76 protein-coding genes, 2 tRNA genes and 1 pseudogene are annotated in these 83,913 nt (G+C 63.4%); 47 read left to right on the forward strand and 32 right to left on the reverse strand.

All coding sequences use genetic code 11. From position 1 onward, the window contains the following. The coding region (locus FJ953_RS29125) for an NAD(P)(+) transhydrogenase (Re/Si-specific) subunit beta (RefSeq protein ID WP_140625595.1) at positions 1-1,135 on the forward strand (1,135 nt) is incomplete at its 5' end. A 482-nt stretch (positions 1,136-1,617) separates the two neighbouring features. Next, positions 1,618-3,303, forward strand: a complete 1,686-nt coding sequence (locus FJ953_RS29130; RefSeq protein WP_181171666.1) for a GspE/PulE family protein — start codon at positions 1,618-1,620, stop codon at positions 3,301-3,303. A 67-nt stretch (positions 3,304-3,370) separates the two neighbouring features. Here the strand turns inward: FJ953_RS29130 and FJ953_RS29135 are convergent, their stop codons facing one another. The 6 genes from FJ953_RS29135 to FJ953_RS29155 form a co-directional block, all read right to left on the reverse strand. Further along, positions 3,371-4,096: a DUF3299 domain-containing protein gene (locus tag FJ953_RS29135; protein ID WP_140625597.1), complete on the reverse strand. Its 726-nt coding sequence runs from the start codon at positions 4,094-4,096 to the stop codon at positions 3,371-3,373. Then, entirely contained in the window at positions 4,093-5,298 is a 1,206-nt protein-coding gene (locus FJ953_RS29140) for an FtsX-like permease family protein (RefSeq protein ID WP_246674932.1), read from the reverse strand. The genes FJ953_RS29135 and FJ953_RS29140 overlap by 4 nt, the downstream gene beginning before the upstream one ends. A gap of 47 nt (positions 5,299-5,345) precedes the next feature. Next, entirely contained in the window at positions 5,346-6,068 is a 723-nt protein-coding gene (locus tag FJ953_RS29145) for an ATP-binding cassette domain-containing protein (protein ID WP_140625598.1), read from the reverse strand. A gap of 1 nt (position 6,069) precedes the next feature. Continuing rightward, on the reverse strand, positions 6,070-6,651 hold the full coding sequence (locus FJ953_RS29150; protein ID WP_140625599.1) for a DUF2796 domain-containing protein: 582 nt from the start codon (positions 6,649-6,651) through the stop codon (positions 6,070-6,072). A 480-nt stretch (positions 6,652-7,131) separates the two neighbouring features. Continuing rightward, positions 7,132-7,533, reverse strand: coding sequence for a DUF5681 domain-containing protein (locus tag FJ953_RS31045; RefSeq protein WP_224655968.1), 402 nt, complete (start codon positions 7,531-7,533; stop codon positions 7,132-7,134). 79 nt (positions 7,534-7,612) lie between these two features. Then, positions 7,613-8,422, reverse strand: a complete 810-nt coding sequence (locus tag FJ953_RS29155) for an IclR family transcriptional regulator (protein ID WP_140500977.1) — start codon at positions 8,420-8,422, stop codon at positions 7,613-7,615. 211 nt (positions 8,423-8,633) lie between these two features. Between FJ953_RS29155 and FJ953_RS29160 the strand changes: the two genes are divergently transcribed. The 6 genes from FJ953_RS29160 (at position 8,634) to FJ953_RS29185 (ending at position 15,022) form a co-directional block, all read left to right on the forward strand. Continuing rightward, positions 8,634-8,924 carry a DUF1330 domain-containing protein gene (locus tag FJ953_RS29160; protein WP_140558623.1) on the forward strand — a complete coding sequence of 97 codons (291 nt, stop codon included), beginning with the start codon at positions 8,634-8,636 and terminating at the stop codon, positions 8,922-8,924. 213 nt (positions 8,925-9,137) lie between these two features. Next, a complete protein-coding gene (locus FJ953_RS29165) occupies positions 9,138-9,683 on the forward strand; it encodes a TRAP transporter small permease (RefSeq protein WP_181165438.1) in 546 nt (181 codons plus the stop codon). Then, on the forward strand, positions 9,680-10,957 hold the full coding sequence (locus FJ953_RS29170; RefSeq protein WP_140560829.1) for a TRAP transporter large permease subunit: 1,278 nt from the start codon (positions 9,680-9,682) through the stop codon (positions 10,955-10,957). Before FJ953_RS29165 ends, FJ953_RS29170 begins: the two co-directional genes overlap by 4 nt. Before the next feature lie 381 nt (positions 10,958-11,338). Beyond that, positions 11,339-13,483 (forward strand): type II secretion system secretin GspD, encoded by a 2,145-nt coding sequence (gene gspD / locus FJ953_RS29175; RefSeq protein ID WP_246674936.1) that lies wholly within the window; start codon positions 11,339-11,341, stop codon positions 13,481-13,483. Further along, a complete protein-coding gene (locus tag FJ953_RS29180) occupies positions 13,480-14,040 on the forward strand; it encodes a prepilin peptidase (protein WP_140625601.1) in 561 nt (186 codons plus the stop codon). Before gspD ends, FJ953_RS29180 begins: the two co-directional genes overlap by 4 nt. Before the next feature lie 103 nt (positions 14,041-14,143). Next, positions 14,144-15,022, forward strand: a complete 879-nt coding sequence (locus tag FJ953_RS29185) for a type II secretion system protein GspK (protein ID WP_181171668.1) — start codon at positions 14,144-14,146, stop codon at positions 15,020-15,022. Positions 15,023-15,107: 85 nt separating this feature from the next. Here FJ953_RS29185 and FJ953_RS29190 read toward each other — a convergent pair whose 3' ends face one another. Then, positions 15,108-15,854 (reverse strand): SDR family oxidoreductase, encoded by a 747-nt coding sequence (locus FJ953_RS29190; protein ID WP_140625602.1) that lies wholly within the window; start codon positions 15,852-15,854, stop codon positions 15,108-15,110. Positions 15,855-15,894: 40 nt separating this feature from the next. Next, the gene (locus FJ953_RS29195) at positions 15,895-17,022 is read right to left on the reverse strand and encodes an iron-containing alcohol dehydrogenase (RefSeq protein WP_181167624.1); all 1,128 of its coding nucleotides are present in this window, start codon (positions 17,020-17,022) and stop codon (positions 15,895-15,897) included. A 301-nt stretch (positions 17,023-17,323) separates the two neighbouring features. On the opposite strand from FJ953_RS29195, the gene FJ953_RS29200 reads away from it, so the two are divergent. The 12 genes from FJ953_RS29200 to FJ953_RS29255 all read left to right on the forward strand — a co-directional run bounded on the left by FJ953_RS29200 (position 17,324) and on the right by FJ953_RS29255 (position 30,294). Beyond that, the gene (locus FJ953_RS29200; RefSeq protein ID WP_140625603.1) at positions 17,324-17,521 is read left to right on the forward strand and encodes a hypothetical protein; all 198 of its coding nucleotides are present in this window, start codon (positions 17,324-17,326) and stop codon (positions 17,519-17,521) included. Next, the gene (locus FJ953_RS29205) at positions 17,494-18,438 is read left to right on the forward strand and encodes a 2-hydroxyacid dehydrogenase (protein WP_246674933.1); all 945 of its coding nucleotides are present in this window, start codon (positions 17,494-17,496) and stop codon (positions 18,436-18,438) included. The genes FJ953_RS29200 and FJ953_RS29205 overlap by 28 nt, the downstream gene beginning before the upstream one ends. 262 nt (positions 18,439-18,700) lie before the next feature. Beyond that, positions 18,701-19,672 (forward strand): cupin domain-containing protein, encoded by a 972-nt coding sequence (locus tag FJ953_RS29210; protein WP_140500993.1) that lies wholly within the window; start codon positions 18,701-18,703, stop codon positions 19,670-19,672. Between the two features lie 306 nt (positions 19,673-19,978). Continuing rightward, a complete protein-coding gene (locus FJ953_RS29215; protein WP_140525785.1) occupies positions 19,979-20,977 on the forward strand; it encodes a TRAP transporter substrate-binding protein in 999 nt (332 codons plus the stop codon). Between the two features lie 222 nt (positions 20,978-21,199). Beyond that, the gene (locus FJ953_RS29220; protein ID WP_140625604.1) at positions 21,200-23,365 is read left to right on the forward strand and encodes a hypothetical protein; all 2,166 of its coding nucleotides are present in this window, start codon (positions 21,200-21,202) and stop codon (positions 23,363-23,365) included. A gap of 75 nt (positions 23,366-23,440) precedes the next feature. Beyond that, positions 23,441-25,621 carry a hypothetical protein gene (locus FJ953_RS29225; protein ID WP_140625605.1) on the forward strand — a complete coding sequence of 727 codons (2,181 nt, stop codon included), beginning with the start codon at positions 23,441-23,443 and terminating at the stop codon, positions 25,619-25,621. 182 nt (positions 25,622-25,803) lie between these two features. Next, the gene (locus tag FJ953_RS29230; protein ID WP_210239494.1) at positions 25,804-26,385 is read left to right on the forward strand and encodes a curli assembly protein CsgF; all 582 of its coding nucleotides are present in this window, start codon (positions 25,804-25,806) and stop codon (positions 26,383-26,385) included. Between the two features lie 56 nt (positions 26,386-26,441). Then, the gene (locus FJ953_RS29235) at positions 26,442-27,638 is read left to right on the forward strand and encodes a CsgG/HfaB family protein (protein WP_181165454.1); all 1,197 of its coding nucleotides are present in this window, start codon (positions 26,442-26,444) and stop codon (positions 27,636-27,638) included. 267 nt (positions 27,639-27,905) lie between these two features. Next, entirely contained in the window at positions 27,906-28,400 is a 495-nt protein-coding gene (locus FJ953_RS29240) for a hypothetical protein (RefSeq protein ID WP_181165453.1), read from the forward strand. Positions 28,401-28,426: 26 nt separating this feature from the next. Further along, positions 28,427-29,122, forward strand: a complete 696-nt coding sequence (locus FJ953_RS29245) for a hypothetical protein (RefSeq protein WP_140525781.1) — start codon at positions 28,427-28,429, stop codon at positions 29,120-29,122. Positions 29,123-29,124: 2 nt separating this feature from the next. Then, positions 29,125-29,502 carry a curli-like amyloid fiber formation chaperone CsgH gene (gene csgH, locus FJ953_RS29250; RefSeq protein WP_140501008.1) on the forward strand — a complete coding sequence of 126 codons (378 nt, stop codon included), beginning with the start codon at positions 29,125-29,127 and terminating at the stop codon, positions 29,500-29,502. Between the two features lie 51 nt (positions 29,503-29,553). After that, positions 29,554-30,294, forward strand: a complete 741-nt coding sequence (locus FJ953_RS29255) for an AprI/Inh family metalloprotease inhibitor (protein WP_140525780.1) — start codon at positions 29,554-29,556, stop codon at positions 30,292-30,294. A gap of 180 nt (positions 30,295-30,474) precedes the next feature. Here FJ953_RS29255 and FJ953_RS29260 read toward each other — a convergent pair. Both FJ953_RS29260 and FJ953_RS29265 read right to left on the reverse strand, forming a co-directional pair. Then, positions 30,475-30,550: transfer RNA gene (locus FJ953_RS29260), tRNA-Phe, on the reverse strand. Positions 30,551-30,721: 171 nt separating this feature from the next. Further along, the gene (locus FJ953_RS29265) at positions 30,722-31,594 is read right to left on the reverse strand and encodes a helix-turn-helix domain-containing protein (RefSeq protein ID WP_140525550.1); all 873 of its coding nucleotides are present in this window, start codon (positions 31,592-31,594) and stop codon (positions 30,722-30,724) included. A 104-nt stretch (positions 31,595-31,698) separates the two neighbouring features. Here FJ953_RS29265 and FJ953_RS29270 point away from each other — a divergent pair, with 104 nt between their 5' ends. From FJ953_RS29270 to FJ953_RS29290, 5 genes are all read left to right on the forward strand, one after another. Beyond that, positions 31,699-32,970 carry an extracellular solute-binding protein gene (locus tag FJ953_RS29270; RefSeq protein WP_140625606.1) on the forward strand — a complete coding sequence of 424 codons (1,272 nt, stop codon included), beginning with the start codon at positions 31,699-31,701 and terminating at the stop codon, positions 32,968-32,970. A 160-nt stretch (positions 32,971-33,130) separates the two neighbouring features. Then, a complete protein-coding gene (locus FJ953_RS29275) occupies positions 33,131-33,991 on the forward strand; it encodes a sugar ABC transporter permease (protein WP_140501017.1) in 861 nt (286 codons plus the stop codon). Continuing rightward, positions 33,988-34,824: a carbohydrate ABC transporter permease gene (locus FJ953_RS29280; RefSeq protein WP_140625607.1), complete on the forward strand. Its 837-nt coding sequence runs from the start codon at positions 33,988-33,990 to the stop codon at positions 34,822-34,824. The genes FJ953_RS29275 and FJ953_RS29280 overlap by 4 nt, the downstream gene beginning before the upstream one ends. A gap of 8 nt (positions 34,825-34,832) precedes the next feature. Then, positions 34,833-35,912 (forward strand): sn-glycerol-3-phosphate ABC transporter ATP-binding protein UgpC, encoded by a 1,080-nt coding sequence (gene ugpC, locus FJ953_RS29285; protein WP_140625608.1) that lies wholly within the window; start codon positions 34,833-34,835, stop codon positions 35,910-35,912. Between the two features lie 36 nt (positions 35,913-35,948). Next, on the forward strand, positions 35,949-37,976 hold the full coding sequence (locus FJ953_RS29290; protein WP_140625609.1) for an aldo/keto reductase: 2,028 nt from the start codon (positions 35,949-35,951) through the stop codon (positions 37,974-37,976). Positions 37,977-38,013: 37 nt separating this feature from the next. On the opposite strand, the gene FJ953_RS29295 is transcribed toward FJ953_RS29290, so the two are convergent. Then, positions 38,014-38,922 carry an AraC family transcriptional regulator gene (locus FJ953_RS29295; protein ID WP_181167335.1) on the reverse strand — a complete coding sequence of 303 codons (909 nt, stop codon included), beginning with the start codon at positions 38,920-38,922 and terminating at the stop codon, positions 38,014-38,016. 211 nt (positions 38,923-39,133) lie between these two features. On the opposite strand from FJ953_RS29295, the gene FJ953_RS29300 reads away from it, so the two are divergent. The 6 genes from FJ953_RS29300 to FJ953_RS29325 all read left to right on the forward strand — a co-directional run bounded on the left by FJ953_RS29300 (position 39,134) and on the right by FJ953_RS29325 (position 48,116). Continuing rightward, a complete protein-coding gene (locus FJ953_RS29300; RefSeq protein ID WP_140625610.1) occupies positions 39,134-40,600 on the forward strand; it encodes an alpha-glucosidase/alpha-galactosidase in 1,467 nt (488 codons plus the stop codon). A 109-nt stretch (positions 40,601-40,709) separates the two neighbouring features. After that, positions 40,710-42,791 (forward strand): ABC transporter substrate-binding protein, encoded by a 2,082-nt coding sequence (locus FJ953_RS29305; RefSeq protein WP_140625611.1) that lies wholly within the window; start codon positions 40,710-40,712, stop codon positions 42,789-42,791. A gap of 112 nt (positions 42,792-42,903) precedes the next feature. After that, on the forward strand, positions 42,904-43,911 hold the full coding sequence (locus FJ953_RS29310) for an ABC transporter permease (RefSeq protein ID WP_140625612.1): 1,008 nt from the start codon (positions 42,904-42,906) through the stop codon (positions 43,909-43,911). Then, on the forward strand, positions 43,912-45,048 hold the full coding sequence (locus tag FJ953_RS29315; protein ID WP_140501031.1) for an ABC transporter permease: 1,137 nt from the start codon (positions 43,912-43,914) through the stop codon (positions 45,046-45,048). Positions 45,049-45,058: 10 nt separating this feature from the next. Continuing rightward, positions 45,059-46,726 carry an ABC transporter ATP-binding protein gene (locus FJ953_RS29320; RefSeq protein WP_140625613.1) on the forward strand — a complete coding sequence of 556 codons (1,668 nt, stop codon included), beginning with the start codon at positions 45,059-45,061 and terminating at the stop codon, positions 46,724-46,726. Between the two features lie 19 nt (positions 46,727-46,745). Next, positions 46,746-48,116, forward strand: coding sequence for an alpha-glucosidase/alpha-galactosidase (locus FJ953_RS29325; protein ID WP_140625614.1), 1,371 nt, complete (start codon positions 46,746-46,748; stop codon positions 48,114-48,116). Between the two features lie 18 nt (positions 48,117-48,134). Here the strand turns inward: FJ953_RS29325 and yacG are convergent, their stop codons facing one another. From yacG to FJ953_RS29370, 9 genes are all read right to left on the reverse strand, one after another. Further along, a complete protein-coding gene (gene yacG, locus FJ953_RS29330) occupies positions 48,135-48,332 on the reverse strand; it encodes a DNA gyrase inhibitor YacG (protein WP_140501037.1) in 198 nt (65 codons plus the stop codon). Then, positions 48,329-48,955, reverse strand: a complete 627-nt coding sequence (locus tag FJ953_RS29335) for a Maf-like protein (protein WP_140625615.1) — start codon at positions 48,953-48,955, stop codon at positions 48,329-48,331. Before FJ953_RS29335 ends, yacG begins: the two co-directional genes overlap by 4 nt. A 22-nt stretch (positions 48,956-48,977) precedes the next feature. After that, positions 48,978-49,196, reverse strand: coding sequence for a translation initiation factor IF-1 (gene infA, locus FJ953_RS29340; RefSeq protein WP_006200926.1), 219 nt, complete (start codon positions 49,194-49,196; stop codon positions 48,978-48,980). A gap of 196 nt (positions 49,197-49,392) precedes the next feature. Beyond that, positions 49,393-49,803: a low molecular weight phosphatase family protein gene (locus tag FJ953_RS29345; protein ID WP_140501041.1), complete on the reverse strand. Its 411-nt coding sequence runs from the start codon at positions 49,801-49,803 to the stop codon at positions 49,393-49,395. A 48-nt stretch (positions 49,804-49,851) separates the two neighbouring features. Next, positions 49,852-50,337, reverse strand: coding sequence for a UPF0262 family protein (locus FJ953_RS29350; RefSeq protein ID WP_140501043.1), 486 nt, complete (start codon positions 50,335-50,337; stop codon positions 49,852-49,854). Positions 50,338-50,342: 5 nt separating this feature from the next. Then, positions 50,343-51,635: a histidinol dehydrogenase gene (gene hisD, locus FJ953_RS29355; RefSeq protein ID WP_140625616.1), complete on the reverse strand. Its 1,293-nt coding sequence runs from the start codon at positions 51,633-51,635 to the stop codon at positions 50,343-50,345. A 3-nt stretch (positions 51,636-51,638) separates the two neighbouring features. Next, positions 51,639-52,073 carry a DUF2948 family protein gene (locus tag FJ953_RS29360; RefSeq protein ID WP_140525561.1) on the reverse strand — a complete coding sequence of 145 codons (435 nt, stop codon included), beginning with the start codon at positions 52,071-52,073 and terminating at the stop codon, positions 51,639-51,641. Between the two features lie 149 nt (positions 52,074-52,222). Next, positions 52,223-53,515 (reverse strand): UDP-N-acetylglucosamine 1-carboxyvinyltransferase, encoded by a 1,293-nt coding sequence (gene murA, locus FJ953_RS29365; protein ID WP_140525562.1) that lies wholly within the window; start codon positions 53,513-53,515, stop codon positions 52,223-52,225. 127 nt (positions 53,516-53,642) lie between these two features. Continuing rightward, positions 53,643-53,843: a hypothetical protein gene (locus tag FJ953_RS29370; protein ID WP_140513355.1), complete on the reverse strand. Its 201-nt coding sequence runs from the start codon at positions 53,841-53,843 to the stop codon at positions 53,643-53,645. Between the two features lie 161 nt (positions 53,844-54,004). Between FJ953_RS29370 and FJ953_RS29375 the strand changes: the two genes are divergently transcribed. Further along, a tRNA-Thr gene (locus FJ953_RS29375) sits at positions 54,005-54,079 on the forward strand. Between the two features lie 461 nt (positions 54,080-54,540). Continuing rightward, entirely contained in the window at positions 54,541-55,929 is a 1,389-nt protein-coding gene (locus FJ953_RS29380; RefSeq protein ID WP_140625617.1) for a multicopper oxidase family protein, read from the forward strand. A gap of 20 nt (positions 55,930-55,949) precedes the next feature. Here FJ953_RS29380 and FJ953_RS29385 read toward each other — a convergent pair whose 3' ends face one another. The 3 genes from FJ953_RS29385 to FJ953_RS29395 form a co-directional block, all read right to left on the reverse strand. Beyond that, positions 55,950-56,237: a PTS sugar transporter subunit IIB gene (locus FJ953_RS29385; RefSeq protein WP_140513359.1), complete on the reverse strand. Its 288-nt coding sequence runs from the start codon at positions 56,235-56,237 to the stop codon at positions 55,950-55,952. A gap of 17 nt (positions 56,238-56,254) precedes the next feature. Further along, entirely contained in the window at positions 56,255-56,716 is a 462-nt protein-coding gene (locus FJ953_RS29390) for a PTS sugar transporter subunit IIA (protein WP_140562200.1), read from the reverse strand. Positions 56,717-56,790: 74 nt separating this feature from the next. Further along, positions 56,791-58,197, reverse strand: a complete 1,407-nt coding sequence (locus FJ953_RS29395; protein WP_140562198.1) for a PTS transporter subunit IIC — start codon at positions 58,195-58,197, stop codon at positions 56,791-56,793. Positions 58,198-58,783: 586 nt separating this feature from the next. Between FJ953_RS29395 and FJ953_RS29400 the strand changes: the two genes are divergently transcribed. The 3 genes from FJ953_RS29400 (at position 58,784) to FJ953_RS29410 (ending at position 60,799) form a co-directional block, all read left to right on the forward strand. Next, positions 58,784-60,097 carry an NAD(P)H-dependent oxidoreductase gene (locus FJ953_RS29400; protein WP_140625618.1) on the forward strand — a complete coding sequence of 438 codons (1,314 nt, stop codon included), beginning with the start codon at positions 58,784-58,786 and terminating at the stop codon, positions 60,095-60,097. A 67-nt stretch (positions 60,098-60,164) separates the two neighbouring features. After that, a complete protein-coding gene (locus tag FJ953_RS29405) occupies positions 60,165-60,407 on the forward strand; it encodes a type II toxin-antitoxin system VapB family antitoxin (RefSeq protein ID WP_140501063.1) in 243 nt (80 codons plus the stop codon). Next, positions 60,407-60,799: a type II toxin-antitoxin system VapC family toxin gene (locus tag FJ953_RS29410; RefSeq protein WP_140501065.1), complete on the forward strand. Its 393-nt coding sequence runs from the start codon at positions 60,407-60,409 to the stop codon at positions 60,797-60,799. The genes FJ953_RS29405 and FJ953_RS29410 overlap by 1 nt, the downstream gene beginning before the upstream one ends. Positions 60,800-60,809: 10 nt before the next feature. On the opposite strand, the gene proC is transcribed toward FJ953_RS29410, so the two are convergent. From proC to FJ953_RS29425, 3 genes are read right to left on the reverse strand one after another with little or no spacing between them, the layout of a single operon-like run. Continuing rightward, positions 60,810-61,625: a pyrroline-5-carboxylate reductase gene (proC, locus tag FJ953_RS29415; protein ID WP_140625619.1), complete on the reverse strand. Its 816-nt coding sequence runs from the start codon at positions 61,623-61,625 to the stop codon at positions 60,810-60,812. Positions 61,626-61,684: 59 nt separating this feature from the next. Next, positions 61,685-63,031 carry an O-antigen ligase gene (locus FJ953_RS29420; RefSeq protein WP_140625620.1) on the reverse strand — a complete coding sequence of 449 codons (1,347 nt, stop codon included), beginning with the start codon at positions 63,029-63,031 and terminating at the stop codon, positions 61,685-61,687. Then, a complete protein-coding gene (locus FJ953_RS29425) occupies positions 63,000-63,998 on the reverse strand; it encodes a glycosyltransferase (protein ID WP_140625621.1) in 999 nt (332 codons plus the stop codon). The genes FJ953_RS29420 and FJ953_RS29425 overlap by 32 nt, the downstream gene beginning before the upstream one ends. A 171-nt stretch (positions 63,999-64,169) precedes the next feature. Here FJ953_RS29425 and FJ953_RS29430 point away from each other — a divergent pair, with 171 nt between their 5' ends. Genes FJ953_RS29430 through FJ953_RS29440 form a run of 3 tightly spaced genes read left to right on the forward strand, consistent with a single transcriptional unit; the run spans position 64,170 to position 67,059 of the window. Then, positions 64,170-65,342, forward strand: coding sequence for a glycosyltransferase family 4 protein (locus FJ953_RS29430; protein ID WP_140625622.1), 1,173 nt, complete (start codon positions 64,170-64,172; stop codon positions 65,340-65,342). Then, entirely contained in the window at positions 65,339-66,133 is a 795-nt protein-coding gene (locus FJ953_RS29435; protein ID WP_140625623.1) for a WecB/TagA/CpsF family glycosyltransferase, read from the forward strand. The genes FJ953_RS29430 and FJ953_RS29435 overlap by 4 nt, the downstream gene beginning before the upstream one ends. Beyond that, the gene (locus FJ953_RS29440) at positions 66,130-67,059 is read left to right on the forward strand and encodes a DUF6492 family protein (protein ID WP_140558574.1); all 930 of its coding nucleotides are present in this window, start codon (positions 66,130-66,132) and stop codon (positions 67,057-67,059) included. The genes FJ953_RS29435 and FJ953_RS29440 overlap by 4 nt, the downstream gene beginning before the upstream one ends. A 46-nt stretch (positions 67,060-67,105) precedes the next feature. On the opposite strand, the gene FJ953_RS29445 is transcribed toward FJ953_RS29440, so the two are convergent. Beyond that, positions 67,106-68,401: a lipopolysaccharide biosynthesis protein gene (locus FJ953_RS29445; protein ID WP_140580330.1), complete on the reverse strand. Its 1,296-nt coding sequence runs from the start codon at positions 68,399-68,401 to the stop codon at positions 67,106-67,108. A gap of 199 nt (positions 68,402-68,600) precedes the next feature. On the opposite strand from FJ953_RS29445, the gene FJ953_RS29450 reads away from it, so the two are divergent. The 7 genes and pseudogenes from FJ953_RS29450 (at position 68,601) to FJ953_RS29480 (ending at position 75,972) form a co-directional block, all read left to right on the forward strand. After that, a complete protein-coding gene (locus FJ953_RS29450) occupies positions 68,601-71,195 on the forward strand; it encodes a GumC family protein (protein WP_140625624.1) in 2,595 nt (864 codons plus the stop codon). 240 nt (positions 71,196-71,435) lie between these two features. After that, positions 71,436-72,335: a bifunctional methylenetetrahydrofolate dehydrogenase/methenyltetrahydrofolate cyclohydrolase FolD gene (folD, locus tag FJ953_RS29455; protein ID WP_140501082.1), complete on the forward strand. Its 900-nt coding sequence runs from the start codon at positions 71,436-71,438 to the stop codon at positions 72,333-72,335. 55 nt (positions 72,336-72,390) lie between these two features. Beyond that, positions 72,391-73,353, forward strand: coding sequence for a GlxA family transcriptional regulator (locus FJ953_RS29460; RefSeq protein WP_140501084.1), 963 nt, complete (start codon positions 72,391-72,393; stop codon positions 73,351-73,353). An 89-nt stretch (positions 73,354-73,442) separates the two neighbouring features. Further along, entirely contained in the window at positions 73,443-75,122 is a 1,680-nt protein-coding gene (locus tag FJ953_RS29465; RefSeq protein ID WP_140625625.1) for a VWA domain-containing protein, read from the forward strand. A gap of 40 nt (positions 75,123-75,162) precedes the next feature. Continuing rightward, positions 75,163-75,538, forward strand: a pseudogene (locus FJ953_RS31050) (hypothetical protein); the annotation flags it as partial. After that, the gene (locus tag FJ953_RS29475; protein ID WP_140501088.1) at positions 75,450-75,725 is read left to right on the forward strand and encodes a BrnT family toxin; all 276 of its coding nucleotides are present in this window, start codon (positions 75,450-75,452) and stop codon (positions 75,723-75,725) included. The pseudogene FJ953_RS31050 and the gene FJ953_RS29475, both read left to right, overlap by 89 nt. Further along, a complete protein-coding gene (locus FJ953_RS29480; RefSeq protein WP_140501090.1) occupies positions 75,694-75,972 on the forward strand; it encodes a helix-turn-helix domain-containing protein in 279 nt (92 codons plus the stop codon). The genes FJ953_RS29475 and FJ953_RS29480 overlap by 32 nt, the downstream gene beginning before the upstream one ends. A 326-nt stretch (positions 75,973-76,298) precedes the next feature. On the opposite strand, the gene edd is transcribed toward FJ953_RS29480, so the two are convergent. From edd to zwf, 3 genes are all read right to left on the reverse strand, one after another. Continuing rightward, positions 76,299-78,143, reverse strand: coding sequence for a phosphogluconate dehydratase (gene edd / locus FJ953_RS29485; RefSeq protein WP_140525577.1), 1,845 nt, complete (start codon positions 78,141-78,143; stop codon positions 76,299-76,301). 72 nt (positions 78,144-78,215) lie between these two features. Next, positions 78,216-78,932, reverse strand: a complete 717-nt coding sequence (gene pgl / locus FJ953_RS29490) for a 6-phosphogluconolactonase (RefSeq protein WP_140625626.1) — start codon at positions 78,930-78,932, stop codon at positions 78,216-78,218. Further along, the gene (gene zwf / locus FJ953_RS29495; RefSeq protein WP_140501096.1) at positions 78,914-80,386 is read right to left on the reverse strand and encodes a glucose-6-phosphate dehydrogenase; all 1,473 of its coding nucleotides are present in this window, start codon (positions 80,384-80,386) and stop codon (positions 78,914-78,916) included. The genes pgl and zwf overlap by 19 nt, the downstream gene beginning before the upstream one ends. 313 nt (positions 80,387-80,699) lie before the next feature. Between zwf and FJ953_RS29500 the strand changes: the two genes are divergently transcribed. Beyond that, positions 80,700-81,446: an SDR family oxidoreductase gene (locus FJ953_RS29500; RefSeq protein ID WP_140625627.1), complete on the forward strand. Its 747-nt coding sequence runs from the start codon at positions 80,700-80,702 to the stop codon at positions 81,444-81,446. 69 nt (positions 81,447-81,515) lie between these two features. On the opposite strand, the gene FJ953_RS29505 is transcribed toward FJ953_RS29500, so the two are convergent. Together FJ953_RS29505 and FJ953_RS29510 are read right to left on the reverse strand one after the other, a co-directional pair. Beyond that, positions 81,516-82,364, reverse strand: a complete 849-nt coding sequence (locus FJ953_RS29505) for an SH3 domain-containing protein (protein WP_140562177.1) — start codon at positions 82,362-82,364, stop codon at positions 81,516-81,518. A gap of 224 nt (positions 82,365-82,588) precedes the next feature. Next, entirely contained in the window at positions 82,589-83,875 is a 1,287-nt protein-coding gene (locus FJ953_RS29510) for an FAD-binding oxidoreductase (protein WP_140625628.1), read from the reverse strand. Positions 83,876-83,913: the final 38 nt, after the last annotated feature.

The raw sequence follows: 83,913 nt of genomic DNA on the forward strand, positions 1-83,913 counted from the left end.
CGCCGCCTTCCATTCGCTCGTCGGCCTTGCCGCCGTGATGGTCGCTGCCGCCGCCATCTATGCGCCGGAAAGCTTCGACATCGGCACGGCGGGCGACATCCACGCCCAGGCGCTGGTCGAAATGAGCCTGGGTGTGGCCATCGGCGCCATCACCTTCACCGGCTCGGTCATCGCCTTCCTGAAGCTTGACGGGCGCATGTCCGGCAAGCCGATCATGATCGGCGGCCGCCATTTCATCAACATCGCGCTTGGCATCGCCTTGGTCGTGCTGATCGTGCTTTTGGTCACCACCGAATCGAAGCTCGTCTTCTGGCTCATCGTTGCCGCATCGCTGGTGCTGGGCGTGCTGCTCATCATCCCCATCGGCGGCGCCGACATGCCGGTCGTGGTGTCGATGCTCAACTCCTATTCGGGTTGGGCGGCCGCGGCTCTGGGCTTCACGCTCGGCAATCTGGCGCTGATCATCACCGGCGCCCTGGTCGGCTCGTCGGGCGCCATCCTGTCCTACATCATGTGCAAGGGCATGAACCGCTCCTTCATCTCCGTCATCCTCGGCGGCTTCGGTGGTGAGACCGCAGCCGCGGGCGGTGATGATGGGATCGAGCGCACGGTCAAGCAGGGCTCGGCCGATGACGCCGCCTACCTGATGATGAACGCGCAGAAGGTCATCATCGTGCCGGGCTACGGCATGGCCGTCGCCCAGGCGCAGCACGCACTGCGCGAGATGGCCGACAAGCTCAAGGCCAATGGCGTCGACGTCAAATACGCCATCCACCCCGTGGCCGGCCGCATGCCGGGCCACATGAACGTGCTCTTGGCCGAAGCCAACGTGCCTTACGACGAAGTGTTCGAGCTCGAGGACATCAATTCCGAATTCGCGCAGGCCGACGTCGCCTATGTCATCGGCGCCAACGACGTCACCAACCCGTCGGCGCGGGACGACAAGTCCTCACCTATTTACGGTATGCCGATCCTCGATGTCGACAAGGCGCGCACCTGCCTGTTCGTCAAGCGCTCGCTCGGCTCCGGCTATGCCGGCATCGACAACACGCTGTTCTACAAGGACGGCACCATGATGCTGCTCGGCGACGCCAAGAAGATGACCGAGGAAATCGTCAAGGCCATGGATCACTGAGATTGATACGCCCGGCAAGGCGATGAAGCGGGAAGGGCTCCAGCCACTCCAAGCCTGCTCATTTCAACGCGGCGCAGCCTGCCTTTGCGGCCAAGATATCCTTCCTCGGCCGAAGCGGCCCTCGGCTACGATCATCACGGTCGCATGGGTCATGACGATTTCCCACCAGCTGCTGGCGGGCGTGACGCTTGCCTTGGTCGAGTGGGGTTCCGCAATATTGGCGGCGATATGTGGGGGTAGCGAAAGATTCTCAATCGCTACCTCGTGTGGCACCCGGTTCACCGTCTGGTGGGAGTAGAAGGGCACGGGCTCTTGACACCTATACCGCACAGCCTTCTGGTCTGGCGCAGCTTTCCGGGGAACCGCCGGATCCGGAATCGTACGTCAGGCAGACCGATCTGCGGACTAAACCGACAGACGGATTCGGCATGCGCAAGCCGGCGTCCATTGTGCTCAAGGGTCAAGTGCGACAGGTACGTTCAATGAACCCACAGCTTACAGACTTACACTCGCTCTTGTCGTCCATGGCCGATGCCGGACTGGCGAGCCGCGAGGCTACGCGGGGCCTTTTCGGTGAGAGCACGGCCTCGCGAGCCTCCGACCTGCACCGCCTGATCGAAGCGCAGATCGTCGACGCCGATGCCCTCGCAGGCTTCCTGTCGTCCTATTATGGCGTGCGGCTTCTCGACCGGCACCAACTCGCCGACTACAGGCCCGTCGCGCAGAATCTCTCAAACCGATTTCTTGTGGAGAACTGGATCGCGCCGCTCACGGCGCCTGACGGGAGCGCCGTCATAGGGGTTCTCCACCCTGGAGACGCAGACCCGATAGAGGCGCTGCGATCCGTTCTCGACGGTGACGTCGAGGTCTGCGTGGTTCCCGCACCCGACCTGGAATCCTGCCTGGAACGCCTTTCCGGCACCCAGGATGTTGCCCAGGCCACCGGCGAAGGAGCAACCTCCGAAGCGGCTATCGCAAGCCTGCGGGATCTCGCGAGCGGCGCGCCGGTTGTGGTTGTCGTCGACGACATCTTCCGGCGCGCGCTCGACCTGAGGGCAACCGACATCCACCTCGAACCGATGCGCGGACGGCTCGTGATGCGTTTCCGTATCGACGGCGTCTTGCGGATCATGCCTCCGCCGCCGCACGAAATGGGCGATGCGATCGTGTCGCGAATCAAGGTTCTCGCCGGCCTCGACATCACCGAGCGCCGCAAGCCTCAGGATGGTGCGATGCGCCTTCCCATCGGCGACCGCGAAGTCGAACTGCGCGTTGCCACCCTCTCCTCCATCCATGGCGAGACCGTCGTCATGCGCATCCTGCACCGCGACAGCGTCCTGCTCGATTTCGCGGGCGTGGGCCTGGATGACCAAGAACGGCAGACGCTGGACCGGCTCCTTGAGCACACCCATGGAATGATCGCCGTCGCCGGCCCGACCGGCAGCGGCAAGACGACGACGCTCGCCGCCGCGCTCTCGAAGCTAAACGATCCGGGCCGCAAGATCGTGACCATCGAGGATCCCGTCGAGTACCAGATCCCCGGCATCGTGCAGTCGCAGATCAACTCGGCGATCGGCATCACCTTCTCATCCGCGATCCGGACGTTCGTGCGACAGGACCCCGACGTGATCCTGGTCGGCGAGATACGCGACGGCGAGACGGCACGGGCCGCCGTCCAGGCAGCGCTCACCGGACACCTCGTTCTCACCACCGTCCACGCGAACACCGCGGCGGCGGCCTTCACGCGTATGCGCGACCTGGGTGTCGAGACCTATCTGCTGGTCGGCGCCGTCCGCGGCATCATCTCCCAGCGCCTGTTGCGGCGGCTCTGCGATCACTGCAAGCAGGAAGGAATTCTTTCGGCCGAGACTTTCTCCTCCGACTCGCGCTACCAGGCCGTCGGGTTCTCCCAAGGCCAGAAAGTGTTCAACGCAGTGGGCTGCGGCCGTTGCAACGGCACGGGGTATCGAGGCCGCATCGCCGTGTTCGAGATCCTGGTCCTAGAGGAAGCTATCATCGAGCTCGCTTCACAAGGAGCAGACCACTCCAGGATCGAAGCGCTCGCGCTGGAGCGGGGCATGAGCACGATGGCGCATGACGGTGCCAGGAAGGCAGGGCAAGGTCTCACCTCGCCGGCGGAGGTGCTCAGGGTCACCGGGTTTCGCTGAGCGCATCCATCCACGGACGCGCCTGCCTCCGACCAGCGGACTGGCGGTTGGCATTGCCTCCGCGGGACTATTGCCCGCCACCCTCGCCTTGATAGGGCTCGATGCTGTCGCCCTCCAGGACGTAGCCCGAAGCAACTTCGCTTGAACCGTCCACAAAGGAGAGGTCTTTCCTTTCGGACTGCACGCGCATCGTACCGGTTATCATCACGCCCTCGAACAGGGCCGCAGGTGCGTACGGAGCGGTGGATTTCAAGTAGATCACCTGGTTCGGCGGCGGTGGCGGCTCATGGATGCACGCACCAAAATAGGGGACAAGCAGGAACTCGGTCGTACCGTTCGGATCAAAATCCAGGGGCAGCAGATAGCCGGCGATGGCTACCCGCTCGCCGTCCAACTTCTTCTCGGTGAGGGTTCCACGCCTCTCGATCTCTGTAGCCCAGGCGACGTATCGTTCGTAAAGCGCATCAAGATCGACGCCTTGCTTTGCAAGTTTCTCCCTGTCGGCGTCGACCCTTTTTTTGGCTTCGTCGCGCTGAAGGGCAAACTCTTCGCTCAACTCGCCCGACGGGTGACCTTTCCAGTATAGGACATTTCTCAGGGCCTCCTGCTGCTCAAAAGGAAGTGCGTCCGGGAAATTTGCCAGCGGTTCTGTCGGCGGGATCAGCATCTCCCATTTCAGCTGGGTCGCGGCCTCGCTGAATGCCGCGCCGCAGCCCGCGCCCAAAACGGCCAGGATGAGAGCGATGCAGCGCAACATCGATCTCGCGTTGCCGAGGAATCCGGAAGTCTTCATGTTCTCACCATCATGCCATCTGCGAGTGACATCCTGTAGGCGCGACAGGCCGGCAGGAACCCGGCGGCTATCCCGCCGATCAATATTGCCAACAACAACAGGGCATCGGTCGTGGACGGAGGCTGAATGCCGATGTCGACGCCGAACTGTCTGTCAACAAGCGGGCGGGCCACCATCAGGACCGCATAAAGTGCCGCCGTACCGATTGCGATTCCCGCCACCGTCAGCAAGGTAGCCTCTCCGACAAGAAGGCCTGCAACCGTGCCGGGTCTTGCCCCCAGCGAGCGCAATATCGCGATCTCACGCCGTCGTTCGTTGAGCGTCGACAGGATCATTGCCGACAAGCCGAGCATCGAGGTCACCACGACCATCGCGGAGACGCCAAGCAATGCGGTCTCGGCGGTGGCGACCAGTCCCCACATCTCCTGCAAGGCGACCCCCGGCAGCACAGCCGAAAGAGGCTCGGCCCTGTACTCGTTCACGCCGCGCTGGAACCCGATGACTTGCAGGCGCGACTTCAAGCCGATGATCGCGGCGGTTATCGCCCTCGTAGGAAGCGACATCTGCCGCAGACGGTCGGCCGGTGTAACTTGTCCCGGGATCCGTGAACCGGACCGCCAGTCGACATGAATGGCCTCGATAGCCTTGAGACTGACATGGAGGGATTTGTCCACCGGCGTGCCGGTACGTGACAGTATGCCGGACACGCGAAACGGGAGGTCGTCATGCTGCGGCCCAAGGGAGCCCGCACCGTGCGCGACAGTGATCTTGTCGCCGATGGAATAGCCAAGCCGGCTCGCAACATCCGAGCCGAGGACGACATCGAACAGGTCGTCAAAGCGTGCGCCTGCAGCAAACGTCAAGGCCTGGCCGCCGCGATATTGGAAGTGCTCGAAGTAATCCGGAGTCGTCCCGATGACGCGAAAGCCGCGATGGCTGTCGCCAAGTGAAAGCGGAATTGCCCAGGCTACCTGCGGGCGCGAAACGATGTCTTCGTAGCTGCGCCACGTGACATTGTTGGTCGCGTTGCCAATGCGGAACACCGAGTAGAGAAGGAGCTGCATGGCACCCGATCGGGCGCCAATGACCAGATCCGCACCAGACACGGTCCCGGCAAAGCTGTCTCGCGCGCCACTGCGCACCTTCTCGACACCGAGCAGAAGCATGACGCTGACGGAGATCGAAAGGATCGTCAGCAACACCGTGATCCAGCGGTTGCGCAGCGATTGCAGAGCGAGACGTGCGACAATCATGCCCGGGCTCGGCTTTTCGACGTTGTAAGGATGTCGTTGAGCTGGATCGCCCGCGTGAAATGCTGCGCCAAGCGGCGGTCGTGACTGACCATGATCAGAGTTGCCTTTGTGGCCTCGATCTGGCCGAACAGCAGGTCGAGAAAATCCTGCTGCCGATCGTCGTCGAGAGCCGATGTAGGCTCGTCGGCGACAACAATATCGGGGGAGCCGATGAGCGCCCGCGCCGTCGCGACGCGTTGCTGCTGACCGACGCTCAGGGTGGCCGCCGTCTGCTGCCCGATATCCGCCGGAAGTCCCAGGGCCGACAAGAGGCGCCGGGCTTCGCTCTCCGCGCCTCCCGCGGCATTTGCGCGGGCGCGACGTTCCGGTGCGAAGCTGAGCGGTAACAGCACATTGTCGATGACGGCGCCGTAGGGAAGAAGATTGAACATCTGAAAGATGATGCCAAAATGTTCCGCCCGAAACCGATCGCGCCCGCTGCCGCTCAATTCGTCAAGCCGTTGCCCGAGGACTTCCAAGCGCCCAGCTTGCGCCAACGCGATGCCTGTCAGCAAGCTGAGGAGCGTCGATTTTCCGCTACCGGATGCGCCAAGCAGCAGAAGACGCTCACCGCGGGAAACTTCGAACTCGCCGATTGAGAGGCAAAACGGGTCTCGCGCGTTCCACCTGTATTCGACGCCGTGCAAGCGCACGGCGTCCGTCGCGGCGTCCGCGTTCATCTCATCTCTCCAGATAGCGCGCCTCGCGGGACACCTCGAAAGCGGTCTGTCCATTGGCATCGACGACCGTCACGCCGAGTTTCCCGGATCCGGCGAAGCGATCGAAGAAGGGGAAGTCGAGCCACGCGGCCTGGGCAGTATCCGCGCAGGCGAGAGCATAAGTTGCTCGGAACTCGGTGTGATGGGCCCCGTGCTCTTCAGAACCCGCGGCCTCACCAGCCTCCGCGGTAGCAGGGTGGTCCTCATGTTCTTCCGCGACGACTTTGACGTCGGCGGAGGTGACGGTGCACCCTGCGGAGTCGGGCATCGCGAAGAGCTTCAAGGGTTCCTTAAGGTCGGCGAGCGCGGTCTCGACGGTGCTCTTCTGCTCCGCGGTTTCAGCTTCGTGCTCAAACCCGACAATATCCATGCCAGGGGCAGCGAGCTCCATCTGAACATTGTTGGCCTCGAAAGCGATCGCCAATGTCCCGTGTCCATGAACATGTGGTCCAAGCTCTCGACGATCTTCTTCTGCGTGCGCCGTCGAAATAACAATAAACATGCCAGCGGCAAACAACGTCCCGGTGTGGTGATGCAATCCCATCTCTGTCTCTCCAGATCGATATGGTCATTAGCCGCCATCACAAGTTTCGGCGCGTGGCGCGACCGCGAGAAGCGGCAGTTCAGCCATCCATTCAAGCTCGCGGAGGGCCGCGGATATCGTAGTGTGAAGAGAGTTCTATGGTGTCCGGGCGCGCCGCAGTCGCGACCCAGTCGATCGTGTAGAAGGTGAGCTCGGAAGGGACATGAACTGCCGCAGGCGCCGGCAGTGCGGCTCCCATGGAGCCGATGATGCATATGTCACAACGGCCCTGGGACTTGTCGTCGTGGTGCCCCGACGCGGGCCCTTCTCCGGATCCTGCGAGCGACCGCTCGAAGCTGGATAAGAGCAAGCCGTTTCTATGCGTCGGGCCATCGATGTGTCCGAAAGCAAATGCGATATGGAAGAGCATGCCAAGCAATGTCACCCAGGCTATCGCCTGAGATCGTCGCAGCCATTCCGGCACAGTGAGTTCGCTTGGTGTCATCCTGGAGGATGTCCTGGTTCAAGACATGTGAGGAGGCCTGCGGGGCGCGCCGCTGAAGGTCTTGAGATACTCGGCTCAGTTGATTCGTCGAGAGCGTCGTGTGGCCTGTGACGGTTGTAGCGGTGGGCGAAGGCATCGACGAAGGGCTGCCGCTTGTCGATCTGGTACGGCAAGTCTCGCGGCAGGATCGAAGCGACGACTTCGAGGTGTGCGTCTGGCTTTTCCTCTCGCTTCTTGCCAATGGCTGCTGGCACGTTGGCCTCCCACTCCGCGAGCATGTCCTCGAGGCATGCTTCAACGAGCTTGTTGTGGGCCCGTTCGGGCCTGCCTGCCGGGTTTCCGGACTGACCTGGCTTGAACGGACCCCAAGGCTGTTTCGGTGCTGTTGGATCAGCCATCTTCCTCAGCGTCGAATGATAGCGATGCCGTTAAAGCGGCACGTCGATGGTGGCGATGGACGCGGTGGCGCGCCCGGCGCTACACCATCCTGGACAATTCGCCACTGATCTGTTTCGCCGTTTGACGCACCAGCCTTGCGCAGAGCTCGTGGCGCCGAGCGTCGTGCCGGTACACCGGCATGCTGATGCTGACCGCTCCGATCGGTTCCCCCGAACGATTGAAGATCGGGCTGCCGAGACAGCGGATATCCGGTTCGTTCTCCTCGTCATCGAACGCGAACCCTTGCTCGCGCGTCCGCTTCAACTCATCGAACAGCGCTTCGGGTGTCGTGAACGTCTTGGCGGTATGGCGTCTCAGATCCAGGCTCTTGATGACTTCCAACAGCCGCTGGTCTGGCAGACCAGACAGCCACGCCTTACCCACGGATGTCGAGTGAAGTTCAACCTGGCCGCCAATGCTGGTTTTCATCTGAACCCTGCTGGAGCCCACCAACTTGTCTATGTAGACCATCCGGTTATTGCTAGGCACCGCAAGGTGAACCGCCTCATCGGTTGCGTCGCGGAGCGAAACCAGAAAATCCCTAGCGATCGTCCGCAAGTCGGAGTCCTCCCAGGTCTTGGCAGCAAGCTGGAGGAGGCGCGGCCCCAAGCGGAACGTTCCACCCTCTCCCGATTGTGTGATGAGTCCCTCCGCCGTGAGCGCCGAAACGAGACGGTAGACCGTCCCCCGGGGAAATGGCGCGCACTTTGTCAGTTGGGCAATGTCCAAGGTTCCAGGGGCATCCGCGATGATCTGCAGCACCGTGATGAACTTCGAGAACGAGGCCGCTCCCTGCACGTGAGTAGAAGCTCTCTCATCGGCTTCGTCCTGGAGCTCACTTAGGCCCATGGCGCATCTCCTTGCAAGCTTGACAACGAAACATGGTGGTACTACACGCTTTTGGACAAGCTGTCCATATTGTAGTCAGCGTCGTAGTTTCGGTTCTAGCCGTGTGATCGAGGAGGATCAACGGCAAACGCACTTGTGGCGAATTTGAATGCATCGGGACGTCCGTATCTTCCGCGAGAGGGTATGGGAATTTCTGTGGGAGAGGAAGCAGATGACCAAAAAAGGATACTGGGTTGCAATGGTCGATATCGCGGACCATGAGGGCTATAAAGAATACATTGCCTTGAACAAGGCAGCGTTCGACAAATACGGGGCGTCCTTCGTCGTTCGCGCGGGAACGAGCCAGGTCATGGAGGGCCCTCACGCGAACCGCCTGGCGGTCATCGAGTTCAAGGACTACGAGACCGCTCTCGCCTGCTACAACTCTCCAGAGTATCAGACGGCGATCAAGGCCCGCGAGAAGCATGCCAAGGCACATCTGGCCGTGGTGGAAGGTGTCTGACACCGGAAGCTCGCCCGGGACCTCCTACTGGTTGGAGGGATCGTTGGCTTTACCCCTGCGCTGTTCGACCGGATGAGCAGGACAGGCCTTCATCACGCGATTGGGTGTTTCTACCCCATCAGCATGCTGGAGGCTCCCTGCTCACGGTCTGCGGATTCTCGTCAGAGTGCCGCAAGGATCGATGCATGCGCGCACAACCTTTTGGGAGCAGTTATGACCACGCCGTTACAGTGGCTTTTCAAGGCTTTTGACGTCTTCGTCGTCGTCGGCATGGCCGTCATCAGCATCCTAATCTTTACAAATGTCGTGCTACGCTACGGCTTCAGCTCAGGCATTCCGTTTGCCGTTGAAGTCTCCCGTGTGGTCCTCGTCTGGATCATCTTTATGGGATCCGTGGTGGCCCTAGCCAAGGGCGCGCATCTCGGCGTCGACTCATTGGTGGTCCGGTTGCCTCGCAGGGCGCGCTTCGTCTGCTTTCTTGTTTCGTATGGCTTGATGCTTTGGTGCTGCTGGCTCCTGGCACAAGGCAGCTGGTCACTCACCGTGATCGAATGGGGCAACGTCCAAGCACTGTCGGGAATTCCCGTCGGGGCCATCTACGCCGCGGGTATCACCGCTGCCATCATGATGGCTCTGATCCTCCTTCTTGATCTGTGGCGCTCGCTGCGCGGCATCCTGCCCGCCCCGTGGTCGGGAGCAGAGATCGATGTGCCGCCACCGGCCGTGTCCCCCGCGCTAGTTTCGGAGAAAACACCGTGAGCGGCTTGGTCTTCATAGGTTCACTCCTCGGTGCAATGGGCATCGGGATTCCCATTGCCTTCGCTCTGATGCTGTCGGGGGTTGCGATGATGCTGCTGATGGGAAATCTGGATGCTCAGATCCTCGCGCAACGGCTGGTCAATGGCGCGGACAGTTATCCGCTGATGGCGATCCCGTTCTTTCTCATTGCTGGCGAGCTCATGAACGCCGGCGGCCTCTCCCGCCGCATCGTGAACGTGGCCCTGGCGCTCTTCGGTCACATACGTGGCGGCCTCGGTTACGTGGTCATCGGCACGGGCTTGCTGATGGCCAGCCTCTCCGGATCGGCAATCGCGGATACGGCGACGCTTGCCGTCATGCTGATCCCTCTTATGCGCGATGCGGGCTACAGCATGAGTCGCGCCTCGGGCTTGATGGCGGCGACGGGCATCATTGCCCCCGTGATCCCGCCCTCTGTCGGATTCATCATCCTGGGCGTCACCGCAAACATTTCCATCGTCGGCTTATTCCTCGCCGGAATCGTGCCAGGGATCCTGATGGGGCTGAGCCTAGTGGTGACTTGGTGGATCGTCTCCAGAAAGGAAACGTCGGCGGTCCAGCCCAAACTCCCGCGCAGGGACATCCCGAAAGCCATTCTGACCGCCGGTTGGGCGTTGATGCTGCCGGTGATTATCCTGGTCGGACTGCGGTTCGGCATCTTCACCCCCACGGAGGCCGGCGTCGTTGCAGCCTTCTATGCACTGTTCGTGGGGCTGGTTGTTTATCGGGAGCTGACGCCGCGGCTGCTCTTTGACGCGCTGCTCGACGCCGGTCGAATGACGGCAGTAATCATGCTGCTGGTGGCAGCCTCCGTGGTCACCGGCTTCATGATGACGATCGCCAGTCTGCCCGCCCAGCTCGTTACTCTCCTCAGTCCTTTCATCGATATGCCGATCCTGCTGATGGCCATGATCGTTCTGGCGATCTTTGTCATCGGCATGGTGCTCGATTTCGCACCTTCGATCACCATACTGGTACCCATCCTCATGCCGCTCGTAACGGCGGCCGGGATCGACCCGATCTATTTTGGGGTCATGTTCATCATGACCGCCGCGGTCGGCATGATTACGCCCCCTGTCGGAACTGTCCTCAACACGGTGTGCGGAATCAGCAAAGTTTCAATGGGGTCGGCCCTGAGAGGTGTGTGGCCTTTCCTTCTGGCCGAGATGGTCCTCATCGTGCTGCTGGTTCTGTTCCCGGCATTGGTGACCGTGCCAGCGGGCTGGTTCCATTGAGAATCCCAACCGTGGAGGAGTTAGGCTGAACATTCGACGATGGCTTTGCCGCCCATGCGAGCAGGGCCTCAACGACGACGTCGGCGGGGCCCTGACGCGGGAGGAGTTGCAGCCGCTGGCGCAGGTCCATGTCGAATCGCGGCATAAGTTCGAGTTCTTCACCTACCTCGGGCTGACCGAGGTCGACGAGGTGTACGGTGTCCAAGCGGGAAGCAGAAAGCGTGCCTTGTGGTTTTCAAGCGTCATAGAACGGTACTTTCCCGAGGCGCCGGGCGTAGGCTTGGGTTGGGTGTGTAGGTGAGCGTAGGTCGGCAAGGCAGTGCCCCAAATGCCTGTTCCGTGTGGGTTCGCAGAGGCGCGGCGGCCTGCCTCTTGGCGGTAGTGGCCGCGTGTACCTCCACTGGTGATTATCTTGGAGACGTTGCCGCGCGGCCGGATGCCCTGGACAAGGTCGCGAACGCAGATTTGAGTGCGCGCAAACCTTCCGGCGGCGGTTTTCTGTCGAGGCTCGGCTTCGGCCGCACGCAGAACAACCGGCAGGGTGAAGTATACTACGGATACCAACAGCAGCTGACTGCCGGCGAGCGCAAGTCGCTCGAGCGGCTGAGCGGCGAAAAGTTCGAGGTCAACCTCGAGGAGGCCGAGATCAAAGTCGCGGCCCGCACGGTGCTGGGCGAGGTGCTGGGGATCAGCTACTCGCTCGACCCCAGAATCGCGGGCAAGGTATCGATCACGACGTCGAAGCCTACGCCGGCCGCGGAAATCCTCACCATGTTCGAGTCCGCGCTGCACAGCAGCGGCGTGGCCATGATGCGCGAAAGCGACCGTCTGCGGCTGATACCTGCGAACGAAGCGTTCGGAGCCGCCCAACTCGATCCGGGCACCACCATCCAGCCTGGCTACGCCGTCACGGTGTTTCCCCTGAAAAACGTTTCCGCCAGCACGATCCTGCCGCTGCTCGAAAACTTCGTCGCCCGTCCCGGCATGGTGCGCGAGGATCCCAGCCGCAACGCGCTGATCTTCCAGGGGACGGCGGCGGAGCGGACTGCGGCGATCGAAGCAGCGCGCTCTTTCGACCAGGACTGGCTGGCCGACCAGTCAGTCGGCATTTTCCCTGTCAACAATTCCAGCGCGGCCACCATGATGCCCGAGCTGACCCGCGTGCTCGACATCGGGGAGGGCGGTCGCGGACGCAACACGATCAGGGTCGAGCCGATCGAGCGCAGCAATGCGATTCTGGTGGTGGCGAAGACGCGCAACCAGTTGCAGCGCGCGGCGAGCTGGATCGAGCGGCTCGACCGGATCGACGCGTCTGCCTCCAATTTGCGGGTGTACAAGGTCCAGCACCTGGAGCCACGGCGCCTTGCATCGATGGTCAACGAAATATTCAACGGCGCCCCGGCATCGTCGGCTTCAGAAGACCCGGCCTCGCAGTTTCCGCCCGGCTCGCAGGCTGACGGCCAGAATCAGGGCGCAAACGGTTCGCAGGCGGCCACTGCGACGCCGGATCAGCGCATGGCGGATAGCCTGCCGGCCCCCGCTGGCGAAACCGACCAGCCTATCCCGGGCGGTGGTGGGTCGAAAAGCGGCGTGCGCATCGCCGCGAACCCGGAAAACAACACCATTCTCATCTACGGGCGGCCCGACCAGCAACGGCTGATCGAACAAGCGATCACCGCACTCGACCGGCCGCAAGAGCAGGTCGCTATCGAAGCGACGATAGCCGAGGTCACCCTGACCAACGAGCTGCGCTATGGCGTGCAGTTCTTCCTGAAATCCAATGATATCGGCGTGGGCGGCAACCACGGATCGGTCGGTCTGTTCCAGGAAGCCAGCAAGGCCGTGCTGTCGCGAACGCTTCCGGGCTTCAACCTGCTGCTTGGCCCCGACACCGAGCCGCGCGTTGTCATCGATGCGCTGCGCGGCGTTACCGAGGTCAAGGTGCTTTCCTCGCCCTCGGTGGTGGTGCTCGACAACAAACCCGCCTTGCTGCAGGTCGGTGATGAAATACCGATCGTCACCCGCACCGCGCAGTCCGTCACCGATCCCGAAGCGCCGGTCGTCAACAACGTCGAGTTCCGCGATACCGGCGTGATCCTGAAGGTTCTGCCCCGGATCACCGGGAACGGCACGATCAGCCTCGTCATCGAACAGGAGATCAGCTCGGTCCAGCGCAGCCAGGCCCAGTCCCTGACGCCGACCATATCGCAACGAAAGGTCAGCTCGACCGTATCGGTCACCAGCGGCCAGACCGTGATGCTCGGCGGACTGATCAGCGAACGCCAGCAGCGCGGCCGCGACGGTGTGCCGGTGCTTGGCGATCTGCCCGTCATCGGCGACGCCTTCCGGAGCAACCAGAACTCCGCGACGCGGACGGAGCTGATCATCCTGATCCGGCCTCAGGTCATGAAGGACGGCATGGATGCGCAACATGTGGCGGAGGAGATGCGGTCGCAATTGCGGCTGATGAACGAGCCATCCAGAAACGTGCCGCTGCGGCGGCCGGCCAAGACGATGATCGAATGAAGATTCTGAGGGCGCGGCGTCGGTCTACCGCCGCCGTCGCAGTCGCGCTCGCCGCCGCTACCGTGCCCGCTGTCATCGGAAGCCCCGCATTCGTCATCGCGTCGACGCTTGCGCTATGCCTTCTGGCCGCGGCAATCGCGGTCCATGATCTTGCGTCTTTGCTCATTCCTGACCGCTACACGGCCGGCATCTTGGTCGTCGCGCTCGCCGACTGGTGGTTTGAGGCGAGCGATTTCGCCGCGCTGGCCTGGCGCATCGGGCCGGGGGGCGTCCTGATGCTCCTGCTGTGTCTGTTCGACGTCACGTATGGGAGGCTGCGCGGTCGCGACGGCATAGGCTTCGGCGACATCAAGCTGATCGGTGTATCCACCGTCTTGGCCGGGCTGGCCGGCGTCGGCGCCCAGATCCTACTTGCTTCGGTCGCGGCTTTCATCTTCAGCATCATCCGCGCGGTTCGCTTGCGCCGCCCGCTCCGTGCCGCGGCGCGCGTTCCGTTCGGAACGTTCCTCGCGCCGGCACTGGTCATCATCTGGGCGTGGCTGCCCGCCGCATGGTGATCACATTGCTTGAGCCGGGGAGCGAAGTCTTGATTTCGACGCGATCGTGGCGTCACCTTTCGTGGCGAAGCATGGGGCCGAAATGGGTCTTGCGGCAGTGGGCATGAGCTCGGCAACGAGCCGGCGGGGTGCAATCCTCGTCAGCGTCCTGTGGATCATGATTTTTCTGGGATTCCTTGCCGTCATACTTCGCGCGCAGATGACCGGGGTCGTGGCCAGTGTGCGCGTCACGGAGGACAAGGCGTCGGCGCGCATTCTGGCTGAAGCCGGGCTGTCGCAGGCCGCGGCCGAGATCCGCGCCGGCCCGCCCGACGGTGTAGTCGCGCTGAGCGATCAGATATCGTCCACGATCACCCTGCCGGCCGGGGTCGCTTCCATCTCTGCGAGAAATGAAGCGTTGCGGATCGATCTCAACACCGCCGAGCGGCCGCTGATCGTTGGCGCGTTGCGAGCCGCCGGCGCCGCTCCCGGAACCGCGGAGGATCTGGCGACAAAGATCATCGGCCACCGCGCCCGGCCGACTCCGGCGAACGGACAGCCGGCCGGTTCCGCTCCGCAGCAGGCTGGAAACGACACAAAGCTGTTTCAGACGGTCTCCGAATTGGCCGCCTTCCCGGGAATAACGCCCGATATGGCCATCGCCATCGAACCCTATGTCACCGTCTCCTCCGGCTTGGCCGGCGTTCGCCTGGAAGCGCTCGATGATGGACTGCTGGGCGATATTCCTGGCCTGCCGCCGTCGGTGCGAAAGGCGATCAAGGATTTCCACGCCGGCCGTCTGTCGCGCGAGCAACTCGATCAGTCGCTGGCGGGGGTGACCTTCAACACGCTGAAACCGGCACCGAGCTGGCGCGTCGATCTCAGGACGACCCTGCGGTCCGGCTACAGCGAATCTTTCGAGGCATTGATACTTGTATCGAACGCGGACGAGGCACCTTACAGAGTGCTTGACTGGCGTCGCGCGGCAATTGAGTTGGAATGAATGCCCGTGGATGGGGCGCGACCGGTCTCAGCAGGAGTGCCAGGCCAGCCTGGCACTCCCAGCGGAATATCCCGACCGCGGAGCATCAGAGCCCCCCGGACACCGTGATCAGGGTGCCTGTCATGAACCCCGCGCCAGGAGACGCAAGCATCAGGGCCGCGCGCGCGATGTCTTCAGGCTCCGCGATGCGCCCCATGGGGGTTGCCGCCGCAATCCTGGCTGGTCGCTCGGGGTTTCCGCCTTGTGTGTGTATCCGCGTGTTGGTGGTCCCGACACGTATGGCATTCACACGGATGCCCTCCGGCGCCAGTTCTTTCCCCGCGCCGATGGAGATGGATTCCACTGCACCCTTGCTTGCGGCATAATGCACATATTCGTTCGGGCTGCCGAGGAAGGCGGCGAGCGAAGACATGTTGATAATCGTCCCGCCTCTGCCGCCCTTGCGGTTGGACATGCGTTTCGCGGCTTCCTGTATACAGTACATGACGGCGAAGACGTTGGTCCTGAAGGTGCTTTCCAGCACCGCGGGCTGCAACTCATCGATTCTGCAGGCTTTCCCAATGATCCCGGCATTATTGACCAGGCAGGTCACTCGCCCCAGTGCATCGTCGCAGGCACTGAACAGGGCCTCGATGTCCTCCCTCTTGCCCACGTCTCCCTGTACCGCGATGGCGCGGGCGCCTGCGGCCTTGCAGTGCTCAACGACTTCGGATGCAGCGGCAGCGTCCGAAAGATAGTTTATGCAAACATCGTAGCCTTCAACGGCGAACAGCCGCGCCGTTGCGGCACCGATGCCGTGGCTTGCGCCCGTTACGATCACAATCGGTCTCACGGAATTACCTCCTCGCTCCTCCTTTGAGGACATTCGCAGCCTAGAAAACGGTCTCAAGGATCGCGGCGTAGTCTTCCTTGGTCAGCGAACGTGGATTTGTGGGATGACTGTGGTCTGCAATGGCTCGCTCACACACCCAATCGATGACGTGCCGGGGAACCCCCAGTTCGGACAATCTGGGCGTAATGCCAAGACTACGGTTCAACCCGTCCAGTGCATCTGCGAGCGTTGTATGTTCAAGTCCCGCCAGGCGCTCGAGGTAGTCGACCTTCTGAGCCACGGCTTCAACTTCCACGTTCCACCGAAGGACGGTCGGCATCAGGATGGCGTTGAGCGTCCCATGATGGAGCTTAGCCTCCTTGAGACCGCCCAATGCATGGCTAAGCGCATGGACGGCTCCAAGCCCCTTCTGAAACGTCATGCCCCCTTCGAGGGCACCCATCATGAGTTCGGTCCGCGCCTCCGCGTTCGCGCCGTCTGCGTAGGCGACAGGCAAAGCTTTCCAGATGCGTTGGAAGCCGTCGGTGGCAATTGCCTCGGCAGGCGGATTATAGCGGGGGGAAAGGTACGTCTCGATACAATGCGACAGTGCGTCGAGCCCTGTCGAGGCCGTCAGAGCCGGGGGGAGCCCCATCGTCAACCCCGGGTCACAGATCGCCCTGCGCGGGATGAGGTGCGGGCTGATAAATCCGAGCTTCCGGCCGTCATCCAGTGTGATCAGTGCCGCGCGTCCAACTTCGGACCCCGTACCCGCCGTTGTCGGGATGGCCACAAGCGGCGCTACCGCGCCGGTGATGCGTGCCAGCCCGCCCAGGATCGCTGCATAACGCTCAAGTTCACCATCGTGCGTGGCAAGCAGCGCCACGCCCTTTGCCAGGTCGATCGGAGAGCCTCCGCCAATCGCCACTACCCCATCGCAGCCGCCTTGCCTGTATAGCGCGAGACCGGCAGCAACTGCGCTCTCAGTCGGGTTGGAGGGAACGTCCAGGAAGATCGGCGCTGTTCTCAGGAACTCGAATACCGGACGCTCAAGCAAACCAGCGGATTTGATGCCGTGATCGCTGATCACCAAAGGGCGGGACACGCCGAGTTCGCCCAAAATTTCTGCCAGTGACTCGGCCGCTCCAAGCCCGAAATTTATATTTGTAAGGTAGTTTATATTGTTCACGCTGCCACACTCCTTGACATTCCGCACATGCATCGCTGCAGCCACCGTCTGGCATTCGGCACATTTCGTGCAGCCGGTGAATACGAACGCGCGACCTTTTGGAATCGCTCAGTCCATAATATGGACAATCTGCCCAAGCATTAGGTGGAACTGCACACTTGTCAAGCTCCCCCTTTTTGTTGCGGCGTTCCCGCCGCCTTGACAAAAAGGTTGCGGGCTCCTATCAAAATCTTGGACAGATTGACCATATTATGGTCAGATCTATGGCGACCTTGGAAGACATGGTACCGGAACCGCTGACATGCCGATTGCGCTGGAGAAACTGGCCAGCCGCCGCGAACTCGAAGCCAACATCAATCCGCGGCTCACTGTCGGCGCATTGCGCAATCCAAAGGCCTCCCGGGCGAAAACCCTGATTCACCTGCGGCCATTCGTGCCGGCAGTGACACCCCCGAACCGGAAGGAAAGCCTTTGTCGAAACCCGCCGCCACCGTGTTGATACCAGGCTGGATGCACGAGCATGCCCGCTGCATGCTCAGAACGCATTTCAGCCTGGTCGAAACCCCTGATTGTGACATTCACGCCCATCTGTCCCCGGAGGTGCGGGCGTCAATTCGTGGCGTGGCCTGTCGCGCCAGAATCGATCGGCAGTTCATAGACGCCCTTCCCAACCTTGAGATCATCGCCAGCTATGGCGTCGGCTACGACGCGGTGGATGCTGCCTACGCACGCGGCAAGAATATCGTCGTCACGAACACCCCTGATGTCCTGAACGAGGAGGTCGCCGATCTCACGTTGGGGCTCCTTATCAGCGTCGTGCGCGAGATACCCCAGGCGGCAGCCTTCGTTCGCGGGGGCCGGTGGAAAGCATCGGACTACCCGCTTAGCCGTCTGACACTGCGGAACCGCAGGGTCGGCATCTACGGAATGGGGCGGATCGGTCGCTGCATTGCCCGACGAATTGAAGCGTTTGGGCTTCCTGTTGGCTATCACAGCCGGCGCCCGGCGGAGGGGGTTGCGTACGACTACTTTCCTTCACTGCTGGAACTTGCCAGTGCCGTCGATGTACTCATCTCCATCGTGCCGGGCGACCTGTCGACCGCAAACAGCGTGAATGCCGAGGTGCTGTCCGCCCTCGGGCCCGAGGGCGTGTTCATCAATGTAGGCCGCGGAACCGTCGTGGACGAGGATGCACTGATCGGCGCCCTGCGCACAGGAGCCATTGCGGCGGCCGGCCTCGACGTGCTCGCGGATGAACCCAATGTCTCCGAAGACCTGCTGGCGCTCGATAACCTGACGATCCTGCCGCATATCGGGTCCGCGTCGGTCAGTACGCGCACCGCAATGGCGGACCTCGTGGCCCAGAACGTGATCGCCTGGTTCCAGAGTGGAGCGGCGATCACACCCGTACCCTAGACAGCCTCCGATCAGCCGCCGAGGCCTCCTGCACTGTCAGCGGACGTTATGATCCATGCACGTTAACCCAACAGGCAAGCATCCGATCGACAGGCCCTGAAGCGCCGCGGTGAGGCGTTGACAACCCATTAATAGTCTGCCCAATATGCATTGTTGGACATCGCGTCCACATTGTGGATTTTTCTGATCGGTCGATGCTTGGGGTTTCGGTCAGATTCGCGGTGTCACCATCGGTCAAGCAGAAAACGGAGGAGTGACTCTCATGAACCTATGGAAAGGCGGATTGGCCGTGGTGGCCGCGCTGGCGATCGGGGCGGTATCGTCCACCGCGGCGCTCGCACAGACGGTGTTCACCTGGACGCCAAAGCCGGTGGCGCTGGCACCATACAAGGCCCCGAACAAGCCACACACGACGATAGCCGACGTGCGCGCCAAGATTTCTCCCGCCAATCAGTCCAAGACTTGGCACCAGGAGATCGTCAGCGACGCGCACCTGCGGGCTTCATGGGTTCAGTTGGCGGTCGGTGATCAGTCGCCGGCCATGTTCATATCGGATACCCGCGCGGCCTTCATTGTCTGGGAAGGTTCGGTCGAGTTCACGATCGGGAGCGAGGCGCCGTTTACGGCCACCAAAGGCTTTATGGTCCAGGTTCCCGCGCGTACGCAGTTCCAGATGAAGAACGTCGGCGCGGTGCCGTCCTTGCACTTCGAGGTCTTCACCGCGGACGCCAAGATCACTTACCCGCAGGCGGCGGCAACCTTGCCTAAGCCGCAGCCGGGGATGACCTGGGCGTTGACGCGACAGGATCCGGGTGCAGAAGCCCTTGGGACGGGCAATTCTACTTTCAGGGATTTCCTTGCTTCGCCCTCGGGCGGCGCGTTCGTAACCGCCCCTGGCTTGTTCGTTAACGCCATCCGCGGCCAGGCGTTCAACTGCAATATGCAGTCCCCCACGGCGCTCGGACACAGGCACATCAACTATGGTGAATTCTGGTTCATCATGGAAGGTCAGATCCAATACAACCTCGAAGGCCTGCCGGGCTTCGTCTCGGAGGCCGGCGACATTGTCTATGTCCCGGCCGGCCGGTGGCACTCGGCGGCGAACTATTGTCCGGGGAGTGACACGCGGATTGCCATCAATCCCTTCCCGACCGGTACGCATAACTGGCCGCCGACTGCCAGCCAGCCCAACCCACCGATGCCCCCGATCTCGGGCAAGGGATGGCTTGATTGATGTTGCCGGTGGCCCGTCCTCATCGTGAGGGCGGGCCGTTGGTCTGACCTGACTTTGGCGCGGGGGAGCATCGGCCGGGGTGTATTCGCGGGGGCGCGTTCATCGTGGCCGTAGAATTGATCACACCGCCCGTCGGAGGCTCGTCGGCGCCGTAGCAGAAGCGGCGTACCGTCCGCTTCAGCAGCCAGGGACGCCATATCGTTAGTCTTGGCCGAATAGGCCATTCTCGTACCGCCGGTCCTGTTCCTTAGTGGTTGCAGTTCCTGCATTCTGGTTCCTTTGAACCAATTCTTGGGAGGTTGAACTATGAAGAAAGTATTGTTTCTGACTGCGGCGCTGCTGGGAGGGCTCTTGGCCGCCGCTCCGGCCATGGCTCAGAACCCGCGCCTGGGCTACGTGCCTACGGAAGACCATCCGGTCGGACAGGCTTCGCGCTATTTTGCGAAGCTGGTGGAAGAGAAGACGGGCGGGCGCATCAAGATCGACACGTTCGGAAATGGCGTGCTCGGCAGCGAGCCCGAGATGCAGGCGTCGGTTCAGGCCGGCTTCATCGATATCATGGTTGGCCCCACGCCCAACCTGGTCGGCGTCGTTCCGCAATTCATGATCTACGATCTTCCGTTTTTCTACAAGGACTTCGCCGCGGTCGATGCCGTCATGGACGGCGCGGTCGGCGAGCAGCTGTTTGCACAGCTGAAGGAAAAGACCGGCATCGTCGGTCTGGCGTGGTGGGACAACGGCTTCCGCCACATGACCAACAAGGTTCGTCCCGTCAAAACGGTGGACGATATGGCAGGGATCAACATCCGCGTCATACCCAACCCGTTGTTCATTGCGACCTGGACGGCTTTGGGAACCAATCCGACGCCGCTTCCTTGGCCTGAGCTGTACAGCGCGCTCGAAAATGGCGCCGTCGATGCCCAGGAGACGCCGTACGCTCTTATCTACACCGCAAGGTTCTATGAGGTGCAGAAGTATCTGACCAAGACGGGCCATGTCTATACGCCGTTTGTTCTTCTCGCGAGCCAGAAATGGTTTGGAAGCCTCTCCGAGGAGGACAAGGCAGCCGTCATGGAAGCTGCGAAGGAATCGGCAGCCTTCCAACGGGATCTTTCTCGCAAGGAGGCAGGGAAATTGGAGGCGGAGCTCGCGGCGAAGGGCTTCGAGATTTCCCAACCCACGCCTGAAGCGCTCGCAGCCATGACCGAACGCGTTGCGCCTGTCGTGAAAGAGTACAGCGAAAAGATCGGCGTCGATCTGGTCGAGCAGGCGCGCGCCGCTATGGCGGCAGTTGCCAAGCCATAGAGGTCTTATGGCGCCGGAGCCAGGTTCGCCTGCTCCGGCGTCCATTTGCAGAAGCATCGTGCGTCCGAGTCAGTTTGAAGCCGCAAGCAGTGTGCGCGGCTTACGACACGTCGCAGACGCCAAGGTTCAACAAATTGACGATGCCCCCGCGCTCCAATCCGGCTTCCGGCATCCGGCGCGACCGGCATCGATATCTCTCACCTCTAGTTGGGGACAATCAAAATGAAGAAGACGGCACTACTCTCATCCAAACGTTTCGCTTCGACACTTCTGGCCGCGACGGCGATGGCGCTGGTGTCTGCGCCGGCCTGGGCCGACGACAACTTCGCTAACGTCTCGCAGACGGGCAGCGGCAACACTGGCATGGTGGTCCAGGGTCCCGGCGACGAGAACGAAGTCGGCACCGCGACGGACGCGGCCAGCCAGAACGGCTCGGGTAACAACCTCGATGTCGGGCAGGCCGGCAACCGCAACCAGGTGGGTACCCGCGGCACCGGCCTCGACCAGACAGGCGACGGCAATGTGCTGGTCATCGACCAGCTTTCCGACGGCAACCGCGTCAACCAGATCAACCAGAGCAGCGCAAGCGGCTCGGGGAGGCTCAACAGCGCGACCGTCACCCAGCAGACCGCTTCGGGCGAGCCTGTGGATGGGCTCTCCACCGTCACCGGCATCGCACAGACGCATGTCTCGGGTGCTGCCAACACTGTGGCGATCACCCAGACCAGCGAAGGCGCCGGCGGCAACATCATCGGCACCGGCAACGCTGACTCCGTCAGCGGCGGAGTCACGCAGACCGGCGGCGGCAACGACGCCAACCTGAGCCAGACCGGGGCAGGCAACCGCATCGGCGCCTCGGTCCAAGACGGTCAGGGCAATGCGACGGCCATGAGCCAGGATGGCGACGGCAACGCGATCGACGGATCGCAGGTCGGCGATGGCAACACCGCGGACGCGTCGCAGGTCGGCAACTCGAACGGCACGACCGGCTTCGGCACCTTCGTCACCACCTCGTCCTCGGTGACGCAGGGCCTGATCAAGCAGGAAGGCAACGGCAACAGCCTGCTGCTCGACATTCTTGGTGACGGCAACCAGTTCGGCATCGACCAGTCCGGCTCGGGGAACGACGCGGTGGCTCGGGCGACCGGCAACGCCAACGAGTTCGCGGTGGGCCAGACGGGCGACGCGAATATCGGTCGGATCGCGATCGGAGACCGGGACGGCGCCAGCGACGAGAACCTGGTGGTCCTGAACCAGGACACCGGCTCCTCGTTCGGCAATGAAGCCGAGATCCTGGTCGACGGAAACGGCAACACGGTGTCGGTCGATCAGCTCGGCGCGACCGGCTACAATGATGCGGGCGTCGACATCCAGGGCGACGACAACGACGTGGCTGTCGACCAGAACGGCAGCAATCAGGGCGACGTGTACGTCGTAGGAAACGCCAACGACGCAACGCTGGACCAGGACGGAGCCGTCAACAGCGCGCTGCTCGAGATCATCGGGCACGACAACGAGTTCGACGGTGACCAGTCCGGCGATTACAACGAGGCGACGGCGCGGGCGACCGGCAACGCCAACGACGTCACGATGAGCCAGACAGGAGGCACCAATATCGGCCAGATCCTGATCGGCGACCGGAACGGGGGCAGCGACGACAATGTCATGGCTCTGAACCAGGACAGCGGCGCCTCGCTCGGCAATCAAGCCGAGATTCTCGTCGATGGAAACACCAACACGATTTCCGTCGACCAGCTCGGCGTGACCAGTCTCGATTACGGCAACAACGTGCTCGTCGATGTCTTCGGCGACACGAACCAGGTGACGGTCGACCAGGTCGGCAGGAACGAGGGCTTGGTGTCGGTGGTCGGAAACCTCAACACCGCATCGCTCGACCAGACCGCCGACTTCAACAACGGGCAGATCGAGATCCTCGGAGACAGCAACGAGCTGGCCGTGGTCCAGTCCGGCACGTTGAACGATGCACTGGCTCTGGCGACCGGCAATGGCAACGAAGCGCTGATCAGCCAGGTTGGCAGCTTCAACACGGCCCTCATCACCTTCCAGGGTGACACGAACGGCGCCAACGGCTTGACTGGCGTTGCGGGAGCTCTGGCCGGCAGTTCGGGCGGCCTCCTCGTGGCGGGCAGGGCTCTTCAGGACTCGTCCTCGGCCCTGACGGGGAACAGCCTGACCTATGAGGCCATCGGCAATCTGAACCAGTTCGCCTTTGCTCAGATCGGTGGCGGCAACTCCATCACCGGCCTCGTCGGCAACGCCGGCGCATCCAATGGAAACCAGGTCGCCGTGTTGCAGAACGGGTCGAACAACGTGACGTCGTTCACCCAGAACGGTGGCGGCTCGAACAGCCTCTCAGTCTCGCAGTAAGCACTATCGGCCGGGCGGGAAGCCGCCCGGCCGACGTCTTCGAGCAACATTCAACCGCGTGACAGGGGTTACACGATGACATTCAAGCTGACACTTGCGACCACCACGGCGGTCGGACTTCTCATGGGGGCGGCACTCGCAGGCGAGAACGAGGCCTATATCGACCAGATCGGCGACGGTAACTCGGCCTCCATCGTCCAGGGCCAGTCGAACGGTTCAGCCGTCGGCAACAGAGCCGGACATACGACGCAGCGAATCCGGCAGGACGGCACCGACAACGAGCTGATCATCAACCAGACGCATGACTCGAACGTGAACAGCCCGCCGCGCAACCAGATCAACCGGGCAGGAGCGCCGGGCGACCAGGCGGGTCTTGGCATCGACCAGATCGGAAACTCCAACTATCTGCGAATCGATCAGACGGGTGCCAACCAGGCCGTCTTCGAGGTGCAGCAGAATGGCGGCACGTCTGCGACGACCTCTTCCAACAACGCAACGATCACCCAGAACGGCGGCTGGTCGGCACGCGTCTCCAACTTGCGGCAGACCTTCACCGGCGGCGCCGCGGACGGTTCCAACGACGTCACCATCACCCAGACCGGCCAGTCTTCGCGCGTGGGCAACACCAGCAGCGGCCCGCGCAATGACGGCAGTGGCGCGCACCAGACCGGCTTCGGCAACCAGCTGACCGTCAACCAGACTGGCAATTCCCAGCTCGTCTACACGGCGACGCAGATCAACAGCGCCTCGAGCGGCGGCACGAACGTCGCGTCGGTGACCCAGGGCGGCGGCAATGGCAACCAGATTCGCGAGCTGAGCCAGACCAACACCGGCACCCTGGACAACACCGCGAGGCTGACCTTCTCGGGTGCCGGCAACGGGGTGACGTCCGGCGTCTTCACCGGGGTGGCGCTGGGCGTGGGGATCTCCCAGTCGCGCATTCGCCAGACCGGGGAAGGCAACGACCTGAGCTATGTCGCGACCGGCGACGGCAACCTGTTCGGCTTCGTCCAGGACGGGCTGGGTAACCGGATCGTCGGCACTGTGGACGGAAATGCCAATCAGGTCGCGGTATCGCAGGAAGGCGACGTCAACAGCGCCGAACTCGAGATCCGCGGAGACAGCAACCAGTTCGGCATTGCCCAGATTGGCGAGGCAAACGAGGCGCTGGCGTTTGCGAACGGCAACTCCAACGAACTTACACTGAGCCAGATCGGAATCGCCAATCTCGGCGAGGTCCTGATCGGATCCCGGACCGCCGGCAGCAGCGACGACAATGCGGTGGTCCTGAACCAGGACAGCCTCGCTTCGTTCGGCAATGTCGGCGAGATCGACGTCGACGGGAACGCCAACACGATTTCGCTCGACCAGCTGGGCGTGATCGGCAGCAACTACGGGACCGTCGACATTCTCGGCGACGAGAACGCCGTGGCGGTGGACCAGGACGGCAGCAATACGGGCGAGGTGTTCGTCACCGGAAACCTCAACGTCGTTTCGCTCGACCAGGAAGCCATCTCCTCCTTCGGTAATGAAGCCGGGATCCGCGTCGATGGAAACAGCAACAACCTTGTCGTCGATCAACTCGGCGCGGCCGGCTCCAACGAAGCGACAGTCGACATCCAGGGCGACCAGAACGACGTGGCGGTCGACCAGGAGGGCAGCAATACGGGCGGGATGGTCGTCACCGGAAACCTCAACGGCGCAACGCTCGCCCAGGACGGCGCCATCAACAGCGCGCTCATCGAGATCTACGGGGACGGCAACCAGTTCGACGTCGATCAGGACGGCACCTTCAACGACGCGGTGGCGCTGGCGAACGGCAATGCCAACGAGGTCACGCTGAGTCAGACAGGAGACGTGAATACCGGCTCTGTCGACATCTTCGGCGACCAGAACGATGTAGCGATCGACCAGAACGGCAGCTTCAATACGGTCAGCATGACCTTCCAGGGGGACTCGAACGGCAGTGGCAGCCTGACCGGCGCCGCGGGATTGCTGGTCAGCACGTCTGGCGGTCAACTCGTGGCGGGCAGGGCGCTTCAGGACTCGTCCTCGGCGCTGTCGGGCAACAGCCTGACCTATGACGTCGTCGGCAATCTGAACGAGTTCGCCTTCGCCCAGATCGGCGGCGGCAACACGATCGACGGGTCGGTCATGGGAACCGGCAACGAGGTCGCGATCGTCCAGGCGGGGAACAGCAACTATGCATCGTTCAGCCAGATCGGCAGCTCAAACAGCATCGGCGTCTCGCAGTAGGGTTGCCAGGCCGCCCCGCCAGCACGTCCCGTAAAAGCGCAGTGAGGCCGGGCGCAGGCGCAATAGCGATCCTGTCATGTACGTTGGGGAAAAGCGGCAGGGTGGCGGAAACGGTGCCTGGAAGTGTTTGCAAGAAACGCCGTTATGGCGGTTTTCATTCGCAAGGTGTTGGGGGAGATGAGATGATGAAGACTGCTTGTGCGGCGCTTCTGACCGCTGGCGTTGTTCTGGCTGCCGCGGGCGGTTCGGTCGCTCAGGATATGGTTTACACTCCGGTCAACCCCTCCTTCGGCGGCAGCCCGCTGAATTCGTCTCACCTGCTCGGCCTCGCCAACGCCCAGCGTACGGCCACGGCCCGTACGCCAGGCCCGGGCACGGATTCGACGGATCCGAGCGATCCGGGCTCCACCGACGCGGACCTCTTCATCCGCCAGCTCCAGAGCCGCCTGCTTTCGGGGCTCGCGAGTCAGGTTACCGAGGCGATCTTCGGTGACAATCCCCAGGACTCGGGTACGGTCCGTTTCGGTGAGACGACCGTCACCTTCGAGCGGACCGTCGATTCGATCCGGCTGATCATCACTGACCCGACCGGCGTCACCGAGATCGTGGTGCCCCTGCTGGTCGCGACAAACAACACCGTGAATTCCCTCATGCAGGGCGCTGGTGGCCTGGAGTCGGGCAACGCTCTGTCCGGCGGATTGAACACCGGCGCCCTGAGCGGCGACCTGACGTCGAGCACGTCGCTCAGCCCGGGGCTCAATTGATTTCGATGCGGGATGGATCAGTGCGAGTGCGGGCAGCGGCCTCACGGGAGGGCGACATGCCGAAAAGCCGGCGCTTTGGGACAAAGATCGCAAGGGTCGCCGTCGTAGGCGCACTCGTGTCAGTGCTTGGCGGATGCCAGGCGGTGCCGACCGAAGGCGTTCTGCAGCCTGTTTATACGCCTGTGACGAAGCAGAGCCACAGCCTGCGCACCATCCCGGCCCCCTCGAAGCGAATTACCGTCGCCGTCTACGATTTCCCCGATCTCACCGGCCAGTACAAGGAACGCGAGAACGTCCAGACCCTGTCGCGGGCTGTCACCCAGGGCGGTGCGCCCATGCTGATCAAGGCCTTGCAGGATGCTGGCGAGAAGCGCTGGTTCACCGTGCTCGACCGTGCCCGCCTTGACGACCTGCTCAAGGAACGGCAGATCGTCACCGAGATGCGGCGGCTCTACCGCAACGAGCAGCGTATCGACGCGCGGGTCCTGCCGCCGCTCGATCACGCGGGCATCATCCTCCAGGGCGGAATCACCGGTTACGACACCAACACCATGACGGGCGGCATCGGCGCGCGCTACCTGGGCATCGGCGGCGATGTGAAGTGGCAGCAGGACACTGTGACCGTCACATTGCGGGCCGTTTCGACGAACACGGGAGAGGTGCTGTCCAGCGTGGCGGTTCACAAGATGATCGCCTCCTACGCGCTGCAGGGCGGTGCATTCCGCTATGTCGCCCTGGACAAGATCCTCGAGGCTGAGGCGGGCGTCACCCAGAACGAGCCCAAGCAGATCGCCGTGCAGCAGGCCATCGAGAAGGCGGTGATGGGTATGATCATCGAGGGCGCCGAACTCGGTGTCTGGTCGTTCGAGGACCGGGATGCAGGACGCGAGCTGATAGCCGACTACCGCAACGAGAAGTATGGCACCAAGCTGACCGCGGCCGCTGAAATCGTGCCGCCGCCCAAGACACGCAACGCCGCGGACGTCGTCGAGACGACAGCCGCATGGCCGCGCGCGGCGGCTGCGCCGCGACGCACGACTCCGGCCCTGGCGGCTCCGCCGCCGGGCGCGCCCGTCCCCGTGGCTCCGCCTCCCGCAGCGCCGGACGAAACCGTCGGCTCGCTTGAGCCGGGCGTGGCCGTTCCCGAGGCTTCGCCTGCGGTCGCCGGCGCGGCGACGGCGCCAAACCCTGCCGCGACTCCGAAGGCGGCCCGGCAACGTGACTATGTGGCCTCGATAGCGCCGGTGCGTTGACGATGCTCATGGACCCTCTCAATCCGTTCTCCAACGCAAAGGGCGGCGCGGCGCTTACCCTCCTGGCGTCGGTGCACGGCGACAGCAACCAGTTCGGTGGCGTGGCGCCTCAGGCTGGTTCTGGCAGAGCGCCGTCGTGCTCCAGCAATGACCTTGTCTTCGGTCGGACCGGAGAAAGCGACGTTGCTTCAACTTTGATCGATCCCGAGGCCCGAATATTAGGCAGCACTTGCGATGATCTCCCCACATTACGAGGGGACTGTAACAATGAATCTGCATTCTGTCTTTGTTGCGGGCGTCGTCTTGGCGTCGGCGCCTGCCCAGGCCGGCAACGAACTGGTTATCCTGGCCCAGCACGGGTTGTCCAATTCGCTCATGCTCGGCGTGAGCGGCAGCCTCAATGCGGTGTCCGTTCTTCAGGCCCACCACGGTCTCGGCGCGGCGAACGTGATCGACGTCAACATCGAGAGCGATTTCAACGGCGGCCCGCTTGGCCCGTCCTTCATCGGAGCGATCCTCTCGGCTGGCCTCACGCCCGGTTCGATCACACAGAGCGGATTCGACGACCACATCATCGCCAGCGTAACCGGCAGCTACAATCTCTTCGCTTTCGCGCAGGAGGGCAGCGGCGACCGGCTTACAGCCTCGATCTCGGGCATGGCAAATCAGGCAGCCGTCACCCAATCCGGAAGAAATAACGTCGTGGGATTTTCACAGTCCGGAAACGGCAATACGGTCAGCGTCTCGCAGACATCCTGGTGACGCAACACAGGGAGCTTGTTCGCATCATGCGCAAATCTACGGCTGTTCTGGCGAGCGCTCTCGTCTTATGTTCCTCTCCGGCCTTTGCTGGCGACAATAACGTCCTGAAGATCATCCAGACCAGCCCTCCTGGCGCGCTCGAGGGAAACGTCCTGTCGTCAGACCAGTCGCGCGCCACCGGTTCGCTTGTCGCCGGCCCGACGCAGCAGATGATCGATAACGCGCTCGGCGGCACGCTTGCTGTCGGCGACCTGTACCGGATGGACCAGGCGACTGCGCCGTCCGCGCTTCAGACAGGCCAGGGCAACACCGCAACGCTGACCATCGAAGGCGATGGTGGTCAGTTGTTTCTTCTCCAGGACAATTCGGCTGGCGGGACGTTGGGCAATTCGGCTCAGTTGAGCGCATTTGGAGCCGATTCCCTTGGCGCCGTCCTGCAGCTCGGCGATGGCAACGATGCATCGCTGACCGTAGGCGGTGGCGCAACCGGTCTGATCGTGCAGAACGGCAGCGGCAATGCCAACTCACTCACCGTGGGTTCTGGTGGCAGCGGCGAGATAGTTCAGAACGGCAACGGCAACACCTTCTCCACGTCCGTGGCGGCCAACACCGCCGTGACCATCACGCAGAACGGCAACAATCTTAGCCCGGTAGGCGTGACAGGCATGCAGGTGTTCTCGACGGCGCCGGGAACAGTTTCGATCACCCAGACCGGTTTCTAGCGATGCGCGGCGCGGCTGCACTCGTCGTGGGTCTTGCCGCCGCCTGCGGTGCAGGCGGCGCGGTGGCGCAGCACGGAGGCGCCGTCGCGGTCCCCTCCATCGCCATCGTGCCCACGGGCGCCGGGGTCCAGATCACTGCATCGGCCGTCGGCCTTGGCGTTGTGGAGATCGAGGGCTCGGTTGAGATCGACCGGACGGGCGGCTCGGGCACGATGACCACGCGCCAGAACCGCACACTGAGGCTCTCCGCCGGCCAATCCCAGGACATAGCCAGGACTGCGCTGTCTCTCGCCAAGGGCGACCACATCTCCATCAGGGTTGTTCTCCGGCAGGACGGCAGGGTCGTCGGCCAGGCCGAGGTTTCGGCGGGCGAGCCCTGAGGAAGTCGCTAGCTCCCTAATTTTCGACTTTCGCGCAGCGGAGAGGGCATCATGAAGGTTGCGAGATTTTTGACCGTCGTTCTGGCCGTGGCGGGCATGTCGTTCCCGGCCACGGTGGTACGGGCGCAGTCCGTGGACCAGTTCGTTCAGGCATTCAGCGGCACCTGGCAGCTCGTTGATGCGCGCTATTCCAACCTTCCCTCAACTTGCCACATGGCGCTGGGGTCGACAGCCGATGCGAACGGCCGCTTCGCCATTAAGGGGCTGGGCTGCCGCGGCGATGCCGCTCTGGTCAGTTCCTGGGGCGTGAGCGAGGGTCAGATGGCCCTGTTCGATGCGGCCGGAGCGGTGATCGCCCGTCTTGGCGGCAACCAGCGGCGGATCAGCGGCACCAGCGTATCGGGCGCTCCGCTGATCTTCGAGAAGGTCGGTGTTGCCGGAACGGCGGCCATGCTCAAGACTGCCAAGCGGGCCGGGGGCTGCTTCTATTCGGGCTTCACCGGCAAGTGCGCGGATGCGGCACAGGCCGCGCCTCCCGCGCCGGAAGGCGCCAGCGTCCAGGTCCTGGTTAACCTGAACGTCCGCGCCGAGGCGCGCGACGACGCCGAGGTGGTCGGCGTGGTTCCGTCGCAAACCTGCGTCACGACCGAACTGTGCATGACGGCGACCGACGGCGCCTGGTGCCGCGCCAAGTTCGGGGAGAGGACCGGATGGATGCGCAAGTTGGCCTTGCGCCAGAACCGCTGGGCCATCGTCACCTTCGACAACTCTTGCCCCAAGCAGGGCGGCTAACTCTCTATGAGGTTTTTTCGGCACGCGGACGTGAACATAGTAGATGCCATTTCGGATGATTGTGTTTGGTATCTTGCGCATGTCGTCCATTCCTCGACTGTATCACAGCGTGTATGACAGTCGAGGTGGGTCAAACCCTTGGAAAATAACGCTTCAGGAAAATCAGCGGCTTAGGGGGAATGGTGCCCAGAGGCGGATTCGAACCACCGACACGCGGATTTTCAGTCCGCTGCTCTACCAACTGAGCTATCTGGGCCTGTTCCGGCTAACGAAAACTCGCGCTCCGGATTTCATGGAAGCGCCGTGGGCGTCCCTTGAAAGCGCGTGGGTTATAGCATGGGAATCCGGCCTGTCCAGCGCCCAGATGTGGATTTCCGGCAGGAAAAGGAGTGCCGCCCCATGCGCTGGTTTCCCCGCCACGCCGCCGCTATCTGGCGCCCGCCAATCCCTTGCGAAAATCCGTAGGTGTCATGCCGGCGAGCTTCCGGAACGACTTGTTGAAGGCGCTGAGCGAACCGAAGCCCGAATCCATCGCGACCCTGAGCACATTGGCATCCTGGTGCATGAGCAGCGCCTGCGCATAGCTCAGCCGCAACAGGTTGACATATTCGTTGAGTGTCATGCCGGTCGATTTCTTGAAGATGCTCATGGCGTATTTGGGATGGAGGTCGGCGGCCGCCGCTATGTTCATGCAATCGATGTCGTAGAGGAAATTCTCGGCGATGAAATCGCACATGCGCCCGACATTGCGCGACGACTGCTGGTCGAACGGACTGCCCGCTTCCTGTCCGGCCGCATTTTCCGGCACCAGCCTGTACGGCTCGAACCGCACCCGCTCGAGCCGCAGCAACAGTTCGTTGACGGCGTGCTCCGCCTTGGCCGGGTCGCCGGAGCGGGCGTAGCGGTTCCAGCGGTGGAAATTATCGTTGTCGGACTGATCGGTGGCGCTGGTCACCAGCGTGGCACCCGTCATCAGCCGGTGACGTATGTCAGCCGGCAGATGCAGCCGGAAGAAATGCACCAGCGGCAGATGCGCGCCGGCATAGATGGCATCGTCGCTCAAATCGTCCATCTGGTGCGGCAGTCCGCCCCAGAACAGACACATCTCACCGGCCGAAAGCGAGATTTCGTGGTCGTTCATGCGGTAATGCACGCTGCCGCGCACGATGAAGTTCACCTCGACCTGCGCATGCCAATGCGGCTTGAGCATCACCAGGGGAGCGGTGTGGAACATCTGCAACAGCAGCGGCATTCCTTCCACGCTGCTGGCGCCAGGCTGGTAAAACGGCCGGTCCGGCATCTTACTTTCCGCCAATTTCGTATTCCCTTTGTCGGGGACAAGCCTTCCGCGCCGCATAGTCTAGCCCGGCTCGCAGAGAGAGCAAATGAAATGGGAGGATTTCAATGCGCTTCACACTGTCCTGCGCCGCGCTCGCGCTTGCCTTGGGCTCAGCCCCGGCCTTCGCGCAATCGGGCGAAATCACCATCTGGAGCTGGAACATCGCCGCCTCGTCGCTGAAGGCGACGATTGCCGGGTTCAACAAGCTGCATCCTGACATCAAGGTCACCGTCCAGGATCTCGGCAACCAGCCGACCTATGACAAATCGATCGCCGGATGCGCCGCCGGTGGCGTCGGCCTGCCTGATGTCGTCACTATCGAGAACGGCGAGGCCGAGAATTACTGGAGCCAATTTCCCGATTGCTTTGTCGACCTGCACACGCTGGGCTACAGCGCCGAGGACCAGGCGAAATTCCCCGATTTCAAGCGCACCGAGCTCGAGGTCGGCGACAAGGCCTATGCGATGCCGTGGGATTCCGGCCCGGTCGCCGCCTTCTACCGCCGCGACTTCTACGAAAAGGCCGGCGTCGATCCGGCGTCGATCAAGACCTGGGACGATTTCATTGCCGCCGGCAAGAAGATCCAGGCCGCCAATCCCGGCGTCACCATGACCAACGCCGACTTCAACGGCGACACCGAATTCTTCCGCATGATCTCCAATGAACAGGGCTGCGGCTATTTCTCCGAGGATGGCCAGTCGATCACGGTGAACCAGCCGAAATGCATCGATACGCTGGCCAAGATCAAGGAGATGAAGGACGCCGGCGTCATCTCGTCGGCCGACTGGGGCACAAAGATCACCAACAACACCGCCGGCACCGTCGCCACCCAGGTCTATGGCGGTTGGTATGAAGGCACCATCCGCACCGAATCGGCCGGCGAAAACGGCAAATGGGGCGTCTACCTGATGCCGAGCCTTACCGCCGACGGGCCACGCGCCGCCAATCTCGGCGGGTCGTCGCTGGCCATCACTTCGGGGTCGAAGAACAAGGAAGCGGCTTACGAGTACCTGAAATACACGCTCGAAACCAATGAGGGCCAGATCACCATGCTGAAGGAGTTCGGCCTCGTTCCCTCGCTGGTGTCGGCGCTGAACGACCCCTACGTCTCTGAAGGCCTGCCCTATTGGGGCGGCCAGGCGGTGTGGAAGGACATCCTCGCCACTCTGCCCAAGATCGTCCCCAGCCGCGGCACGCAGTTCCAGAGCGATGCCGAAATCATCATGCGCGCGGTGCAGACCAAATATCTCGCCGGCGGCTATCCCGATGCCAAGGCGGCACTCGACGATGCCGCCGGCCAGATCGCGGCGGCGACCGGACTGCCGGTCAAGTCATAACCTCCCAGACGGGGTCCGGGCAGGCATGCGCCGCCCGGACCCGACCGCGGCCCGCGGGGCTTCCTCGCGGGACGTGTGAAATGTCGCATGTCCCGACCAACCGGTTGCCGCTGCGCGCGGGACCACAGCTTGAAACGCCGACGAGAGAAGGAGGAGCACGATGCGCAACCGCAACGCCACGGCCTATCGTTTCCTCGCGCCCTATTTGCTGATCTTCTCCGTCTTCTGGGTATGGCCGATCATCTCTTCGTTCCTGATCTCGTTCCAGGCGACGCGCACCGTGCCCTGGCGCTTTGCGCCCGGCTTCAACTGGGGCCGGCTGATCGGCGATCCGGCCTTCTTCAATGCCTTGAAGAACACGCTGCTCATCCTCGTCATCCAGGTGCCGGTGATGATCGCGCTGGCGATGGTGATGGCCGTGCTTTTGAATTCGCCGCTCCTGAAGGCGAGAGGACTTTACCGCTTCGCCTTCTTCGCTCCCGTGGTGGTCGGCGAGGTCGCCTATTCCGCGGTGTTCCGGCTGATGTTCAACCTCGATTTCGGCATCATCAACAAGCTCCTGAACAGCGTTGGGCTGCCCAAGATCGACTGGTTCTCCAATGTCACGCCGGCCATGGCGCTGATCATGATCGCGGTCACCTGGCGCTGGGCCGGCTACAACGCCATCATCCTTCTGGCCGGCATGCAGTCCATCCCCGAGGACGTCTACGAGGCGGCGACGCTCGACCGGGTCAGCAAGCTCAAGCAGTTCTTCTTCATCACCTTGCCGCTGTTGAAGCCGGTCATCGTGTTCTGCACCGTGCTGTCGATCATCGGCACCATGCAGCTGTTCACCGAGCCGTTCCTGATCACCGAACGCGGCGGACCGGGCGGCGGCACCGAGACGCTCGGCCTGCTGCTCTATCGCCAGGGCTTCCGGTCGCTCAATTTCGGCTACGCCTCGGCCGTCGCCTACACCATGGCGGGGCTGGCGATCGCCATCACGCTGGTCCAACTGTGGCTGACGAGGGAACCGAAATGAGCTCGCTCGCCTCGGCCAGGCTGAAGCGCAGCCTCTTGCTGCATCTTTTCCTCACGCCACTGGCGCTGATCTGGCTGTTTCCTCTATGGATGATGGTCGTGTTCTCGACCATGCCGGACAACGGCATCTTCAGCCCCGGCATCGAGTTGCTGCCGCACGGCAATTTCGTGGACAATTTCAACAACCTGCAGCGCGACACCGACTTTGTCGGCGCGATTTTCATCTCCGTCTCGGTGGCGGTCACCTACACTTTTCTGTCGGTGCTGCTGACGTCGATGGCCGGCTGGGCGCTGGCGCGTTACCGGTTCGTCGGCAAGGGCTTGGTCGTCGCCATCATCCTGGGCACCATCACGCTTCCCTATGCGGTGGTGCTGATCCCGCAATTCATCATGGTTGCCCGCGACTTCAAGCTCGCCAACACCTGGGTGGCTCTGATCGTGCCGCCGCTGTTCAATTCGCTTGGCGTGCTGTTCATGCGGCAGAGCTTCTCGATGATGCCGGACGATCTGTTCGACGCCGCGCGGGTCGAAGGTGTGAAGGAATGGCGCATCTTTCTCTTCGTCGCGCTGCCTTTGGCGCGGCCGATGCTGGCGGCGCTCGCCATCATCCTCTTCCTCGCCTCCTGGAACAATTATCTCTGGCCGCTTTTGATCAACAGCCAGCCGGGTTCGATGACGGCGCCAGTGGCGCTCGGCACGCTGATCGGCCTCACCAAGGTGTCATGGGGCGGCATCATGGCGGGTGCGGTGATGCTGACGGTGCCGATGCTGATCGTGTTCGTGCTGCTGCAACGCCATTTCATTGCCGGCATCGCCGCCGGCGCGGTCAAGTAAGGGTAGGCATGGCAACCGTCACGCTCACGAATGTCGTCAAGCGCTTCGGCGTTTTCGAGGTCGTCCATGGCGCCAACATCGACATCAGGGATGGCGAGTTCGTCGTGTTCGTCGGCCCGTCTGGCTGCGGCAAGTCCACGCTGCTCAGGATGATCGCCGGGCTGGAGGATATCAGCGATGGCGAGATCGCCATCGGCGGCAAGGTGGTGAACGACGTCGAGCCGGCCGACCGCGGCATCGCCATGGTCTTCCAGTCCTACGCGCTCTATCCGCATATGAGCGTCGAACAGAACCTTTCCTTCGGCCTGCGTATGACCGGCAATCCGAAGGCCGACACCGACCGCAGGGTGAAACGGGCGGCCGAGATCCTGCGCATCAGCGAATTGATGGAGCGCCGTCCGAAGAAACTCTCCGGCGGCCAGCGCCAGCGCGTTGCCATCGGCCGCGCCATCGTGCGCGAGCCGCAGGTGTTCCTGTTCGACGAGCCGCTGTCCAACCTCGACGCCGAACTGCGCGTCCAGACGCGGGTCGAGATCTCGCGCCTGCACAAGGAGCTCGGCACCACCATGATCTATGTCACGCACGACCAGACCGAGGCGATGACGCTCGCCGACCGGATCGTCGTGCTGCGCGGCGGCCATGTCGAGCAGATCGGCCGCCCGCTCGATCTTTATGACAATCCCGACAATCAGTTCGTGGCCGGTTTCGTCGGCTCGCCGAAGATGAATTTCATCAAGGGCCGCGTCGTCGGCTGCGATGCGCGCGGGGTCGTGGTGGAACTCGCTGGCCAGGAGAAGACCCGCATCACGCAGCCGTTGAAGGGCGCCGCGTCCGCAATCGGCAGCAAGGTCATCGTTGGCGTGCGACCCGAACATTTTGGCAGCGCCGGAGAAGGCGACGCCGATCTTGCCGTCACCATCGATGTGGTCGAGCACCTGGGCGGTACGAGCTTTCTCTACGCCAGAACGGCCAATGGCGAGGACGTGGTGATCCAGCGCGACGCGGCCAAGGTCCCCGAGACATCAGAGATCATCGTATCCATCCGCAAATCCTACCTGTTCGACGAAAAAGGGCTGCGGCTGCGCTGACCGGCTGCCCTTTCCCATCCCGCAAGGAGAATGACAATGACTGCAACCACGCCCATCCGCTGGGGCATTCTCGGCCCGGGCAGCATCGCCAAGGCCTTCGCCGGCGGCGTCGCCGGCTCCCGCAACGGAAAGCTGGTCGCCATCGGTGCGCGCGATCCGGGCAAGCCGAGTTTGGCGCAGAGCTTTCCCGGCGCGCGCATTCTCGAGGGCTACGAAGCGTTGCTCACTGACGCGGAAATCGACGCAATCTACATTTCGGTCCCGCACCCGGGCCACGCGCAATGGGCGATCCGGGCGGCGGACGCGGGAAAGCATGTGCTGTGCGAAAAGCCGCTGGCGCTGACCGCCTTCGAGGCCGACGCCATGATGCATGCGGCGCGCAAGGCCGGCACCTTTCTCGGCGAGGCCTTCATGTACCGGCTGCACCCGCAGACGCTGAAGCTGGTGGAACTGATCAAATCCGGCGTCATCGGCGAGATCAGGATGATCAAGTCGAGCTTCGGTTTTGCCATGCCTGATTTCATGCCGCAGCACCGGCTTTATGCCAACGACCTCGCCGGCGGTGGCATCCTGGACGTCGGCGGCTATCCCGTCTCGATGGCGCGGCTGATTGCCGGCGCCGCGGCCGGCAAGCCGTTCCTCGAGCCGGACAAGGTGACCGGCGTTGCCCATCTTGGCCAGTCCGGCGTCGACGAATGGGCCTCCGCGCTGCTGCATTTCCCGGGCGGCATCGTCGCCGAGGTCTCCTGCAGCATCTCCCTCAACCAGGACAATGTGCTCAGGATTTTCGGTACCAGGGGCCGCATCGAAGTGCCGGATTTCTGGTTCGCCGGCGGCGACCGCGATGTCGGCCTCGGCCGGATCAATGTGATCGGCGCGGACGGCGTGCGCGAAACCATCAGCGTGAACGAAAAGCGTCACGTCTATTCCTTCGAAGTCGACGCCGCCGGGGACGCCATCCTTGCCGGCCGGCAGGAGTTCGCCTGGCCGGGCATGGCCTGGGCCGACAGCCTCGGCACCTTGCGCGTGCTCGACAGATGGCGCGCGGCTGTGGGGTTGGAGTACGAGATCGAAAAGGCCTCACGGCGCACCAACACAATCGCCGGCCGGCCCTTGCGATCCGGCGGCACGGCGATCGCCAAACGCGCCATTCCGGGTCTGTCGAAGCCGGCCTCGATCGTGGCGCTCGGTTTCGAGGATTTCCGCACCTTCTCCTCGGGTTCGATCCTGCTCGATGCCTTCTTCGAGGCAGGCGGCAATCTGTTCGACACCGGCTATGTCTATGGCGGCGGCTACACCGAGACGCTGCTTGGGCTATGGCTGAAGAACCGTGGCCTGCGTGAGCAATCGGTGGTCATCGCCAAGGGTGCGCATTCCCCGCTCTGCTATCCCGACGTGATCGGCAAGCAGCTCGACCAGTCGCTCGACCGTCTGCAGACCGACCATGTCGATATCTATTTCATGCATCGCGACAATCCGGACGTGCCCGTCGGAGAATTCGTCGATGCGATGGACCGCGAGGTCAAGGCAGGCCGCATCCGTGGCCCGTTCGGCGGCTCGAACTGGACGATGCAGCGCATGGACGAGGCGATCGCCTATGCCGAGCGCACCGGCAAGCAAAAGCCCGGCGCGCTCTCCAACAACTTCTCGCTGGCTGAAATGCTGGAGCCGATCTGGGCCGGTTGCGTGACCTCCTCCACCGATGACTGGAAGGCCTGGCTGACCGCCCGGCAGATGCCGAATTTCGCCTGGTCGAGCCAAGGGCGCGGCTTCTTCACCGAACGCGCCGGGCGCGACCGGCGCGACAATGAAGAACTGGTGCGGGTCTGGTACTCGGAGCGCAATTTCGGCCGCCGCGACCGGGCGATCGAATTTGCCGCGCGGCTGGGCAAGAGCCCGATCCATATTGCGCTCGCCTATGTGCTCAACCAGCCTTTCCCATCGGTGCCGTTGATCGGCCCGCGCACGCTGGGCGAACTGGACGACAGCTTGCGCGCCCTGGACATCGCGCTTTCACCTGCCGATCTCCAATGGCTGGACGGCGGCAGCCGGCAAGCGGCGTAGTGCATGTCGTCCAAGGCTGCGCTGGACGGCGACGGGGTCAGGTCTCGTCGTCGGACACCCTGATGTCGCGCCTGGCCGGAACCCTCATGCTGGCATACATGCCGGTGGTGCGGAACTGGCCCGGGCTAATGCCGTAACAGCGGCGGAAGACCTTCGAGAAATAGTTCGCGTCCTCGAAGCCGCACAGGATGGCGACTTCCTTCACCGGCAGGAAATCAGCCTTGGTCAAAAGCTTGGCGGCACGTTGCAGCCGCTGCTGCAGTACGAACTCCGCGGGCGGGATGCCTTCGCTCTCGGCGAAGCAGCGCGAGAAGTGCGCCCGGCTGAGGCCGCTGATCTGGACGAGGTCCGCTACCGGCAGCGGCCTGTCGAGATTGGCGTTGATGTGGTCGATGACCGGCTGCATGGCGCTCTGCTTCTCCGCAAAGGCGTGCGAGCCGAAGACATCGTCGTAGAGCGCCATCGCCGCCTCATAGGCGATCGCTGAAGCCGCCCCCGGCGCAGCGGCCCCGTTGATGAGACGCAGGCTGCAATCGGCGAGATGATCGATCGTCTCCGGCTGCAGCCGGAACACCGGACCCGAGACGTCGAGGATGGATTTGTGGATGCGCAGCGCCTCCTCGCCATTCATCGAGATCCAGAAATATTCCCAGCGCTCGTCCTTGGCCAGCCAGTAGCGGTGGTTGTGCGGCACCAGCACCAGCAGCGTGTCGTTCTGCTGCAGGCGATAGTCGCGGTTCTCATAGCGAAGCCGGCCGCTTCCGTTGATCGTGTGCTGGAGCACGGTGAATGGCGTCTGGCCGCGCTTGCGCCCGTCCCAATCATAGATTTCGCCTTCGCGCACTTCGTAGCCGGTGCTCGTCGGCATGGCATGCAGGCGCTGGCGACCGCGCGGCAGCGAGATCGTACGCATCGACTGTCCGTTGGCGATCAGATCCCGCAGCACAAAATTACCCTTGAAAGCATAATCCTTCTCTGGCCGTGCTCGCGAATAAGCGCATAATCCATCCTCGAAGAACGTGAAGAACCCGCAGTCGAGGAGCGGGCGGGAGGAAAAAAGCCGGAATTCGGCTCGATTGGCACGCGCACCTTGGCGTGTGGCCATATCCTCCCTTGTTGCTCCTTGCCTAGCATTCGATCGGATCGAGGTGAAGGTGATGAGTTTCAAAATCGCTATTATCGGCGCCGGCAGCGTCGGCTTCACCAAAAAACTGTTCACCGACATATTGTGCGTACCGGAGTTCAAGGGCATCGAATTCGCGCTGACCGATGTCAGCGAGCACAATCTCCAGATGATCAAGGCGATCCTCGACCGGATCGTCGAAGCCAACAAATTGCCGACCAAAGTGACGGCGACGACAGATCGCCGCAAGGCGCTCGAGGGCGCACGTTATGTCATCAGCTGTGTGCGGGTCGGTGGGCTCGAAGCCTATGCCGACGACATCAGAATCCCCCTGAAATACGGCATCGATCAATGCGTCGGCGACACGATCTGCGCCGGCGGCATCCTCTATGGCCAGCGCAACATCCCGGTGATCCTCGATTTCTGCAAAGATATACGCGATGTCGCCGAAACCGATGCGAAATTCCTCAACTATGCCAACCCGATGGCGATGAACACCTGGGCGGCGATCGAGTACGGCAAGGTCGACACGGTCGGGCTGTGCCACGGCGTCCAGCACGGCGCCGAGCAGATCGCCGAGGTGCTGGGCGCGAAGTCGCCTCGGGAGCTCGACTATGTCTGTTCCGGCATAAACCACCAGACCTGGTTCATCGAGTTGCGCCTGAACGGTCGAGAAATCGGCAAAGACGAGCTGGTCGCCGCCTTCGAGGCGCATCCGGTCTATTCCAGGCAGGAGAAACTGCGCATAGACGTGTTGAAGCGCTTCGGCGTTTATTCGACCGAAAGCAACGGCCACTTGTCCGAGTATCTTCCCTGGTACCGCAAGCGTCCGGACGAGATCACCCGCTGGATCGACATGTCCGACTGGATCCATGGCGAGACGGGCGGCTATCTCCGTTATTCCACCGAGACCCGCAACTGGTTCGAGACGGAATATCCGCAATTCCTCGAAGCGGCGTCGAAGCCGATCGATCCGTCAAAACGCTCCAACGAGCATGCCAGCCACATCTTGGAGGCGCTGGAGACCAACCGTGTCTATCGCGGCCACTTCAACGTCAAGAATGACGGTGTCATCACCAATTTGCCGCAGGACGCCATCGTCGAATCGCCCGGCTTCGTCGACCGCTTCGGCATCAACATGGCGGCCGGCATCACCTTGCCGGAAGCATGTGCCGCGACCTGCATATCCTCGATCAATGTCCAGCGCATGTCGGTGCATGCCGCCATATCCGGCGACATCGACCTGCTCAAGCTTGCCGTGCTGCATGACCCGCTGGTTGGCGCGGTGTCGACACCGGAAGAGGTCTGGCAGATGGTCGACGAAATGGTCGTCGCTGAAGCCGCCTGGCTGCCGCAATATGCGCATGCGGTTCCGGCGGCAAAAGAGCGGCTGTCCAAATCCAGCGTCAAGACCCGCGAGTGGGCGGGTGCCGCGCGGCGCAGCGTCCGCTCGATCGAGGAGTTGCGCGCCGAGAAGGCCGCGCTGAAGCAGGCTGGCTGAAAACCGGGTGCGACGGCGGATCCACGGGAGGTAGGTCCACCGCAGTCAGCCGTCCAGGCACAAGACGAGCAGCAGCAAAACAAAACGTCTGAACACGAGGGAGGAGACAATGAGGAACATACGCAGCATTGGCATGGCCGCGGGACTGGCGCTGAGCGTCTCCGTCCCGGCGCTCAACGCTTTCGCCTCCGAGCCGACGGTCCCGCCGGTACCGGCGGCGTTTCCGGCCGAAGGCAAGATCGCCTATGTGCCGCGCGACTCCATCCTGGAGTTCAAGGCGCTGCCCGACTATCACGAGCCGGACTGGGTGACCGAGAAATACGTCAAGGCCGGCAAGCTGCCACCGGTCAAGGATCGGCTGCCGAAGGAGCCCTTGGTTTTCAAGACGGGCAACATGCCTGATGGCATCGGCGTCTACGGCGATACGATGCGCCACGTTATCGGCGGGCGGCCGGAAGGCTGGAACTACGGCGCCGGTCAGACGCAGGGATGGGGCGGCATCGATATCGGCCTGTCCGAATGCCTGACGCGCACCGCGCCGCTGTTCCAGGTCGAGGCCAAGGACACCGAACCGCTGCCCAACCTCGCCAAAAGCTGGGATTGGTCGACGGATGGCCACAAGCTCACCATGCATCTCGTCGAAGGCGCTAAATGGTCCGACGGCGCGCCCTTCAATGCCGACGACGTCATGTTCTACTGGGACGACGAGGTCGTCGACCCGAACGTCTCACCGCTCAATGGCGCCACCCAGGAAACGTTCGGCGTCGGCACGACGCTGAAGAAGATCGACGACTACACCGTCGAGTGGACCTTCAAAGAGGCCTTCCCGAAACAGTATCTCTACGCGATGGCCTACGGCACTTTCTGTCCTGGCCCCGCGCACATATTGAAGCCGCAGCATCCGAAATATTCGAAGAACACCTACGACCAGTTCAAGAACGCCTTCCCGCCGGAATATATGAACATGCCGGTCATGGGCGCCTGGGTGCCGGTTGAATACCGGCCAGACGACATCATCGTCATGCGCCGCAATCCCTATTATTGGAAGGTCGATGAGAAGGGCAATCAGCTGCCCTACCTCAACGAATTACATTACAAGCTGTCCACCTGGGCCGACCGCGATGTCCAGGCGGTGGCCGGCTCGGGCGATTTCTCCAATCTGGAGCAGCCGGAGAACTTCGTCGCCTCGCTGAAGCGGGCCGCGGAGGCGAATGCGCCTGCACGCCTGGCGTTCGGCCCACGGCTGATCGGCTACAATCTGCGCCTCAATTTTTCCGCTAATGGCTGGGGCAACCCGGACGAGCGCGGTCAGGCGATTCGCGAGCTGAACCGCAATGAGGATTTCCGCAAGGCGGTTACCATGGCGCTCGACCGCAAGGCGCTGGGCAACTCCCTGGTCAAGGGGCCGTTCACCGCCATCTACCCCGGCGGCTTGTCCTCCGGCACCAGCTTCTATGACCGCAAGTCGACGGTCTACTATCCCTTCGATCTCGAGGGCGCCAAGGCCGAACTCGCCAAGGCCGGACTCAAGGATACCGATGGCGACGGTTTCGTGAACTTCCCGGCCGGCACGGCCGGCGGCAAGAATGTCGAGATCGTCATGCTGGTCAACAATGACTACGGCACCGACAAGAGCCTCGCCGAAGGCGTTGTCGCCCAGATGGAGAAGCTCGGGCTGCGGATCGTGCTCAACGGTCTCAACGGCACGCAGCGCGATGCCTCGCAATATTCCGGGCGCTTCGACTGGCTGATCCGGCGCAACGACCAGGAGTTGACCTCCGTCGTGCAGAACACCGTGCAGCTCGCTCCCGTCGGCCCCAAGACCAGCTGGGATCACCGCGCACCTGAAAGCGGCGAGGTCGACCTGATGCCTTTCGAGAAGGACCTCGTCGACATCGTCAACAAATTTGTCACGTCTGAGGACAATGACCAGCGCGCCGCCCTGATGAGAGACTTCCAGAAGATTTCGACGGAGCACGTCTACAATGTCGGCCTGACGGAATATCCCGGTGCGCTGATCGTCAATAAGCGCTTCTCCAACGTTCCAAAGGGCACGCCGATCTACATGTTCAACTGGGCAGAGGATTCGATCATTCGAGAACGGGTCTTCGTGGCGGCCGACAAGCAGGCGAAATACGAATTGTTCCCGGAAGAGCTGCCGGGCAAGCCTGGAGACAAGGGCCCGATGTAAGTTTACCTCCCCTGACTGAGACCTCCGGCCGCGCCGCTGGCGCGGCCGGACAAAGGCAACCTCCGAACGCACCAAAAGGACGCGATCGGCAAGACGAGGAAGCGGACCGTCCATGCTGCGATTTCTGTTCATGCGCATAGCGTCGGCAATCCCGGTCCTTGCCATACTGAGCCTCGTCACCTTCGCCATCATCCAGGCACCGCCCGGCGATTATGCCGACTACATCCGCTCGCAGCTGATCAACCAGGGAGGCGCCTCCTTCTCCGAAGCCGACGCGCAGGCCAACGCCTACCGGATCGAACATGGCCTCGATAAGCCGCTGCCCGTCCAGTATCTCAACTGGATCGGCGGCATCGTCACCCGCGGCGATTTCGGCTACAGCCTCTACTACAACAAGCCGGTGGCCGACGTTGTGGGCGAGCGCCTGCCGCGCACCCTCATCCTGGCGCTTGTGTGCCATCTGCTCGCCTCGGTGCTCGGCATCACCTTCGGCATATGGGCGGCGACCCGGCAATACACCTGGATCGACTCGACACTTTCGGCCATCTCCTTCCTCGGCATGACGGTGCCGCGCTTCCTGATGGCGCTGATCATCGTCTATCTCCTGGTCTTCCAGTTCAACGTCTCGGAGATAGGCAGCTTCTTCTCGCCGCAATATGGCGGCGCGCCATGGTCGTGGGCCAAGTTCCTCGATCTGGTCAAGCATGTCTGGCCGGTGGTTGCGATCGCCACCTTCGGCGGGCTCGCCTACAACATGCGCGTCATGCGCGGTAATCTGCTCGACACGCTGAACGCCCAATATGTCGAGACGGCCAAGGCCAAGGGGTTGACCGGCAGCGCCGTCGTCATGCGACACGCCGTGCCCAATGCGCTGCATCCGCTGGTCATGTATCAGGGCGTGGTGCTGCCTTACATGCTGACCGGCGAAATCGAGACGGCGATCATCTTCGCGCTGCCGACCGTCGGCCCGGCGATCGTCGGCTCGATGGCGGTCGGCGACGTCTATGTCACCGCCACTTTCATGATGGTGCTGTCGGCGACGCTGATCGTCGGCAACATCATCGCCGACATGTTGCTGGTCCTGCTCGATCCGCGCGTGCGCCAGTTCGGGGAGAGCTAGATGTTGGCCCGCGATACATCGCCACCGCCGCTGCCGGCCGAAGGACCCGTCGAGAGACCCGCGCACGGCAACGAGAGCTACACCGCGCTCGTCTGGCGCCGGCTGAAGCGCTCCTGGACCGGCATGGCGGGGTTCTGGCTCGTCGTGCTGCTGATCCTCATGGCGGTATTCGCCGAGTTCCTGGCGCCGATGGACCCGAAGGTGACCGATGTCGCCTTCGCGCCGCCGCAACTGCCTGCTTTCCACGACAGGGACGGCGATTTCGTCGCCCGGCCCAGGGTCTATGCGCTGGCGGATTCGGCGGATCTCGATCCGGTCACCTTTCAGCCCATCGTCGGTCCCGACTATGATCATCCAAGATTGCTCGGCCTTTTCGTCGAGGGCGCGCCCTACAGGCTCTTCGGGCTCATTGCGGCGAACCGGCATTTCTTCGGTTCGATGGACGGCCAGCCGGTGCATTTCCTCGGCACCGACAAGTTCGGACGCGACGTGCTCTCGCGCGCCATCCATGGCTCGCGCGTCTCGCTGATGATCGCGCTGACGGTGGTCTTCATCATCACCGTCATCGGCACTACGGTCGGCATGGCTTCCGGCTATTTCGGCGGTCGGTTCGATGTCTGGATGCAGCGCTTCGTCGAACTCGTGCTGGCCTTCCCGCAGCTGCCGCTCTATCTGGCGCTGACGACGCTGATCCCGGTCACCGCGCCCACCAACGTCTTCCTCGCCTTCGTCATCATCGTCATGTCGGCGCTGGGCTGGGCGCAGATGTCGCGCGAGGTGCGCGGCAAGACGCTGGCGCTTGCGCGCATTGAATACGTACGTGCCGCCATGGCGGTGGGCGCCACCGACCGGCGCATCATCATGCAGCACATCTTCCCCAATGTGATGAGCCATGTGATCGTCGCGGTGACGCTGGCGATCCCCACCGTGGTGCTGCTCGAATCCTTCCTCGGTTTCCTCGGCTTCGCGGTGAAGCCGCCGCTGATCTCCTGGGGGCTGATGCTGCAGGACACCGCGACCTACTCCGTCATAGGCACCTATCCGTGGATACTGTCGCCGGTCGGTTTCGTGCTGGTCACCGTCTTTGCCTTCAACGCGCTGGGCGACGGCCTGCGCGACGCCGTCGATCCTTACTGAGGTGGCTGGGATGACGCTCGCGCTCTCCGAACCTTTCGCACCTTCCGTCCGGCACGACCATGACGGACGCCAGGGAGAACCCGTCATCGATGCCCGCAACATCGAGGTCGTCTTCAAGGTCGAGCACGGCACGGTCGAGGCGGTCAAGGACGTCTCGTTCCAGCTCTATCGCGGCGAGACGATCGCCATCGTCGGCGAATCCGGTTCCGGCAAATCGGTGACGGCGCGCACCGTCATGGGATTGCTGTCCCGGCGCGCCACCGTGTCGCCGAGATCGACCGTCTGTTATGATGGGCAGGACATCCTGAAGTTCCCCGAAAGCGCCCGGCGCAAGCTGCGCGGCAACCGCATCTCGATGATCTTCCAGGAGCCGATGAGCTCGCTCAATCCGATCTATACGATCGGCAGCCAGATCGTCGAGGCGATCAGGGTTCATCGCAAGGTCGGCCGGCGGCAAGCCTGGGCACGGGCGCTCGAACTCCTGCAGCATGTCCAGATCCCGGATCCCGTCGCGCGGCTCAAGCAATATCCGCATCAGCTCTCGGGCGGCCAGCGCCAGCGCGTGATGATCGCCATGGCGCTGGCCAACGATCCCGACGTGCTGATCGCCGACGAACCGACGACGGCGCTCGACGTCACCGTCCAGGCACAGATCCTGAACCTGATCCGCAATCTGCAGAAAGAGCTGCGCATGGCGGTGATCCTGATCACCCATGACCTCACGGTCGTGCGCAAATTCTCCGACTACGTCTATGTCATGCAGCATGGCGAGATGCGGGAGCATAACGTCACCGAACGTCTGTTCTCCGATCCCCAGCATCCCTATACGCAACGACTGCTCGCCTCCGAACCGCGCGGGCGGCCACAACCGCTGCCGGAGGGCTCCGGCACCATCCTCGAAGCGAACGGGGTGCGCGTCTGCTTCATGCTGCGTCACGGCACCTTCCTCAAACCCGACTGGCGCGAGCTGGTCGCCGTCGACGATCTCGATCTCAAGCTTTGCCGCCACGAAACACTGGGACTGGTCGGCGAATCCGGCTCCGGCAAGACCACATTCGGCCAGTGCCTGCTCAGGTTGATCGATGCCAAGCGCGGCGAGATCCGTTTCGACGGCCAGCCGATCCATGGGCTGTCACGGGCCGAGATGCGGCCGCTGCGATCGCGCATGCAGGTCGTCTTCCAGGATCCGTTCTCCTCGCTCAACCCGCGCATGACGATCGGGCAGATCATCGAGGAAGGGCTGATCGTCAACGGCATCGGGGCGACGCGGCGCGAGCGGGTCGAGCGGGTGCGCGAGGCGCTGGTAAGCGCCGGCATGCCGGGCGACATCCTTTCGCGATTTCCGCACGAGTTCTCCGGCGGACAGCGGCAGCGCATCGCGATTGCCCGAGCCATCGCGTTGGAACCGGAATTCATCCTGCTCGACGAACCGACATCAGCGCTCGACCTCTCCGTCCAGGCGCAGATCATCGATCTCTTGCGCAAGCTGCAGGACGAGCGCGGCCTGAGTTATCTCTTCATCTCGCACGATCTCAAGGTGGTTCGCGCTCTGTGCCACCGCGTCATCGTCATGCAGCACGGCAAGATCGTCGAACAGGGACCTGTCGACGAGGTCCTCACCAATCCCAAGACCGCCTACACCGAACGGCTCGTCCGGGCCGCTTTCGACGTGGCCTGAACACATGCCGGAGGTTAGCGTGGCAAGACATCCCAGGATCACTTTCATCGGCGCCGGCTCGACCGTGTTCATGAAGAACATCGTCGGCGACGTGCTGCAGCGGCCGGCGCTTTCGGGCGCGACGATCGCGCTGATGGACATCGATCCGCAGCGGCTGGAAGAGAGTGCCGTCGTCGTCAACAAGCTGATCGCGACGCTCGGCGTGAAGGCGAAAGCGGAGACCTATTCCGACCAGCGCAAGGCGCTGGCCGGTGCCGATTTCGTCGTCGTCGCCTTCCAGATCGGCGGCTACGAGCCCTGCACCGTCACCGACTTTGAAGTGCCGAAGAAATATGGCCTGCGCCAGACCATAGCCGACACGCTCGGCATCGGCGGCATCATGCGAGGCCTGAGGACCGTGCCGCATCTGTGGAAGATCTGCGAGGACATGCTCGCCGTCTGCCCCGAGGCGATCATGCTGCAATACGTCAACCCGATGGCGATCAACACCTGGGCGATATCGGAGAAATATCCTGAGATCAGGCAGGTCGGGCTGTGCCACTCGGTGCAGGGCACCGCGATGGAACTGGCGCACGATCTCGATCTTCCCTACGAGGACATCCGTTATCGCTCGGCCGGCATCAACCACATGGCATTCTACCTGAAGTTCGAGCACCGCCAGGCCGACGGCTCCTACCGCGACCTCTACCCAGATCTCCTGCGCGCCTATCGCGAGGGCCGCGCGCCCAAGCCCGGCTGGAATCCGCGCTGCCCCAACAAGGTGCGCTACGAGATGCTGACCCGGCTCGGCTATTTCGTCACCGAAAGCTCGGAGCATTTCGCCGAGTACACGCCCTATTTCATCAAGAGCGGCCGTCCCGACCTGATCGAGAAATACGGTATCCCGCTGGATGAATATCCCAAGCGCTGCATCGAGCAGATCGAGCGTTGGCAGGGACAGGCGGAGGCCTACCGTTCGGCCGAGCGCATCGAAGTCGAGCAGTCAAAGGAATATGCCTCCTCGATCATGAATTCGGTCTGGACCGGCGAGCCGTCGGTGATCTACGGCAATGTTCGCAACAATGGCTGCATCACCTCGCTGCCCCGCGAGTGCGCCGCCGAGGTGCCGTGCCTGGTCGACGCCTCCGGCATCCAGCCGACTTACATCGGCGACCTGCCGCCGCAATTGACGGCGCTGATCCGCACCAACATCAACGTGCAGGAACTGACGGTGCGGGCGCTGACGAGCGAGAACCGGGAACACATCTATCATGCGGCGATGATGGATCCGCACACAGCAGCCGAGCTCGACCTCGACCAGATATGGTCACTGGTGGACGAGCTTCTTGCCGCTCACGGCGACTGGCTGCCGGCCTGGGCGCGCGTGAGCCGCAAGACTGAAGCCGCCTGACCAAGCGTCGCTCTTAGCTTATTTCGGCTCGTCGGCGTCGGGTTCTTCCTCGTCGTCGCGGGCTTTGATGACATAGGCGCCCTTCAGCCAGCGGTTGAGGTCGATGTCCTTGCAGCGCTTGGAGCAGAACGGGTAGGTCTCGCGCGCCGAAGGCTTGCCGCATTCGGGGCAGGGGCGCCTTGGCCGCAGCGGCGTCACCTTGTCGTCCGCGCTCATGGCCGCGCCGAGGACCAGTTGTGATGGACCTTGAAGCCTTCGCCCGAAAGCAACGCTACGGTCTCGTAAAGCGGCAAGCCGACGACATTGGTGTAGGAGCCGACCAGCTTGACGACGAAAGCGCCCGCAAGCCCCTGTACGGCATAGCCGCCGGCCTTGCCGCGCCATTCTCCCGACGCGACATAGGCGTAGATCTCCTCGCGCGGCAGCCGCTTGAACCGCACCCGCGTCTCGACCAGCCGCTGGCGCAGTTTGCCGCCGGGCGTGATCAGGCAGATGCCGGAATAGACCCGGTGCGAACGCCCCGACAGCAGTCCGAGGCAGTTGGCGGCATCATCGAGCGTCTCGGCCTTGGGCAGGATGCGCCGCCCGACAGCGACCACCGTGTCGGCGGCCAGCACCAAGGCCGGCGCGTAGTCGGTTTCCGACTTCAGTGAGGCAAATGCCTTTTCGGCCTTTTCCTTCGACAGCCTTTTGGCCAGCGAGCGCGGATGCTCGGCACGCAGCGGCGTCTCGTCGATGTCGGCGGGCAATATGCGGTCCGGTTCGATGCCGGCCTGCTGCAGGAGTTCGATGCGGCGCGGCGAACCCGAGGCAAGCACCAGCTTCAGCAAAATGCTCATCGCGGACCAGTCGGCCTTGATCTTACTTGAAACGATAGGTGATGCGGCCCTTGGTCAGGTCGTAGGGCGTCATCTCGACCAGGACCTTGTCGCCGGTCAGCACGCGGATGCGGTTCTTGCGCATGCGGCCGGCCGTATGGGCTATGATTTCGTGTTCGTTTTCGAGTTTCACCCGGAACATGGCGTTGGGCAGCAGTTCCGTGACGACACCCGGAAACTCGAGGACTTCTTCCTTCGGCATTCGATACCTTTGCTTGGATGGTTTCCCGGCGTTTAGAGCATGATGCCGAAAAGTATGAAGCGGTTTTCGGACGACATCATGCTCTACTTCTTTGATCTAGAGTCGGAAGCTGTCAGGTCGAAGAGACCCAACCGCATCCGACTCTAGCCGGAAATTCGGCGGAACCTATATGATAATCGTCGGCTTGTGAACACGCTTAATCCGTCGCGTTTTTTGCTTCTGGAAGCAAAAAACGTCGGCCTATGCGCAACTTCAGCCGTTCACGCACATCGCGATAGGCCGCGATGATCTGCTCGCGCGTGCCGCTGGCGCCGGTTGGATCCGGCGTCGGCCAGTATTCGACCTCGACGGCGAGCGAGCGGGTGAGCTCCAGCGCGGCATGGTGCGCCTCCGGCGCGAGCGTGACGATGAGATCGAAATAGTCGTCTTCCAGCTCGTCCATCGTCCTTGGGTGGCGCTCGCCCAGCGACAGGCCTTCCTCGGCAAGCACGGCATCGACGAACGGGTCACGCTCGCCGCTGCGCACGCCCGCTGAGGCGACGAAGGTGCTGGCCGGCAGCATGCGCCGCGCCAACAGCTCGGCCATCGGCGAGCGCACGGCATTCATGCCGCACAGGAACAGGATCGAACGGGGCTGCGCGCCGGCGGTCAGGGGTTAACCCCGCCAATGGAGCACGCAGACCAGCGTGAACAGCCGGCGCGCCGTGTCGAAATCGATGTCGATCTTGCCGGCGAGCCGGTCCATCAACGTCTGCGAACCCTCATTGTGCAGGCCGCGGCGACCCATGTCGATCGCCTCGATATGGCTCGGCGTCGAGGAGCGAATGGCGTCGTAATAGCTTTCGCAGATCATGTAGTAGTCCTTGACGATGCGCCTGAGCGGCGTCAGCGACAGGATATGGGTGACCACGGCGGAACCGTCGTCGCGCGTCACGGCGAAAACCAGGCGGGACTCGGCCAGCGACAGCTTCAGCCGGTAGGGGCCGGCGCCGCTGTCGTTGACCGGTTGAAAACTGTTCTCCTCGATCAGGTCGAAGATCGCCACCGCGCGTTCGTGCTCGACGTCGGGCGTCGAACGGCCGATCGATTCATCGAGTTCGACATCGATCAGCCTCGCACGGGTTTGATCGGAGCCCGACATGGCGCCTACATGTTCAGCCGGATAGCGACGGAGCGTCCATGCGCGTCGAGCCCTTCGGCCTTGGCCAGCGCGATCGCGGCGGGCGCCAGCACGCGCAATTGCTCGGGCCCGAGCTTCAGGATCGAGGTGCGCTTGACGAAATCGAGTACCGAAAGGCCTGACGAGAAACGCGCCGAGCGTGCCGTCGGCAGCACGTGGTTGGAACCGCCGACATAGTCGCCGATGGCTTCCGGCGTATGGCGGCCGAGAAACACGGCACCGGCATTGTGCATCCGCGACAGGAAACCCTCGGCATCGTCGATTGCCAGTTCGACATGCTCGGCCGCGATACGGTCGACCAGCGGCAGCGCCGCCTCGATCGCCGCAACCTCGATCACCGCGCCGAAATCGCGCCAACTCGCCGCTGCCGTCTCCGCCCGTGGCAGGTTTGGCAGCTGCCGTTCGACCGCCTCCTCCACCGCCTTGCCAAAGGCCGGATCGTCGGTGATCAGGATCGACTGCGCGGACGCGTCATGTTCGGCCTGGGCCAGGAGATCGGCGGCGATCCAGTCGGGATCATTGTCGCCGTCGGCCACGACCAGCACTTCCGAGGGGCCGGCGATCATGTCGATGCCGACGGTGCCGAACACCTGGCGCTTGGCCGCCGCGACATAGGCATTGCCAGGGCCGACGATCTTGGCGACCGGCTTGATCGTCTCGGTGCCATAGGCCAGGGCAGCGATCGCCTGGGCGCCGCCGACGCGATAGATTTCCGGCACGCCGGCAAGGTCGGCCGCCACCAGCACAAGCGGATTGATGACGCCGCCGGGTGCCGGCACCACCATGACGATGCGCTCCACGCCGGCGACCTTGGCCGGTATGGCGTTCATCAGCACCGAACTCGGATAGCTCGCAGTACCGCCCGGCACGTAAAGCCCGACCGCCTCGACCGCGGTCCAGCGCCAGCCGAGCTCGACGCCCGCGGCGTCGGTAAAGCGGTCGTCCTTCGGCCGCTGCCGCTCGTGATAGGCGCGGATGCGGTCGCGCGCGAATTCGAGCGCCTCGATCGTCTGGTGGTCGCAAGCGGCATAGGCGCGGGCGATCTCGTCCTTCGACACGGCAATGCCGAGTTCCCTGAGGTCGGCCCGGTCGAAGCGTCTGGTAAAATCGACGAGGGCCGCGTCGCCGTCGGCGCGCACGCGCGCGATGATCTGGCGCACGGCCGCGTCGACATCGGCCGACACTTCCCTCTTGGTGGTGAGGAAAGCGGCGAAACGCTGTTCGAAATCGGCGTCGGACTGACGAAGCGTGATGGCCATCGCTCAGGTCCTGTGCACGGGGCGCGACGTGGCTTCCCACGCGCCGCCGACGTCGGCAAGGCGGGCCTCGATGCATTCGACATCGAGCATGATTGCGCCGCCTCCCGAAAAGATCAGCTCGACGATACCGGCCGGCTTGCTGATCTCGATGAAGCTGATCGCCAGCAGCGACAGCACTTCGGCCGGCTTGTCGCGGGCAATGCCGCTGGTCTTGGCGCCCAGAACCCGATCGAAATGCAGCACGGCCTGGCGCCGTTCGTTGTGCTGGCGAAAGAAGCCCGATTTGGCCTCCCAGACGAAACGGTTCATGGTCAGCACGAAACGCTTGGCCGCGGGAAGGTATTCAAGGTCCGAGACTTTCATCACGGCGTCCTGGACGTGGGCGGAGACGATGCTCAGGTCCTGGTCGTCGAGGGCGATAAGCTTGAGGCCGGTCATGCGGATTTCGCACCTGAAAATTGACTGTTCAGCCTTCTGTTAGAGCATGATCCCGAAAAGTGGAAACCGCTTTTCGGAAAAGATCATGCTCAAGCAGGAATCCGGAGATCGTTCCGGTCCGCGCAGCCGTGAGGCGGGCGGGGATTGGCCTAAGCCGAAATCCGTTCGATCACCGCGCCGCAGTTGGACAGCTTTTCCTCCAGCCGCTCGAACCCGCGGTCGAGATGATAGACGCGGTTGACCGTGGTTTCGCCTTCGGCCGCCAGGCCGGCGATGACCAGCGAAACGGAAGCGCGAAGGTCGGTCGCCATGACAGGCGCGCCCTTCAATTTCGGCACGCCGTCGACGATCGCCGTCTGGCCCGAAAGCGTGATGTGGGCGCCCAGGCGCGCCAGTTCCTGCACATGCATGAAGCGGTTTTCGAAGATCGTCTCGGTGATGCGCGACTTGCCCTTGGCCATGGTCATCAGCCCCATGAACTGCGCCTGTAGATCGGTGGGGAAGGCCGGGAAGGGCGCCGTCGTCACGTCGACCGGTGAAATGCCGGCGCCGTTGCGCTTGACGCGGATGCCGGAATTGGTCGGCGTGATCTCGGCGCCCGTCTGCGAGATCACGTCCAGCGCGGTCTGTAGCAAATCGGGACGCGCGCCCTCGAGCACGACGTCGCCGCCGGTCATGGCGACGGCCATGGCATAGGTTCCGGTCTCGATCCGGTCCGGGATGACGCGCACGCGCGCGCCCGACAGCGCCTCGACGCCGTCGATGGTGATGGTTGGCGTGCCGGCGCCGGAAATCCTGGCGCCCATGGCATTGAGGCATTCGGCGAGGTTGACGATCTCGGGCTCGCAGGCGGCGTTCTCAAGCACCGTCTCGCCCTTGGCGAGCGACGCCGCCATCATCAGCACATGGGTGGCGCCGACCGACACTTTCGGAAAGACGTAACGGTTGCCGACGAGGCGGCCGTTCCTGGTCTTGGCGATAACGTAGCCGGTGTCGACGTCGATGTCGGCGCCCAGCGCCTGCAGGCCTTCCAGGAACAGGTCGACCGGCCGCGTGCCGATGGCACAACCGCCCGGCAGCGACACCTTGGCCTCGCCCATGCGGGCCAGCAGCGGGCCGATGACCCAGAACGAAGCGCGCATCTTCGACACCAGCTCGTAAGGGGCCGTCGTGTCGACGATGTTGCGGGCGGAAAAATTGATGGTGCGCGAATAGCCTTCATTCTGCTTTTCGCGGCGTCCGTTGACCGAATAATCGACGCCGTGATTGCCCAGGATGCGGATCAGCTGCTCGACATCGGCCAGATGCGGCACGTTTTCGAGCGTCAGCGTGTCGTCTGTCAGAAGCGACGCGATCATCAGCGGCAGGGCGGCGTTTTTCGCGCCCGAGATCGGAATGCTTCCGGCGAGCTTGTTGCCGCCGACAATTCTGATGCGATCCATGAAGACTATCCCCTCGGCCCCGAAAGCCGGTTTCAATCGTTTGAGTATCGGCCCGTCTAGACCATCGGCCAACCTGGTTCAAGAAATAGGATTTCCTGGCACCCGACCCAAGAGTGGCTGATTTGAGTTAATCTTTTTGTATTTCCTTCGCCGCGCCGACCCCGTCCGGCCGCTTGTCGGCGTCCCCGGCGCGCCGCTTGTCGGCGTCGCCGGCGCGCCGCGAGCGCGACTGTGCCTTGCGCTTCAACAGATTCGCCCGCAGCTGTTCGGACAGGCGGTCCTTGCGGCCGGTGCCGCTCTTTTTCGGTGGAATTGTCTTGTCGTTCATCGTCCCGTCCTAGCCGGCGGCCGGCCAGCCCGCTATTCAGGCATAACCAACATTGTGGCGCGGCCATGTCATCAAAACGTATCCGGCAAAGGCTTTCACAGATGCTTTGCACTTGGCCTTGCGCTTGCCGGTTCGATATGGCAGAAGCCCCGCCATCAGCGGCTGCGGTAGCTCAGTGGTAGAGCACTCCCTTGGTAAGGGAGAGGTCGAGAGTTCAATCCTCTCTCGCAGCACCAGACTGCCCGACATTTTCAGCGCCATCCGTCCCATTCTTAAGCCCTTGCGGCACGAACGGGCAAAAAAAAGGCGCATCCGGCACCTGAATCCGAGATTTCGCGCAAGGTTGGTTCTCGTCGCGCTTTCATGGCGGGAGCAAATCGGCCTGCTTGCTTTCCTCCGCGACGAGCGCCTGCCCATAGGGGGCGACCGCTTGACGCCCTTCCGCTACCCACCCGCCCGATCGGACGGTTGAAAACATCGGCATTGGCGACCCGGGCGAGTCCGCTCCGGTCAGTGCCTTGAAGCATGACCTGGCGCGGCCGTCGTCCCGATCAGAGTCGCAGGGCGAAGCGCCGTCCGCGCAGACGGTGCTGGCCGCGGCTTCATCGAGACGCAAATGCCGATATCGGCATTTGCGCTGGCCGTCCGATCGTGATTCAAGTCGGCGATTCCGAGGGTTTTCCCGCTGGAGCGCAGCATGAGCTTGATCACACGCCGTCGACTTCTGAAATCGGCCGCGGTTGCCGGTGCGGGCGGGCTCGCGGCGATGGGGAGGCTTGGCGGCTGGGCCGTCGCCACGCCCGAGCCGGTGGTGCTGCGGACGGCCAGGATCCAGGCCACGCTGATGGAGGTCGGCCCGACCCGGGACGTGCTGACATATGGCAGCGCCGGAATGCCGCCGGTGCTGAGGATGAAAAAGGGCGAGCCCTTCGCCGCCCGGCTCGTCAACGCGATCGACGACCCGACGACGATCCACTGGCACGGCGTTCGGGTCCCCAACAAGATGGACGGCGTTCCGTTCCTGGTCCAGCCCTACGTCTATACCGGCGATCATTTCGACTACGCCTTCACGCCGCCCGATGCCGGCACCTTCTGGTACCACCCGCATTGCAACACGCTGGAGCAGATGGGGCACGGCCTGACCGGCGTCATCGTGGTCGAAAATCCCGGTGATCCGAAATTCGATGCCGAAATCGTCCTGAATCTGCGCGACTGGCGCCTCGGCGACGATGGCCAGTTCATCGATCAGTTCCGGCCGCGGGATGCCGCGAGAACCGGCACCTATGGCACGGTGCGCACGGCCAACTGGCTCGACCAGCCGCACTATGACGCGCCAGCCGGCGGGCTGGTGCGGCTGCGCGTCGCCATCACCGACGTGACGCGCATCCATGCCTTTCGCGTCGACGGCGCGGAGGCGACGGTGATCGCGCTGGATGGCAATCCGGTGCCGCAGCGTTTTTCGCCCGATGCCTTGCTGCTTGGCCCGGGACAGCGCATGGAACTCGCCATCCGCATGCCTGACGCGGAGGGCGCGGTCGTGAGCCTGCGGGACGTCAGGGGCACCAAGCCCAAGGTGCTGGCTACCTTGCGTGCGGCTGGCAGCTCGCTGAAGCGCGACATTCGTGATGTCGCGCCGCTGGAGGCCAATCCGGTGGCGGAGGTCGATCTCTCCGCTGCCCAGCATATTTCGCTGGCACTCAGCGCCACGGCCGAGAACATTGCGAGCGACGGCATATGCGGTTCGCTCGGCTACAGTTTCTGGGCCATCAACAAGGTGCCGTGGCCGGGTGACACGCCGGATCCGACCGCGCCGCTGGCCGAATTGAAGCTTGGCAGGAGCTATGTCATCGACATGGAGAACCTGACGCCGCAATCGCATCCGATGCATTTGCACGGCATGAGCTTCAAAGTGCTGTCATCCTCGACTCGGCCCGTGCAGCCGCTGATTTCAGACACCTATCTCATCCCGCCCAACGAGAAGGTGAGCCTCGCCTTCGTCGCCGACAACCCCGGCGACTGGCTGCTGCACTGCCACATCATCGAGCATCAGAAGTCGGGCATGACGAGCTACGTCAGGGTGACCTGAAACCGAGCGCGTGCCGCGGCCTACTTGCGCAGTTGCGCCTCGATCTCGTCGAGCACCTTGTCCTTGCCGATGCCGGTGAGGAAGGCGAGGCCCTTGATGACCGGCTTGGTCACCGAAGCCGAGATCGGCGTCGTGGCGACGATGAAGTCGACGCTGTCGGCCAGCCCCGGCACTTCGGTCGCCTTGGCCTGCTGGGCGTTGAAGGTCAGGCCGCGCTGCTTCATCGCCTCGGTGACGGCGACGTTGACCGCGGTTGAGGTGGCTATGCCCGTGCCGCAGGCAAAGAGAATTGTTTTCTGTCTGGACATCTCTTTCTTCTCCTTGTTCAGCCGAGCACGGCCCGAACGTCGTCTAGCGTCGTGGCCGACCTCAGGCCGTCCAATGCATCTGGATTCTGGATGGTGGCCATGACGGCCTGCAGCGCTTCAATCTGCTTGTCCTTGTCATTGATGGCAAGCAGGAAGACGAAGCCGACCGGCAGCTTCTCGTCGGGGTCTTCCATGTTGGCGAAGACGACGGGGTGCTTCAATGTGCCCAAAGCGATCCCGGGCTTCAGGACATGTTCGGGATCGGTGTGCGGCACCGCGACATTGTCGGCGCGCTCCAGCGGCAGTCCTGTCGGGATGGTCAACTCGCGGCGCACGACCGCGTCGGCGTAGGAACTTCTGACATAGCCGAGCGTCTCGAGCCGGCCGGCCAGGATGCGGATGATCTGCTCATTGGTCGAGGCATCGGATCCGAGCACGATCGCTTCGGGGTCCAGAAGCTGCATGAGTCCGTCAGACATGTTTTTGCTCCGTCGATAAAATCATGCGCCCGGGGAGGGCGCACGATCATTTCAAACGTCAGGCGTGATGAGGCTCAGGCCGTGCCTTCGGCCGGCTCGTCCTCGGCGCCCGCTGCCCGTTCCCAGCCGAGCGTGTTGCGGCGATAGAGGACGAACAATGCCGCGATGACCACGGCGATCACGACGATGCCGGCAAGGCCAAGTCCCTGGATCGCCTCGATGATCACATAGGGCACCCACAGGAAGCCGTCGACGACCGAGGTGATCTGCAGCGCGTCTGCCGGCAGCTTGAAGCCCGACGCGACGGCCGCACTTGTGAACAGCGGCGCCAGCGCGTTGGCGACGTAGAAACCGATCGCCAGCGTCACCGTGCCGATCACCACCATGCGGAACACATTGCCTTTGACCAGAGGGGCGGTCATGGCGACGATGAAGGGAATGACCGCCAGGTCGGCGAACAGGATGACGCGGTTGCCCGGCAGGATCACCGACAGGATGATCGCGATAGGCACCAGGATCAGCGACGACGAGATCGCGGCGGGATGCCCGATCAGGATGGCGGAGTCCAGGCCGACCAGAAGCTCGCGGTCGCCGGTGCGCTTGCGCACGAATTCCTGCGCCGCGTCGGAGACCGGGATCAGGCCCTCCATCAGGATCTTCACCATGCGCGGCAGGAGCAGCATGACGGCTGCCAGGGTCATGCCGGTGCCCAGCACCTTGGCGAGCACCGTGCCGAGATCGCCGGCATTGTAGAAGGCGATGGCGCCGAGCACGAGGCCGATGATCAAGCCGAGCACGACAGGTTCGCCGAACACGCCGAACCGGCGCTCGATCGTCTCGGTGTTGATGTTGATGCGGTTGATGCCGGGAATGCGGTCCATGATCCAGTTCAGGATGATGGCGATCGGCAGGATCTGCGCGGAAGCCAGGTGCGGCACCGAAATGCCGGGCACGCCGTAGAACTGCTGCACTGCGCGCGCCGACCAGTCGGCGAACAGCAGCGACAGCGCCGCGACCAATGCCGCGATGGCGATGCCGTAGGCCAGATTGTCGGTCGCCGCCACGACCAGCGAGCCGACAAAGGCGAAGTGCCAGAAGTTCCAGACGTCGACATTGAGCGTGCGCGTCATGCGCGTCAGCAACAGCACGATGTTGACCAGGATGCCGACGGGGATGACCCACAGGCCGACCGACGAGCCGAAGGCGATGGCGGCCGCCGACGGCCAGCCGACATCGATGATGTCGCGATGGATGCCGGTGTTGGTGACGATGGCCTTGGCGACGTCGCCGATCGACGTGAACATCAGGCCAAGCACGAGGTTGATGCCGATGAAGGCGACGCCGATGGTGACCGCGGCGCGAAAAGCCTTGCTGACCTTTGCGCCCAGAACGACGGCTATGATGAAAATGACGATCGGCAGCAGCACTGTTGCGCCGAGCGTGTCGATGGCCCCTTTGAGGCCCGCAAGAATAGTATCCATTTGTCCTCCCCTGGAGCACCGAGCCCGACCCCCGGGTTCGAAATGATGCTCCGTTGACCTCCAACGCCTTTGCCGCCAACCTCGGCGCAAAGGCACTCCCCGTTCTGCCCGCGAGGCGGAATGCGTCCCGCTCGGTGATGCGGGATGAACATTTGCCTTCGCTGGCGAACGAATGTTTTATTGAGGCAGTTCAAGGCAATGTCAATTGGCAAGTCTTTGAACCCAAGGCATCCGGGCTGACGGAGCCTTCGCCTGTGCGCTCTTGACGGACCATTGAACGGAAAAACCCGCCTGTGCGGCGGGCCCTTGGCGCAACTCAGCACCATAGGCAAATATGTAGCATAGTTGCCCTCACCCAGTCAAGAAAAAGTTCCTATCAGGAGAAACTGCCGGCACAGCGGACTGGCAGTCGTCAGGTCTTTGTCGCCGAGTTCGGAGCCCAGTCTTTGGGCCAACCGAACCGTGGCGAGCGCATCTGTCCTGCGCGATTTCATGGGAAATTGACGGGCCGAGGCCAGTTTCGTTGGCAAGGAGGAGCTATTCCCTGCTAATCCGACGCGAACCAGGAAGCTGTGGACATCCCCGCATGACCAATGTCGCCTTGACCGGGCTCGCCCGCGATCTCGCCAGCCGTGCCGCCGAGGGCCGCCCGGTACGCATCGGCGTCATCGGTTCGGGCGAAATGGGCACCGATCTGGTCACGCAAGGCATGCTGATGCCCGGCATTTCGGTCTGCGCGGTCTCGACAAGACGTCCGCACACGGCGCGCGAAGCGATCCGCATCGCCTATGGTGACGAAGCGATGGCCGTCGAAGCCGATACCACTTCGAAAGTCACCGCGGCGATCGAGTCGGGAAAGATCGCCATCACCTCCAACGAGATGCTGGTCACCAATCCGCTGATCGACGTCGTCATCGACGCCACCGGCAAGCCCGGCGTCGCCGCCGACTTCGACCTGATGGCGATGCAGCATGGCAAGCATCTGGTGATGATGAATGTCGAGGCCGACGTCACCATCGGCTGCTATCTCAAGCAGCAGGCAGATCGCCTCGGCGTCGTCTATTCGGTCGGCGCCGGAGACGAGCCCTCGAGCTGCATGGAGCTGATCGAGTTCGCCTCCGCACTGGGCCTGACCATCGTCTCGGCCGGCAAGGGCAAGAACAACCCGCTTAACCACGATGCCGTGCCCGACGACTATCGCGAGGAAGCGATCCGCCGCAACATGAACCCGCGCATGCTGGTCGAGTTCGTCGACGGTTCGAAAACCATGGTCGAGATGTGCGCCATCGCCAACGCCACCGGGCTGGTGCCCGATGTGCCCGGCATGCACGGCCCGAAGGCCGACCGCGACGACCTCGTCAAGGTGCTCATTCCGCGCGAGCATGGCGGGCTGCTCACGAAAAAGGGCGTTGTCGACTACACGGTCGGCAAGGGTGTCGCACCCGGTGTCTTCGTCATCGTCGAGGCGACCCACCCGCGCATCGTCGAGCGCATGGACGACCTGCATATCGGCCACGGTCCCTATTACAGCCTGTTCCGGCCCTACCATTTGACCTCGCTGGAAGTCCCGCTGACCGCAGCCCGCATCGTGCTCTTCGGCAAGCCCGACATGGTGCCGCTGCCAAGGCCGGTCGCCGAGGTATGCGCCGTCGCCAAGCGGGATCTGCTCGCCGGCGAAACCTTCGATGCGATCGGCGAGACCTGCTATCGCTCCTGGACGATGACCGTCGAAGACGCTCGCGCCCGGCGTGCCGTGCCGGTCGGCCTACTCGAGGGCGGCAAGGTGCTGAAACCGGTGAGGAAAGGCGAGCTGTTGACGGCCGACAACGCCGCACCCGACCGGGCGACGAGACTGTTCGCTCTGCGCCGGCTGCAGGATGAGATGCTGTACGAAAAATAAGCCCGTTGTGGCGCTGTCATGACAGATGCACTATATTGTAATGGCAGATGACGCTGAGGATCGACCAATGAACCTCCAGATCAGGGACCCGCGTGCACGTGAGCTGGCACAGCGGCTCGCCGCCAAACGCAAGATTTCGATGACCGAGGCGGTGATCGAAGCTCTTGAGTCCGAACTGAAACGGGAAAGTGGACGCGCTCCGTTGGCGCAGCGGCTGGCTGCCATCGCTGATGAACTCAAAGCCAGAGCTGGTCATGGCGGCCGGCCCGTAGACAAGGATGAGATCGATGAGATGTGGGGCCACTCTTGATGTTTGTCGACACCTCGGTGGTCGTCGCAATTCTTTCGGGAGAGGGAGATGCTGGCGAGTGGAGCAACCGCATCGCGGTAGCACCTCGCAAAATTACTTCCGCGTTGGTGGTGCTCGAAGCGGCTATGCGGCTTTCAACTATGCTGGCCGTTGAGCCGCTTGTCGCTGAAGTGGCGATAGAGGCTTTTCTGCGCGAGTCCGAAATCGAAATCGTTCCGATCGACGCCGGCGACGCCAAGCTCGCGGTCCAAGCTTTTTCAGACTATGGAAAAGGACGCGGGCATCCCGCCCAACTCAACCTGGCCGATTGCCTGTCCTATGCATGCGCAAAGAGTCGTGGCTCTGCTCTGCTCTACAAAGGCAACGACTTCTCGCATACCGATCTGGCCTAGGGAGTCTGCTCTATTTCCCCAGTTCGATCGACCGCAGCCGCGCCGCTTCCACCGCTTGCGTGAGGAGATTGGTCAACCGGTCCTCGCCCATCAGCACACCAAGCGCCGCCGCCGTCGTGCCGTTCGGGCTGGTCACCTGCTGGCGCAGCAGGCCCGGCTCCTCGCCGCTTTCGGCGGCGAGGGAGGCGGCACCATAGACGGTCTGCATGGCGAGCAGCCTGGCGGTCGCCGCCGGCAGGCCCGCCTTCTCGGCGGCGACGGTCAGCGCTTCGATGAAATGGAAGATATAGGCCGGCCCCGATCCCGACACGGCGGTCACCGCATCCATCAGTCCCTCCTCGTCGATGGTGGCCACTTCGCCGCTGGCCGACAAGAGGTCGGCGACGAAACGCTTGGTGTCGTCGGAAACCAGCGGATTGGAAAACACCACCATCATGCCCTTGCCGATGGCAGCAGGCGTGTTGGGCATGCAGCGCACAACAGGCGCGCGGTCGCCCAGGATTTCCTCGAAGGTGGCGACCGGCGTGCCCGCGGCAATGCTGACGAAGGTGGTGCGCCCTTCGCCGAAACGTTTGTAAGCGGCGGTGACGTCGCGGATCACCTGGGGCTTCACGGCGATGACGATGAGATCAGGCACGGCACCGGCCGGGATATCGGTGGCGTCGGCAGCCGTTCCGCATCCGAGTGCGGCCGCGCGCTGGCGCAGGTCGGCATTGGGCTCGACCACGAAAACGGACGACGGTGCAAGCTTGCCGGATTTCAGCCAGCCCGAGAGCATGGCGTAACCCATATTGCCGCAGCCGGCGAGAACAAGCCTGATCGTCATCGAAAGCCCTCCGAGGAAAGGCTTCACATAAACGCTCGCGGATCAACGGGGAAGCCCTGTCAGGTGGAGTGGCCCAATCGCGCGCCACGACCGGCGTTGCGCAGCGCGACCGGGCGCAGCGAAACTTGTCTGAGCCCAAGCACACCGAGCACGAAGAACAGCCACACCGGATCGCCGCGATGAAAGAAGAAGCTTTCGAGGAAGGCGTTGAGCGCGGCGAACAGCACCACCATCATGAAGAAGTCGCCGAGATAGATGTTTTCCTTGCGCAAGGGAATGCGCATGTAGTCGCGCAAAGGGGCGATCAGGAAAGTGTAGACCGCCACGCAAAGGGCCGGAATGCCCATCAGCACCGCGATATCGAGATAACCGTCATGGCCATGCACGATAGTCCTGATATCCCACGGCCGGTCGAAGGGCTGATCCTGGTTGAGCAGCAGCGGCGTTCCCCAGAAGCTCTCATAGCCGTAGCCGGTCCACGGTTTCTTCGCCAGCATCTCGCCGGCGAACTCCCAGAGCGTGGTGCGCCCGGTATAGGTCAGGCCGGGGAAATAGATCGCCGCCAGCTGTTTCACCGGCGGCAGGAAAACGATGCCCAGCGTGCCGACCGCGGTAGCGACGATCGCCAGCGCGAACAGGATCGGCGTGCCGAGCCGCATGCCGACGATGCTTGGAAACATGACGATCAGGATCGAGAACGGCACCAGGCCGGCCGTGGTCTTGGATCCGGTGTGCAGCATGAACACCATCGCCGCGAAGAAAATTCCGGCGCCCCAGAACCGCTGCCCGCGCCGGAAGAGATAGAGGCCGGCGAAACTGAAGCAGGCCATGACCGGGCCGGCGATGTTCTTGTGGGTGAAGACGCCGCGCCACAGGCCGGCATGTTCGGGTTCCTGCGAATCGGCCGTGTGCATTGCCTCGTGCGGAAAGACGATGAGGCCGAGATAGGACAGGCCCATGACGGCCACCGCGGTGAAGATGATGACCTTCGAGAAGGAGTCCGCATCGCGCGGCAGCACAAGGATGGTCGCCATGGTCAGGATGCCGATCATGGTGAAGGAGGCGGCGCGCATCGCCGAGGGCGGGTCTGTCGCCAGCACCACCGACAGGAAGAAGAAACCCAGCATCAGCATCCAGGAAGGGCTGAGCAGCGAACGCACGATGCGCGGCTCGGCGAACGCCATCAGCGAAAAGATGGAAACGGCGCCGAGCGAGCCGAAGCCGAGCTGGTTGACGATGTCGCCGCCTTCGCCGGTGAGTTCCGCGCCCGCGGGCTGGAACGGGCGGAAGGATATCAGGATGACGGTGAACAGCAGCGCCGCGATCGCGGTTGCCACGCCGTCGCGTGTGAACGCGGCGCTGAGCGGCGCGCGCTCAGTTCTTTTCAGGCTGGCGGTATTGCTCATTGGCATATCCGAATTCGGCCAGCACGCGGCCCAGCGCCACATGGACAGGGTAGATTGCGGCCGCGGGCGATCCTGTCCGTGCCAGCCTGGCGGCCCCGCGAAATGGCGAGGCGGCAAGCAGGGCCAGGCTCCTCAGCAACACCCTGACGCCGGCCAGCGGGGTGCCGGCGCGTTTCTTCTTTTCGACCAGCGTCGAGATCACGCCGTTGCGCAGGCTGCGGGCGCGGATCCAGTCGGCCTCGACCCGACGGGCCGGGACGGTCTCGGTCACCCTGGCCTCGGCGCACCAGCCAAGCACGAAGCCGCGCTGCGCCGCCCGGCTCAGGAAGTCGGAATCGCCGCCGCCCATGAAATTGAATCTCAGGTCGAGGAACGGCGGCCCCATGGCGGTAAGCACGTTGCGCCCGACCAGGAGATTGCCGGACGAATAGAGCGCCGGCACGAGGCCCGTCTTGCGGTAGGGCGGCGCGAAGACCGGATGCTTGGCCCAGCGCGCATGGGCGGGATCGGCGAAGTCGGGCACTTGCGGACCGCCGACAACATCGGCGCCAAGGCTCTCGGCCGCCGCGCACATCCGTTCCAGCCAGTGCGGATCGGCTATCTCGTCATCGTCGATGACCAGCAGGTGCCTGAAATTCGGGAAATGCAGGATCGCCGTCTGCCAGCCGGCATTGTAGGCGCTGCAATTGCCGCGCTGATGCGCGATGATCACCATGCCCGGTATGTCGCCGCGCTCGAACAGCGGCAGCGACGCCTGGGCGCCGGCACGCGCCTCGGCCTCGTTCTCCATGACGATGACGGCAAAGCGCCTGCCGGTCTGCTGCGCCCGCAGCGACGCCAGCGTTTGCAGGACCTGGTCCGGCCGCTTGAAGGTCGGCAAGGTGACGACGGCTTCGACGGCCTCCGTATCAAGCCGGGGGGATCGTCCCGCGATCGATACCGAACCGTCCGATTGCAAAGGGATCATCCGTGTCAGCCGCATGGTGGGTCGAGTTCTGTTAGCACCACGACGATAACGTTTCGTTAATCACCTTTCACGGAGTGGCCCTTCAGGCGGGGGTTTTGGGCCGTCGATGCGCGCGCGTTTAATCAAGGGTTCACCGCGCTTTGCTACCGGCTGCACCACAGGATAGGTGAGATGCATCTGCTGTTCGCCACATCGATCGTGCCCGATGGCGCTCTCGCATCGGGCTACGAGATCGCCAATGCTGCAATCATCGCTGCCTTGCGGCGCGCCGGCGCGCGCGTCACCGTCATCGGCTTCATCTGGCCGGGGAAAGCCGCGGCCGATCCTGAAAACACCATCGTGCTGGGTGCCGTCGACGTGCGCACCGAAAATGCTTCAGCGCTACAAAAGCTTGCCTGGGTGGGCAAGGCGGTGCTTTCGGGCCTCACCTTCGCGTCGGCCAAGTTGCGTGCGGTCTCCGATGCCGAAGTCCTCGCCGCCATCGAGCGCGCCGGCCCCTTCGACGGCTATGTGCTTAATTCCGTGCAGTTCGCCGGCGCCTTCGAAAAACTCTTCGACGAGCGGCCTTCGATCTTCGTCGCCCACAATGTCGAGCATCTTTCGGCGCGGGAAAATGCCGCTGCCGCCCCGGGCATCTTCCAGCGCCTGTTGTTCCGCCGCGAGGCAAGGCTGCTCGAGAGCGTGGAAGAGCGTCTGTGCCGCCGCGCGCGTTTCGTCTTCACGCTGGCCGAGGAAGACCGTTCGGCACTTGGCGCGGCCTCCGACGACCGCTCGGCGGTGCTGCCGCTGGTGACGGGCGCCAGGCCACCGGCGCACAGCGGTCGGCGCAAGATCGAGTGCGACGCGGCGCTGATCGGCACCTGGACTTGGCAGCCGAACCGCATCGGGCTCGGCTGGTTCCTGGACAAGGTGGTGCCGCATCTGCGCCCAGACTTCCGCATCAGGATCGCCGGCAGCATCCCGTCTGACATCGCCTCGACGCATCCCGGCGTCGCTTTCGTCGGACGCGTGCCGGACGCCCAGGCTTTCATACGCGGCGGCGCCGTCATCCCGCTCATCAGCACCGCCGGCAGCGGCGTGCAATTGAAGACGATCGAAACGTTCGAGCTCGGCCTGCCCGCCGTTGCCACCAGCCACGCGCTGCGCGGCATCGACCATCGCCCGGTCAATTGCGCCGTCACCGACGATCCGGTCGCCTTTGCCAAGGCGCTGGAGGCCGCGGCGGCCGATATTACGGACGTCGACGGCAGCGCGTTCCACCGCCGGCAGCTCAAGGCGCTGGACGCCGCCATTCGGTTTGGCCTGGAGAAGCTCGGTCCGGTCATGCAGGAGGCGTTTGCATGAACATGCACGCCGCCCGCGCCTCGTTCGGGCCCGACACATTGAAGACGATCTTCGGCATCTCCGTGCTCGCCATTCGCTGGGACGACGCGATCGCCCTGCTGACGCGGCTGATCGCGGAACGACGCTTCACCAAGGTCAGCTTCCTCAACGCCCATAACGCCAATCTCGCCTACACCGATCCGGTGTTCGCCCAGGCGCTCGACGATTTTCTCATCCTGCCGGACGGCATCGGCGTCGATCTCGCAGCGCAGCTTCTCTATGGCGCGCCGTTCCCGGACAATCTCAACGGCACCGACTTCGTGCCGGCCTTTCTGCGGTCGGTGACCCGGCCGCTGACCGTGGGGCTGCTCGGCGCGACGCGCGTCAATGCCGAGGCCGCGTCGAAGAAGCTCGCGGCGATTGCCGTCCAGCACAGATTCGTGGTCATCCATGACGGCTACTTCTCCGCTGCGCAGGAGCCGGAAATCATCGAACGCATCGCGGCGCTGCGGCCTGATATGCTGCTGGTCGCCATGGGCGTGCCGCGCCAGGAATTGTGGATCGAACGGCACATCGACGAGCGCCACTGCACGCTGCCGGTCGCGGTCGGCGCGCTGCTGGATTTTCTCAGCGGCGCCGTGCCGCGCGCGCCCTTGTGGATACGGCGCCTCAGGCTGGAGTGGCTGTTTCGGCTGGCGGTCGAGCCGGGACGGCTCTGGCGCCGCTATGTGGTCGGCAACCCCTTGTTCCTGTGGCGGGTCCTCAAACAGAAATTGTTGAACCGGCCCCAAGCCGCCGGAGACGTCCGTTGAACGAGAGGTTCGTTCCGGGCGCGATCGCCGAACCCGGACTGCTTCGGGCAACGCCGACGGCAGCCATGGTGACGGCAAGCTATGCGCCGGATTTCGAGCGTTGCCGCTTGCTCTGCGAAACCCTCGACCGGCACGTCACGGGCGTCGCGCATCACTACATTCTGGTCGAAGGCCGCGACGTCAAATTGTTTCGACGGTTGGAGAGCGCCAACCGTTCCGTCGTCGACGAACGTGAGCTGCTGCCGCGCTGGCTGCATGTCTTCGACGATCCGCTCAGCCTGTTCCGGCGGCGCGTCTGGCTCAGCTTGAAGACGCAGCCGCTCCGCGGCTGGCACGTGCAGCAACTGCGCCGCATCGCCGTTGCGGCGCACGCATGCCAGGACGTCCTGGTCTTCTGCGATTCCGACGTCGCCTTCCTGAAGCCTTTCGATTGCGGCGCGTTCTGGCGCGACGGCAAGGCGCGGCTGTTCCGCCGTGACGGCGTGCTTGCGCAGGACGGTCATGACGAGCATCGCATATGGTCGCGCAATGCCGGCTCCGCGCTCGGCATCGATCCGTCGAGGAATTCGGTTCACGATTACATTTCGACGCTGATCGCCTGGCGCCGCGACACCGTGCTGGCCATGTGCAGTCGGATCGAGGAGGTGCATGGCCGAAACTGGGTCGAGGTCGTCGGCTCGGCGCGCAAATTCTCCGAATGCATGATCTATGGCCGCTATGTCGACGATCTGCTGGACGGCGCCGGCCACTTCCATGGCTCGGAAGAATTCTGCCGCGTCCACTGGACCGGTGAGGCGCTGTCGGATGATGAATTCCGTCGCTTCGTTGCCGCCATGGCGCCCGAACAGGTGGCGATCGGCATGCAGTCCTTCATCGGCACCGATACCGGCCGCATCCGCCGGCTGATCGGGCTCGACCGATCCTGATCCTGAAAAGCGAACCGGTTCTCGGAAAGACTGCCCGGATGAAGGATCAGATCGCCTTCGCCGGCTTGCGCAGCGCCGAATAGGTCAGCAGCATCGACGCGAGATAGAGCAGCAGGAAGACGACGTTGAGCGACAGCACCAGCTTCGATGTGTCGGCAATGGTGGTCAGCACATAGGTCAGCAGCAGCGCCTTGAGAGCGGCGAGCAGGCCGAGATTGAGCGCCCGCACCAGCGTCTGGCCGCGCGCGAACAGAAGCTCCGCCTGGTATTCGACCAGATTGCGCAGTCCCGGAACGCCGATCGCAAGCGCCACAAGGGGAGCGGCCTCCGAGACGTTCTTGCCGAGCGCCCCGGGGAAGAAATGCAGCACCACGGCAAGCACCAGCAGCGCCAGCGTCGAGACCGCGAACACGCCGCCTTCGATGCCGCTCTTGACCGCCAGCCGTGACAAGAGCTCCGGGGCACGCATCATGCGCTGCACCAGCATCATGGAGAAGGTGCGGATCGGGATCGCCGTCAGGTCGACCAGCCGCATGATGATGGCATAGATGCCGGCCAGGTGCGGCCCGCCGATCGCCAGCACCAGAAGCTTGTCGAACTCCATCTGCAGGTAGAACAACACCTCGGCGCCGGCGACGTAGATCGAATCGGCGAGCCGCCTGAGATAGAGCTCGCCGCGCAGCCGCAGCCGCTGGCGCGGATAGAAGAGACCGAACGCGATCAGCAGCGAGGCCGCGTTCGCGCCGATATAGAACCAGGACCACACCCAGACGCTGTGTTGCGCGCAGAACATGAACAGCACCGCGCCGGCTGCCCGCAACGCCGTCGCCAGGATCGCCAGCACGGCGGCACGGCCGAATTTGCCGAGCCCGTTGTTGACGATCAGCGCCACCTCCACCGGCCGCCACAGAAGCGCCTCGGCAAACACGGTTGCCGCGAACACCGGCAGCGGCACGGTGCTGGCAAAGAAGATCAGGTAGACGATGTAGGAGGCCGCGGCGAGCAGCGGCAACGAGACGATGCCCAGCAGCAGGAAACCTGCGGTGAAGGTGCCGATCAGGTTGGGGCGGATGGTGGCGGTGCGGTAGAGTGCCGAGATGAAGCCGAAGGCCAGAAGCCGCGACAGCATCACTCCGGCGGCCGAGGCGGTGGCGAACATGCCGAACTCGGCGATGGAAAGCGTATTGGCCAAGGCGATGAAGTAGGCGAGTGAAAACACCAGCCGCCCGCCGGCGCCGCTGATCGCCGAAAAATAGTCGCGAACCAGCCCCCGTCTTTCGGCCACGAAGGCGCCGATCCGGGCGAGGGGCCGCCTCTGCGGTATGTCGCTGGCCTCAGTCATGGGTCAGGGAAAGGCATAGGCGGCAAAGTTTAACGTGCCCTTCTGAAATCTTCCTGCATCTGCTGAAATTCCAAGCAGCCGGCATCAAGCAATGCTTTCGGCCGCCTAAAATTAACCTTTTGTTTCCTATGCTTGTTTAGCGTGGCTTAACAAATGGCCGACTGCCGCTGTCTGGCGGCTGAAAGTAAGCTCCGCGAGAATGGGCGACAGGGAAAATCGTGAGGACTGGAGGCGCGAGCGATCCTTGCTGGCGCTTGGCCAAGCCGTGCGCGGTGAGGACGAGGCATCGCTGGTCTCGCTAGGGGATCGGGCAAATCCGTCATGGCGCGAGGATGCCGCCACACGTCATCGCCTGGCGCGTTCGCAGCGCGAGGCGAAGATGAATCCGGCGCCTTCCGCATCCACCGCAACGCAACGCTTGCAGCCGGGCGGCGAGCCGGCTCCGGCGTCCGCCGGCATTTCGCGTTCGCACGATGGGGCCGGTATCGGCGGTTCGGACTCGGCGATGCCGTATGAAGAGACGGTTCCTGAGATCGCCTCGAGCGTTGATTCCCCGCGCAGCACATCCGAACCGCTGAGCGCGAGCGAAGCGGGAACATCTCCTGGCGAGGATGCCGACAGCCAGCAATGGAAGCCCCTGATCGATCCGATGCAGGTGGTTCGCGGCGTCGCCAGGTCCAAAGCGCTGATCATCACCACGACGGTACTGGGCGCGGCGCTCGGCGTTGCGATTGCCCTGTCGACGCCGAAGAAATACGAGTCCACCACCGAACTGATCGTCGACCCGCGCGACCTGAAGCTTACGGATCGCGATCTCACCCAGGCGGTGGTCATGCCCGACGCGGCGCTCGTCAACGTCGAGAACCAGATCAAGTTGCTGACCTCCGGCACCGTGTTGAACAAGGTTGTCCAGGAGCTCGACCTGGTCGACGACCCCGAGTTCAACGGCCAAGGCAATGGCGGCCTGGGCGTCATGTCGCTGATCCGCTCGATCCTGTTGCGCCAGGACGGACCGGGCGGTGTCGACCAATCCCGCCGCCTTTCCCTTGCCATCGTCAACCTGGCCGAGAGCGTTTCGGTCGAGCGCGGCGGCAAGACCTCCGTGATCACCATCGGCGTCACCACGCAGGACGCCCAGAAATCGGCGCTCATCGCCGAAACGATGACGAAGGTTTTCCTGCAGACTTCGGGTGAAATCCAGTCCGACACTGCCGGCCGGGCCAACAACGAACTGACGGCGAAACTCGACGAGATGCGCAAGGGCGTCGAAGCCGCCGAGCGCAAGGTCGAGGATTTCAGGGCCACCCATGATCTTGTCGACGCGCAGGGCCATCTGATCAGCGACGACCAGATGCTCAAGCTCAACGAGCAGCTTTCCGTCGCCCGCGCCCGCACGCTGGAGCTGAACGCCCGCGCGGCCTCGGCACGTCAGGTCAACGTGAATTCGGTGCTCAGCGGCACCTTGCCTGAAGAGATCAACTCCAACTCCATGAGCGATCTGCGCTCGCAATACGCAACGCTCAAACAGGAGGCTGATCGGGCAGCGGTCCGGCTCGGACCGCGCCATCCCGAGCGCCAGGCGCTCGAGGCCCAGCTCACCGGCGCGCGCGAACGCATCGTCGCCGAACTCAGCCGCATCGCGTCGTCGCTGCAGGTTGACCTGAAACGCTCGGTCCAGCTCGAACAGGACCTTGCTTCCCGCCTGGCGCAGATGAAGGTGCGCAGCGGCGACGTCAACAGCGACCTTGTCTCGATGCGCGAACTGGAACGCGAGGCCTCGGCCAAGCGCTCGGTCTATGAGCAATATCTCCTGCGCGCCAAGGAGACCGGCGAGCAGAAGAATATCAACACCGCCAATATGAGCGTCATCTCGCCCGCCTCCATTCCGCTGGAGCCGAACGGGCCGTCGCGCGCCGTGGTGGCGCTTGCCGGCCTGCTGCTGGGCTTTGCCTCCGGCGTCGGTCTCGGCGCCATGCGCGGCGCCTATGAAAGCCTGCGTGAGACCGCCGGGTCACGATCCCGCCGTGACCGCAAGATAGAGGAGCGCCGGGCGCCGCTCGATGACCAGGCATTCCGGGCGCCGCCTCCGCCGGCGCCGCCGATACCGCAAGCATCGCCGCCGCAATCACCGCCGCCGCCACCAGCATCAGTGCCGCCGCTTGCCGCGCAGCCCGGAGCCGCTGCCACCGAGGGTCCAAGCCGGATCGGCTTGCTGATGTCGAGGCTGCGCAAAGCCGTGTCCCGCAAGCCCGGCACCGAGGCGCAGGACTATGCGTTTCCCGGTGCATCTGCATCGGCCGCTGTCGCCGAAGAGGGCCGGTCGGCGAGCACTCCGGCATTTCCCGACTATCCGGCTCCGGATTCCGCCTTTGGACATCGCCCGCCAGCTCCAGACTATCCGCGGCCATCTTTTCAGCCAGACGCGGACGCCGGCTATACGCGGCCCATGGGACCGCCATTGCGGTCGCCCCTGGTGCCGCAGCAGGCGATGTATCCGGCCTCGTCCCATCCCTATGCGCAGCCCTTGGTCTATCCGCACATGCAGCCTTGGCAGACGCGGTCGGCGGCAGGCCATCCCCAGGCCGCGGCGCCCTATGGCGCGCCCATGCCCTACCCGGCCGCACCCGCTCCGGCTCAGCCGTCGGCCTATCCCGCCGCGCCGCTGGAGCAGCCCGCCGCCGCCGAGAAGGGCGCCGAGCAGGCGTCGATCGAGGAAATTCGCGCCAGCCTGCGCGAATTTCGCGAGGCTGTTCGCGAGCTTACCGAGAGCCGCGCCGGCCGCCGCTATTTCTGAGCCACAAGATAGTCTCCTGTGTCGAACAAAAGCGGGCCGGTTTCGCGTAAACGGCATCGGACGGCGCTTTGACGGGATTGCGTGTTCGAATTTTCGTCAAAATGCCGCGCGGTGTCTTGCCGGAGACGCAGCCCGGCTGGCCGGGTCATGCAGGCTTCGGCACACGATTGAGAAAAGGATCCAAAGCGCCGCATTTTCAGACGCGGCCGGTTTGGCGGAACGTATCGAGGGGTGATTCATATGGCCGAAGTGATTGACGGCAAAAGCGTTGCCGAAGACGTGGTGCGGACGGTGAAGACCTTGACCGCGGAGCTTGTCGCCAAGGGCAAGATCCAGCCCGGCCTCGCCGTGGTTATCGTCGGCGAGGATCCGGCGAGCCAGGTCTACGTCGCCTCCAAATCCCGCACCGCCAAGGAATGCGGCTTTCATTCGGTCCAGCACACGCTGCCGGCGGACACCTCCCAGGAGGCGCTGCTCAAGATCATCGCCGACCTCAACGCCGATCCCGCCATCAACGGCATCCTGGTGCAGCTTCCGCTTCCCGCCCACATCGACGCCGGCAAGGTCATCCAGGCGATCGCGCCGCAGAAGGATGTCGACGGCTTCCATTTCATCAATGTCGGCAAGCTCGGCACCGGCGAACTCGACACCGCTTTCGTTCCCTGCACGCCCGCCGGCTCGATGCTCCTGATCGAGCGCGTGCGCGGCAAGGATCTGTCGGGCCTCAATGCCGTCGTCGTCGGCCGTTCCAACATCGTCGGCAAGCCGATGGCCAATCTCCTGCTCGCCGCCAATTGCACCGTCACCATCGCGCACAGCCGCACGAAGGATCTGCCGGGGCTGGCCCGCACCGCCGACATTCTCGTCGCCGCCGTTGGCCGGCCGGAGATGATCAGGGGCGATTGGGTGAAGCCCGGCGCAACCGTCATCGACGTCGGCATCAATCGCATCCCGGCCCCGGAGAAGGGGGAGGGCAAATCCCGCCTCGTCGGCGACGTCGCCTATGCCGAAGCGGCGAAGGCCGCCGGCGCCATCACGCCCGTGCCCGGCGGCGTCGGGCCGATGACCATTGCCATGCTGATGGCCAATACGTTAGCCTCCGCCTACCTTGCGGCCGGGTTGAAACGGCCCTCCTTCTGACCACCAGAAAGCAGCAGCTTTGCCGAACCCAACTATTCCCTTGGAACGGCCGGTCATGAATGATCCCGTTCAAGGCGGCCGGCAATTCGCATTCCTGCTGGTCGACAAGTTCTCCATGTTCTCGCTGGCCGCCGCGATCGACACGTTCCGTTCGGCGAACCGGCTGCTCGGCCGCGATTTCTACGGCTGGACGACGGTATCGGCCGATGGCGATCCGGTGATGGCGTCCAACGGCTTGCCGCTCAAGATCGACTATGCGGTTGCCGACCTTCCGCCGGTCGACATCCTCTTCGTCTCGGTCGGGCTGACCACGGAGTTTCCCGGCAAGAGCAAGGTTCTGGCGGCGCTGCGCAGCTGGGGCCGGCGCGGCAATGCGCTCGGCGCGCTGTCGGTCGGATCCTATTTGCTGGCCGAGGCCGGCCAGCTCGACGGCTATCGCTGCACCATCCATTGGGAGAACCGCGCCGGCTTCGTCGAGCGCTTTCCCGACATCAACTGCACTGGCAACGTCTTCGAGATCGACCGCAAGCGCTACACCTGCGCCGGCGGCACCACCTCGATCGACCTGATGCTGGAGATCGTGCGCGGCGACTTCGGCTCGAACCTCGCCAATGGCGTCGCCAACCAGTTCCAGCACGAGCGCATCCGCTCGGCCGGCGACCGCCAGCGCGTCGGGCCGGAGCGCGATCTCACCGGCAAGTCGGAGAAGCTCAGGCGCATCGTCGAGCTGATGGCCGACCATCTCGACGAGCCGCTCTCGGCGGTGCAGCTCGCCAAATCGGCCGGCCTTTCGGTGCGTCAGGTGGAGCGTTTGTTCCTGCGCCACCTCAACGTCACGCCCGGCCGCTACTACATGCGGCTGCGGTTGGAGCGGGCGCGCGAATTGTTGCGCCAGACCAACATGCCGATCCTCGATGTGGCGATCGCCACCGGCTTCACCTCGCATTCCTATTTTGCCCAGAGCTACCGGCTGCAGTTTGGCCGCCCGCCTTCCGAAGAGCGCCGCACCACCTACTAAGCCGCGGACAAGCCGCGTCCGGGCTTGTGTCCCAGGGTGGGCTCAAATAGCTTCAGCCGGCGGACGGGGCGGCTACTCAGGAGATTTTGATGGCGGGACTTGCACGGAGCGTCGCTGCGGCGTTTCTCCTTTTGTCGATGACGACATTCGGCTTTGCCGCGAACAAGCTCATCATCATCCTCGACGCTTCAGGGTCGATGTGGGCGCAGATCGACGGCAGGCCCAAGCTGGAAATCGCCCGTGAGTCGCTGAGAAGCGTGCTGCAATCGGTTCCCGCCGACGATGAACTCGGTTTCATGGCCTATGGCCATCGCAAGAAAGGCAGTTGCGAGGATATCCAGCTGATCGTACCGCCGCAGGCCGGCTCGGCGAGCGCGATTTCGGCCGCGGCCGACAGCATGAAATTCCTCGGCAAGACGCCGCTGACATCAGCCGTCAAGCAGGCGGCCGAAGCGCTGAAATACACCGAGGACAAGGCGACCGTCATTCTCATCACCGACGGGCTCGAGACCTGTGGCGGCGATCCTTGCGCGCTTGGCAAGGAACTCGAATCGTCCGGCGTCGATTTCACAGCCGACGTTGTCGGCTTTGGCCTTACGGCCGACGAAGGCAAGCAGATCGCTTGCCTCGCCGACAACACCGGCGGCAAGTACATCCAGGCGTCCGACGAGAAGGCGCTGCGGCAAGCTTTGGTCGAAACCGTCGCCGCACCGGCGCCGTCACCGCCCCCCGCGCCGGCGCCGGCAACCGAACCGGCGCCAGCGCCAGCGCCTGCGCCGGAGCCTGCAAGGCCTGCTTTCAATTTCCAGCCGACCGTGGTGATGGCCGAAGGCGGCGAGCCGATCACCGACGGCAATGCCTGGGAGATTTACAAAGCCAACCCCGACGGCTCGCGCGGCGAGTCCGTCACCACCGAATATGGCAGCTATAGCGGCAAACTCGATCCCGGCGACTATATCGTCGTCGCGCGCGACGACGAAGCCAAGGTCGAGCAGAAGGTCAAGATCGAGGCCGGCCAGGCCCAAAAACCGCTCTTTATCCTGAACGCCGGCACATTGATCATTCACCCGCATGCCAGCCAGGGTGCCGAGATCAGCAGCGAAGCCCGCGTCGATTTCGCCTATCCCGGTGGCAGCACCACCCATTACGGCGACACCCAGGCCATCGTGCCGGCGGGCGAACAGAAGGTGACGGTGCAGATCGGTGCCGGCACGGTGACGGAAACAATCCAGCTCGCCGCCGGGCAGACCGTAGAAAAGGACGTCGTGGTCGGCGTCGGCCAGGCCATCCTCAATGCCTACTATACGTCTGGCGGCGAGAAGGCCGACAATTCGGCCATCGGCTTTGAGATCGTCAAGGCGAAGAAGAAGATCGACGGCAGCCGCGACAGCGTCGAGCACTCCTATGGGGCCGACAGCAAGTTCTGGCTGCCGCCCGACGACTATGTGGCGGTGACAACGCTCGATCTCGCCGTCGTCGAGCAGCCTTTCAGCATCAAGCCCGGCGACAGCCAGGACGTGAAGGTCGTGCTCGATGCGGGCGTGCTCGCAATATCGGCGCCCGGCGCTTATTCGATTGAGGTGTTTTCGTCGAAAAAGGACATCGATGGCAAGCGCAAATCGCTCGGCTTCAACTACGGCGACAACTGGCAGCAGACGATCCCCGCCGGCGATTATGTCGTCGTCCGGCATATGTCGGATGAGGGTCATGACAAGGAGATGCCGGTGACAGTCAAGGCTGGCGAACGGGCCGAGATCACGGTTCAGTAGGGTTTGGTTGTCAGCAACAGAAGGGGCGGCCCACGAGCCGGCCTACCAGGCCGGTCTCGATTGGCGAACCGTCAAGTCAATCAACGACACCTACGACATTCCGGCCGTGCTGAAAGCTCGACCATGGACGAGATGCGATGAATGTGCTGCCCGAAATCGCCGGCGCTTTAGCCGGCCGAGCGAAGGTTTACCCAGCGGCTCCAGTTACCATACCGAGCGGTTTAAGCGCCTTTCCTCTGTGGGTTTGTCGCGCTCCTAAAACCCTCGACATTTCACGAGTGAAAAGGGATTTGCGATCTATACGGAAATCCCGTATGATTGTAGCCCATGACGCAGGACAGGTTCGACTCTGCCAAGGATGCGGCGAATCGCGAAAAGCACAAATTACCGCTGGCCTTTGGCGATCGGATTTTTGAGGACGACAACCATCTCATTATCCCCTCCATCCGAGAGATCGACGGCGAGGAACGGTTCAAGGTGGTCGGCATCGTCGGGGAGAAGCTGTTCACCGGCGTCTTCGTCTGGCGGGGTGAACAGCCCCGCTTCATCTCAGTGAGAAGGAGCAACAAGGGTGAAGAACGAGCATATCTCGCTACCTGCTGACCCGGCTGACGCCGATGACTTCGACGTGACGGCTGGGGCGATGGACCGGGGCCAGCGCGCCCGCCTGATCCGCAAGACGAGGACCGGGCTTGGCCTGTCGCAGTCCGAGTTCGCCAGCCGCTTCCGGGTTCCGGTCGGCACGCTACGCGATTGGGAGCAGGCGCGGGCAACCGCGCCGGATTTCGCTATCGCCTATGTGCGCGTGATCGGTCAGCATCCGGACATGGTGGCGAAGGCCGTCGCATAGCTGGCGTCACCGAGGAGTTTCGGCTTGCATGTCGTAGTTTCGGCAGCTTCGCGAATTTGCCCATATGGCGAGCTGACGAAAAATTGAGATTTTGTGGTGATTCGGAGGAATCATGAACAGCTAGCGTACGCCGCCAGCGGAGAGCAGTTGCATTCGAGAAGCACAGTGGGGCGAGTTATTTACGGAAAGCCTTGTGCTTTGCCCTTTCGGCCACGTCCGATCTCAGAAATCCTAATCTTCGCAACAAAATAACCGGCTTTGACGACGATCCCCGCGACAAGCAAGTAATCCACATTTCAGCTACGGCGGCCAGGAGCCGTCCCTTTTCATTGCAGTGCGAATTCCGCTGCGTCGGTTCCAAACGCGCTGGCCCCATGGTCGGCTCGACCCACCAGCTGACGGAACCCGGCGAAGAGCTCACGGCCGAAGCCGAACTCATTGCCGATGAGATCGGCTTCCGCCGTCCGACGCAGCGCGAATTCCGCTGCCGGTACCAGCACTTCAAGCGTGCCGGCATCCGCATCCAGCCGGATGATGTCGCCGTCGTGGATCCTGGCGATCGGGCCGTCCTCGACCGCTTCCGGCGTGACATGGATCGCCGCCGGCACCTTGCCGGAGGCGCCGGACATGCGCCCGTCCGTGACCAGTGCGACGCGCTGGCCGCGATCCTGCAGGATGCCGAGCACGGTGGTCAGCTTGTGCAGTTCCGGCATGCCGTTGGCCTTCGGCCCCTGGAAGCGGATGACGGCGATGAAGTCGCCGGTGAGCGTGCCGGCCTTGAAGGCTTCGTTCAGCCCTTGCTGGCTGTCGAACACTTTGGCCGGCGCTTCGATGAGGCGCCGTTCCGGCTTCACCGCGGACGTCTTGATGACGGCATGGCCGAGATTGCCGGCCAGCACTTTGAGGCCGCCCGTCGGCTGAAAGGCTTTCTTGAACGGCGCCAGGACCTTCGCGTCGCCACTCGCGCGGGGGGCGGCTTCGCGCACGACGCTGCCGTCGGCACCGAGCTTTGCCTCGACTGCGTAGGGCCGCAGGCCTTCGCCCCATACCGTCTGCACATCTTCATGCAGCACGCCTTCGTCGAGCAGCTCGCGAATGAGGAAGCCGAGCCCGCCGGCGGCATGGAAATGGTTCACATCCGCAAGCCCGTTGGGATAGACGCGCGCCAGGAGCGGCACCGCTTCCGAGAGGTCGGAAATATCCTGCCAGGTCAGCGCGATCCCAGCGGCTGCGGCCATGGCGATCAGATGAATGGTATGGTTGGTCGAGCCGCCGGTCGCGTGCAGGCCAACCACGCCGTTGACGATGGAACGCTCGTCGATCATCCGCCCGACCGGCGTATAGGCGTTGCCAAGCGCGGTGATCGCCAGCGCCCGCTTGGTCGCCTCGCGGGTCAAGGCATCTCGCAGCGGCGTGCCCGGATTGACGAAGGAAGCGCCTGGCGTGTGCAGGCCCATGATCTCCATCAACATCTGGTTGGAGTTGGCCGTGCCATAGAAGGTGCATGTCCCCGGTCCATGGTAGGATTTGGACTCGGCCTCCAGCAGTTCGGCGCGGCCTGCCTTGCCCTCGGCATAGAGCTGGCGAACCCTGGCCTTTTCATCGTTGGGCAGGCCTGTCGTCATCGGCCCGGCCGGAATGAACACCGCCGGCAGATGGCCGAAGGTCAGTGCCGCGATCACCAGCCCGGGCACGATCTTGTCGCAGACGCCCAGATAAACGGCGGCGTCGAACATATTGTGCGACAGGCCGATCGCGGCCGCCATGGCGATGACATCGCGCGAGAACAGCGAAAGCTCCATGCCCGGCTGCCCCTGGGTGACACCGTCGCACATCGCCGGCACGCCGCCGGCAACCTGGGCGATGCCGCCGGCCTCCCGCGCCGCTTCCTTGATCAGCGCCGGGAATGTCTCGAAGGGCTGATGCGCCGACAGCATGTCGTTGTAGGAGGTGATGATACCGAGGTTCGGCACCTTGTCGGCACCCAGCGCCACTTTCTCCGAGGGGCTGCACACGGCAAAGCCATGGGCAAGATTGCCGCAGGACAGCACCGCCCGGTTGGCGGTCTGGTTCGATGCGCTGGCGATGCGGCCGAGATAGCGCTCGCGGCCCGGCTTGGAGCGTTGGCGGATGCGCTCCGTGATGGCTTCGATATCGCGTCTTGCGGTCATGGCGTTCGGTCCTTTCAAGCGAGGTCCCGGAAACATCCTCCCGCCGTTTGCCGGGACCAGATAAGTCTAGAGTTAGGGTGCCCAGAAAACCTCTACAGGCCTGGGGGCGGCGTCGAGCACGGCGCGGATCGGCTTTCGCGGACCGGGTGCCACCGCGCCGTCGAAGGCGGTGCGTTTGTCCTCGCCCTCTATGTGCAGCGCCAGGAAGCCGGCATCGACGATGCGCGCCAGCGACAGGGTCAGCCGCGGCTCGCCGGCGCTTGCCGCATGAACCGGCAGCACGATCCTGTGCGAGGACGGGTCGAGCAATTTCGCCAGATCGTCGGCGTCGGGAAAGAATGAGGCGGTATGGCCGTCAGGTCCCATGCCGAGCACGGCGACGTCGAGCGGCCAGGGCAGGGACTGGAGCGCCGCATTGTCCGATGCCGCGGCATCCTCGATGCTGACGGCTTCGTGATAGAGCGGCACGAACCGTGCCGCCGCAGCCGCGTTCTGCAACAGATTGGCGGCCACCAGTCCGGCATTGGAACGCGGCGAGGAGGCCGGCACGAAGCGCTCGTCGATCAGCGTCACCGTTACCTTGTCCCAGGCGATCGGCATTCCCGACAGGGCAGCAAAGAATTTTGCCGGCGTCGTGCCGCCGGAAACGGCCAGTAACGCCGTGCCGCGCGCCGCGATTGCCTTTGCCAGCCGGTCGGCGACGCGGCCGGCCAGCGCAGCCGCCAGTTCCGCGCGGTCGGAAAAGCCATTCCAGTTGTAGCTGGCGCTGTTCAATTGCTCTCGTGCCATGTCCGCCCGTCACGTTCGATCAGCGCTATCGAGGCCGAAGGTCCCCAGGTGCCCGCCGTATAGCCCTGCGCCTCCTGCCTGGCGCTTTCCCAGGCGTTCTGGATCGGGTCGATCCACCTCCACGCGGCCTCGACCTCGTCGCGGCGCATGAACAGCGTCTGGTTGCCGCGCACGACATCCATGATCAGCCGTTCATAAGCGTCCGGCGCGCGGCCGTCGAAGGACTGCGCGAAGCTCATGTCGAGCGAAATCTGCCGCAGCCGCATGCCGCCCGGACCCGGGTCCTTGATCATGATGAATTGCTTGACGCCTTCGTCGGGCTGCAGCCGGATGACCAGCTGGTTGGCGAAGATCGGCCCGGCGCTGTCGCCGCCGAAGATCGAATGCGGGATCGGCTTGAACTCGATGACGATCTCCGAGACCCGGGTTGCCAGCCGCTTGCCGGTCCTGAGGTAGAACGGAACGCCTGCCCAGCGCCAGTTGCCGATCTCGGCCTTGATCGCGACGAAGGTTTCGGTGTTGCTGTCCTTGCCGAGCTCCTCGACATAGCCTTTCACCGGCCCGCCTGCGGAAGCGCCGGCGCGGTATTGTCCACGCACCGTGTGCTTCGGCGCCTCGTTGCCGTTGATGCGCTTGAGCGCGCGCAGCACCTTCAGCTTCTCGTCACGCACGGCGTCGGCGTCCATCGACGATGGCGCTTCCATGGCCACCAGGCAGAGCAGTTGCAGCATATGGTTCTGCACCATGTCGCGCAGCGCGCCGGCCTTGTCGTAGTAGGTGACACGGTCTTCCAGGCCGACCGTCTCGGCGACGGTGATCTGCACGTGGTCGATATGGGCGGAATTCCACAGCGGCTCGTAGAGCGCATTGGCAAAACGCAGCGCCATCAGGTTCTGCACCGTTTCCTTGCCGAGATAGTGGTCGATGCGGAAGATCTGGCTTTCGTGGAAATCGTCTCCGACCAGATCGTTGAGCGTTTGCGCAGAGGCGAGGTCGCGACCGATCGGCTTCTCCAGCACGATGCGCGAGTTCGGCGTGATCAGGTCGTGTTCTTTCAGCTTGTGCGAGATGTCGCCGAACAGCGCCGGCGCCACCGCCAGATAGAAGGCGCGGATGCAGTCGCTGTCACCGATCGCCTTTTTCAGTCTGTCGAACCCCGCGCCGCTCGTGGCATCGGCCGGGACATAGGAAAGCCGCGCCAGGAAGGTCTTGAGCTCCTTGGGATCGATATCGGCCGCCTTGACGTGGTCGGAAATAGCCTGCTTGGCGAAAGCCCGAAATTCGTCATCGCTCATCTTCGAACGCGACGTGCCGATGATGCGGGTTGGCTCGGAAAATTGATGGTCGCGCTGGCGATAGTAGAGCGACGGCAGAAGTTTGCGTTCCGACAGGTCGCCGGTGCCACCGAAAATGATGAAGTCGAAAGGGTCGACGGGGATGATCTGGCTGGTCATGGTCTATCCGCTTTGACGCCGGTCGCGAGTACGCGGCTGATATATTCTAATCGATTTAAATTTTCCAGTGCCATGGTGTCACATCGACGACCGATCGCTACATATTTGCGTCGGTCCAGATGTGCGCTTGACACTGGCACCAAGCGGAGGCTTGTCGGCAAACGACAACTCCGCCAAGCCTTCGCAGTTGCAGCATAGGACGTGAATGTGACGAAAGCTAAGGGAGAATCAGCGCTTTGCCTGTCGTGGCACGGGCCATGACGCCGGCAGCCCGCGGTAAAAGCCACGCGATGAACCCAGGGAGCGGAAAAACATGCGTCTGAAGGACAAGGTCGCCATCGTCACCGGGGCCGCTTCGGGTTTCGGCGAGGGCATTGCCCGTCGCTTCGCCGAGGAGGGCGCCAGGATCGTCGTGGCCGACCTCAATGCCAAGGGCGCCGAACGCGTAGCCGGCGAGATCGGCGAGGCGGCGATCTGGACCCAGACCGACGTTTCGCAGCGCTCCGAATTCGACGAGATGGTCCATGCCGCCAAAAGCGCTTTCGGCCGTATCGACATCATGGTCAACAATGCCGGGTTCACCCATCGCAATGGCGACATGCTCGAAGTCGACGAGACGACATTCGACCTGATCACATCGGTCAACATGAAGGCCATCTATCATGCTGCCCTTGCCGTCGTGCCGATCATGGATCGGCAAGGCGGCGGCGTCATCCTGACCACGGCCTCCACTGCTGGCCTGCGCCCTCGGCCCGGCCTCACCTGGTACAATGCTTCGAAGGGCTGGGCGATCACCGCCACCAAGTCGATGGCGGTGGAACTCGCGCCGAAGAACATCCGCGTCAACTGCCTGTGTCCGGTGGCCGGCGAGACCGGCATGCTGGAAAAATTCATGGGCGCCGATACACCCGAAATCCGCGAGAAATTCCGCGCCTCGATCCCGCTCGGCCGGCTTTCGACCCCGCTCGACATTGCCAATGCGGCACTGTGGCTGGCCTCCGACGAGGCCGCCTTCATCACTGGCGTTGCGCTGGAGGTCGACGGCGGTCGCTGCATCTGACGCACATCGTCATCGCTGCGCCAAAGATCGGCTCGGCCGTGCCTGCCTTGACGGGGGGGCGCCGGTACGTCAGGCGCCGGTCTTGATGTAGGTTTTGTAGACCCAGCCTGTCTTGCCGTTGTAGACGATCTGGCACCAACGCTTGCAGCTCATCACTTGCACCGAGGTCTTGGCGGGCACCGTGACGATGGCGGCCGCATTCTTCTTCGGGCCGCTGCGCATAGTCACGGCCCTGAGGATGCGCCCGGTGCCAGCCGCGGCCGCTTTGCGCGGTTCGGCCTTGCTGTCGTCATCCTGCGCGGCAGATTGCTGCGACGGTACTTGTGGTTGCGCGGCGGGAATGGCGGCAGTCTGCGCGCCATCGGGACTGCTGCCCGCCGCCGGCGCCGGTGCGGCGACCTTGGCGAGCTCGGTGGCGGCGTCGGTGTCGGCAGCGGGTTGCGCGAATGCCGCCGCCGCCGGCTTGTCAGGCGTCTGCCCGGCCTTGCTCGCCGACTGGCCGGAAGCAGCCGGTGCGGTCTTCGATTGGGAGGCGGTCCAGCGCGGATCGTTCGCCGCGAGCGCCGGAATGGCGGCTTCCGAGACAGCCACGGTCGGCGAGACCTGGTCGGACTTTCGCGCCGCTTGCGGCACCGCCGCCGCGGCTACCGTGATCCCCGCCGGCGCGATCTTCGTCGTCTTCACCGGAACGGCCGGAATGGCTTGCTCTGGATTGGCAACCGCTTGCCGCTCGTTCGCCGGCAATGCCAGCCACAGTGCCACCGCGGCCACGCCGAGCAGCGCGGCCGTGCCGACCGCGGCAATCACCAGATGCGAGTTCGAACGGACTTCCTGCCAGAATGACGGGCGCATGTCGTAGCCGAACTGCATGGCAAAGCGCCGACGTTCCGGAGCACCGAAACTGAAGGGCTCTCTCACTCTTGCCACCTCCATAAGGGGCCGATGTTCTTCGATCAAACACCGCAATGCGTGCGTCGATCACACCGGTCCCAAATCAAACAGCGGGCGGGCCCGCAGAAAATCCCCGTCTATATTCGCCTAGAGATTGCACTTTTTGCCCGCGATTGTGGCATCAGTGCGCCATTGCTGAAGATTCTGCAACGCTTGGATGTCGCGGCCCCCATGATATTACTCAACAATTGTTAAATCCTGTCGCGCAACGCGAACCAGTTGAGCGCCAGGAAAAGCAGCGGCGCGCGCAAGCGCCGGCCACCGGGGAACGGCGGAATCTTCAAATCCTCGATCAGCTTTAGCCGGTCGCGGTTGCCGGCTACCGTTTCGGCATAGAGCTTGCCGAAGAAGTTCGACAGCATGACGCCGTGGCCGGAATAGCCGCCGGCCGAGATCACATTCGGCATCACTTCCCGCACGAACGGCTTTCTCGGCACCGTGATGCCGACATAGCCGCCCCAGCCATGCGTGATTTCGACGTCCCTCAGTGCGGGATAGAGTTCCGCGATCTGGCGGCGGATATGGATATGGATGTCCTTGGGGTCGTTGACGCCGTAGACCTCGCGTCCGCCGAACAGCAGCCGGCCATCCCTCGACTTGCGGAAGTAGCGCACGACGAAGCGGGAATCATCGACGGCCTCGCCGCCCGGCAGCACGTTCGAATCCGCTCCAAGCGGCACGGTCGCGCCGATGAACGAGCCGATCGGCATGATGTGCGCGGCACTCACCGGTTCGAGCGTGCCGCCATAGGCATTGACCGCGATCAGGCATTTCTGCGCTGTGATCGTCCCCCTGGCTGTCGAAACCTTCACCGTGCCGCCGCTCGAAACAATGCCGGTCGACGGCGTCGCTTCGAACAATCGTGCGCCGGCCTGTGCCGCCGCCCGCGCCGTGCCGGTCACCAGTTTCATCGGATGGATATGGCCGGTGCCGGTGTCGCGCGTCCCGCCGAAATAGGCTGTCGAGCCCAGCCGCTGCGCAGTTTCCGTCGCGTCCATGAACGAAATGTGCGGATAGGAGAAGCGGCTGGCCATGATCTCGGCATGCGCCTTGTAGTCGTCGACATAGCGCGGCTTGTGCGCAACCGAGAGCTGGCCCGGCATGTAGTCGATATCGATCTGGTTGGCGGCGGCGAATTCGAGCAGATGCGCCTTCGCCTCCTCGGCGAGGTCGAACAGTGCCTTGGCGCGGGAAAACCCGTACTCGGCCTCCAATTCCTCGGCCCAGGCGCGCTGCCCGGTGCCGAGCTGGCCGCCATTGCGCCCGGAAGCGCCGTCTCCGAAGCGATACGCCTCGATCAAAACCACATTGGTGCCCGCCTTGGCCAGATGCACCGCCGCCGACAAGCCGGTGAAACCGCCCCCAACGATAACGACGTCGCAGCTCCGGTCACCGTCCAGCGCCGGATACTCGGGTCGCGGGCCGGCCGTGTCCTCGTACCAGGAACGGCCGGGGGAGATCGGGGATTGGTAGGGCATGATGCTCACGGAGTAGGGGAGTAGGGGAGTAGGGGAGT

Source organism: Mesorhizobium sp. B2-3-6, from assembly GCF_006442305.1.
Taxonomy (GTDB): Bacteria; Pseudomonadota; Alphaproteobacteria; order Rhizobiales; family Rhizobiaceae; genus Mesorhizobium.

Bases quoted from the DNA above. Each gene is read 5' to 3' on its own strand.
- FJ953_RS29280 (WP_140625607.1), top strand. From the start codon at position 33,988: ATGAGCTCGCTCGCCTCGGCCAGGCTGAAGCGCAGCCTCTTGCTGCAT.
- FJ953_RS29245 (WP_140525781.1), top strand. From the start codon at position 28,427: ATGCGCAAATCTACGGCTGTTCTGGCGAGCGCTCTCGTCTTATGTTCC.
- FJ953_RS29270 (WP_140625606.1), top strand. From the start codon at position 31,699: ATGCGCTTCACACTGTCCTGCGCCGCGCTCGCGCTTGCCTTGGGCTCA.
- FJ953_RS29425 (WP_140625621.1), bottom strand. From the start codon at position 63,998: ATGATCCCTTTGCAATCGGACGGTTCGGTATCGATCGCGGGACGATCC.
- proC (WP_140625619.1), bottom strand. From the start codon at position 61,625: ATGACGATCAGGCTTGTTCTCGCCGGCTGCGGCAATATGGGTTACGCC.
- FJ953_RS29145 (WP_140625598.1), bottom strand. From the start codon at position 6,068: ATGAACGCGGACGCCGCGACGGACGCCGTGCGCTTGCACGGCGTCGAA.
- FJ953_RS29200 (WP_140625603.1), top strand. From the start codon at position 17,324: ATGCCGATTGCGCTGGAGAAACTGGCCAGCCGCCGCGAACTCGAAGCC.
- FJ953_RS29180 (WP_140625601.1), top strand. From the start codon at position 13,480: ATGAAGATTCTGAGGGCGCGGCGTCGGTCTACCGCCGCCGTCGCAGTC.
- infA (WP_006200926.1), bottom strand. From the start codon at position 49,196: ATGCCGAAGGAAGAAGTCCTCGAGTTTCCGGGTGTCGTCACGGAACTG.
- folD (WP_140501082.1), top strand. From the start codon at position 71,436: ATGGCCGAAGTGATTGACGGCAAAAGCGTTGCCGAAGACGTGGTGCGG.
- FJ953_RS29465 (WP_140625625.1), top strand. From the start codon at position 73,443: ATGGCGGGACTTGCACGGAGCGTCGCTGCGGCGTTTCTCCTTTTGTCG.
- FJ953_RS29370 (WP_140513355.1), bottom strand. From the start codon at position 53,843: ATGAACGACAAGACAATTCCACCGAAAAAGAGCGGCACCGGCCGCAAG.
- FJ953_RS29380 (WP_140625617.1), top strand. From the start codon at position 54,541: ATGAGCTTGATCACACGCCGTCGACTTCTGAAATCGGCCGCGGTTGCC.
- FJ953_RS29275 (WP_140501017.1), top strand. From the start codon at position 33,131: ATGCGCAACCGCAACGCCACGGCCTATCGTTTCCTCGCGCCCTATTTG.
- FJ953_RS29395 (WP_140562198.1), bottom strand. From the start codon at position 58,197: ATGGATACTATTCTTGCGGGCCTCAAAGGGGCCATCGACACGCTCGGC.
- pgl (WP_140625626.1), bottom strand. From the start codon at position 78,932: ATGGCACGAGAGCAATTGAACAGCGCCAGCTACAACTGGAATGGCTTT.
- FJ953_RS29460 (WP_140501084.1), top strand. From the start codon at position 72,391: ATGAATGATCCCGTTCAAGGCGGCCGGCAATTCGCATTCCTGCTGGTC.
- FJ953_RS29235 (WP_181165454.1), top strand. From the start codon at position 26,442: ATGCCGAAAAGCCGGCGCTTTGGGACAAAGATCGCAAGGGTCGCCGTC.
- FJ953_RS31045 (WP_224655968.1), bottom strand. From the start codon at position 7,533: ATGGCTGATCCAACAGCACCGAAACAGCCTTGGGGTCCGTTCAAGCCA.
- FJ953_RS29475 (WP_140501088.1), top strand. From the start codon at position 75,450: ATGACGCAGGACAGGTTCGACTCTGCCAAGGATGCGGCGAATCGCGAA.
- FJ953_RS29160 (WP_140558623.1), top strand. From the start codon at position 8,634: ATGACCAAAAAAGGATACTGGGTTGCAATGGTCGATATCGCGGACCAT.
- FJ953_RS29135 (WP_140625597.1), bottom strand. From the start codon at position 4,096: ATGAAGACTTCCGGATTCCTCGGCAACGCGAGATCGATGTTGCGCTGC.
- csgH (WP_140501008.1), top strand. From the start codon at position 29,125: ATGCGCGGCGCGGCTGCACTCGTCGTGGGTCTTGCCGCCGCCTGCGGT.
- FJ953_RS29350 (WP_140501043.1), bottom strand. From the start codon at position 50,337: ATGTCGGGCTCCGATCAAACCCGTGCGAGGCTGATCGATGTCGAACTC.
- FJ953_RS29255 (WP_140525780.1), top strand. From the start codon at position 29,554: ATGAAGGTTGCGAGATTTTTGACCGTCGTTCTGGCCGTGGCGGGCATG.
- FJ953_RS29240 (WP_181165453.1), top strand. From the start codon at position 27,906: ATGAATCTGCATTCTGTCTTTGTTGCGGGCGTCGTCTTGGCGTCGGCG.
- zwf (WP_140501096.1), bottom strand. From the start codon at position 80,386: ATGACCAGCCAGATCATCCCCGTCGACCCTTTCGACTTCATCATTTTC.
- FJ953_RS29210 (WP_140500993.1), top strand. From the start codon at position 18,701: ATGAACCTATGGAAAGGCGGATTGGCCGTGGTGGCCGCGCTGGCGATC.
- FJ953_RS29420 (WP_140625620.1), bottom strand. From the start codon at position 63,031: ATGAGCAATACCGCCAGCCTGAAAAGAACTGAGCGCGCGCCGCTCAGC.
- FJ953_RS29225 (WP_140625605.1), top strand. From the start codon at position 23,441: ATGACATTCAAGCTGACACTTGCGACCACCACGGCGGTCGGACTTCTC.
- FJ953_RS29130 (WP_181171666.1), top strand. From the start codon at position 1,618: ATGAACCCACAGCTTACAGACTTACACTCGCTCTTGTCGTCCATGGCC.
- FJ953_RS29320 (WP_140625613.1), top strand. From the start codon at position 45,059: ATGACGCTCGCGCTCTCCGAACCTTTCGCACCTTCCGTCCGGCACGAC.
- FJ953_RS29165 (WP_181165438.1), top strand. From the start codon at position 9,138: ATGACCACGCCGTTACAGTGGCTTTTCAAGGCTTTTGACGTCTTCGTC.
- FJ953_RS29300 (WP_140625610.1), top strand. From the start codon at position 39,134: ATGAGTTTCAAAATCGCTATTATCGGCGCCGGCAGCGTCGGCTTCACC.
- FJ953_RS29430 (WP_140625622.1), top strand. From the start codon at position 64,170: ATGCATCTGCTGTTCGCCACATCGATCGTGCCCGATGGCGCTCTCGCA.
- FJ953_RS29155 (WP_140500977.1), bottom strand. From the start codon at position 8,422: ATGGGCCTAAGTGAGCTCCAGGACGAAGCCGATGAGAGAGCTTCTACT.
- FJ953_RS29215 (WP_140525785.1), top strand. From the start codon at position 19,979: ATGAAGAAAGTATTGTTTCTGACTGCGGCGCTGCTGGGAGGGCTCTTG.
- FJ953_RS29315 (WP_140501031.1), top strand. From the start codon at position 43,912: ATGTTGGCCCGCGATACATCGCCACCGCCGCTGCCGGCCGAAGGACCC.
- hisD (WP_140625616.1), bottom strand. From the start codon at position 51,635: ATGGCCATCACGCTTCGTCAGTCCGACGCCGATTTCGAACAGCGTTTC.
- FJ953_RS29185 (WP_181171668.1), top strand. From the start codon at position 14,144: ATGAGCTCGGCAACGAGCCGGCGGGGTGCAATCCTCGTCAGCGTCCTG.
- murA (WP_140525562.1), bottom strand. From the start codon at position 53,515: ATGGATCGCATCAGAATTGTCGGCGGCAACAAGCTCGCCGGAAGCATT.
- FJ953_RS29385 (WP_140513359.1), bottom strand. From the start codon at position 56,237: ATGTCCAGACAGAAAACAATTCTCTTTGCCTGCGGCACGGGCATAGCC.
- FJ953_RS29150 (WP_140625599.1), bottom strand. From the start codon at position 6,651: ATGGGATTGCATCACCACACCGGGACGTTGTTTGCCGCTGGCATGTTT.
- yacG (WP_140501037.1), bottom strand. From the start codon at position 48,332: ATGAGCGCGGACGACAAGGTGACGCCGCTGCGGCCAAGGCGCCCCTGC.
- FJ953_RS29510 (WP_140625628.1), bottom strand. From the start codon at position 83,875: ATGCCCTACCAATCCCCGATCTCCCCCGGCCGTTCCTGGTACGAGGAC.
- FJ953_RS29405 (WP_140501063.1), top strand. From the start codon at position 60,165: ATGAACCTCCAGATCAGGGACCCGCGTGCACGTGAGCTGGCACAGCGG.
- FJ953_RS29290 (WP_140625609.1), top strand. From the start codon at position 35,949: ATGACTGCAACCACGCCCATCCGCTGGGGCATTCTCGGCCCGGGCAGC.
- FJ953_RS29400 (WP_140625618.1), top strand. From the start codon at position 58,784: ATGACCAATGTCGCCTTGACCGGGCTCGCCCGCGATCTCGCCAGCCGT.
- FJ953_RS29220 (WP_140625604.1), top strand. From the start codon at position 21,200: ATGAAGAAGACGGCACTACTCTCATCCAAACGTTTCGCTTCGACACTT.
- FJ953_RS29360 (WP_140525561.1), bottom strand. From the start codon at position 52,073: ATGACCGGCCTCAAGCTTATCGCCCTCGACGACCAGGACCTGAGCATC.
- FJ953_RS29445 (WP_140580330.1), bottom strand. From the start codon at position 68,401: ATGACTGAGGCCAGCGACATACCGCAGAGGCGGCCCCTCGCCCGGATC.
- FJ953_RS29305 (WP_140625611.1), top strand. From the start codon at position 40,710: ATGAGGAACATACGCAGCATTGGCATGGCCGCGGGACTGGCGCTGAGC.
- edd (WP_140525577.1), bottom strand. From the start codon at position 78,143: ATGACCGCAAGACGCGATATCGAAGCCATCACGGAGCGCATCCGCCAA.
- FJ953_RS29390 (WP_140562200.1), bottom strand. From the start codon at position 56,716: ATGTCTGACGGACTCATGCAGCTTCTGGACCCCGAAGCGATCGTGCTC.
- FJ953_RS29450 (WP_140625624.1), top strand. From the start codon at position 68,601: ATGGGCGACAGGGAAAATCGTGAGGACTGGAGGCGCGAGCGATCCTTG.
- FJ953_RS29500 (WP_140625627.1), top strand. From the start codon at position 80,700: ATGCGTCTGAAGGACAAGGTCGCCATCGTCACCGGGGCCGCTTCGGGT.
- FJ953_RS29230 (WP_210239494.1), top strand. From the start codon at position 25,804: ATGATGAAGACTGCTTGTGCGGCGCTTCTGACCGCTGGCGTTGTTCTG.
- FJ953_RS29335 (WP_140625615.1), bottom strand. From the start codon at position 48,955: ATGAGCATTTTGCTGAAGCTGGTGCTTGCCTCGGGTTCGCCGCGCCGC.
- FJ953_RS29410 (WP_140501065.1), top strand. From the start codon at position 60,407: ATGTTTGTCGACACCTCGGTGGTCGTCGCAATTCTTTCGGGAGAGGGA.
- FJ953_RS29310 (WP_140625612.1), top strand. From the start codon at position 42,904: ATGCTGCGATTTCTGTTCATGCGCATAGCGTCGGCAATCCCGGTCCTT.
- ugpC (WP_140625608.1), top strand. From the start codon at position 34,833: ATGGCAACCGTCACGCTCACGAATGTCGTCAAGCGCTTCGGCGTTTTC.
- FJ953_RS29345 (WP_140501041.1), bottom strand. From the start codon at position 49,803: ATGAATGCCGTGCGCTCGCCGATGGCCGAGCTGTTGGCGCGGCGCATG.
- FJ953_RS29435 (WP_140625623.1), top strand. From the start codon at position 65,339: ATGAACATGCACGCCGCCCGCGCCTCGTTCGGGCCCGACACATTGAAG.
- FJ953_RS29265 (WP_140525550.1), bottom strand. From the start codon at position 31,594: ATGCCGGACCGGCCGTTTTACCAGCCTGGCGCCAGCAGCGTGGAAGGA.